This is a genomic window from Porphyrobacter sp. CACIAM 03H1 (assembly GCF_002215495.1).
GTDB lineage: Bacteria > Pseudomonadota > Alphaproteobacteria > Sphingomonadales > Sphingomonadaceae > Erythrobacter.
In genome coordinates this window covers 887,720-1,000,275 of record NZ_CP021378.1, presented here as the reverse complement: position 1 = coordinate 1,000,275, position 112,556 = coordinate 887,720, and the positions used below count along the sequence as shown (strand labels likewise).

Here is a 112,556-nt window from a genome sequence, read left to right as displayed (position 1 = left end):
CCCTTCAACGAGCTCGCCCGCAACTGGCGCTGGCTGTTCCCGCTCGACAATCCGCCCGACTACGCCCCGCCCGCCCACATGAGCATGGCTGGGCAGGCGGCAGCGCGCGGCTGCACCCCGCAGGAGGTCGCCTATGACCGGCTGCTGGCAACAGAGGGGCGCGGGCTGTTCCTCGCCGCGCTCGGCAATTACGAGAATGCCTCGCTCGGCAGCGCCCACGAGATGCTGCGCCACCCCTACTGCGTCCCCGGCCTCGGCGATGGCGGGGCGCATTACGGGGCGATCTGCGATGCGAGCTATTCGACCTATCTGCTGACCGAATTCGTGCAGAAGGACGGGCCACTGAAGCTCGGCCTTGCCGAAGCGGTGCACATGCTCTCGGCGAAGGCCGCGCGGGCAGTCGGCTTCGCGGATCGCGGAACGCTGCATGTCGGCGGACGCGCGGACCTCAACGTGATCGACCTGGATCGCCTCACCCTCCACCTGCCCGAAGTCGTCCGCGATCTGCCCGCCGGCGGCCGCCGGTTGCACCAGCGCGCGACGGGCTACGAGGCAACCATGGTCGCGGGCGAGGTGATCCGCCGCTTCGACGAGAGCACGGGCGCGCGGCCCGGCAAGCTGGTGCGCGGGAGCGGCTACCGGGCAGCGGCCTGAGCGCGCCTAGCGGGACGGCGCCGGCGCGGCGGCGAAGAGCAGGCTGCGCCCGGCGACCGGCACCGGCACGAAGCCTTCCGGCGGGGCCATGTCGGGAGCATACTCGCCGACGATCCAGACGTGGGTGAAGGCCTCGCGCGGCAGCTTCGCCAGCGCCGCGGAGAGCTTGGGGCGCGTCGTCGGGCGGGCGCAGTCCTCGCGCTGGACGAGGTGCGAGGGATCGCGGGTGAAGGGCTCGGCGGCGGGATAGCGCACCTTGAGCGGGTTGACGCCCGGCTGCTGCCACTGGTCGTTCACGAAGGCGCTGCGCCGCGCCATCGCCGCGCCGGCAAGGTGATCGAGCGGGGCGAGCGCCCAAGGGGTGATGCAGGGCTTGACCGAGAAGAACGCGACCCGCGCGCCCTCGGGCACCTTGTCGAGCGCGAGCAGGGCCGACTGCACCTTTCGGTCCTGCTCGACATAGGCGGCAGCCGTCGTCACCATCCGCACACCGAAGATCGCCAGCGCCAGCGCACCGGCCGCGGCGAGCGTCTTCGCGCCGAGCCGCACCGGCCCGATCGCCAGCAGCGCCGCCGCCATCGCATAGGGGAGCAGCCGCATGTCGGCGAAGGCCGATCCGAACACGCGGAACGGCAGGGCGAGGAAGAACAGCGCGCACAGCACCGCGGCCACGGTCATGCCGCGGTGCATCCGCACGGTCCGGCTGAACAGCGCCCAGAGCGGGAGCGCAGCCAGCGCGGCGGCCGAATATTCGTCGAGATCGCGCCAATAGGTCCGCAGGGGGGCGATCAGCCACTTGGTCTTGAACTCCCAGTCCCAGCCCGAGATAGCCGCGCCGCTCGATCCCGCGCGCCAGATCACCATCGGCACCAGCGGAAGGAGCAGCGGCGAGCAGGCGGCAAGGATCCGGCGCACCGCGGCAAAGGGATGCATCCTCGCCGCGAAGACCTCGGCCAGCATGGTCGATCCGCACAGCAGCCCGAGGAAGGCCCAGCCATAGGTGTGGCACACCCAAACGCCTGCGCCCGCTGCCGCCAGCCACAGCCCTGCCGCCCGCTCGCGGCCCTCGCGGCGCAACCGCAGCCACAGCGCATAGGCCAGCAGCGCCAGCGCCATGCTCAGCGTGTAGTTGATGAAGCCGTAGTTGAAGGGATAGCCATAGAGCAGCGCGATCGCCGCGATCGCGAAGGGCGTGATCCGCCCGTGCAGCTCGCGCGAGACCAGCATCAGCCCCAGCGCGCCGAGCAGCTGGGTGAGGATCACCGTCGCCCGCACCGCACCCTCGATCCCGAAAAGCGGGTGCAGGACCTGCACCAGGATGTCTCCGCCAAGGTTCCCCATCAGCTGCCAGTCGTAGCTGAAATAGGGCTGGAGCCCCGGGCGGCTCGCGAGTTCCGTCTGCACCGCATGGCGGCCGAGGTGACCGTAGAGATCGGTCAGCGGGGCGATCCCCACCGGCAGCAGCGGCAGGACCGCGACGAGGCACACCAGCAGCATTACCGGCCAGCGGTCGAAGAAGCCAAGCGGCTGCCGCGCGCCGCCGGGCGGCACGCCGGGGAGGGCGGGAGCAAGGCTCATTCGGTCGCCGCGGGCCTGAAGACGAGGAATTGCGAGAGCAGGAAGAAGATCGCCACGTAGGCCGCGATCGCCGGCAGCTGGGCGAGCGCGCTGTCCGCCCCGAGCACGTTCTGGGCCGCCAGCAGCACGGCGACATTGGCGCCATAGGCGACGGCGAAGGCGGCGAGGAACCGCGCCACCTCGCCTAGCGACACCGCACCGCGCGCGCCGAAGACGAACTGGCGGTTGAGGGTGAAGGACACCGCCAGCCCCACCGCATAACCCGCGGCATTGGCGGCAAGCCCGCTCATCCCGGCCCACAGTCCGCCAAAGATCACCGCCCAACCCACGGCGGAGTTGGCAAGACCGGTCAACAGGAATCGCAGCAGGCGCGCCAGCATCAGATCAGCGCGCGACGAGGCAGTATTGTGCGCCCAGCGGCAGCCAGCCGAGCCCGCGCTCGAGCGGGCGCAAAGCCGCGAGGAAGCCGGGGAAGAACAGCGTCCACCTGAGGTCCACGTCGGCGAACCCCGCCGCCCGGAACCGGCGGCGCATTTCCGGCGCGCTGATCAGCACCGCGTTGGCATCGAAGGGGCAGGTCGCGACCGCATGGCGGGTCAGCGGGTTCCAGGGGTTGTGCTCGAACAGGATGAAGCGGCCCTTGGGCGAAAGCGTCCGGCGGATCTCGGCGAGCAGCCGGATGTGGTCGGCTTCCGGGATGTGGTGGAAGACGCAGGCGGTGAAGACGAGGTCGAAGCTCGCGTCATCGAAAGGCAGGGTCTGCCCATCGTAGCACACCGTTTCGAGCGGGCGGATCGCGCGGGCCTGGCAGTGGGTGAGCGAGCGCGCCGAGACGTCGAGCGCCGTCAGCGCGGCCTCGGGGAACTGGCGCTGGAGATGGGCGATGCAATTGCCCCGCCCCGCGCCGAAATCCATGATCCTCCGGGGGTGGACGCCCGCCGCCGCCATCGCGCGGGCGGCCTCCTTCGCCTTGTATTCGGCGAAGAAATCGGGGTCCTCGCCGCTCAGCCGCACCGACTGGGCGTGCTGCGCGTCGTATTCGTCCACATAGGCGTCGAATTCAGCCTGCGACACGGATGCCCTCGTCCGTCTGGATCGCGGCTGCCGCGACCTCGGGCTCCTGGTTGGCGGCAATCGGGTGGCGACGCACCTCGGAGACGATGAACAGCGGACGCTGCTTGGCCTCCATGTACATCCGGCCGAGGTATTCGCCGAACACGCCCATCACCAGCAGCTGCACGCTGCCCATGATCAGCGTCACCGCGGCAAGGCTCGCCCAGCCTTCGACCGTGCCGCCCCTGAGCCAGCCCCACGCGACCCACACCAGCGCGGCAAGGCCGGCGAGTCCGAACAGCATCCCGAGATGCGAGGCGAAGCGCAGCGGCACCACCGAGAAGCTGGTCACCGCATCTGCCGCCAGCGCCAGCATCTTGCGCAGCGGGTAGTTGGTCTCTCCGGCAAAGCGCGGGTCGCGCTCGTAGGGGAAGGCGGTCTGGTTGAAGCCGACATAGCTCACGAGGCCGCGGATGAAGCGGTAGCGTTCGGGCATGGCGTTGAGCTGGTCCACCACCCGGCGCGTCATCAGGCGGAAATCGCCAGTGTCGCGCGGGATCGGGGTGTCGACCATCGCGCTCAGCATCCGGTAGAACAGCGAGGCGGTGCCGCGCTTGAAGGCGGTCTCGCCGTGGCGCTTGATGCGCTGGCCATAGACCACGTCATAGCCCGCGCGCACCTGCTCGAGCATCGGGCCGAGCAGTTCGGGCGGGTCCTGAAGGTCGGCGTCGAGCACGAAGACGAGCTCGCCGCGCACGTGATTGAGGCCCGCGGTCAGCGCCAGCTGGTGTCCGTGATTGCGCGCGAGATTGATCGCGACGATCCGCGGATCGTGGTCGGCATGACGGCAGATCGCGGCCCAGCTGCCGTCCTTCGACCCGTCGTTGACGAGGATGAGCTCGTAATTGTCGGCAAAGATCGCCCGCGCCGCCGCGGTGACGCGTTCGACCAATGCGTCGAGCCCGGCCTCCTCGTTGTAGACCGGGATGACGACGGACAGCTCGCAGGAGCCCGAAAATGTGTGCGGAACGTGCAAGTTCCAGTTCCTCCTGAAGCGATCGATGCAGCTTACCGAAATCGTCGGGCCGTGGTTCCCGGCAAGAGGCGAGCCGTGCGCCCGCATCTGCCGTGCCGTGCCGCCCGAGGGACTTGAGCAACCGGCGTTTTGTCCGGCCCCGCCCGCAGGCGGCGCTATATCCTGCATGGGCCGCAGAATATCAAGGCTTCTCGTGGACCCGCCCGGTTCCCCGCACATGGCGCAGGCCGCGGGGGCACTGTTGCAAAAGCATGACACGGCGCAAGCATTGTGCGCAAAGCGGCCCCTTGCGATTGTTTTTCATTGACCCTTCGCGTGCCGGCCGCAAGTTTCGGCAGGCCAGTGGGTCGCACAGGGGGTCGCGTCCGGCTGATGCCAAGAGCGGGAACGGGCAGCGCGCAAAGCGCAGCCAAGACCTCCCGCGAAGACGACACGAGGGGACTGATCGCGGCGTCCGGCCATCCCGGCGGTCAGCCCCGTGTGCGAGGCACCCCGTCGCCGCGCATCCAGGATTCGAGACACAGACAAGGAAGATCAATGCGAAATATCCATAAGGCGCTTCTCTCCGGTTCGACCATCGCCCTCGGTGCGGCCCTGACCGGCGCCGCACCGGCCGCCGCTGCCGAAGCCGCGGATTCCGAGGCTCCGGTCGTTGTCACCACCGCCGCCCAGGCCGCGGCTCAGGCAGGTGAGGCAGCGGACGACGTCGTCGACAGCGGCGACGTGCTGATCGTCACGGGCACGCGGCGTTCGAACCGCACGGTTTCCGAAAGCCCGGTTCCGATCGACGTGATCGGCGGCGAACAGCTGCGCCAGTCGGGCCTCGTCGAGACCGCGCGCCTGCTGCGCGACCTGGTGCCCTCGCTCAACTTCCCGCAGCCCTCGATCACCGACGGCACCGACGCGATCCGCCCCGCCACCCTGCGCGGCCTCGGACCCGACCAGACGCTGGTGCTGATCAACGGCAAGCGCCGCCATGTCGCCGCGCTGCTCAACCTCAACGGCTCGGTCGGACGCGGCTCGACGGCGGTCGACCTCAACCAGATCCCCTCATCCGCGATCGGCCGGGTCGAGGTGCTGCGCGATGGCGCCGCGGCACAATACGGCTCGGACGCGATCGCCGGGGTGATCAACTTCCAGCTCAACGATGCGCGTGAAGGCGGGCGGTTCTTCGTCAACTACGGCGGCTTCAACACCCGCATCGCCGGCGTTCAGGAAGTGACCGGCGTGAACGGCACCGCGGGCGCCGTGCCGACGCTCACCCCCGACGGGGTGCTGCAGCTCAACACCAACGGGCGCGACCTCAAGGTGACCGACGGCGAGGTGCTGACCGTTTCGGGCAATATCGGCCTGCCGCTGGGGCCCGAGGGCTTCCTCAACATCACCGCCGAGTACCGCGATCGCAACGACACCAACCGGACCGGCTACGACCCGCGACGCAACTACGCCCAGAGCGGCCCGCTCGATCCGCGCGAGCTCACGCTCGACCGGCGCTACCACCGCTACGGCGACCCGGCGACCGAGGACCTCAACATCGTGGTCAACATGGGCATCCCGCTCGACGAGAATGTCGAGTTCTACGCCTTCGGCAGCTACGGCACGCGCGATGCGGAATCCGCCGGCTTCTATCGCCGCGCGGCCGACAACCGCAACGTGCTGGCGATCTATCCCGACGGCTTCCTGCCGCTGATCAACACCGACACCACCGACTTCGCCATCGTCGGCGGCCTCGAGGGTGATTTCAGCGGCTGGATGTGGGACCTGTCGATGTCCTACGGCGAGAACCGGACCGAATTCCGCGTCACAAACTCGGTCAACGCCTCGCTGGGCGCGGCGAGCCAGACCGAGTTCGACGCGGGCACGATCGATTACAGCCAGCTGATGGCCAACCTCGGCGTCAGCCGCGAGATCGAGATCGCCGGGATCGAGCAGATGACCCTGTCCTTCGGCGCGGAGTGGCGGCGCGAGGAATACCAGCTGGGTGCAGGCGAGCTGAACAGCTATGTCGCCGGGCCCGTGCGGGTCGGGGCGAACAACAGCTTCATCACCGGCGCCGCGGCGACCGCCTTCGCCGCACCCGGCGCGCAGGTCTTCCCGGGCTTCCAGCCGCGCATCGGCGGGGTCGACGTGACGCTCCCCAACTCGCGCGAGAACGTCTCGCTCTACGCCGAACTCGACACCGACATCTCGGAAGGCTTCAACATCCAGGTCGCGGGCCGGTTCGAGGATTACACCGACTTCGGCTCGACCCTCAACGGCAAGCTGGCGAGCCGCCTTGCGCTGTTCGACGGCTTCGCCCTGCGCGGGGCGGTGTCGACCGGCTTCCGCGCGCCCTCGCTCCAGCAGCAGTTCTTCGCGGCCGCCGCCACCAACAACATCGGCGGCGTGCTGGTCGATGCGGTGACCCTGCCGGTCAACAACCCGGTCGCGATCGCGCTGGGCGCGACCCCGCTCGAGGCCGAGAAGTCTTTCTCGTGGTCGGCGGGCGCGGTGTTCGACCGGGTCGACGGGCTCAACGTGACCTTCGACTACTACCAGATCGATATCGACGACCGCATCGTGCTGACCGACAACCTGACGGCCAACCGCGATGCCGCGGGCAATCCGACCGGCACCAACCCGGGCCGCGGGATCGCGCAGATCCTCAACGCCGCGGGCTTCACCAGCATCTCGGCGGCGCGGTTCTTCTTCAACGGGATCGACACCCGCACCCGCGGCTTCGATGCCATCGCGACCTATCGCACCGGGCTGGGCGACCTGGGCACGCTGTCGCTCACGGCGGGCTACAACTGGAACGATGTCGACATCACCGATCGCCGCACCAACCCCGGAAGCCTCGCGCAGGTGCCCGGCATCGACCTGTTCGGACGGCTCGAATCCCTGCGCATCGAGCGTGGCCAGCCGCGCGACCGCATCAACCTGGGCGCCGACTGGGAGTGGAACTGGCTGAGCGCCACCCTGCGCACCAACCGCTTCGGCGAGGTCTTCTCGGCCGGTGCGACGCCGATCAACGACGTGCTGCTCGAGCCGCGCTGGATCACCGACCTCGAACTGCGCCTGCGCCCGCAGGGCTTTGCCGAGGGGCTGGAACTGGCGGTCGGGGCGAACAACCTGTTCGACCAATACCCGACCGTGAACCCGACCGGACGGGCCACCGATCCGGTCACCGGCCAGCCGGGCAACCTGTCGGTCAACAACTACTTCCTGCCGTTCTCGTCCTTCTCGCCTTTCGGCTTCAACGGACGGTTCCTCTACGGCCGGATCAGCTTCGCCTTCTGATCGCCCGGGCGGAAACGCCCGTGATCGCACCAACAGAAAAGGCCCCGGTCGCCCGGGGCCTTTTCCATTTTGTAAAAGCGCTGTCTCGCCTTCGTCAGAAGTTGAAGCGGAAGCCTGCGTAGAAGAAGCGGCCGATATTGTCGTAGATGCCGCTGCCGGCGGTCGTCCCGTCGAGCCCCAGCGGGGGGATCGTGTCGAGCACGTTGTCGACCCCGACATAGAAGGACTGCCCCCCTTCGGTTTCGAGATCGAGCCGGAAATTGTGGTAGAAGGTTTCCGGATAGATGCTCGGGGTGGAGTAGTCCGGATTCTCCGGCGGACGTCCCTGCAGCGCGTTGAAGGTCTCGAAGGTGTTGACGAACTGCTCGCCGATGTAGCGCATGTTGTAGGTCAGGCGCGGCACACCGAAATCGAGCCCCAGGATGATGCTGCCGGAGAACTCGGGGTCGCCAAGCTCCAGAAGCTGCTGATTGATGAAGTTCGGATCATCGATGTCGGTGAAGTTGTCCCGCTCGATCACGTAGGACAGGAGCCCTCGGAAGCTGATCGCCACGGGACCCAGGTCACGCTGGTAGTTGAGATCGAAATCGATGCCCGAGGTCTTCTGCCGCGCGAAGTTGAACGGACCCGAGATGAACGAGCGGTCGGTCGGCGCGAGGGGGAAGGTGACCGTCGAGCCGCCCAGCAGCCGGTCCGACTGGCCCTGGAAGGTGCCGTCGGGACGACGGAAGATCGACGCGCAGAACGGATTGTCGATCCCCGAGGGGTTGTCGTAGCACTGGTTGATGATCGTCTGCGCACCGAGCGCGAAGATCACGTTCTCGATCTCGATGTTGTAGTAGTCGACCGAGAGCGACAGACCGCGCACGAACTCCGGCTGGAAGATCACGCCCGCGGTGAAGCTGTCCGACACTTCGGCATCGAGATTGGGATTGCTGCCGTTGAGGCCGCGGATCCCCGATGCCGGGATGTTGGTGAAGGGCTGTGCCACGCCGCCCACCTCGACCGTGGTCGGCACCCCGGCCGCCGCGCAGTTGCGTGCCCGGTTTGGGTTGTCGTTGATGAAGCGCGAATCGCACGGATCGACGAGGCCGTTGAGGAAGGTCTGGCTCGGCTCGGCGAACAGGTCCGACTGGGTCGGGATGCGCACCGAACGGGCGTAGCTGCCGCGCAGCCGCACGCTGTCGATCGGCTGCCAGATGATCCCGGCATTGTAGGCCTCGGTCGTGCCGACATTGCCGATGTTGTAATCGGCGATGCGGAACGCGCCCTCGACGCTCAGTTCGCGGAAGAACGGGACGTCCGAAAGGATCGGGATGCGGACTTCGGCATAGGCTTCCTTGGCCTCGAGCGCCGGCGGATCGAAGACCGGGATGGCGTTGAGGAAGGTCGCGCCCGAACGGGTCGTCTCGTCGAAGGCCGAGTAGGCGGTTTCCTTGCGATATTCGCCGCCGAGGGCGAACTGGATCGCGCCGCCGGGCAGTTCGAAGAAGCCCGAGGTGTCGCCGGACACGAAGGCGGTGACCTGGTACTGTTCGGCCTCCTGCTCGCGGCTCGAATTCACGACGAAGTAATCGAGCGCCGCGCGCGAGGGAGCACCGAAGCCGAACAGGTTCACCGGCACACAGGCCGCATCGTCATTGTTCGGATTGGCATCGGCATTGATGCCGCACACGATCTGGCCCGACCCGTTGCGCACCGCGTTGATCGCATTGGCATAGCGCGAGAGCAGGACGTTGCCCTCGGTCTCGTAGAAGGTCTCGAGCCGGCCGTAGTTGAACGCGACCTCGTAGGTCCAGTCGTCGTTGAAGGTCCCGTCGACCCCGACCACTGCACGCCAGGTCTCGCGCCGGTGATCCTCGCCGCGCCCGCCGAAATCGACATTGAAGCGGAAGGCGGAGAAGTTGCCGGTCACCCCGGCCTGGGTCAGCGTGGACCGGGCCTGGTCGGTCAGGAACGGGTTGTTGATCGAGAAGGTGTTGTTGAAGAAGGTCGGCTGGCCTTCCTGGATCGCGTCGATGCGGACATACTTGGCTTCGACGAAGGGACGGAAGGCTTCCGAGACCTCGAAGCTGGCGAGCAGGTTCACCGCCTTGCGGTCGATCTCCGGTGCGAGCTGGCCGGTGAGACCGAGGGTCGAGCCGAGACCGCCGATCGAGTTGGCCGAACCGACCGTGCGGAAGTCCTTGAGCGGGGTGTTGCGCAGCAGGTCGCCGTTCGCGCCGAAGACGAAGGTCTGGCCCAGCGGATTGCCGGCCTGGTTGCGCTCGCCGGTGCAGCCGAAGGGCGTCGGCTGGCCGGTGACGAGGCCGGGGCAGGCGGCGGTGAAGAGGCCGCCCTCGGCGATGTTGATGTTGCGCACGCCCTCGACGAAGACCCGGTCGGGCACGCCGTTGCCACCGGCGGGCTCGCCGATGGTGTTTTCGACGAGCTGGAGCTGGCGGCGGCCGCTGAAGGCGCCGGTGATCTCGTCGCGGTCGGTGAAGTAGACGGCTTCCTGGCGGCTGTACTCGCCCGACACCGCGATGTTGCCGCGGCCGTCGGCGAAGTTCTTGCCCGCGGTCAGCGAGGCGAAGATCGTGCTGCGATGGCCGCCATCGGCGATACCGCCCTGGATCTGGCCTTCGAGACCCTCGAAATCGCGCTTCAGGATGAAGTTCACCACGCCCGCGACCGCGTCGGCACCATAGACCGCGCTGTTGCCGCCGGTGGTGATGTCGATGCGCTCGACCAAGGCATTGGGGATGGTGTTGACATCGACACTGGTCGGAACGCCGGGCTGCGCGGTGATGTGGCGGCGGCCGTTGACCAGCACCAGCGTGCGGTTGGTGCCGAGACCGCGCAGATCGAGCAGGTTGAGCCCGGCGGTGCCGATGAAGCGGGTCGAGTTGGACTGGCTGAAGGTCGAACGCAGCGAGGGCAGGTCGTTCAGCGCATCGCCGAGGTTGACCTCACCGGTCGACTGGATCTCGTCGAGCGAGAGCGACACGATCGGGGAGGTGCTCTGCTGGTTGGGTCGCTGGATGCGCGAGCCCGTCACCACGATCGCATTGCCGAGCCCTTCGTCTTCGGCGGGGGAGGTCACGGTGGTGTCGTCGGTAGCCTGCTCTTGCGCCACCGCCGGAGCGGCGATCGTGAGCGCGGCCAGACCGGCGCCAGCGAGAAGTCCGGTCCGCGCAGAGGCGGTGAAAAAGGTTGTCATCGGGGGTAAGCCTCTCGTTTTTCATGTATTTGCGGACAGCTCCGCAAGGGACACGTCTGGTGTCTGGCCGAGAGACTAGGGCCAGGTGCCGGTTGGCGCCCGCGCAATGACGATCATTTCGTCGCAGAATTGCCTGATGTTGTCAGTTCGCAACAAGAATCGGCAATAATCGTCTCCGATGAACCGTTCGTCGATATGTCTGGCGAAAGATCATTTTACTGATCCAGGTTATGGCTCGCAGCAAGCCTGACTGGGGCAGCTTGCCCGCGAAAGGCGCCAAGCGGCACGGCGCGGGCTCGACGGACGCTAGCGTCGGCCGCGTTTTCGCGGCGCAATCCGGTCCCTTCGCCGAGCGGCGGTTTTTCAAGACGTCCAGCGATGTCAGGAAACAGGCAGGTGGTGCCGCTTACGTGACTCGAACACGTGACCCCATCATTACGAATGATGTGCTCTACCGACTGAGCTAAAGCGGCATTCCTGCTCGCGGCCCTAATCCGGCGGGCGCGCGGGCGCAATGCAAAGGTGGAGGCCCGAGCCGGAATCGAACCGGCGTATACGGATTTGCAGTCCGCTGCGTCACCACTCCGCCATCGGGCCGAGCCTTCCGGGACAATGCCCCGGACGGAAGGCGCGCCCTAGCGATTCGGGGGCGGCTTGGCAATCTATGTTCGCGCTCGCTTACCTTCCCCAACGGCAATCTGGACGCGGGACACGAGGCAAGGCAAAGCGCAGGGCCATGACCATTGCCAGCCTGCTCGAACCCGTCACCGGCCAGCCCGGCCCCGCCCGCCTCGTCCATGCCGCCGACTGGATGCAGGGCCGCACGCTCTATGGCGGCGCCTCGGCGCTGGTGGCCTATACCATGGCGACCCGCGCCTTCACCGGCCTGCCGCCCCTGCGCGCCGGGCAGATCGCCTTCGTCGCACCTGTGGGCGAGGACATCGAGCTCACCGCCGAGATCGTCCGCCAGGGCCGCAACGTGACGCAGGTCCGCTCCGAGATCCTGAGCGAGGGCCGCGTTGCCCTGTCCGCCTACTGGCTGTTCGGCGAGGGACGCGAGGCGAACGCGGTCCACCCCTGCGCCATGCCCGAAGACTGGCCCGGCCCGCCCGAGGACAACGCCGTCGTGACCCACCAGTTCGCCCCCGCCTTCATCGCCAAGAACTTCGAGCTGCGCCACGGGCAGACCAAAGGCGCCGACCGCGGCGCGACCGTGCGGCGCTGGGCGCGGCTGACCGAGGCGCACGATCTCGACCCGGTCGCAACGCTGGTGCTGATGGGCGATGTCATGCCGCCGGGCGCGATGCGGGCGATGCAGCGGCAGGGGCCGATCAGCTCGATCAACTGGTCGTTCAACGTGCTGGACCCCGAGAACCGCTCGCGTGATGGCTGGTACCTTGCCGAGAACGCCAGCCAGCACGCCGACGCCGGCTATTCCTCCGAGCGCCTGAGGATGTGGGATGCAGAAGGCAGGCAGGTGCTCGACGGGATGCAGTGCGTGGCCGTGTTCGGCTAGACGGCGCGCCCGAAGCGATCTCTGCAGTCCGCTCGGACAGATTCCGCAGGAACAGACCGGCCGCCCCTCCCTTGACGCGGTGGCGGGTCTCTGATGGACTGCGCTCCAAGGGGAGGGGCGCACGATGCGGTTTTGTCGGGCTCTTGCGTGGGGGCTGATGGCCCTCGTCACCTTGCTTGGCGTCCCGCAGACCGCTGCCGCCGAGGAACCGGAGGATCGGCCAGAGGCGACGGCCGTCGATATCGACGCGAACGGCCTCGATCCGCTGGCCCGGCGGCTGACCCCGAAGGAACGCGCGCAGCGGATCAACCTCAAGACCTACAGCGACGATGAGTGGGACCGGCTCGAGCGCAAGCTCGCGGACGATCTCGCGGCCTGCGACAGCGGCAATCCTCTTGCCTGCGTCCATGCCGGGGATGCCTTCCTGTCGGGTGACGGCGTGTGGCCCATCGCGCGCATTGCCGAGACGCTCTACAGGGACGCTTGCGACAAGGGTGCCGGCGAAGGCTGCGCCGCGCTCGCGACGTTGGTCGAGACCGTGCAGGTCGGCATCGCGTACGAAGCCTCTGCCGACCTCGATGACATGCATCCCTATATCGAGAAGGCCTGCGATCTCGGCCATCTCGACAGCTGCGACCTGTTCGCCTCGCGGCTGCGCGGCATCGAACCGGAGGAGGGTTTTCGCAACAGGGTCGGCCCGTTGCCTGCTCTCGACCTCGCCCGGTCGAACGCCTTGCTCGAAAGCACCTGTGCCAAGGGGGGGACGAAAGCGTGCCTCTCTCTTGCCACCCTGCTGCGGGAGACCGGCGCTTCGGGCGACAGCGAACGGGCCACCGGCATGCTCGACGCCATGTGCCGGGACCAGGTGGTCGCGGCATGCCAGCAGATGATCGGTCTGGCGGAGGGCGACGAGGCGCGGGTCAACCGCTACAAGGATCTTGCCTGCCGGTCCGGCGATGCCTCGGAATGCATCGACATGAACGCGCGCGCCTTCAGGGGTGTCGGCGGCGCGCCGGACAGGAACCGGGCGATCGCCTATTCCGATGCGGCCTGCCGGATCGATGCCGGCTATTGCGAGGTCTCCAGGGTGCTCCGCGCCATGCCGGAGCTGCGCAGCGCCTGCGTACCCGGGGAACCGCGCACCTGCGCCGCGCTCGGCCGGGCACTTGCGGTGGTGCTTTCGCCCGAATGGGATGCGGCGCAGGCCTTCGCGCTGCTGGAAGCGGCCTGCCGCGCCGGTGTCGGCGATGCCTGCAAGGATGCGGCGGCAGTCACCCGCGACCCGGCGCGCAAGAGCGACCTTCTCGAAACCGGTTGCACGGCCGGCGACCCGGATTCCTGCTTCGGGCTTGCCGATAGCCTCGCCGAGGGCACCTTCGGCCACAAGGACGAGGACCGCGCCGTCCTGCTCTACGCATCGCTGTGCGATGCCGGCGCGGCGGCGGCCTGCGACGCGGAGAGCCGCTTTGCCGGGTTCGTCCCCGCCGCCCGCATCAGGCCCGCAAGCGAGGACTACGTCGCGCCGCTCGATTCAACCCAGCCGAAGACCTGGATGGATTACGCCCTCATCCCCGATTGCTTCACCGCCAGCGCGATGTTCCGCGGCGCGCTGGTGATCCAGGAGAATTGCTCGCAGCGCGAAAAGGGCATCGGCAGCGACAGGGCCCGCCCGGGGCAGGCGCCGTGGCAGGCGCTGCTGTGGCGGCCCGCCACGCTCAACCGCAGCGAGCTGAGCGAGGCCCAGCGGGTGCTGTGCGGCGGCTCCCTGATCGCGCCGGGCTGGGTGCTGACCGCGGCCCATTGCCTTGTCGACAGCAACGTCAATGTGGTGACCGGCGGACACCGCATCCGGCTCGGCGTGTTCAATCCGCAGGTCGACGAGGGGGTGAGCTACCCCATTCTCGATGCCTTCCCCCACCCCGGGTTCGACAAGGGGAACAAGTATCTCTTCGACATCGCGCTGATCCGCTACGATCACCGCGCACCCGACCGGGGGAAGTCCAATCAGCCTTCGTCGCGTCTGCCGATTGCCGCGATCACGCTCGATCCGCTTGCCCTGGGCCAGCGACGCATCGCCAACGGCATGCCGGTCTATTCCTTCGGCTGGGGCTGGACCGCAGCGGAGAAGAGCGCTTCGACCGATTATCTTCAGGTGATCGCGATGGAACTGGTGAGCGAGCCGGTCTGCACCGCGTTGACCGGCTTCCGCAAGGCGCTCGACAACGCGGCCCTGTGCGCAGGTGGCAGGAAGCGGGAACAGACCTGTTTCGGCGACAGCGGCGGCCCGCTGGTGACCTATGGCGACGATAGCCGCCGGCCGGTGCTGATCGGGGTGGTGAGCGCGGGCAAGAAATGCGGCACCACCGGCAGGCTCAGCCAGTATACCCGCGTCGCCAAGGTGAGGGACTGGATCGAGCGGACGATGAAGGCCGCGCGCTGACGAGGGCCGCCTACACGTCCTCGAAGTTCGGCTTGCGGCGCTCCATCTCGGCCATCACCGCCTCGACCTGGTTGCGGCTGCGGATGATGGCATGCTGCTCGATGCTTTCTTCCAGCAGGATCGCATCGGTCTCGCGCTCGTGCATCGCGGCCTGAAGGCGCTTGGCGGCGCGGATCGCGTGGGGGTTCTTGAGCGCGATCTGGCGGGCCAGCGCCAGCGCGCGGTCACGGGGGTTGTCGTCGACATGGGTTGCCAAGCCAAGCGCAACAGCCTCGGCCCCGTTGAACTCGCGGTTGGTGTAGATGAGCTCGCGCAGCACGTCGTCGCGCACCAGCCCGCGCCATAGCACATAGCCGCCCATGTCGGGCACGAGGCCCCACTTCATTTCCATGATCGCCATGCGGGTCTCGGGGTGGACGATGCGGATGTCGGCCCCGCTGGCGATCTGCAGCCCGCCGCCGAAGCACACGCCGTGGATCGCGGCGATCACCGGCACCGGCAGCTTCCTCCACTGCATCGCCACCTGCTGCGCCCGGTTGGCGTTGCCATGGGTGCGCTCGGTGAGGCCCGGCTCGTCCTCGGGTGGCTTGCGCGCGAAGTTCGACAGGTCGAGCCCGGCGCAGAAGGCCCGGCCCTCGCCCGAAAGCACCACGGCGCGCAGTCCCTTCATGCGCTGGAGCGCATGGCCGGCCTCGATGATCCGCTCGAACATCTCCGGGTCGAGCGCGTTCATCTTGTCGGCGCGCACGAAGCGGACTTCGGCGACCCCGTCCTCGCCCATGGTGATGGCAACGCGGTCGTTGGCGATGGTTGCGGCGGCGGTGGCGGACATTGGCGTGATCCCTCAGAAAGGCTGTGTCTGGCGGCAAGATTGGCCGATCCGCCGCACCCTGTCCAGAGCGTGCGAGGCCCTTCAGCCGGGGCGAATGAGGCCGGACGCGGAAGGCACGTCGAGGACATAGCCACCCGCCGGTTCGCCGCCGATCAGTTGCGCAAGGCCTGCCGCAGCGAGCTTGGCGCGCGCGCCCGCGATTTCCTCGGGAACGGCGCCGCACGCCGTGCCGAAGGTGACGAGGCAGACCTCGGACAGCAATTGCCCGGCGGTGACCCGCTCGCCCGGCTGTTCGGCAAGGCGCCACAGCAGGGCGAACTCGCACGGGGACAGGCCGAGCCAGCGGTCGTCCACCCGTCCGTCACGATGTTTGCGATCGAGCGTCAGGTCGCCCGCCTCTCGAAAACGTCGGACGCCGCGCTCATCACCCGCTTCCTCGCAGGATCCGGGGAAGTGGCAGGAGGGAAGCGGCGCGTTCACAGCAGGCCTCCGGCACGCATGGAATAGACCGCCTCGGTTGTGAATATCAGGTGGTCGATCAACGCGATGTCGAGCGCGCGGGCGACCTCGGCAAGGCGGCGGGTAGCGGCGATATCGCAGCCGCTCGGGCGGCAATGGCCCGAAGGGTGGCTGTGGGCAAGGATGATCCCGGCCGCATCGTGACGCAGCGCCTCGCCGAGCAGTGCCCGCATCCTCAGGCTCAGCGTGGTCATGGTGCCGATGCCGCAGGGCGCATCGCCAAGCCAAGCGCTGCGGGCATCGAGGAAAATCGCGTGGCCGCGCTCGACTTGCGCCGGCGGGGCGAGCACGACGCTGCGAAGGTAGGCGATCATCGCGGCGGCGCGCTGCTCCTGCGAGAACGCGTCCTCGCCGGTGGCGCGGGCGAGCGCGGCGGTCAGCACGGGCGGTGCCCCCGGCATAGGGGAAAGGCGGCAGGTTCAGGCATGGGGCACTCCCCGAAAATCAGATTGGCCTAGGACCGGATTTGCAATCCGCGAGCGAAGGGCGCGGACTGGCGCCACTCGCGATAGGGGCCGAACCGGCGTTCGCGCAGCACATGGCGGACGAACCCGACAGCCAGCACCAGCAGCTGGCAGTAGGATGGACCGATGATGAGAATTGCATAGGCGAGCGGGGCGGCACTCTCGACCATCACGCGCACCATGTGCGCGCCCAGCGCAACGAGCTGGAAGCCGGCAATCCACAGCGGATAGTTGCGATTGGCATTGAGCGCCACGGCCACGAACAGCACGGCGGCCACGAGGTCGAGCATCGTGTAGATGCCGGACACGATCCCCTGCGATTCCGGCGACGGATTGAACCCCCACAGCACATACATCGGCAGCACCATAGTCGCGAGGAAGATGCCGATCAGCCAGCGCTCCGGCGCCCCGCCCCAGCGCCAGATCGCTCCTGCCAGCAGGACGCTCACCAGATGCTGGGCCGGGGCCCGGTAGGCGTTGGAGAATTCGAGCCAGTCGACCATTGGTCAGGCTTGCAGCCGCTCCCTCTCGCGGACCTGCCGGACCGGCATGGCATTGAGATCGCTCGGCGGGATCTTGGTCGGATCGCCCGGATCGCCACCAGCGACGACATGGGTGCGCGCGACCTTGCTCAGTTCGTCATGCACCCGTAGCAGGCTCGTTGACATGGCGAGCGCCTGGCTTTCGGCCTCGGTCAGGCGCAGCAGCGCGCGCTGGCCGGTGCTGACCTCGACCAGCGGGTTCTGCCGGGCGGACAGCATGGCCTGTTTGAGGCGTGCCATGGCGATGATCGCTTCGTCGGCGAGCGCTTCGGCTTCGCGGACCAGCTTCTTGAGATTGTGTGCGTCAGCGAGAATGCGGTTGTCCATCGTCGGTCTCCTGCCGGACCGGTGCTCACCCAGTCACGACCCCGGTTTCAACGGAGAGATAAGCCTTGCCTTCCGTCGCTGCGCTGAGTGTCATCGCGGCCGTGATCGCCAGGACCACCGATGCCAGGATGCCCGTGGCGATACCGACGATCGCACCCAGACGCACCAGGACGGCATGCTCACCATCGAGCACTCCGGGGACCACCCGGGGCTCGCCCGACCTCAGCCACGGTGCCTGTTCGATGAGCGGCATCGCATCGCTGAGAACAAGCCGACCCGGGTCGTCCTGGCCCTCCTGTTCAGCCGGATCGGCTACCGGGTTAATCTGAGAATTTGTGTATGCAGGTTCGCTGAAGGGCTTGAGCAAAGCTTCATCCGCAACACCCCCGAGGTCGCGCGCGGCGGCTTCCTCGGCCGCTTCGGGGGCCAGGGTGGCGCGGTAGTTCTCGACCAGCTCGCCGAGACTGGCGGCATCGTAGAAGTCCTTCAGCGCGCGGATATGCTGGTTGATGCGGGTCTCGGACACGCCGAGATCCGCGGCGATCACCTTGATCGGGACGCGCCGGTCGATACGCTCCATCACCGCGCGCTGTCTGTCGGTAAGCCGCCGCGCGGCACCGGACTCCATGACCCACTCCTTCAACAGTTCATCGGCTGTTTACCCTGAAACTAACGCAATCCGGACAGGATTTCTTCCGTTTTGGATCAGAATGCTACGGGACGCGACGAACGCCCTAGGCGGCCGAGCTGTTGACCCCGACCGACTGGAGGTATCGCTTGATGTTGCGTGCGGCTTGGCGGAGGCGCTGTTCGTTCTCGACCATCGCGATCCGGACATAGCCCTCGCCGTTCTCGCCATAACCCACGCCGGGAGCCACGGCGACCTGCGCCTGGGTGAGAAGCTGCTTGGAGAATTCGAGACTGCCCATCGATTTGAGCGCGGGGGGCAGCGGGGCCCAGGCGAACATCGAAGCGGGCGGCGGCGGGATATCCCAGCCGGCGCGACCGAAAGCCTCGACCATCACGTCGCGGCGCTTGTGGTAGAGTTGGCGGTTGCTCTCGATGATGTCCTGCGGCCCGTTCAGCGCGGCGCAGGCCGCTGCCTGGATCGGGGTGAAGGCGCCGTAATCGAGATAGGACTTCACCCGCGTCAGCGCCGCGATCAGCTGGCGGTTGCCGACCGCAAAGCCCATCCGCCAGCCCGCCATCGAATAGGTCTTCGACATCGAGGTGAACTCGATCGCCACGTCCTTCGCGCCCGGCACTTCCATGATCGAGCGGGTCGGCTTGCCGTCGAAATAGAGCTCGGAATAGGCAAGGTCGGAGACGATCCAGACCTGGTTCTCCTTCGCCCAGGCCACCAGCCGCTCGTAGAACGGCAGCTCCACCGTCTCGGCCGTGGGGTTGGAGGGGTAGCTAACCACCAGCACGCTCGGGCGCGGGACGGTGTAGTTCATCGCCCGTTCGAGCGATTCCCAGTAGTGTTCGTCGGGCGTCGTCGGCACCGAACGGATGGTGGCGCCGGCAATGATGAAGCCGAAAGTGTGGATCGGGTAAGACGGGTTGGGCGCCAGCACCACGTCGCCCGGCGCGATGATCGCGGTCGCGAGGCTCGAGAGCCCCTCCTTCGATCCCATCGTGACCACCACCTCGGTCTCGGGATCAAGCTCGACCCCGAAGCGGCGGGCGTAATAACCCGCCTGGGCGCGGCGCAGGCCGGGGATGCCCTTGGACTGGGAATAGCCGTGCGCATCGGGCTTGGCGGCAACCTCGCACAGCTTGTCGATCACGTGCTGCGGCGGCGGCTGGTCGGGGTTACCCATGCCGAGATCGATGATGTCCTGACCCGCCAGCCTTGCGGCATGACGCATGGCGTTGACCTCCGCGATCACATACGGAGGCATCCGCTTCATGCGATAGAACTGGTCATTCATGGTCCGTCATCACCTTGTCTCGGGCGGGGTCGATAGGCGCCGCCGCCCTCTCCCTAGGCCAAACCCGCCGACCGAGGGAAGGCGTTTTCGGCAATTGCGGTCCGGCCGGATTGGCGGCACTACGGGTACGGAACGGCGCGGAAGGGACGGTTGCAGGCGATGGCACGGGATGGCGATCTGATGGCGGCAGCGGGCGACGGCCTCAAGGGCTTCTTCGACATGCAGGGCGAGGCGCTGCGCGAAATCATGGGCGGCAAGGGCGCCGAATCGCTGATGGCCGGGGCGATGCCCGCGGGGATGGATGCGGGCGAACTCGCCGAATGGGCGGCGACGGGCGCGCAGCTGCAGCAGCTGTGGCTCGATTTCGCCACCCACCAGGCCCAGAGCGCCGCCGAGAAGGCCAGCACGGGCGCCAACCTGATCGACCCGGCGCAGTGGCTGGTGATGTCGCAAGCGATGCTCGGGCAGATGCCCAAGGGCATGTTCGAGGCCTCCGCCAAGCTGGCGCAGGACCAGATGCAGCTGTGGTCGGGCGTGATGCAGAGCTTCGCTGCGGGCGCCACCGGCGGCAAGCTGGGCGAGGCGCCCGAAGCGGGTGCCCTGCCCAAGTCCGACCGCCGCTTCGCCGATCCGGCGTGGCGCGAGCTCCCGGCCTTTCTGCTCCTGCACCAGACCTACCTGATGCTCGCCGACTATTTCCGGCAGGCGGTGAAGGGAATGCAGGGGCTCGATGCGGGCAAGCGGCAGCAGCTCGAATTCGCGGTCTCGGCACTGGCCGAGGCGATGAGCCCGGACAATTTCCTCGCGCTCAATCCGGTGGTCCTGAAGCGCACGATGGAGACCCGGGGCGCCAATCTGGTGCGCGGGATGCAGCACCTCGTCAACGACCTCAAGCGCGGCCAGCTCACCCACACCGATCCCAATGCCTTCCGGCTGGGCGAGAACCTCGCCGCGAGCCCCGGCAAGGTGGTGCACGAGACCCCGCTCTACCAGCTGATCCACTACACGCCGTCGACCGAGACGGTGCTCGAGGTGCCGCTGGTGATCTTCCCACCGTGGATCAACCGCTTCTACATCCTCGACCTGACGCCGAAGAAGAGCTTCATCAAGTGGGCGGTGGATCAGGGAATCTCGGTCTTCGTGGTCAGCTGGAAAAGCGCCGACGAGACGATGGCCGACGTGGTGTGGGACGATTACATCCGCGCCCAGATCGAGGCGATCGACCATGTCCGCGCGCGGCTCGACGTGCCGGCCGTCCACACCATCGGCTACTGCGTGGCGGGCACGACTCTGGCCGCGACCCTCGCCGTGCTGGCGCGGCGGGGCGAGGCGGACAAGGTCAAGAGCGCGACCTTCTTCACCGCCCAGGTCGATTTCGAGCGCGCGGGCGATCTCAAGCACTTCATCGACGAGGGCCAGCTCGAGATGATCGGGCAATTGTCGCCGCAGGGCTATCTCGACGGGCGCTATCTCGCCGCGACCTTCAACGCGTTGCGCGGGCGCGACCTGATCTGGAACTACGTCGTCAACAACTACCTGCTGGGCGAGGATTACCCGGCCTTCGACCTGCTCCACTGGAACGGCGACGTCACCAACCTGCCGTCGAAGTGGCACAATGCCTACCTGCGCGATCTCTACCGCGACAACCGCCTGGTGGTGCCCGACGCACTGGAGGCGGACGGCACGCCGATCGATCTCACCCGTGTCGCCACCCCCAGCTTCGTGCAGGCGGGGCGCGAGGATCACATTGCGCCTGCCGAGAGCGTGTGGCGGATCACGAAGCATTTCACCGGCCCGATGGAGTTCCTGCTGGCCGGCTCGGGGCATATTGCCGGGGTGGTCAACCCGCCGTCGGCCGGCAAATACCAGTACTGGGTCGGCGACAGCGCCGCGCCCAGCCTCAAGGACTTCGTCGCCGGCGCGACCGAGCATCCGGGCAGCTGGTGGCCGCATTGGCTGGAATGGCTCCACAGGCAGTCGGACACCCGCGTGCCTGCCAAGGGCAAGCGTGTTCCCGGTGGCAAGGGCGACAAGGTGATCGAGGACGCTCCGGGCCGCTACGTGAAGACGCGCTAGGATCAAACGCCTGATTTAAATCGGTGTTTTAGATTTTTGTGCACTGCACAAAAATACTTGACTTCGCATCTGCATTCACTATTTTGTGCAGTGCAACATGAAGCGAGGTCGCCATGTCTGAAGTCGAGAACACTGCAGGTGAAGTGAAGGTCGCGCCCGAAGCCGTGCCTGCGCCCGCCGCTCCGATCGCCAAGATCGATGCCGCTGCCGAGAAGGCCTATGCCGAAGCCTCGGCCAAGGTCGTCGCCGCTCCGGTCGCGAAGACCCCGGCTGCCAAGCCCGCTGCCGCGCCGAAGAAGGCCCCGCTCGCCCGCAAGGCCGCGCCGGCCGCGAAGGCCGCCGCCAAGACCCTCAAGACCGCCAAGAAGGCGGCGCCCAAGACTGCCAAGCTCCCGGTCAAGAAGCCCGTGCTGGCCAAGAAGGCTGCCAAGCCCGCCGCCGCGCCGAAGACCAACCCCGTCATCAAGCTCAAGGACACCATCATGGACACCGCCAAGAACACCGACATCACCGCCACCGCCAAGGAAATGCTGGCCGACGTGCAGGCCCGCGCCAAGGAAACCTACGCCAAGGGCACCGTGCTCGCGACCGAAGCGACCGAGTTCACCAAGGCGAACGTCGAAGCCGTCGTCGAAAGCGGCAAGATCTTCTTCGCCGGTGCGCAGGAACTGCTCAAGGACAACGTCGAGACCGGCAAGACCGTGATCGAGACCGTGACCGAAGACGCCAAAAAGGTTGCGGCCGTCAAGTCGCCGACCGAGCTGATGCAGCTCCAGGGCGAGATCGCCCGTCGCAACTTCGACGCGCTGGTCGCCTACGGCTCGAAGCGCACCGAAGCCTGGGTGAAGCTCTACAACGACGCCTTCGCCCCGATCTCGAACCGCGTCAGCGTCGCGGTCGAGAAGGTCAAGACCGCCGCGTAAGCGGATAACAAGTTCCTGGACCGGGCCTCTCTCCTCTCTCTCCCAACCCGGTCCACGAGAGCGCGCCGCAAGGCGCAAGGCCGGCCAGACCAGCGTCTGGCCGGCCTTTTTTGCGTGCGCGGCTCCGCCCAAACAATTCCAAGCAACCGCTTGCGCCTCGCCAAGCGAATCCCATAATGGAGGCCTATGCGCATCCCCGCCCTCTCCGATAACGCCGATGCCGGCATGCGGCCCGTGCCGCAGGTCATGCCTGTCCGCGCGGCCGAGGATGACGAGGGCGGCAAGGAAGGCGGCGGGCAGGGCCAGGTCGGCATCGCCACCAAAACCCGTGCCAAGCCCAAGAAGCCGAGCCAGTACAAGGTGCTGATGCTCAACGACGACTACACCCCGATGGAATTCGTGGTGCTGGTCCTGAAGCGCTTCTTCAGCATGGACCTGGAACAGGCGACCCGTGTGATGCTCCACGTACACCAGCGCGGCGTGGGGGTGTGCGGCATCTTCACCTACGAGGTCGCCGAGACCAAGGTGAACCAGGTGATGGACTTCGCCCGCCAGAACCAGCACCCGCTCCAGTGCACGCTCGAGAAGGCGTGAGGCAGGCGCACCACCCGCAACCCGATCCGGTGTCGCCGGGCCAGGAAAGCGTCTGGGACTACCCCCGCCCCGCCATTGCCGAGCCGACGCCGCGCCATATCCGCATCGTCCATCAGGGCGTGGTGCTGGCCGACACCCGCGCCGCCTGGCGCACGCTCGAAACCTCGCATCCGCCGACCTACTACCTCCCGCCAGCCGACATCGCGATGGCGCACCTCGTGCCCAATCCGGCGCGCTCGCTGTGCGAATGGAAGGGGCAGGCAGCCTATTGGGACGTCGTGATCGCGGGCGATCGCATCTCCGCAGCCGCATGGTCCTATCCCGCCCCCACCCCCGCCTTCGCCGGGATCGCGGGGCATATCGCCTTCTACGCTGCGCCCTTCGACAGCGTGACGGTTGACGGCGAAGAGGTCACGCCTCAGCCGGGCGGCTTCTACGGCGGGTGGATCACCTCTGCCGAGGCCGGGCCGTTCAAGGGCGTCCCCGGCAGCCGGTTCTGGTAAGCCACGGCGCAGGGCGCGCACGCCGCAGCAATTGGGGACATGACGCGCGCGCGCGAAGCCGCTAGGGCATTCTCGCCCGAGCCATCGATGGAACCGAGCTTGCCGAACTTCCTTCCCAGCATCGACCGCTACATCCTGCGGCTGACGATCGTGCCGATGCTGGGCGTCTTCGCGCTCGCCGCCTCGCTGCTGATGCTCGACAAGATGCTGCGCCTGTTCGATTTCGTCGCGGTCGAGGGCGGGCCGGTGGCGGTCGTCTTCAAGATGCTTGGCGCGCTGATCCCGGAATATGCGAGCCTCGCAATCCCGCTGGGGCTGCTGCTCGGAGTGCTGCTGGCGTTCCGCAAGCTCGCCACCTCGTCCGAGCTCGATACGATGCGCGCGGTCGGCCTGTCGTACAACCGGCTGCTGCGGATGCCCTATGTGATCACGCTGGTGCTGGTCGCGGTCAACGTGGCGCTGGTGTTCTACATCCAGCCGATCAGCCGCTACTATTACGAGCAGATGGAATACGAGCTGCGCTCGGGCGCGCTCGGGGCCTCGATCAAGGTGGGCGAGTTCACCACCCTCGCCGACCGCATGGCGCTGCGCATCGAGGAAAGCGAGGACGAGGGACGCCGGTTGGTCGGTATCTTCGCCCGGGTCGCCAACGCAAAGGGGCAGGTGCTGTCGATCTCGGCGCGCGAGGGCGCCTTCCTCGCCACTCGCGACAATCCCGACACCATCATCCTGCGCCTGACCGAGGGCACGATCATCCAGGACACGGGGATGAAGGGCCAGACCCCGCGCGTGCTCAGCTTCAGCCGCCACGACCTGCCAATCGATCTGCCCGCGATCGAGAAGTTCCGCGCCCGCGGCGACGAGACGCGCGAATACATCCTGCCCGAACTGCTCCGCATCGGCTGGAGCCGCGACAGCGCCCCCGATGCGCGCGATGCCAGCGTCGCGAGCTTCAACTTCCGGCTGGTCGAGATCGTGATGATGTTCCTGATGCCGCTGCTCGCGGTGGCACTGGCGATCCCGCCCAAACGCTCGACCAGCGCGCTGGGGGTGTTCGTCTCGATCGTGATGGTGGTCGCCTATCACAAGGTGAACCAGTACGGCGAGGATGTCGCCGCGATCGGCCGGCTCGATCCGGTGCTCGCATTCTGGGTGCCCTTCGTGCTGTTCGCGGGCCTGATCCTGTGGATGTATTACCGCGTCGCCTATGTCCCCGGCGGGCAGGCGATCGGGGCGCTGGAGATGGCCTTTGCCAAGCTTTCGAAGCGAATCGGCAAGCTCTTCGCCCGCCGCCAGCCGCGTGCGTGGCGCCCGCCGACGGATGCGGCGGCAGAGGCTGCTCCGGCGGAGTAGGCACGCAAGGATGCAGCTCGACTTCTTCCCCTCGCGCACGCTGACGCTCTATCTGGCGAAGCTCTTCGTGGTGCGCATCCTGGCCGTGCTGGTGATGCTTGTGCTGGTGCTGCTGGCGCTCGACCTCTTGTCCGAGACTGGCGACATCCTCGCCGCCCCGGGCAACGGGCAGGCGGAGATCCTGCAATATGCCTCGCTGCGCGCGCCCCAGCTGGCGGCGCGCTTCCTGCCCTATTCGGTGCTGCTGGCGACGCTGATCACGCTGGTGACGCTGAACCAGAACAGCGAGGTGGTGGCGATGAAGGCGGCCGGCCTCAGCGCCCATCAGGTGCTCGCTCCGCTGCTGCTCACCGCGGCGGTGGTATCGGCAGTGAGCTTCGGCTTCAACGAGCGGATCGTCACCCGCGCCAACGCGACCCTCAAGGCGTGGCAGGCGGCCGAATACGGTCCGATCCCCGAGGCGGCGGCGGGCGACGGGGCCGCGGCCGGGGTGCGCTCGAACATCTACCTCACCGACGGCGACCACATCCTCTCCGCCGCGACGCTCGCCGGGGCGGGCGAGCAGATCGTGCTGACCGGCGTCACCTGGTATGCCCGCACGCCCGGCGGGATCATCCGCGAACAGGTCCGCAGCCCCCGCGCGACCTTCGCCGCCCCGGGATGGCGGCTCGAGAATCCGGTGAAGTTCGATGTCGCGGGCGCTGTGACCGATCGCCCTGCGGCAATGGTGGTCGGCGAGAACCTCAGCCCCGCGCGGATCATGCTGCAATCGATCGACGCCGATGCGCAGAGCTTCTGGGAACTGGGGGAGAGCATCGATGCCTACGAGGCGGCCGGGCGCAATACCGACGAGATGCGCGCCAAGTGGTGGCACCGCCTCTCCGGTCCGCTTTCGGCGCTGCTGATGCCGCTGCTGGGTTCGGTCGCGGCCTTCGGGCTGGCGCGCTCGGGGCAGCTCTTCGTGCGTGCGATCATCGGCATGGCGCTTGGTTTTGCCTATTTCGTGGTCGACAACGCCGCGCTGGCGATGGGCTCCTTCGGCGGCTACCCGCCCTTCCTTGCCGCCTGGGCGCCGTTCCTGCTGTTCCTGCTGGTCGGCGAGACGGTGCTGATCCGCACCGAGGAGTGAGGCCGGGGGGCCGAGACTGGTCGCTCAGGCTGGCGCGACCCGAGGATGCTGTCGCCATGCCTGCGATCGAGCAGGCCGCCGCCATCGCCTTTGCCGGCGAAGCGTCGATCGACCCGGCCCGCACCCGCAGCGAAGCCGATTACGCCCGCCTGATCCGCCGGGGCCATAGCCTTGTCGCCCATGCCGGCGAGACGATGGCGGGGTTCCTCGTCGCCCAGCCCTTCAGCCGGGAATTGCACATCTGGGAGATGGACGTCGCGCCCGACTTCCAGCGGCGCGGGATCGGATCGGGGCTGGTACGCGCGGCAATGATCGATGCGCGCAACACCGGCTTCAAGGCACTGACCCTCACCACCTTCCGCGATCTGGCGTGGAACGCCCCGTTCTACGCCCGGCTCGGCTTCGAGGAAGTCACCGCGCTCGACGCCCACCCGCGGCTGGCAGGGGAACTGGCGAACGAGGTCGAGGACGGCCTGCCCGCCGACCGGCGCTGCGCGATGATCTGCTTTCTGGATTGAACAGGAGGCGGGCCTAGGCCGCCTTCTTCCCCATCGTGCTCTTCGCAATCCGCCCGACCAGCACCAGCATCCCGGGATGATTGGCGCCCTCGTAGGTCGACCCCGTGCCCAATTCGCGCGCGAGGCGGCGGTGGGCTTCGGGGAGGTCATGGTACGGCATCGAGGGCATCAGGTGATGGAGCGCATGATAACGCAGGCCCACCGGCGCCCAGATCTCGGCGGCAAGGCCCGGAGGGGGGACGTTGACGGAATCGAGGAACTGCGCGGTCACCGTCATCGGCTCGCCCTCGTTCTCCCACAGGTGCGCGACGAGGGTGCGCAGCTGGTTCAGCACCGCGGTCAGCGAGAGGATCGCCAGCGCGATGGCGAGTGGCTGCCAGCCGATCACGAAGACGCTCGCGATCAGGCACCACGACCACACGAACACCCCGGCTTCCTGCCAGCGCACCCGGTCCACGAAATCGCCTTCGGGCGGGCGGCGGCGGAAATCGGGGTTGATCGAGAGCGCCGAGAACCGCTCCCAGGTGAAGGTGCGGACCGCCGGGATCAGCGCCCCCAGCGGCACCAGTACCGCCGCGCGGATGATCAGCGCTACCGGCGCGAGGATCGCCACGAGCACGAACAGCGGCAGGCTCCACGGCTTCATCAGCGCGAGCGGGAGGTATTCGGGATCCTCGGGCGTGCCGTATTGGGTGCGCTTGTGGTGGATGGTATGGACGCCCTCGTACATGAAGGAGGGCGTCAGCAGCGGGATGCCGACGAGCAGGTTCCAGCCCGTGCGGAAGCCCGGCAGGGCATCGCGGTGGATATGGGTCAGCTCGTGGATGAACATCAGCGCGCGGTAGAGCGCCAGCGCCGCGACCAGCCCGGTGGCGATCTGCACGGCGAGGTTCTGCGACAGGATCGCCGCCGCAATCGCGGCATAGCCCACGCCCGCCGAAACCAGCATGTCGGGCCAGTAGATGCCCGGCTTCGCCTCGCCCAGCCCCTTGGTCAGGTCGCGCGCCGCGCGCAACATCGCCTTGTCGTCCTCGGCCATGAAGGCGGCACGGGTCGCCCGCGGCGCCGGTTCGCGCAGGTCCGATCGGGCAGGATCGATGGTCGGGTGCAAAGAGAGATCCGGGGTCATTTCGGTGCAAATCCTGCGGCCGCCCTACCCGAAATCGGGGTGCAAGCCAAACGCGGGTTGTTGGTGACAGTGATCGACAGCCTTGCGTCATTGACGCGGGCGCGACACAGACACCTTGACCCAGAACAAACTACGAGGACCGGGGCGTGACGGATGTGGCGGCGAGTGCGGCAGAGATAAGGATCGAACCGGTCACCGGCAAGGACCAGCGGGCGGCCTTCGTCGACCTGGGGCGCGCCTTTTCGGACCGGCTGCCGCATTTCGTGCCACAGATCCGCTCGGAACAGCTCGAACTGATCGATCCGGGCAAGAACCCCTTCTTCGGCCACGCCCGCGTGCAGCTGTTCATCGCCTCGCGCGGGGGCGTGCCGGTGGGGCGCATTTCCGCCCATATCGACGAACTCGCGCTCGCCATGCCTGCCGAACAGGGTTTCGGCCCGGGCACGGGCTTCTTCGGCTATTTCGATGCCGAGGACGAATCCGTGGCCCGCGCCCTGCTCGCCGCCGCCGAGGCGTGGCTGGCGGGCGAAGGGATGACGCGGGTACTCGGCCCGATCTCGCTGTCGGTGTGGGAGGAACCGGGGCTGCTGGTGAAGGGGCAGGACCACGCCCCGATGCTGATGATGGGACATCACCCGGCGCATTACGCGGGCTGGATCGAGGCGGCAGGCTTCACCCGCGCCAAGACGCTCTACACCTACGATCTCGACATCACGAAGCCCTTCCCCCCGCTAGTGCAGCGCATCGTGCAATCGGGGCAGAAGAATGCGCGGATCAACGTGCGGCGGGTGCGCAAGAAGGACTGGGACGCGGAAGTGGCGACGATCCTCGGCATCCTCAACGATGCCTGGTCGGACAATTGGGGCTTCGTCCCCTTCACGCCGGCCGAGGTCGCCTATGCCGGCAAGAAGCTGCGCCCGCTGATCTTCGAGGAACTCAACATGATCGCCGAGGTGGATGGCCGCCCGGTGGCCTTCATGCTGACCTGGCCCGACGTCAACGACGCGCTGGCGAAGATCAGGGGCAAGCTCTTCCCCTTCGGCTGGATCGCCATGCTGCGCTGGCTGCGCCATCCCAAGGGCGCAGGCATGCGGGTGCCGCTGATGGGGGTGCTGAAGGAGCTCCACAATTCCCGGCTGGCCAGCCAGCTCGCCTTCATGATGATCGAGGCGATCCGGCTGGAGGCGAACGGCAAGTTCCAGTCCACCCGCGGCGAGATCGGGTGGATCCTCGAGGACAACCAGGGCATGGTCGCGATCGCAGACACCATCCAGAGCACGATCAACCGCGAATACGCGATCTACGAGAAGCGGCTGGGTTGATTGATCCGGTTTGCGATCGCGCTGACGCGCGATGCAGACCGAAGGCCGCTCCGAAGAAAAAAGGCCTCCGTTGCGGAACAACGGAGGCCTTTCGGGATCGTATCACCAGCCGCTTGGACGGGAGGGGGGTCTCGGCGGTGACAGAGCTATAATGATCGGACCCGAGAGCGGTTCCCGGCCTTCCGAAAATTTTTTCGTCCCTCGCAATACTGCGTAGAAGGAGCGCGATTCCAGCCGGTTGCCGGATGGGGGCGACGACAGGGCGGGGAACGGCTATGGCCGAATCGACCGTCTTGCCAGACTCGCGAAAGGAACCTCATGTCGCTCGGAAGCCAGATCGCGGCCAACCTGCCCTTCCTGCGCCGCTATGCCCGCGCGCTCACCGGATCGCAGACCAGCGGCGACGCCTTCGTGCGCGAGATGCTCGAGGCGGTGCTGGCCGACGAGGACCTGAAAGCGAGCCTCGCCGGCGGACGGGTGCCGCTCTACCGCGCCTTCGGCAAGGTGTGGGCGAGCGCCTCGGGCGGGGCCGCGACCGGCGCTCCGACGAGCGAGCACGAGGCCGGCGCGCAGGCGCGCCTCGGGGTGATCACGCCGCCCGCGCGCCAGGCGCTGCTGCTGACGACGCTCGAGGATTTCACCACCGCGGAAGCCGCCGCCATCCTCGAGCGCACCCCTGCCGAGATCGAGGCCCTCGTCGCCGAGGCGATCGCCGAGATCGAGCGCGAGCAGACCACCAGCGTGCTCATCATCGAGGACGAGCCGCTGATCGCGATGCAGCTCGAAGACCTCGTGACCGGCCTCGGCCACACGGTTAGCGGCACCGCCGCCACCCGCACCCAGGCCCGCGCCGCCGTGGCCGAGGCGATGCCCGGTCTGGTGCTCGCCGACATCCAGCTCGCCGACGGCTCCTCGGGCCTCGATGCGGTGGACGATATCCTGAGCGTCGGCGCGATGCCGGTGATCTTCATCACCGCCTATCCCGAGCGCCTGCTGACCGGCGACCGGCCCGAGCCGACCTATCTGGTCACCAAGCCCTTCCAGGAGGCGACCGTGCGCGCCGCGATCAGCCAGGCGCTGTTCTTCGGATCGACCAGGCCGTTGTAATGCGATTGCGCTGACGCGCGATGCAGACCTCCCGCCACCGAAGATGGCCAAAGTCTAAGGCTTCTTCACCCGCCGGTCCGTTTCTTTCTCTCTGATCCGGAAATCCGCCGGGCGGCGCACCGGCACGCGCAGCACGCAGCGGACGCCCGAGGGCGCGAAGTCGAGCGTCACCGGCTGGCGCAGTTCGTGGGCGACGACCTTCTCGATCAGTTCGGTGCCGAAGCCGCGACGGCGCTGGGCGGCCACGGGCGGGCCGCCGGTCTCCTGCCATTCGACCTCGGCCCATTCGGTCTCGGCCCCGGGCTCTCCTCCGCGCTGCCAGCGGATCGTGACCTTCCCCCCGGGCACGCTCAGCGCCCCGTATTTGGCGGCATTGGTGGCAAGCTCGTGCACCGCGAGGCCGAAGGACAGCGCGTCATTGGGCGCCAGTTCGAGCTCCGGCCCCTCGAGCAGAATCGCGTCGTCGAGCACCGCCCGGAAGTGCTGGAGCTCCGCCTCGATCACCGCGCGGATCGGGGTCGTGCCCCAGTCGGTCACCGTCAGCAGGTCGTGCGTGGCCGAAAGCGCGCGGATGCGCCCTTCCAGCGAGTCCGCGAAATCGTCGAGCCCGCTCGCCCGGCGGCGGGTCAGCGAGAGGATCGAGAGCACGTTGGCGAGCGTGTTCTTGACCCGGTGGTTGAGTTCGCGGGTGAGCGAATTCCTGATCGAGTGCTGTTCCTCGAAGAAGGCGAGCCGCGCCTGATCCTCGAAGGCCTGCTGGGTGAGAAGGCGGGCCAGCAGCATCAGCAGGCTCGCCAGCGCCAGTCCGAACACCAGCGTCAGCATCGACAGCGGGGAGAGGACCTGCGTGCCGGCGCGCTCGATCACAAGCATCAGCTTGCGGTCGGCGATGGTGACTTCCTGCTCGGCGGTCTCGCCCGAAGCACCGCCGATCGAATGGGCAACCAGCAGGTGCCCCGTCGAAACCTCGCCGTCATAGAGCCGGACGCCGAAACGCCCCTGCCCCTCACGGTCGATCGCTGCATCGAGGAATTCGCGTGCCCTGAATGGGGTGTAGACGAAGCCCGCGAGCCGCCGCTCCTCGCCTGCGCCCATCCGGAACACCGGCATGTAGATTGCGAAGGCCGGCGCGGTGCCGCTCGTCTCCTGGCGCAGCACGATGCGGCCCGAGGCGGCGGGGCGCAGGGTCAGCTCGGCCTCGGCCATCGCGGCGGCGCGGGCCGCGTCGGAATACATGTCGTAGCCCAGCGCCCGGCGGTTCAGGGCAGTCGCGGGCGCGAACATTTCCACCGGGGCGACCCGGCTGGTGGTGCTGGCGGGGGCGGGGAAGATGTCGGGATACGCCGGCTGGCTGGCACGGGTGCGGGCGAGGAAGGCGTCGAGATCACGCGCCTCGATCACCGGGATCCAGCCGATCCCTTCCGCGCCCGAATATTCGGTATTGAGCTTCAGCGCGCGCACGAAGCTGTCGAAGGTCGCCGGGCTCACTTCATCTACGCTGGCGAACAGCGCCGCCCCGGCGCGCAGGTAGGAGGTGAAGCCCGCCCCGCTGCGGTCTAGCGCGGCGGCGACCCCTTGCGCATATTCGCGCATCACGGCGCGTTCTCGGGCGCGGGCATTGCTCTCGATGGCGAAGACGCTGAGCGCGGTGATCGCCGCGAGCGCGAGGAAGATCACCAGCGGGACAGCGCGCGGATAGAGCACCAGCCAGCGCCGCGCCCGCCCGCTCGAGGCCGGCGGCGGCGGGGCGGCCGGATCGGTGTCGGGGCTGAGCGCGAGCGGTTCGATGACGGCCTGTCCTGAGCGAGCCTTGGCCCCGAACGGGACGTTCGGGCCGCTGGCGGAACCAAACAGGTAGCGCATCGTTCCCGAATCGTCCAAACTCGGCTTCGCGGGGGTTCGGGCGGCGCGCCACAGGCAGGCATGTCACGACCCCGCGGGAGCGGCATCGGCCTCGATGGGAGGCCGGGACACGGGATCAGGGACAAGACCGAGCAATGGCCTCGAATCACAGACAGGGCAGCGGCAGCAGCGGCGGCGATGACGCCGCCCGTCGCGCGCCCGAATGGGCCGACGGGTTGAAGCAGCTCTATGATTCTGTGGTCGAAGAGGCGCTCCCCGACAGCTTCAAGGACCTGCTCGACCGGCTCGACGCGATCCCTCCCGCCCGCGGCAAGACGGGCGGCCGAGGCGCCTCGCGCGATGACCGGGACACCGGCCAATGAGCGAAGGGGGGGAGCCCGGCGGAACGCTTTCGGCGAACGACAAGCGCGATTTCAAGCGCGAGCTGACCGAGGTCGTGCCCCACCTGCGCGCCTTTGCGCGGGGCCTGTGCGGCCGGCCCGACCTTGCAGACGATCTGGTGCAGGAAACGCTGCTCAAGGCCTGGGCGGCGCAGGACCGCTTCGAACCCGGCACCTCGATGCGCGCCTGGACCTTCGTGATCCTGCGCAACGCCTACCTCACCGACATGCGCCGCAACCGCTTCCGCGGCGAGTATGACGAGGGCGTGGCCGAACGCATCCTCACCGCGCCGGCCGGTCAGGAGGAGCCGATCCACCTCTCCGACCTCCACCGCGCGCTGCTGACCCTGCCGGCCGAACGGCGCGAGGCGCTGCTGCTGGTCGGCGCAGGGGGCTTTTCCTACGAGGAGGCGGCGGCGATCTGCGGCTGTGCGGTCGGCACGATCAAGAGCCGCGTCGGCCGCGCCCGCGCCGCGCTCACGGAAATGCTGGCCAACGGCAGCATCCCGCGCCGTTCGACCGACGACGATGTCGCCCATGCCGCGATCCTCGAGGAGCTCGACGAGGTCGCCGCGGGCAACGGGGTCAGCTCGCGGCCCTGAACCTCGCGGTCGGCACTCGGCAAAAGGAAAAGGCCCGGGAGCGTTTCCGCCCCTGGCCTTCCTTGTCAGGATTACGAAGAAATCAGGCGTAGGTCCACACCGTGCCGCGCGCGAGGTTCTCGCTGGCGAAGGCCCAGTTAAGCTTGTTCTCGACCACCGCGTCGAGATAGCTCGGGCGCTTGTTCTGGTGATCGAGGTAATAGGCGTGCTCCCACACGTCGAGCACCAGCAGCGGGTTGAAGCCGCTGTCTGCGAGCGTGTCGGCATCATGGGTTTCCTCGATGCTGAGCTTGCCGTCCTTCTCGGCCAGCCACACCCAGCCGGACGCGAAGTGGCCCACGCCGCGGTCCTTGAGCTGCTGCTTGAGGGCGTCGACCGAACCGAAAGCCTCATCGATCTTGGCGGCAAGCTCGGGCGATGCTTCCGTGGTCGAGGGCGCCATCGAATGCCAGTAGAAGGCGTGGTTCCAGGTCTGGGCCGAGTTGTTGAACAGGCCCTGGTTGGTGCCCCGCGAGGCGGCGACGATTTCCTCGAGCGACTTCGTCTCGTGCTCGGTGCCGGCAATCGCGGCGTTCATTTTGTCGACATAGGTCTGGTGGTGCTTGCCGTGGTGGAACGACAGCGTCTCGGCCGAGATGGCGGGCTCGAGCGCGGTGTCGGCATAGGGCAGCGGGGAAAGTGCGAAAGCCATGGTATCCTCCAGGGTCGTGTGGTGAATTTCGACGGTTACGATGTCCCAACGCAGATGAGCGTGAAGGGTTGCACCTTCAAGTCGCCGCGCTCTCTCCGGTTTGCGCGCTGCGGTCAACCGCGCTTGTGACAGCCACGTTCATGGTGACGTTGCCCAGAGTGCGCATCAGGTCCGGCAGCATCTCGACCGCGACCAGCAGCGCGAGCGGCTCGACCGGCACGCCCATGGCGAGGGCAATGGGCCCGATCGAGACGACGAAGCTGATCGAACCGGGCAGGCTGACGGCGGAAAGGCTGATGACGCTGGCGATCAGGATCCCGGCGACGGCGACCGTCGGCGACACCTCCACCCCGGCGAGCGCGGCGACGTAGTAGACCACCGCAAGGTTCATCGCCGCACTCGTGGCGCGGAACACCACCACCGCGAGCGGCAGGACGAATTCGGCGGTCGAGGCGCGCAGTCCCAGCCTGCCGGCGCTGTCGAGCATCGCCGGCAGGCTGGCGAGCGAGGACTGGGTCGAGAGCGCCACCGCCTGCGCGGGCAGCATTGCCTTGGCAAATCGCATCAGGCCGATCCCGCCGCCCAGCACGGCGACCGCATAGGCCAGCGCCAGCACGAAGGTGCCCATCAGCGTGACCGTGACGACATAGTGCCCCAGCGCGGCGAACACCCCGCTCCCGCTCTGGATGCCCACGCCATAGGCCAGCGCGAAGACCCCGACGGGGGCGGCCGAGAGCACCCAGCCGATGATCAGCAGCATCGCGTTGCCCAGCGCGTGGAAGAAGCCCGTCAGCCGCTCGCCCTGGTCCTGCGGCAGGCGGGTGATGGCGACCGCGAACATCACGAAGAACAGGGTCAGGGGCAGCATCGCCGTCTCGGCGGCGGCGGCGACGATGTTGGGTGAGACGAGCGACGCAAGGAAATCGAGCACCGCGGGCACCTCGCCCACGTCGGCGGGGGTCTGCGCGAGGAAGGCCTCGGCCCCGGCGGGCACAGGAAAGGCGCGCAGCAGCGCGGGCATGGCGACGGTGGCGAAGGCCGCGCCGGCGAGCTGTGCGGCAACGAGGATCGCCAGCATCCGCCGCGCCACTGTGCCGACCCGCGCGGCGAGGATCATCTGGACGAGGCCCAGCACGAGCAGCGCCGCGACCAGCGGGATGATCGTCATCTGCAGCGCGCGCAGCCACAATCCGCCGACGAGCGCGGCGATCTCGGCGACGGCGGCGGGTGCCCCCGCCATCGCGCCGAGGATCCCCGCCACAAGCCCGCCGACCAGCGCGGCGAAGGTCAGCGCCACTGGCAGGCGGATCGAAACCAGCGCGAACTTGCCCTGCCCCGATGTGTCGGGCTGCGTCCTGTCGTTTTCCAGCAATGAAGTGTCCTTAAGCGGGCGCCTCGCCCTTCCCTTGGCGCGATAACCGCGCCAGAAGCGCGAGACAATCTTTTGGGGCAAGGCCGCGATCATGGCACGCAAGCTGTTCGGTACCGACGGGATCAGGGGACGCACCAATTCGGGGGCGATGACCGCGCTGACCGCCATGAAGGTCGGGCAGGCAGCGGGCCGCCACTTCGTGCGCGGGGGGCACCGACACCGCGTCGTGATCGGCAAGGACACGCGCTTGTCGGGCTACATGATGGAAAGCGCACTGGTTGCGGGCTTCACCAGCGTCGGGATCGACGTGATCATGACTGGCCCCCTGCCCACCCCCGCCATCGCCCTGCTCACGCGCGAGATGCGCGCCGATCTCGGCGTGATGATCTCGGCCAGCCACAACCTCTTTGCCGACAACGGCATCAAGCTGTTCGGCCCCGACGGCTTCAAGCTCTCCGACGAGGCCGAGGCCGAGATCGAGCGGCTGATGGAGACCGAGATCCCGCTCGTTCCGCCCGAGATGATCGGCCGCGCGCGGCGGATCGAGGATGCGCGCGGGCGCTATATCCACGCCGTCAAGCAGTCCGTGGCGGCGGAGATCCGCTTCGACGGCCTCAAGGTGGTGGTCGATTGCGCCCACGGCGCAGCCTACCAGGTCGCCCCCTCCGCCATCTGGGAGCTCGGGGCCGAAGTGGTGACGCTCGGCGTGTCGCCCAACGGCACCAACATCAACGACGGCGTCGGCTCGACCGCGATCGCCGCGCTCCAGGCCAAGGTGGTCGAGGAGCGCGCCGACATCGGCATCGCGCTGGACGGCGATGCCGACCGGCTGATCGTGGTGGACGAAAAGGGCCGAGCGGTCGACGGCGACCAGATCATGGCGCTGATCGCCGGGCGGATGCAGGACCGCGGCTCGCTGAAGGGGGGCGGGATCGTGGCGACGGTGATGAGCAACCTCGGGCTCGAACGCCACCTCGCCGGGCGCGGGCTCGATCTCGTGCGCGCCAAGGTCGGCGACCGCTATGTACTCGAGGCCATGAAGGCGGGCGGCTACAATGTCGGAGGCGAGCAGTCGGGCCACATGATCCTGCTCGATTACGGCACCACGGGCGACGGCACGGTGGCGGCGCTGCGAGTACTGGCGAGCCTCGTGCGCTCGGGCAAGCCGGCAAGCGAGCTGCTCCACGTCTTCGACCCCGTCCCGCAGCTGCTCAAGAACGTGCGCTACGAGGGCGGCAAGCCGCTCGAGAACGCGCAGGTGCAGGCGGTGATCGCCGAGGCCGAGGCGAGCCTCGCCGGCAAGGGCCGCCTCGTCATCCGACCCTCGGGCACCGAACCGGTGATCCGGGTGATGGCCGAGGGCGATGATCAGAAGCAGGTCGAACAGGTGGTCGACACCATCTGCGAAGCCGTGCGCGCGGCCGTCTAGGAGGCAGCGCGATGCTCGAGATGCGCCCCGATTGCGAGATGTGCGGCGCGGGCCTTCCCGCGGAGGCGCCGGGGGCCTTCATCTGCTCGTTCGAATGCACCTTCTGCGCCGAATGCGCCGAGGACCTTGACGACCGCTGCCCCAATTGCGGCGGGGAACTGATGGACCGCCCGACCCGCGCCAAGGCGCTGCACGCGAAGTATCCGCCCTCCACGACGCGCAAATACAAGGGCTGACCGCTGCGGGCGTGCTATGCTGGTGGCTCCTTGAGGGGGAGAATCACCATGCGACTGTCTTTGCCGGGTCTGATGCTGCTGGGCGGATTGGGGAGCGCGGCGGCGCTGCTTTCGGCCACGGCGCTTTCGCAAACCGCCGCACCCGCGCCGGTGCGCTACGCGATGGATGCCGCCACGATGAGCGGCATGGGGGCGATGGCAGGCGGCGGCGGCGGTGGCGGTCTGGGCACGGTGATGGGGATGATGAGCGGCCGGCCGCCGCAGGCGGTGCGCACGCTCGAATTGCACCACGGCGCCTCGACCACCGCGCCCAAGCCGCAGGCCGATCACTTCATGCCCAAGCTCGCCGGGCTTGGCCCATCGGTTCGCCTGCTGCCGCTCACGCGGGAGCCGGGCGGAATGCAGGGCGAGATGCAAATGCCCAAGGGCCGCCTGCTGCTGTTCTGGGGCTGCGGCCAACACGCGCCCAAGGGCCAGCCGGTGGTGATCGACTTCGCGAAGATGGCCAAGGGCCAGATCCCGCCGGGCCTGTTCATGGCCGGGGTCGACCTGCCCGATGACTGGCAGGTCAGGGTCGCCAACAGCGCCACCTACACCCGCTGGCCGAACGATAGCGACGGCAAGACGGTGCCCGCCAATGCCTCGCTGCTCGGCGCGCACCGGATCACCGCGAACTACGCCAAGGAGATTTCCTTCAACCTCGCCGAGGACTTCATGCCCCCGCTCGAGGCGCGCACGGCGACGGCGCCGGGCGGCGGCAGCCGGCTGTCGTGGGGCGGGCTCGAGAAGGCGACGGGCTACTACGCCTGGGCGATTGGCGCGAAGGACGCGGGGAGAGGCGATGCCCCGACCGAGATGGTGTGGTGGGCCTCATCGAAGCAGCAGGCCTTCGGGGGGCCGCTGTGGGACTGGATCTCGCCGGCCGGGGTGCGAAAGCTGATCGCCGCGGGCACGGTGATGCCGCCCGAACAGCGCGACTGCACCGTTCCCGCCGAGGTCATCAAGGCGAGCGGCGAGGGGCTGATGATCTCGCTCCAGGCCTATGGCCCGCAGGCCGATTTCGCTTTTCCCCCGCGCCCCGCCGACACCCGCAAGCCCTGGAATCCGGAATGGATCGCGCGGGTGCGCTTCCGCTCCTCGACCATGCTGATCCCGGGCATGGAGGACATGATGGGCGGCATGGGCCAGAGCGCGGCAGGTAGCGAAGAGCCCGCCAAGCCGCGCAAGCCCAAGTGCAAGGGCCTCAAGGGCCTCGCCGAACGCGCGGCGGGGCTATGCGAATAGGCCTGAACGCGCGCGGGTGAGCGGCCGGGCGCGAAAGGGGTCCCCGCCCGTGCGCGGGCTTGCTATGGCCCGCGCATGACCAGCGCGCGCCCCGCCCGCATCCTCGCCATCGCCGGTTCCGATTCCTCGGGCGGGGCGGGGATTCAGGCCGACATCAAGACCATCACCATGCTCGGCGGCTATGCCATGACCGCCATCACCGCGATCACCGCGCAGAACACCGTGGGCGTGCAGGGTGTCGCGGCGATCGCACCGGAAATGGTGGCGCGCCAGATCGCCTCGTGCATCGAGGATATCGGGGTGGATGCGGTCAAGATCGGCATGCTCGCCTCGCCCGAGGTCATCGCCGCCGTCGCGGACGCGCTCGAGGGCCTTACCGCGCCGGTCGTGCTCGATCCAGTGATGATCGCGACCTCGGGCGCGGCGCTGGCGGGGCCGGATGCGGTCGCGGCCTTGCGCGAGACGCTCTTCCCGCGCGCAGCGCTCATTACCCCCAACCTCCCCGAACTGGCGCACCTCGCCGGCCATCCCCTGCCGACGCACCAGGCGATGGTCGAGGCCGCGGAGGGTCTGGCACGCCGGACCGGCGCAGCGGTGCTGGCCAAGGGGGGGCACGCCGAGGGCGCGACCATCACCGACGTTCTGATCGTGCCGGGCGAAGCGCCCCTCGCCTTCGATCACGCCCGGATCGACACGGTGCACACCCACGGCACCGGTTGCACCCTGTCGTCAGCCATAGCGACGCTGCTCGGTCAGGGCGAAAGCCTCGCCGATGCCGTGGAGCAGGCCCGCCGCTTCGTCTTCGCCGCCATCGAGGCCGCCCCCGGCTTCGGCGCGGGCAACGGGCCCCTGGGGCATCAGGCGGTGCGCCCTCAGGCCTCGGGCGAGGGATCCCTGATCTCGTAGAAATCGGCGATGCAGGCCCAGGCCTCCTCCGCCGTCTCGACCCAGGTGAACAGGTCGAGGTCGCTCTTCGAGATCGTGCCCTCCTCGGCCAGCGCCTCGAAATCGATCACCCGGCTCCAGAATTCCTTGCCGAACAGGATGATCGGCATTGGCTTCATCTTGCCAGTCTGGATCAGGGTGACGAGCTCGAAGAACTCGTCGAAGGTCCCGAAGCCGCCCGGGAACACCGCCACCGCGCGGGCGCGCAGCAGGAAGTGCATCTTCCTCAGCGCGAAGTAGTGGAATTGGAAGCTGAGATAGGGCGTCACATAGGGGTTGGGCGCCTGCTCGTGCGGCAGGACGATGTTGAGCCCGATCGATTCGCTGCCAGCGTCGGATGCGCCGCGGTTGCCCGCTTCCATGATCGAGGGCCCACCCCCGGTGGTGACGACGAACTGGCGAAGGCCGTTCTCGATGATGCCCTTCTCGCTCACGAGCCGGGCGAGGGCATAGGCCTCGTCGTAATACTTCGCCTTCGCGGCGAGCCGGGCGGCGACCTTCTGTTCGTATTCCGAGCCGTTCTTCGCGGCCTCCACCAGCGCCTCGGCCTGCGCCGGGCTGGGAATGCGGGCCGAGCCGTACATCACCAGCGTCGAGCCGACCCGCGCCTCGTCGAGCAACATCTCGGGCTTCAGCAGCTCGAGCTGGAAGCGCACCGGGCGCAGCTCGTCGCGCAGCAGGAAATCGGTGTCGCGGAAGGCGAGCTTGTAGGCCGGGTGTGCGGTCTGCGGCGTGCGCTCGGGCGCGCCCTCGGCAAAGCGGGTCTCTTCGCCCGCACGATAGAACTTGCGGTCGGTCAGGTCTTTTTCGGTCATGGCCTGACCCCTAGTAGCCCCCCCTCGGCCCCGCAATAGGCTTGAGATAAGGGGCGTTTCACGGGCAGGAGGGCAGGCGCCGATCGAATTCCTGAAACTGCTCTAGGAGACGAGAACCTCCGCGAGCGGGAGGCGCGCGCGCGGGAAGCGCTCGCCGTCGCGGCGGCCGATGCGCAGGGCGCTGACGAGCCTCCGGTCCGGCCCGATCCCGTGGGCCTCGCACAGGGTCGCCGCAGCAGCAGGATCGTCGGCCAGGGCGGCGAGGACATTGCCGCCAAGCTCGCCAGCGTCGACCGCGAGCCACAAGCGGTGAAAGCCGCGGCCGCTTTCGAACGGGTCTTCGCCGGCGGGGCGATGGAACAGCACCACGGCAGCGGCGTTGGCGAAGCCCTTCGCCTCGGCCAGCAGGGCAGGCGCGAGGCCGAGCGCGGCAAGCGGGCGGAACAGCGGCCCCAGCACCGCGCCCGCCCCGGCAGCCTCGATCCCCGAAAGCTGCATCGCCGCCGCATTGAGCCCGTCGCGCGCCCAACCGGGATGGCTGCGCCGCAGCCGCATCCAGTGCCGCAGCTCGGCGCGGAAGCCATCCCCGCGCATGATGCCGTAGCTGGCCCGGTCATAGAGCGCCGCCGCATCGGCGATGGCGGCGGGATCGGAGAGGATCGCGCGGTCCTCCCCCGCCAGCGCCTGCGTCGCGGCGCGGTCCTGCGGCGTCGGCGGCAGGAAAGGCCCGCGCCACGAAGCGCGCGTCTCCAGCACCGCGAGGAGCGGATCGGGGTCAGCGCCCGGAGCGAAGGTCAGCCGGGCGACAGGCCGCAGGCCGCCTTGATCGCCGCCCGCGAGACGCTCGATCCGCGTCACCAGCCCCGCGCCCGAGGCCGCGATCGCCGCGCCCTCCGCCGCCGCGCCGAGACTGATCGCGGCGTCGTTCCCGCGCGGATCCCCCACTGCGAGGCGCCGCGAGAGGTCCTCCAGCAGAACCAGCGACTCGCCGTCGATGCGCCAGCGCGCGGGCTGGACGTTGTGGACACTGGGGGAGGCGATCGCCGCCGCGACGAACGAGCGGAGCAGATCGGGAGTCATGCGATGGCCTTGCGGAACAGGTGCAGCTTGTGGAGCGCTCGCCCGTTCATCTTCTCGACCTGCCGCAGGCTCGCCGGATTCTCGTCGGCGATCCACGTGCCCCCGACCGTCTCGTAGCCCGCCGCGCGCACCCGTCGGAGCGTCTCGATCAGCATTGCGCTCATGATCCCCTGTCCGTGCGCCGCGCGGGCGACCGAATAGAAGATTAGCACCGCGCGCTTGCGGTTCATGCGGTAACGCAGGAAGTGCCACGGCGTCGTCAACCCGATCCGCGAGCGGGTGGCCTTGAGGAAGCCGTTGAGATCGGGGATCGCGATGATCACTCCCACCGGAACCCCGTCCTGTTTCACGACCGATGACAGGCGCGGGTCGAGGATCGTGCTGAGCTCGCCGGCCTGGAAGCGAAACTCCTCCGCCGTCAGGGGCACGAACATGGGGTTGTCGTGAAAGCCGTCGTTGAGCAGCAGGCGGGCCTCCTCCATCCGCTCGGGGAAAGTCGATTTGCGGATCGGGGCGAAGGTGAAATGCGCAGGGTCGAGCCCGGCCGGGGGCGGAGCGGCGCGGGAGAGGTCGATCTCGAAAGTGGTCATCGGGAAGAACGGCGCAAAGCCGTTCGCCTGCAGCATCCCCGGCAGCCACGGCGCGCCGACGATCATGTCGGTATAGGCGGTGTTCTCGAACCCCCCGGTCATCACGCCGCATTGCTGCATCGCGGTGAGGTTGAAGTTGCCGACAAGCTCGGACATCCCCTGATCGCGGGCGAAGCCCTCGGCGGCATCGAGCAGCAGGCGCGCGGCCTCGGGATCGTCGGCGCAATCGAAGAAACCGAACTGCGCGCGATTCCAGCCCCAGCGTTCATTCGACTGGCGGTGAAGGTGGGCAATGATCCGCCCCACCGGCGCGCCGCCGGCGCGATGCACCGTCCAGAAGCGATAGGGATTGCCCGAGGTCCAGAGCGGGTTCTTGCCCGGATCGAGCATGCGCAGGATGTCTCCTCGCATCGGCGAGACATAGCCGATGACCGGCGGATAGGCGTGGAAAGGGGCTTCGAAGAAGGCCTCGGAATCGCCTTCGCGCAGGATCAGGGTCATGGGGCACGCTCCAGCAGACGGGCGACAATGGTGAGCTCCTGCGTCAGCCGCTCCTCCTCGAGCGCGCCTCCCGAGATCGCGAGGAAGCGCGGCGCGGGCGCGGGCGACAGGCGCAGCAGGTGACTGGCGCCGTAGCGGGCGAGGAGCTCGCGCGCGGCGCCGGTCAGGGTCTCGCTTGCAGGATCGCGCGCGGAGGTGACCACGGGCTTGGCAGCGAGCGCCGACAGCAGATCGGCGGGAAGGTCGGTGAGCGCATCGGCGGTCACTGGCACGGCGTTGGCGAGCAGCGGATGGGCAGCGAGGATCGCGGCCTCGTCCGGCGCGGCGCGGGCGACGGGGATGAGCAGGCTCTCCCCGCGCGCGGCCGTGTCGGCGAAGCGTTCGACCAGCAGCACCAGCGCCGCCGCCGCGCTGGCCGTGGCGGCGAGCGCAATGGCGAGCGCAGCGGACACGGCAGCGATCTGGGCCGCAAGCGCGACGAGTCCGCCAGCTCCGGCCGCCACCAGAACATCGCCCAGCAGCCGCAGCGGACGGCTCGCCGTGCCGGCAAGGCGCGAGCAGGCGAGCACGAAGACCAGCGCCGCGAAAGGCCCGCCGCGGAACGGCAGGTCCGGGAAGGCCCAGGCGAAATCCGTCGCCAGCAGCGGCAGCGCCAGCGCGAAGGCCAGCGCCAGCATGTCGGCCGCGCGCCGCTCGGCCAGCGAGACGGTGCCGCGCTGCGTGAGCAGGTGGACGAGGATCGCGATCACCACCGCCGCCTGGAACAGCGCGAGCGCGACCAGCGCGGGCCCCGTCCAGACCAGCCCGAATGTGACCGCCAGCAGCGAGAATGCCCCCGCGCCCGCCAGCGCCAGCAGCTTGACCACGCGCGGCGCATGGCGGCGCACCAGTTCCTCGGCAAGGCGCAGCGTCACCAGCGGCAGCCATGCTGCAACCGCCATCGTGGCCGCCACCACCACCGGCGAGGGCAGCGCCGCGCCGGCCAGCCGCAGGGCGAGCAGCAGCGCGACGAGCGTCAGCAGCCGCGCCAGATACCCCGCAACCCCACCCCCGCGCGCAGCCGTGGCGACGCCCATGCGCGCCACGAGAGCGGCAAGCAGGCCGATGGCCGTCAGCAGGGCGCCGGTCGCGGTCATGCGAGGAGCTTCGCCATGAAGCGCCGCACCAACGCCCGCTTGGCAAAGGCGAGGGGCGCGGCCAGCGGGCGCTCGACCCGCTGGGCATGGGCGTTGAAGAAATAGCCGCGATAATCGGTGCCGCCGGCCCGACCGAGGATCACCCGGATCGCCTCCTCCGCCATCATCGTGCCGGCCATGGTCACCATCGTCGAGAAACTGAAGCGCGAACGCTTGCCCGAAGCGACTTCGCCCGCGACTTCGAGATCGACATATTTGTGGCTGGAGGAGTGGACGAGCACATACTCGATCTCCTTCATCAGGCATTCCACGCCCATGTCCTTGGTGATGGACTGCCAAGGCACGCCCACCGTGGGATAGCCGAGCCGCTCTTCAAGCCGCGGGTCGCCCGGGCGCACCACCGTCACCGAGGGCAGCGGCGAGGCATAGGCATCGATCAGCGTGCGCCCGTGGGCGCGGCACTGGCGGTAATACTCCGCCCCTGCCGCCGCATCGTCGGTGCCGTTGATCGCCACATCGACGCGCGGGAGGATCTCCGGGAGCCGCTCGGTCCATTCGCGCCCCAGCACCTCGATCCGGACTTCGGGATTGATCTCGCGCGCCAGCCGCGCCGCCGCCTCGGCCTTGTGCTGACCAATTGTGTCGGCGCGGGCAAACAGCTGGCGGTTGAGGTTCGAGACCTCGAAACCGTCAAGATCGGCGATGATGAAGTTGCCCACGCCTGCGCGCAGCAATGCCATGAAGGCCGCGCCGCCCATGCCGCCGACACCCGGAATGAAAACACAAGCCTCGCGCAAGCGCGCCTGCTCGGCCTCGGTCACGAAGCCGCGATTGCGGGTGGTCATCTCGGCATAGTCGAAGGCGGTCATGGCGAGGGCCTCAGGCGCTTGTAGGGACGGGACGGGTCGAGCCACTGGATCAGCGGGGCGAGCACCGCCCCCGCCAGCACCATCACCGCTTGCACAGCCAGTTGCGGCAAGGCGCTGCGCGGCACGCTGCGCGACAGGAAACGCTGGCCCGCGGCCAGATCGATCTTGCCGATCTGGAGCACGTCGTCGCCGCGCGCATAATCCAGTTCGCGCTCGCAGAAGGCGTTGTATGCCTCGTGCCGGTGCTTGGCGGCGACGGCGAAGGTCTTCTTCAGGTTGTCCGAACCGCCGGTGTAGGCGTCGGTGATGATCTGCCGGTCGGCATCGTAGCCGGCATCCTCCCCGACCCCGAAGGCATGGCGGTGACGGCGCATGATCTGGTGGGCGAGGTGGCGGTGGGTGAAGCTCTGCGGCGTCGTGCCCTGGCCCGGGAAGACATCGCTGAAGGTTTCGGCCACCATGCCGACCACGGCGGGCACCTGCGTGACGCTGCTCACCCAGAGCGGACGCAGGCCCTGCCGCAGGAACAGCGCAAAGCAGGTGAGCCCATAGAGGATCCACGACAGCCCGCCGCTGCGTTCCTCGGGGTCGACCATCACCAGCCCCAGATGGAGCACGGATTCGCTCGCCCCGCCGCGCACCACATCGAGCTGCGGCATGGCGTTGAAGGCGACCGGGCGATCATCGGCGATGCGCGTGATCAGCGTGATGACGCTGCGATCCCATGCCGCGCCGTCCTCGGCGAACAGTCCGTAGTCGAGGCTTTCCCCGCCGAGGCAGGCGCGCACCACAGTATCGCAATCCTGCCGGAGCCGGGCGAGCGCGGGCGGGGCGAGGCTCGTGCCGGGACGCTCGACGATCCACACGCGGAATTCGCGCGAGGGACGGAACGAAAGCGACAGGGTTTCTCCGGCAAGGGCCCCGAAAAACTGAAGCAATGGTCCGCTCCGCTGATGGATCGACGCCGCGATGATGCACGATCAGGACGCCCAAGGCTGCAAGCCCGGGGGCGGCAACTCACATATTCCTGCAAGAGATGGAGAAAGATATGGTTAAGGACGGAAACGGCCGTTCGCTTCCCTGCCGGCTGCGACCGCCGCGGGAGAGAACCGGCGCCGCCCGGAGGCGAACTAGAGCCACCCCGCGAAGAAGGCGATCGCCACGGCTCCCGGCACCAGCAGGGCCTGCGCGAGCAGCGTGCCGGCGAGGCGGCTGATCGAGACCCAGATCATCGCCCTGCGAAAGGTCGCCTCGCTGACGCTGCCATCGACCACGTCGTCGGTCAGCGCCGAAATCTGCGGGTCGATCAGCGCGAACAGCAGGATCGTCGCGAAGCCGTTGACGATCGCGGTCATCTGCGAGGCGGTGACGCGGAACTCCGGTACGAGGTAGCCGGCATAGAGCGAGGCGAGCACGCCCACCGCGAGCAACCCTTGCGCTGCGGCATTGGCGGCGAGCACCGTCCAGCTGACGCCGCGCGGGCCCTTCAGCGCCTTCAGCGTGTCGCCCGAAGGCAGCGCGATCGAATCCCGCAGGGTGGCGAGACCCGCAGGCGTCATGCTGGCGAGTATCAGCCGGGTGGTCGAGCGCCGCGCCTGGAAGAAGGAGATCGCCGCAGCGAACAGCCGCTGTCCGGTCGGCACCAGCACGATGCCGAGCGCGACCGCGGCGGCGGCGGAGAACAGCACCAGCCTGAGGTCCCAGATCAGCATTTCGCCGGTGCCCGCCGCGAGAGCGGTCTCGATCCGCTTGGCAAGGAAGGGGCCGAGGAAGCCGTTCGAGGTGCGGCTGACCAGCAGCAGGATGTTGAAGAGCGCAAAGGACAGCGCGATCCGTCCGGTCCGCACGCCTGCGATCCGCGCCGCATAGGCAAGCGCGCCGATGAGATTGATCACGGCCGTCAGCGCGCAGATGACGATCAGTTCGGTGTCCATGCCGGCTGTCCCTTTCAGGCGATGCCCCTAGATGATCGGCCATGCCTTGTAGATGCTGTAGCTGCTGGTCGCGATCAGCACCACGGCCACGGCCAGCAGCAGCAGCCGCGGGCGCACCCGGCTCGCCAGCAACGCGCCGAAGGGCGCCGCGGCCACCCCTCCGATGATCAGCCCCACGGTGACCATCGTGAAGGCGGCGAGGCCCAGCGTGGCGATGAAGGCGATCGAGATCGACAGGGTCAGCAGGAACTCGGCGGAGTTGACCGTGCCGATCACCTTTCGCGGATCACCCCCCTGGATCAGCAGGTTGGACGTGACCACCGGTCCCCAGCCCCCGCCGCCCGCCGCGTCGAGGAACCCGCCGACCGTCGCCAGCGGACGCGTGTAGCGCGGGTCCTCGAAGCGCGGGCGTGTCATCCGGATCGCCCGCCACAGCAGGTAGACGCCGATGGCGGCAAGGTAGAGCATCACGAAAGGCCTCGCCGCCGAGGCGTCGATGCTCGACAGGAGATAGGCCCCCGTCACGCCGCCCAGCACGCCGAAGGGGACCAGCCGCCGGAACAGGCCCCAGTCGACATTGCGGTGCCAGATGTGGCTGGCCCCCGATGCGCCGGTCGTGAACAGCTCGACCAGGTGCACACTCGCCGAGGCGACCGCGGGCGGCACCCCCATCGCGCTCACCAGCAGGGTCTGGGTGATGACCCCGAAGGCCATGCCCAGCGCCCCGTCGATCATCTGCGCGGCCAAGCCGATCAGGATGAAGGGGAGCAGGTCGGCAAGGAGCGCAGGCAGGTCCGGCATGAGGCATGTCCTCTCTGGCAGGAGTGAGAAGGGTCAGAAGGCGATGCTGGCGGTCGCACCCCAGGTGCGCGGGTCTCCGGGCAGGCCCGCGATCAGCCCGGTGTTGCCCGGCCCGACGAAGAGTTGCTCGAAATAGTCCTCGTCGAAGGCATTGCGCACCCAGGCGAAGAGGTTGAGCCCGTCCTCGGTGCGGAAGCCCAACCGGAAGTTGGAGAGGTGGTAGCCTTCGACGTGGGTATAGGCGGACGGCGAGGGGTTGGAGGAGAAATCCGAGCGGTAGGACCCGTCATAGCCGAGATAGACCTCGCCGGTCTTGCCGAGAAATTCCGCGGGAATGTTGCCTTCCGCCCCGAAGGCAAAGGCCCACTTCGACACGCCCGGCAGGCGCTGGCCGGAGATGTCGCAATTGGCCGGGCTGAGACCGCCGGGCGTGCCGGGGGCGGACGGTGTCTGGCCAGCGCCCACCGTGGTCCCGCCCGCCAACTCGGGCGGGCAGGGCGCATCGACGAAGCGCACGTATTTCGCGTCAGTCCAGGCCCCACTCGTATAGGCCGTGAAGCGCTGGCTCGGACGGATGGAGAAATCCGCCTCGATCCCCTGCGAGCGCACCTTGCCGGCATTGGCCAGGAATCCGCGCAGCACCCCGAACTCGCCGTTGATGACGGTCGCCTGATAGTCGCGGATATCGGTGCGGAAGGCGGCAAGGTTCAGGGTCGCATTGCGATCCCAGAACTGTGTCTTGAGACCCAGCTCGAAGTGGTCGACCTTCTCTGGCCGGATTGTTCCCGCCGCCGCGATCGGCTGGCCGGCGGCATCGGTCGGCAGTCCGTTCTGGTTGATCCCGATGGTCTTGAAGCTCCTCGCATAAGTACCGTAGGCGAGCACGTCAGGGGCAAGCTCGTAGCTGGCCGTCAGGTCGTAGGTGAGGTTCCGGTCGGTGTCCTCGGGCGCGCTGACCTGCGGGGTAAAGATCGCCAGCTGCGCGCGCGAACGCGCGTCGGTCTCGCGGCCGGTCAGCTCCGCACCGGTCCCGGTGAAGACGCGGCGCTGGTAGAAGCCCGACTTCTTGTCGTAGTTGAGCCGCAGCCCCGGCTGGATGGTGAAGGCATCGGTCACCTTCCAGCTCAATTGCCCGAACAGCGCGACGCTGGTGCTCTCGAGGCTCTGCGTGTTGCGCGCGGTCAGCCCGTCGAGCACCGTCTGGTCGAGCGAGAGCGCATTGCCCGGCGCGATATTCCAGCCGCTTGCCGCGCGGCCCTGCGCCTCGGTCCCCTGAGTGTCGATCCGCTGATCGAAGGCGAAGGCGCCGATCACGAAGTCGAACCGCTCGCCAGAATAGGCATAGCGGAATTCCTGCGTGTACTGGTCCTGTTGCGAGGGGTTCTGCGACAGGGCGACGATCGAGAGACCGGTGAAGTCGCGGTCGTTCTCGGGCTTCCAGTCCCAAGTGCGCCAGGCGCTCACCGATGTGAAGGTGCCCGGCCCCACGTCCCACACAAGCTTGATCGATGCGCCCGCGATGACGTTGCCCGCGTTCAGCCGCGAATCGAGATCGGACAGTCGGTCGAAGGGATTGGTCGAGGGCGGCGCGTAGTTCTGCGCGGCGGCCAGCGCGGCAAACTGGCGGTTCAGCGGGCGCTGGGTCGCGCCGGTGCGCACGAACACCGATCCGCAGCACAGGGCGTCCTGCTTGTTGTAGTCGCCCACCAACGTCACCCTGAGGCTGTCGGTCGGCTCCCACAGCAGCTGCGCGCGCACGCCGAGGTTGTCGAGGCTCTGGATGTCCTCGCCGGAGGTCACGTTGCGGATCGTGCCCCGCCGGCTGGTCCCCGAGAAGGCGACCCGTGCGGCGACAGTCTCGGACAGCGGCCCGGACACCGCGAGCCGCGCCTGCCGGAATTCGAAATTGCCGAGGGACAGCTCGGCACGCCCCTCGAAATCGAAGCTCGGCTGGTTGGTCTGGATATTGATCGCGCCGGCCGTGGTGTTCTTGCCGTAGAGCGTGCCCTGCGGCCCGCGCAGCACCTCGATCTGGGCGACATCGAGGAAGTCGAAGGTCGCCGAGGCGACGCGCGAGTAGTAGACGTCGTCGACATAGATGCCCACGCCCTGCTCGAACCCGTCACTGGTTAGGCCGAAGGGCACGCCGAGGCCGCGGATGTTGACCGCGGTGTTGCGGGGATTGGACGAATAGAACTGCAATGTCGGGGCGAGCTGCTGGAGACGGTTGACGTTGAACGCCCCGGTCTCGTCGAGCTGCCTCGCATCGATCACCGACACGGCGAGGGGGATATCCTGCGCGCTCTCGGAGCGGCGGCGGGCGGTGACGATGATGTCATTGTTGTCCTGCTCCTCTTGTGCGGCGGTCGGGGGAGGCGCGGCAGGGGTCTCGTCCTGCGCCTTGGCCGGGGCGGAAAGCAGCGCAGTCAGGCCTGCGCCGAGCAGGAGGAAGGGGCGGAGGGTTGTCGGATACATGGTCTCGCCTTTGCAAGCGGGCATGCATCCGGCGGTCCGGTCTGCCAGTCCCTGATGGGGTGGTGGGTTTGGTCACGTTCAGCCTTCAATCGGCCAGCCGCGTCCTCTCGGTCACGTCGACCTGCATGACCTTGCCGTCGTGCACGATCAGCTGGATCGCGCCGTAGCGCATGCGGGACAGCGCTTCGCTGACCACGCCGAGGGCGTCGGCCCGCCGTCCGGGCTCGACATAAGGTTTCGCATCACGGTCCATGATCGGGCCTTTCGTTGCGCGGAAGCGGGTCCGCAGCGACGGACTTAAACTCAAGTGAATTGGTTGACAATACGCTGCGCCACGCAGATTTTCTGTAGGGGCATGAAAGGTGGGATTGTCGCGACGGGCCGCGTCAGCCGGTCGCCGCGTCCGCGTCGAAGGGGGGCACGGGTGCGATCGGGTCTGACAGTCGCACCTGATCGAGGATCTGCGCTGTCCGGTCGCGCACGTCGAGCATAAGCGCCCGCGTGCGGCACTCGCCTTCCTCGACGCAATTCTTGCACTTCTCGTGCGCGTAGCGGCTCGCGCACGGAACCAGCGCAAGGCTGCCCCGCATGTGGCGGATGAGGTCCCCATAGGTGATGTCGACGGGCGCAATCGCGAGCCAGTAGCCACCCTCGCGCCCGCGCTGCGAGGCGACGAGACCGAAGCGGGTGAGCTCGGAAAGGATCACGGTCAGGAACTTCGCCGGGATGTTCTGCCGCTCTGCGATCTCGGCCAGTTGCACCGGGCCCTTGCCATAGTGGTCGGCAAGGTGCTGCATGGCGCGGATCGCGTAACGGGTCTTCTGCGAGAGCATCGCCGACCGTCTATCGGCGCGGGGGACAGGCGGGTCAAGCCGCGCCGCCACCGGCAGAGGCGCCTATCCAACGCAGCCGCCGGGCAGAGCGTGGCGCGCAGGGTTGGTCGCTCATGGCTGGATGCCCCGCAAGGATTCGAACCTTGATTGACGGAGTCAGAGAACGTTCCTGCCGCTACGGAAAGCAGGCCTCTCCGACCTCATGTTGCACTCATGTTGCATCGCCAAAAAGCGCCCGCTCGATCGCTGCAGCATCGCTTGCGTCACGGTCGCGCTGTTCGAACAGGTGCCCGTAGGTGTCGAAGGTCACCTGGATCGACTTGTGCCCCATGAGCGTCTGCACCCGCTTGGGGTTTAGCCCTTGTTCGATCCATAGCGAGGCCGCCGCGTGCCTGAAGGCGTGCATCCCTTGGTGCGGCGTGCCAGCCGCGGTGAGCAGCGGGGAGACGTGAAACTTCATCAGGACGTGGTGCGAGAGCGGCTTGCCCTTGGCGCTGGGAAACACGAGGTCGGCTTCGTGCGCCGGGCAGGCAAGTTTCCATTCCTTCAACACCTTCACCACCCGGGGCGGCAGAGCGATAATCCTGTTGCCGGCGCCCGACTTCGGCGGGCCGATGATGCCCTTAGCGTCGGCGCGCCGATCAACGCGCACCGTGCCCTCGCGAAGCTCGAGATTAGACCAGGGCAAACCGCGGAGCTCGCTCGCCCTCATGCCGGTGAAGATCGCCAGTTCGACGATGGCGCGGGCCTTTGCGTCCTTACTCTTCTCGGCGGCGGCCAAGATTGCCTTCAGGTCGGCTTTCGGCGGCGGGGTGGCCTTTGAACGCTCGCGCGGTGCCTTCCGGATCTTGACCGCGAGGGCGACATTCTGCGCCACCTGTCCCCGTTCCTGCGCATCCGTGATCAGGGCCTTGAACGTGCGGAAGACGCGCACCGCCATAGGCCGGGAGAGGTCTTTCATCAGCGCATCGAGGAAGCGGCGCACGGCTGGCGCGGTCAGCTGCGAAAGGCGCTGCGCCCCCAGCCGCGGGTTGATGTGCAATCGCACGTGCTGGTCATAGGCCGCGATCGTAGTCGGCTCGAGCGGGTCATCCTTCATGGCCTTGAGCCCCTTTAGCCACTGCTCGCCGGCCTTCTCGACCGTAATGGATTCGCTGTCTGGGGTATGCGTGCCGGTCACCACCTGATGCTCGGCAGTGACCCGCCATGCATCCGCATCCTTCTTCCGAGCGAACTGTTTCGACCGGCGCTTTCCAGCCGCGTCCCGATAGTCGACCAACCACGCCGTGCGCTCTTCGCCATCCGGTGCGGTCCAGGTGCGGCGCCGAACGCTAGTCATCGCGTTCTACCGCATCTGTTACGATGGCCCAATCACGCAACGCCTTGCCAAATGACTGCAGGTCTAAACCCTCATTGTCCGAAAGGTAGAGCGCCGCCTCAATCAGAAGGTGCGTCGCGTTGAAGACAGCATGTCGCCGGTCCAACCCGATCGCATCGACCGCGTGCGCTAACTCTGACCGTGGGGTCACAAGAAGCGTTTGGGCGGTGGCCCATCCTTCGTCTTTCGGATCAGCAAGCCCGATCAGCCCCAGCGGATCAAAGAGAACGAGATCCGCCGCTTCATAGGTTTCGCCCACCCCTTCTTCGTATTCTCGTGGATCGAGGCCAGAGCACAATTGTTCGCCAGCCCGACCAGCTATGCGAGCGGCGAGCTCCCATCCCATCGCCCGAACAATCATCACCGCACGTTCTGGCCTGAGCCCAAATTGCATGAGCTCAAAGGCGAAAAGTATTCGGACAATCGCGGGAGCGTCGTATTCCGCTCGCTGCCCCGATCCCACGTTGACCCCAGCCGGGAAACCCATGCGCTGAAGGTGCTGCACCCGGCCGATAAGCGCAGTTTCCCGAGCAGGCGGAACGCCATGAAGCGCTGACAGCAAGCGCAATAGGGTAGCTCGGCTAAGGGGCGTCATCGGGCCTTCACAACAGCGATATTGTTTTTCCGCTTGCACAAAGTCCCGCCAAATGCAACTAAGCGAAGCGCAATAGCAATATTGTTCATCAATGGAGACAAACGTGGCAGACATTGATCTTCTCAAGGGCGCGAAGGGCGTCGAGGCCGCTTATCCGGGCGTGCTTACCCAGTGGCAGGTCTACAAAATGGTCGAGACCGGACAGCTTCCGGTCATCCGCAAGGGCCGCAGGCTCTACTTCCGGCGCAGCGACATCGAAGCGTCGTTTCAGTCGGAGATCGCGGCATGATTGCCCCTCGCCCGCATGGGGACGTGATCCCCTTCACCCCTCGCCCGCGCCCACTGCGCGCTGATGTCCCGCCCTTCGATCCCAGCAACCCGGCGCATCTGCGCGCTTGGGAAAGCCTCGGGGACCTTGGCCAATTGGAGGCCCGTCGCGATGTCCGCTGAGCCCCTCACTCTGATCGCCGGACTCGCCCCGGCCGCACCCGTCATGCGGATCCTGTCGCGCTTCGATCGCAGCAAGATCGAGGCCTTCGCAGAGATCAGCGTCGCGTTGCTCGACCTGCTCGACGGCGATGCCGATGAGGAAACCTGCGCGACGGAAGACGACTTCACGCCGATGCCCGCCGAGATCGACTTCGGCCCCGGTTGCAGCATCAGCGACCCGGGCGAGGTGGATGACGAGCCGGAAGAGGATGACCCGCAGGGCGAGTGCAGCGAAGACGAGATCTCCACCTCGCTCGAGAACCGCGCATGGTGCGAAGGCCCGGGCTGCCCGATCGCTGACCCGGCCGAAGGTCTGGGGCAGGAGTGGCTGCCGTGAGCGCCCCCGCCCGCATCGCAGGCATGGTGCTCGCCGAGCGCGCCCTGCCCGACCCGTTTTGCTTGGTCAGTGTTCGCACCGCTGGCCCGCATCGGGAGCGGGGCCACTTCCTGCCGAACGCCGAGGAGGCCCGCACGTTCGCACGTGAGCTTGCTGAGCAGCGCGGCCTGCTCTTCGTCGACCTTACCGGCGCCGGCGAAGGCGAGGCGGCATGACATGGCCGATAAGCGCCCGTCTTACGTCTCCATGCTGCCGATGCGTGCCGCGGTCGACACCCGCCAGAGTGCGACGGATCTTCGCCTCATGATGGTCGTGGGGTGGCATGATCGCGGTTCGCTGACGACTGGTGTCGGGGCTGGCTGCACCGCATCGACCAAGACGCTCGCGGCCGAAGTCGGATGCGACTACTACACGCTCATCAAGCGCCGGAAGCACCTCGAAGAGACTGGCTACTTCCAACTTGAGCCTCGGCAGGGCGGCAAGCGCCTTGAGGTCATCCGGGTTATTCCCGATCATCTCGCCGACCCAAAACTTTGGCCGTTTGACCAATCTTTCATCGGCGAAGGATGCAAGAAAGCATGGCACGCTCGCGAGCGGAAAGTTGGCGAGTTGGCCAACAATTCTGCCGAGGAAGTTGGCGAACTCGCCAATTACGATGCCGAGAAAGTTGGCGAGCCGAATTCTGAAACCCGCGGAATTCTGCCGAAAACCGCTCCCCAAGATACTTCTCTAAGAGAGGTAAGATATTCCTCTAAAGAGGGTGGAAGAGATTCCACTGAAGTGGCGCACTTTTCGCAAAGTGCGTGCGATGACGTTCCTGCCAGTGACATGGTGGACTCATCGGTTGCCGGAAATAGCCGAGGCGAGCTGCCTTACCTCGTCACGATCGCAGCCAACATCCTCGGCAGTCAGAGAGCCCTGCACCAACGTTCAGGTGTGCCCACGAATTACATCGGTCGCGCCAAAAAGGGCGAATCGATCCCGCAGGCACATGAAGCCGCACTCTTCTCCACCTGCGACGAAATCGTGAGGAGCGGTATTCACCGCCACCCCCCGTTTCTCCGGTTCGGCAACTTCGGAAGCCTTTTGCCGGCTGAGTTCGATGCCAAGCCTTATGCGGTGCAGCTGGCCTACCTGCAGAAGGCTCTGGATCAAGTGTCAGGCCACCAGGTCGTTGCCGACGCCGAACAGGCGATCGACGAACATCTTGAAGAGATCAGCGAGCAAGAGTGCGGCACTGACGCTGGGCACCGCGCGCAGCGAATGCGCGAAGAGCTCGACCGTTGGTTGCCAGCATGATCGCCCCCGCCCCAAATTCGGCGCCCACACCGAGCACCATCCCCACCCCCTCACCACGTGACGAAAGGATTAGAAGATGAGTTCCCATTCCTACACCGGCATTATGGCCATCATGACCTCAGGCATGAAGGTCAGCGGCGGCAAGCTCGAGAGCGCCGAAACTGGCCGCGAAACCCGTAAGCGCGCCAGCCTGCTCGTAAAGAACGCAAGCGGCGGCATGATCCGCTTCGACGCCCTCTCGGCCGCCGACATGCTCGCCGAGCTATCCGACTGGCAGAAAGCCGACCTTGCCCGCGAACTCAAAGTCTCAATGCCGGTCGCCAAAGCGGCTGCCGCGCCGAAGCTGAAGGCGTCGATCGATAAGGCCGAGATCGAAAGGGAGCGAGTAACCGCTTACGCTCAAGGCGCCGCCGCCACGCGCGCCTCGATCAGCAAAGTGCTTGCATCGCCTGACAGTCGCGGGGTGGAACGAGAGGCGATGACCGCTCTCGCGGCTGGGGCCAACCCCGACAAGCTGCTCGCCGGCCTCGGGGACCGCAACACTCTGGTCGCGAACATGCGCGCCCGGTTCGGCATCGGCGGTAACGCATGTCCGTTGTGTTGAAGCGCGGGCGTGTGCGTGCCGGCGATTGCATCGCTATCGAGCTGGCGGAGCCACTTTCTTGTCGCTGGAGCGCATCTGATCCGACACGTGCTGCTGACGGCTACGGGGTCGATTGCCGCTTGCCGGGTTTCGAAAACTGAACTCTGCAGAGCCTCCATTTGCGGCATAATCACCGCAGGGGCAGGTACCGACCCAGACCCGGTCTTTCCTCAATTTACGCCAGACCGACCGCTTTTGCCGGAACGGGCCATCGCTGAGACATTGCGCGGGATAGGTGCAGGGCCCCGTAGCTGCAGTTAGATGACGGTGCCTAAGTGTGTTGAGACACAGGGTCCGACTTCCGTCTGCTAAGCGGAACCGCTCGCGCCAGTCTTCGCACGGCCTGGTCAGCGCACGATTGCCCGACGGTAGCCGGCGGCCTGTGCTTGTGCCTCGGTGCAGAAGAAGGCTTCCGCCCTGGTCGCATCGTAATAGGGCATGCCCGGCAAGTGATAGATCCAATCACCTCGGCGCGAGTGATTGCCTTTGATCAGGCACTGACCGTCACGCTCGTATCGGCGGGGCAGCGCTACGGTCTGCGGACCCGTTCGAGCGAGGCGCGCGGGCTCACGCTCAGCCCGTTGGCTATTGCGAAAATCCTCTGGCATCAGGAAATCCCATTGCCAGATGCCGGTTCGATTGGCCCGCGCGCGCATCTCGACGGCGACGTAATCATTCGAATAGCGGCGGAACGCGGTCGCCCAACCGGCCTCCACAAGAGCGCCTGCAATATCGACGCCCGACGTGTGGCATCGGGCCACTGTGCGGCCGTAGGCGTCGGTGCCCACAGGCGAACAGCTGACGGTGCTACCCGCGATCATGCCTTCCAGCACCTCTTTCGCCATCGTTCCGCAAGTCACCTGAACCCCATTGGCATAGCATGACTGAGTGTATTCAGGGGCGTCGATCCCGAACAAGCGCAGTTCTGTTCCGGCAACGGCGAGCGAGTCGCCATCTATCACCTCGGCCTGTCCCTCGATCACCTGAGCGTGCGTTGCGTCGGACATCGTCCATGAAAGGGCGGTGCACGCGAGAGCATAGAAGCTTTGGCGGATCATCAGTTTGCTTCCCTGTGGCCGAAACGCGGAAGGGTCGCAGATTCGCGTTAATGTCGCCTTTCGGCGGCTGAAGCTGCCATGCTGCTTTCGGGATGGCGCTGGGGGGCGGCTTATGACCAGTGCTGGGTGGTTAGCTGAATGGCGGCTATCGGTAAGAGACATCGACGCAACGCTCTAAGGTCAGGTGAAGTCCTCGGAGCAGTGCCAAACTGCGGTGACGCAACAAATTGAAACGCCACCAGCCTAAGGCTGATGGCGCTCCGCTAAATCATGGGGTTGGAAGCGTCAGGCGTAACTTACGGTGACGTTTTGCTTCCGCCGCGCCGAACGGATCGCTGCACCTACGCCGAAGAAGCCTAGGATGAGCATGGCCCAAGTGGCGGGCTCAGGGACTGCACCACTGGTTGCTAAGTTGAGCGACACTCGTCCATTACTGTTTACCCCACTAAGGTCAATTGATATACGACCATTTGCGAAGTTAACGCGACTAGAATCAAAATTCGAAAAGCCCGTAATCGAAAGATTGCTAAACGATTGAAAAGGGTTAGTGGAGTTCTCAAAACTGTAGACCAACGGGGTCACAAAGGAACTACCATTAGTCAAAAAGGTCGTGACCGTTAGGCCGTTGGCATCAAAATTGTAGGTTGAACTTGACCGATCAAACTCCAACCCTCCCGATACGATCGCGCTCGAAGTTCCTGAACAAGCAACCCCGTTCCGAAAGCAGTTCACTGTGTCCCCGATCAACGTCGCAGCACTCACAGGAGCAGAAAATCCTGCAACAACCGATGTTGCTATGAGATACGATAAAGCCTTCATGTTTCCCCCTTATGATGAAATACGATCCGTTGAGAATCGGCACACTCATGAGCCGGACTAAAAATTAGATAACTCGCCGGTCGCCAGAAAGGAAGTGTCGACGTTCTTTACAACGCCCGTCCCACTCCCCCGGTCACGGCCTAAGTCTTTGCGATCCTCTCGCCCACCGAATCTGGCCCACAAACGCCCAGCCCTGGCCACGCACGCAAGGGCTTGCCCGTCCGACCTTAAGCCTTGGCGAGCGGCTGCCAGATGTCTGGTTAGGGGTCGATTGCTGAATGGCGGGATTTTTCCAGAAACGGGGCAAAGCCGTCGTTCGCGGCCGGACTGGAGCCGTGGCGGCTGCCGACCAGACCTGGCCATTCACGGAGCCGTGATCGAATGTCCGGTTCCACCCCGATCGACACTAACGCGACGCCCAAGTTCTACTTCTTCTTTGATGACGAGTCGAAGGGGCAAGAAAGCAACATTTGGCCGAGCGGGGCAAACACGTTTGTGGCCTCGCCAGCCGAGTTCACGTTGGTAGAGTTCGAATCGAGGAAGGGGCGGCGCGAAGCGCGCGCCGGCAGCCTCAAAATCGCGGGCGCCAAGAGCGGCGTGATGGACAAGGACCGCATCCCCTTTAGCAGTAAGGAGGTGCGTCCGGGCCACTATGAGGTCACGCCTGCCGCCCCTCTGCCGCCGGGCGAGTATTGTTTCATCTTTTCGCTCGGTGCAGGCGGGACGAATAGCGCGATGACAGTGCCGATTTTCGACTTCTCTGTGCGCTAGAGTTTGTACGGGGCGGCTGCGACCAGGGTCGCGGTCCACCGCCCCGGCCCCCGCATGTTTGGGACAGAGGGGCCATCCTAGTCTAAGTTAGGCATGAGGGTCGCGCAACCTTGACAGCTTGGATTGTCATTGTGGCGATACGGTCGCCGCCATAGCGAGATCAGGCAATGCCGGTGTCAGAGCTTTGTAGTTTTGCGGATGCCTCGCTTCTGATCATCGAAACGGCGGCCAGCTATCCCGGCCTCCGCAGTCAAGCGTCTCACCCGCGATTGGTCTGCGGATCTGGTCCTCCGCCGATTGTGCCCCCTTCACCCGTGCGCGCGATCGGCGGACAACCATCTTCTACGGAACCAAGCACCCTCCTAACTGTCTCCCGAAGCGCGATGGGACTTGCTTGCAGTGGCGGGAATTGCCACCCGTCCAACTGTCATTCTCCGACGATCAGCGTTCAGCTGAGTCGCCGACCAGATCCAGATGCTCGTCGAGCGCTAGCCGGCCAGCGGTGAGCTCTCGATCAGGCAAAACAGCCAGCTCTACCTCTATCTAGTGGCAACCGATGCCCGCATCGCGCTCCTGACGAACGGCGTCGTCTACCAGTTCTTCACCGATGCGGAGAAATGCCCTCCGATTAGCGAATAAGTCGTCGGCAGCTTTCGACCCAGAGGCGGTCATAAGTGATCATCAGATCGGGCGGCGGCTTCCGCCGAAAGCCGCCATGCGGCCTTCGGGAGCGCGCATCGGCCCCGCTCATTGCCGCAAGTCGCTGACAACCCGCCTTGCGCGCTCTTCAAACCGTGCGGCGGTGCGCGACCAGATGCCGCATGAAGCGGCCATCGTCATGTAGGCGGACCCTCTCGAAGCGGTCCGCCAAAAGGTCGATGAAGCCCGTAGCCGGCGGGCTCAGCATCCTGTGAAATCCGCCCCGGTCGCGGTAAATCCAGTGCTGGCTGTGCCCCACCCTGCGGGCGCGAAATCCCGTTTCTGCGGCGAAGCGGGACGCGTTGAAGCTTGGGATCGCCTCGATCGGCAGCACCTCGATGTAGAGCGAACCACCCGGTGCCAAGCCCGCCACGGCCCGCTCGATCATCCGCGCCATCTGCTCCCATTCGGCAAGGTAGCAATAGGCGCCCCAGAACAGTGTCACGAGATTGAAGCTCCCCGGTTCGGGGGCGAAGGCGCGCAGATCGGCCTCCATGAAGACCGCATGCGGCGCGGCCGCGCGGGCCATGGCGAGTTGCGCCGGGCTCGCATCGACGCCGGTCATGCGCGCACGGCCGGCCATGCGCGCGAAGTGCCACGCCTGACCGCACGCCAGATCGAGCCATCGCGTTTCACTTCGATCCCCGATCAGGAAATCGAGGATTGCAAGATTGGTCGCGTGTTTCTCCGGCCAGCGGTCGATATAGAGGGGCCCATAGGCTTCGCAGTAGTCGCCGTCGTATGTTGCGCCGCATAGGGTCATCGACAGGTTGCTCCCTCGACGAGGTGCGGGACGCTCTGGCAAGCGCTCGCCGCAGGTTTGAGATAGAGATAGGCGCGATCGCCTGACGGGCGGACCCGGACACCAAGGAATGCGATCTCGGCATCCTCGCCGGCAAGCATATCTCCGGCGCCGCGCACGAAGGCCGGCGAGAGATCGCAGAACCGGCCCAGGATCTCGAGGCTAGCGGCAAGGTCGAGGCCGAGGCAGTGGTTGCACAGGTCGATCTTGCTGCCCCGGCCGCTGCCGAGCACCGCGAAGGTGCTGCACAAGGTCATCGCGCCAAGCGGCGCACGCGCCAGCGCCGTCGGGGGCGAACCCGGCGAAAGGGCCGGCGGCTCGAAATTGATCGCTGGCGGCAGCGGCGTCCCGCCCCGCGGTTTCCAGTAGATGTTGATCGCCAGATCATCGCAGCGCGATCCCTGAATGCTGTAAGCCTCGACTGCCCCGTATGCGTGGATCGCGGCAATTGCCGCGCGGTGATGATCCAGCCCCGCCGCCGCAATCAGGCGCGTGCATTGGATCTGCGGAGCGCGGCCCCGGGCGGTGACGTAGATGCCGACCCCCGCGGCACCGGGAAGCGCAGCCAGCCAGATGTCGCCGCTGCGCCGCTCGCAACCCTCTTCGAAGGAAGGCGCCAGCGCGGCCATGAACCTGCGGCAGCGCGCGGCGGCCGCGCTGCTGCACCGGTGGGCAATCCGGTCGAAAGCGGCGAGGTTGCGACCGACACGATCGGCCTCGTCACGGCCGAGGCGGAACGGATCGACAATCAGGCGCACACTGGCGTCGGCGCCGGCGTCGGTGACGGCGATCTGGTAGGGCGCGCCGTCATTGTTGAGGGTCGATCGCCAGCTTTGCGGATCATCGTCGGGCCGAAGCATCGCGAACAGCGCGCTGGCCCCGCGGCCGGATGGGATCGCGGCCTCAGCTCGGCGCAGCAAGCTCACAGCCGCGTCCATGCCATGCTCCCATCGGATACGGGGCCGGAACCGACTATCGCCAGCGCTGCGCCCGCCAGCACCAGATTGCGAATGGCGACCGCGGTGCCCGAGGTGTGGCTGGCAAGCAGCGGACTGCAGCGGCACTCGAAGGGCTGGCCGCGCTGGGCCAGACGCCCGGCCAGAGCGCCGAACAGCAGGAGCAGCGCGACCGCCGCGAGCGCGCCGATCGCCACCATCTCGCGGGTCCAACCCAGAAGCATCACCAGACCGATGAGGATCTCCGCTGTCGCAAGCCCGCCGGCGGCCAATGCGACCACGAGCGGATGACGCAGCCCGTGAAGGTGCATCATCCGCTCGAGGCTGGTGCGCCGGAGCAGTTTCGAGACCCCGGCGCTCAGGAAGATCATGCCGATGATCGCGCGCAGCCCGGCAATCGCAAGGCTCGGGGCATGCAGGAGCGCATCATCGAGCATGGTCGCGGTTCGCTCAGGGCATCTGGACAAGGATGGCCGAGCCGATCGAACCGTTGGCACCGTTCATGCCGGTCGCGCCGGGGGTTCCCGGGTTGCCCTGCGCGGCGCTATTGCCGGTCCCGCCGCGCCGCCCGCCCTGACCGGGGACGCCGCCGGGCCCGCCGGCGCCGCCCGTGCCGCCCTGGCCGCCGCCGACCACGGCGGTGTAGCTCGGTGCCGGGATGCCGATGGTGTAGCGGATCACCACGGTGCCGCCATTACCGCCCTTGCCGCCGTTGCCGCCGCGTCCGCCTGCAGCGCCGTCGCCTCCGCGCCCGCCGTTCTCGTCGGGCTCGCAGCCGTTGCCGTTGCCACCATTGCCGCCATTGCCGCCTGCGCCACCGGGACCGCCCGCGCCGCCGTTGCCGCCATTGCCGCCGGTGCCTTCAACGTTGAATCCGGTCAGGAACTCCGCGATCGAAATCGTCAGGGAACCGCCGTCCTGTCCGCTGAAGCCATCGGTGCCGTTCGATCCGGGCGAGCCGTTGTTGCCGGGTCCGCCGACCGTGCCCGGGTCATCGCCGTCCCAGTGACACTCCGCATTCTGGCCCTGACCACCCGTGCCGCCCTGCTGTCCGGCAGTACCGTTGGTTCCGTTGGCACCGGGGGTGCCGTTGAGAATGATGTTGTAAGCCATCGTCCATTTCTCCTTCTGGCGGTTCAGAGCCCCTTGAAGCTCGCCGCGAAAACCGTTGAGTGGCTACCCGACTTGAACTTGATGCGCCCTGTGTTCTCGACCGTGATATGGTTGGCGAACAGGGCGTTCGAGTTGACGTTGAGAGTCGCGCCCCGGGCGACGTAGATGTCCCGGAAGAGGAAAATCGGCAGCCTGATCTTGATCGCCTTGATCCACTTGTCGACGGCCTCGATCTGCCGGTCATCGATGTTCCGGCTGTCCCCGAACACATACTTGGCACTGATGTCGTAGAGGCGCCGGACGTTCGACACGTCGCGGAAGGCGTCCTCGGCAAGCACCAGCGGCGGGATGCGCCGCGACAGGCGCACGCCTGCGTCGGGGAGAGGGTTGTCGAAGATCGGTTCACGCACGACCGGATCGATCTTTTCGACCGCATCGTCGGGCACGCCCATCACCTGTTTGATGTGCCGGATGGAATCGAGCGGCAGCATGGTGAGGTGTTCTTTGAAGCGGTCGTTGCGGGGATCGAGGTCGAGCGTTTCGCCGCCATCGACCGTCAGATCCTCCAGATTGCGGGCAGGATCGAGCCCGATCGACTTCAGTCGTTCTTCAACAGTCAGCTGTGGCATCACGGCCTCCTTCCGATGAGGTGCGCGCCAGTCTCGTAGTGCGAGCTGGCGTCGCACAAGAAAACCATCCGCAAAATGCGGACAACGTTATCAATTTACCGTTAAGCGAAGTGCTGTCAGACGCCGACTCAAAAATATTGGAGTGATCGACTCTGCTTGTTTTGGTTATCTCGGAACTATCTTTTCTGATTGTATGAATCCGACACCAAAATAACTCTTTTATTTCTTCTTTGTTAGAGGTTTTAGCTAATTATCTTATAGAATTTCGACATATTTCTTTTGAAGTCGAGCCGAGACGATGTGTACAGAAGCTAACCCACCGAAGCGTGGCAGCGCCGCCAGGAGTTTCGCCTGCCACGTACATCGGCCCGTACGACGCGCGCAGCGGTGACTGACCGTGCGATCGCAGCGATCCACGGCCCAAGCAGGCTTGCGCCAATATCTGGCAAAGCGGGTCATTCAGCGCGCTGATCGCCATCGGCAGCAAAATCGCAGCATACGTCGGCAGCTGCCGCCCCAAACCCCGTCATTCCCGAGCATCAACGACAATGTCTGCTTCCGCCGAGAGCCGCGATACAGCTCTCGGGAGCGCGAGGCGCACGCGCTTATGACCGAAGCTGGGTGGAATGCGGAACGGCGGCTTTCAGGCGCTATCTGAGCGGTGTCTCACCTGCATTCTGCGGCTCGCCAAAGCTGGCTTCACGGCACCAGACTATTGGCTTTCTTGGCGGCCAAAGCTGGAAACCAGAATGCCGGCGAGCCCGTTCATCACAGTCTCGTAATAGGCTCCGCGGAAATGCCGGTCGTAACGCTCGACGGCCGCATCGATCTGGGCGCGCGGATACATTCGGCCGCCAACCATCAGGAACCGCCAATCCCGCACCGCTGCCAGATCGGGACGCGCGCCCTTGGGCAAGATCAGCAGGTCGGAAAAATTGCCCACCGCGATGCGGCCAATCCTGCCCGGGTCAACATGGCGGCCATTGACCACCGTTGCAGCGCCGAGTGCCGCTTCATCGCCGCCAAAGGCATCGGAGAGCATCGCCAGCTGGAGATGCAGGGACTCGCCCGGCACGACATAGGGCATGACCACATCCGTTCCCGCCAGCACATCGATACCTGCCAGACGGGCCTTGCCGACAAAGGCGAGTTCGGCTGCAATGCCATCAAGGTCGGCTGCGACGGCCTCGGCACCTTCGGGGTGCGCGACGATCATCGGCCACGCCTGCTCCCAGAATGCAGGGAGATGGCGGAGGCCTTCGGTCGGAGGGAAGCGCTGCCGGTCCGATGCCGTCAGTCGGGCTTTCTGGTTCGCCTGCGTGGGCAGGATCGCAAGCCGATTGACCTTCATCAGCGCCAGCAGTTCGGCGATGTCGGCTTCGGTCATCGCGGACACATCCTTACTGCGATAATCGAAGTCCGAAGGCGGCGATCTGCGCAGATAGGGCAGGCCGGTGAAATGCTGGACCTCGAAATCGGACACATCGCGCAGGTTCACCGCGTGCGGCGTATGGCCAACGAGCGGGAGGCCTTGCCGCTTTGCCTCGGTCGCGGCTGCCGTAAAGGCATCCCGGGACAGGCCCGTATAGGCCTTGATGCAGCTGGCACCGCTCGCCTTGAGGGTCTTTACGGCGCTGACTGCCTGCGCCCCCCCTTCAATCCGCAAGGCGCTGGGCCAACTTGACTGCGCGCCATCCAGCACCGGGCCGCAGCGATACATCCTCGGGCCGGCAATCCGCCCGGCCGCAATGTCGGTTTGCAGATCGGCGATGCTGTCATCGGTCTGGCCAAGATCGCGAACGCTCGTCACCCCGTATTTCAGGTAGAGCAGGGAAAACAGGCGCTGGTTGCCGATTGCGAGTTGGGGCGGCGTGTGGATGTGGGCGTCGATCAGGCCGGGCATGACGATGCAGTCCGGGCAGATCGGAGGATCGTCATCCGGGCGACTGGGCCGGATTTCGGCAATGCGCCCGTCTTTGACGATGATGGTCTGATCGGGCCGCAAGGGCTCGCTCGGGTTCCAGATTGTGACCTGCGCAATCATCCGGTCTGAACGCGGCGGCACCGGAACTTCGGGAGGCAACAACATCCAAGCGCCCAACGCCATGGCCAGGGCCAGTGCCCCAAGGATGCCCGACGACCAAAAGCCAACACGCCTCACGAGGTCTGTCACTCCTTGTGGGAGGCCAAGGCAGCTCGCAGTGCTTCACGGAAGCGCTCCGGCTGATCGAACATGACAAAGTGGTAGGACTCCTCGATCACCCGGAACTCCGCCTGCTCAAGACCTCTATAGGCATCGCGGTAAAGCGGCTCGACCAGCGTGCTGGGAGCGAAGCGATTGGCGGCAATGATGATCGTGACAGGCGGCTTGACCTCGGCAAGGCGCGAACGCAGGTCCGTCGTCATGAGCTTGTGCACAGCCCCGGCGAAGGTCGCCCGGTCGCTGGCCAGCGACCATCCCACGACCTTTTCGTGATAGGCCGGGTCGCGCACAAGCGACTGCACGCCAACGCGCTGGCTCGCAGCGAAAGATGCCGCATCCTGTGCCAGCAAGGCGGAACGCATCGCTTCAGCCTGACGGGCGACGCGCTCCGGCGTTGCGGCAGGATCAAAGATCAAGGGAAAGAAGGGCAGCGAATCGACCACAACCAGACGGTCAATCCGCGAGGGCTGCGCGGCTGCAAGCGTAAGGCCGAGAAAGCCGCCCAGCGAGTGCCCGACATAAGCGGCGCGTGCGACACCCTGACAGTCAAGGTGCCGGATGATTTCCGCGCGGCTGCGTTCGAGCAGGTCAGCCGGGTCTCCTACAGGCGAGCGCCCGGCAAAACCTGCGATATGGACAAGGTGGAGCCGATAGCTTCCCGCAAAGCTCTCACGAAGATCCGACCAGACCTCGGGGGAGGAACCCAGACCGGGCACGAGGACCACGTCCGGGCCCTGTCCGACAATCTCGAAATCTGGGCAGGACATGGGCTCACCCGATGCACCCGCGGCCTGCGCTGGCGCGGCGTTCAACGAAATCAGTGCCGCACACGACAGCAAAAGTCGTAAGCTGGAAGTCATGCTTCGTCTCCGTCTCTCAGAAAGATTGACTCGATCGCGAGACCGAACGTGTCGGCGATCTTGAAGGCGAGCGGCAGGGAAGGATCGTATCGTCCCTTTTCGATCGCGTTGACGCTTTGACGGCTGACACCGAGCCGGTCCGCAAGATCCTGCTGGCTCCATCCCCGATCAGCGCGCAGTGCCTTGAGGCGATTGTTCATTCCTCAAGCGCCTCACGCCTTGCGACAAGAGAATTGCCGATGGCGCCTAGCCCCAGACCGACGAACCAGAAAAAGGCCGTCCCGAAACCCCCGGTTCCAGGGCTCACCACGTCGTAATTCTGCAGGAACTCCCACACCGTCATGATGCACAGGCAAAAGCTGGTCGCGAAGAGCACCTGTCTGATCAACGTATGCCGCATGTATTCGTCGCTTTCCTCCGCGAGCAGGCGAAAGATAGTCCAGAATACGCCAAGGATGGGAAGTGCAGGCAGGCTCGCCAACACCCACGCGGCAGCGCCTAGTGGCGGGTCGATCCGGAATATGTAGCCGACCCCGAAGATCAGCACGATGTAAAACGCGAGACACACTGCCAGGCGTTTAGTGTAGCGCTTCATGGCGGGAGAGCGATAATGCACGCTGGGAACTCCACTAACCCGATGGAAAGCGTCCTTTACTCCGCTGGCGCTTAATGTCAAGCTAGCTTTCCATCAACTCGACGCGAAGTGTCAGCTTAACGCATCAGCCAAGCGATGAGATCTCGTCCGAATTGGGGTCGGTTGTTGAACGGCAACAATCGGGAACCGCTTCCGAATTAACCGCCATTTGTGATGCGATCACCGCGATGTCGGCTTCTGGCAAAGCCGGTCATCCATAAGGCTGATAAGTAAGGGCAGAAATGTCCCAGATCCGGTCATCCGGGGCTGAACGGAGCACCTATCCGCCTTTGGACGATTGAAAGTGCAGCTAACATGACGAGGTGAGGGTGCTGGTCACTGACCAAGATGGAGACCTCGAAGAACCGGCTGTTTTTGGCCTCACGGCGGCGCGAGAGGCGTGATCGAGGCTTTGGGTCCGTGAAGGCTGGCATTTCCGGCCTCGTTCCTTGGGTTTTGGCGCTGGAGCGCCGCTCGGCGCCCCGTTTTCCTGCTATGCGGGCGCACCTCGTCCCTCGAGCCATGCGAGGCGCTGGAAGCTGTAGACCAGGTTCGCCATGCCGATTTTGACGCGGGCACGGGCGACGCCGATGGTGCGGATGAACAGACCCATCCGGTGTTTCTGTCCTGCGAACACGTGCTCAACCGCCGAGCGAACAGCAGAGCGCTTGGCATTGGCTCTGACGATGTGCTGGGGCAGCGGCCGGCGCGGCATGCGCTTCTGGTAGATGTTGCTCTTGAACATGCCGCGCTCGAGGAACGCCTCGTTCTTCTTCGAGCGATAGGCCGTGTCAGCCCATACGCCTGAACCGGTATTCTGCTTGCTGATGAGCTCAGGCAGCCGTACACCGTCATGGGCGTTGGCCGCGCTGGCATCCAAGGTCCGGATCAGCCCGTGAGTACGGTCAATGCCGATGTGGTTCTTGTAGCCGAACATCGGGATGGCAAGATCCACCGGCTTGAAGCTCCTGAGATCAGCACCCTCCTTCACCTTGGCCTTGGTATACTTCAGGCTCCAGCGCGCATCGCGGTCCTTTTGACGGAGGGCGAAGCCTTAGCTCGAAGCCAACATAGCGCGAAGTGGAGAACATTTGAGACTGCAACTTCAGACTGCTATTAATCGCCCAACGTACGTCTGAGGGGAGAAAAGCGGTCCCCACCCGCATACAGTTTTTCCGCCCCTGAGGTAGGACCCGCAATTTTCCCGCCCCCCGTGGTACTTTGTTGCTCAGAGGCTCGGCCGGCACAGTCTTCGCGCGGGCGGCGGCGAGAGAGTTGGCGCGGGCTTGGGGTTAAGGGCGCGGCGCACGGTAGGGACGGATCGCCAAGCCCGACGCCCAGCTTGAGGGCGGGTGGCGGAATGGAGAAAGCTGTGCGTACTTCAGCCTTAGAATGAGGGTACGAGCTCTAACTTGGCTTCGTTCTTCCGCTCAATAATTGGCTCGGCTGCTGTTGTGATGCGAAAGATCACCTCCCGTTCGACAGCCGGGCTTGAGGGCGGCAGACGGTATTTGTCGCGTGCAAAATCCTCCCGATTAAGTACGCGACAAAGCCTCCCAAAAATTGGAGCGTGCAGGCTGTCAAAAATCAGCAAATCCTGAAGCAAATTCGCGAGGGCGTGCCGAACGTCAGGGTCCAACGCAGCAACTTGCTCCTTCACCCGGTCCGCGTCGTCATCGACCCGGGCACGCACACCCAGCTTTGTTTTCAGCGAGTGAACAAGTACCGAGTTTACGAAGCAACCGCAGCCGGTCATCACTGCGAACGCAGCCACCATAGCCGCAATCTCATCCGGCACCTTGTCGTTGTCGACTATGGATTGTGCAGCGGGGGCGATACGCTCCCAAACCTTCTCCGAGGCGAGCACGTCATATTCTGCGATGCGAAAGTAGATGCCAAGGACAAAGGACGTGGCAGCTAAGAATGCCGCGAAAGTCAGGATCAACGTCATGCTTCTCCCCTTTCTTTTGCCTTGCCTCTGGCGCGGCGGCGAGCACGCTTGCTCATGCCGCTAGTTATCCTTTCAACGTCCTGAACGCGCTTCTGATCCTGCTGGCGCACCGATCCACGGTACTTCACCCACGACGGCCCAACACCGCCTGGAAGTAATATAAGTACCACGAGAACGCAAACAATGAGTATAGCCGATCCTACGGGGTGCGTCTCCATCAGGCGTACAAATCCCTCGGCCTCCCGCGACCAACTGTCTGGTGACGGAACTGTGCCTTCGATTTTTACGCTCACCCCTGACATTTTTGCGACAAAGCATAATCAGCTAACGATTCCAAGTGCTACGCAGCCCGCCGCCAATCCCCCGCCCAAGTGCGGCTCTGACGGTTAGCCGTCGTACCGAACACCAGCTTCATCGCCTGCCCGCCGTATCATCGGGTCGCATGCCTTTCGAGGGCTGGAAGCGAGTTGGCATGGTGCTGGGGGTGCAGCGGCGGTTCACCGATCCGATGTGCCAGCCGCCCGGCCTAGAGGGAAGATGCGGCCGCTCAAGACCGACTCAAACCGACTCCTAATTCCGGCGCGGCGGAGCGTCAGAGGGAGAGCGAATTGGGGCACAATCTTCACGCTTGGCGCGGGGGACGGCCGTCGGAGTGTTGCTTTTCCTAAGTCACGGCAGACCAAACACCAGCGCCAAACGCCGCTATTGAGCCCGCTGCCAGGCTGGACGAAATCGCGACCTGCTGCTTCAAAATCGGTATCAGGTCTAAGACCCTCAGCCGAGTAGCTGAGTGAATTGTGCTCTCAAACACGCTTAGCCGAAGCCTTTCGATGACATCGCCAATCACAGGCCCCATTCGAACTGCAGTCACCATGGCATTGATACCGGTGCCGATGGCAAGAACGGCACCTATTGCGAAGGCAACGATCGGTTCGCCGACAGGTCCCACTACCGCTTCCGACGCTGAGACAGTTGCAACCACTCCGCCTGTATTTATCGCGAGCAGCGAAGCGAGGATCCAGCGCCCCATCTCGGATGAGTCCTCCTGCATCTTGATCGCTGTCCGTTGAAGCGTCTCAACCCCGTTCAACGCTATTTCTCTAATTTGCGTCGCCTGAAGCTCATTCAGCGGCGCCAGGTCCTGATGAGGGTCGAAAAGCGCCGGAAGCTTTTCGGCCGCGCGAGCCCCACCTTCATCCATGCTGCGTCCCCATGTTTGCCGCTGCCCAGTTGATTCTCATGACGCATCCATGTTGCATCGAGCCGCCGCGAACCCAAGCGAAAGCACGCAATTCCGCCGATTTCCGGTGAAATCGCACGAATGCGCCATGGGCGGCGCAGAGCTTAGCTTTGAAGACGTAAGAGGCTGAATTATCGCGGAAAAGGCTGGATGCCCCGCAAGGATTCGAACCTTGATTGACGGAGTCAGAGTCCGCTCTCTTACCATTAGAGGACGGGGCATTGCCGGGCGCCGGACCATGCCCGGCGCTGTCTGCGAGCGCGCTCCCTAGTTTCGTGCGGGGCCGAGGTCAAGCGGGTTGCTTGCCCCCTGCTTGCTCTCGCGCCGTGCATGGGTTAGCTTGGTGCCAAGTGCCATGCGCCTCCAAGGCATCGCGCATGGTGGATATGGAAGCAGTGCGATCATGGCGGAAACACTCCCGCTGGACAGGAATAGAAGTGCTGGGAAACACCGGGGCGGCAAGTCCGGCAAGGTAGCCGATTTCCGCTACAAGCGCCCCCCTCAGCCCGATCCCCGCCCCGCCGGCCGCGATGGCCGGACGAGGGGCGCAAACGGCGAAGCCCGCCGCCCCGTGCGCCCCGGCAACGGCGGCGCGAACGGTGCAGGCCGCGCCGATCCCGATCTTGCCGACATTGGTGCCATCCGGGGCGCGGCCCATGGCGAGGCCTATGCCGCGCTCGACCTCGGCACCAACAACTGCCGGTTGCTGATCGCCCGCCCCTCGGGCCGCGACTTCACCGTGATCGACGCCTTCAGCCGGGTGGTGAAGCTGGGCGAGGGCCTAGCCACCAGCGGGCGCCTGTCGGACGCGGCGATGGACCGCACCCTCGCCGCGCTGACGATCTGCGCCGACAAGCTCCAGCGCCGCAACGTGCGCCTCGCGCGGAGTGTCGCGACCGAGGCCTGCCGCCGCGCCGAGAACGGCCCGGAATTCATCGAGCGCGTGCGCCGCGAGACCGGTATTGCGCTCGACATCATCAGCGCCGAGGAGGAGGCGCGCCTTGCCGTGCTCGGCTGCCATATCCTGCTCGAGGCGGGCGAGGGGCCGGCGGTCATCTTCGACATCGGCGGCGGCTCGACCGAGCTCGTGCTGGTCGAGGCGGACGAAACCAACCGCGTTCCGCGCATTATTGACTGGCAGAGCGTGCCCTGGGGCGTCGTCTCGCTTACCGACACGGTCGGCCGGGCCGAGGACAGCGAGGCGGCGCGGATCGCCCGCTTCGCCCGGATGCGCGCGATGGTGGCCGAAAGCTTCGCCCCCTTCGCCGAGCGGGTCGCCGCGGCCGCGCGCCATCCCGACATCCGGCTGCTCGGGACCAGCGGCACGGTGACGACGCTCGCCAGCCTCTATCTCGAACTGCCGAGCTACGACCGCAAGGCGGTGGATGGGCTGATCGTGCCTGCCGGCGAGATGCGCGACATCAGCGCGCGCCTCAGCGTGATGACCCCCTACGAGCGTGCGACGCTGCCCTGCATCGGCCAGGACCGCGCCGATCTGGTGGTGGCGGGCTGCGCGATCCTCGAAGCGATTCTCGACCTCTGGCCCGCGCGGCGGCTGGGCGTGGCCGACCGCGGCATCCGCGAGGGGATCCTGAGGAGCATCATGGCCGCCGAACGCCAGTCGGAACGCTCGCTCAAGGCCCTGAAAAGCCAGCGCGGCGGCAATGGCTCGGGACGCCCTGCCCGATGACGCGCGGCGCCAAGGACACTGGCAAGCGGGTCAAGACCGCCAGAGGCCGCACCGCAAGCCAGGTGCGCTGGCTCGAACGCCAGCTCAACGACCCTTACGTGAAGCAGGCCAAGGCCGACGGCTATCGCAGCCGCGCGGCCTACAAGCTGATCGAGCTCGACGAGAAGTTCGGGCTGCTCAAGGGCGCGAAGCGCGTGGTCGATCTGGGGATCGCGCCGGGCGGATGGGCGCAGGTGGTACGCCAGAAATCGCCCAAGGCGGAAGTTGTGGGGATCGACCTCCTCCCCGTTGAGCCGCTGGAGGGCGTGACGATCTTCCAGATGGACTTCATGGCCGACGCGGCCCCCGCGATGCTGGCCGATGCGCTGGGCGGCCCGCCCGATCTGGTGATTTCCGACATGGCGGCCAACACCGTCGGCCACAAGCAGACCGATCACCTGCGCACGATGGGTCTGGTCGAGGCGGCGGCGTGGTTCGCGGTAGAGAACCTCGCGCCCGGAGGCGCCTTCGTCGCCAAGGTGCTGGCGGGCGGCACCGATGCGGACCTGCTGGCGCTGCTCAAGAAGCACTTCGCGACCGTCAAGCACGCGAAGCCCCCGGCGAGCCGCAAGGGCTCGTCGGAGTGGTACGTCATCGCTCAGGGGTTCAAGGGCTAGGCGGCGCGCAACCGGCGCGCCCCGCCCCTGCCCGGCAAGGCCTCAGCGGCCGGTGCCGGGGTTCGAGGGGACCGGCTGGTCGGCGCTGGCACCGCCAGCGGATTCGGCCGCGCTCGCTTCCTCGCCTTCGACCGGGGCCGCGGCAGCGGCCGGATCGACCGCCGTGCCCTCACCCGCCGCGTCGGCGACGAAGGACGGGATCGGCAGGTTCGCACCCTTCGAGTTGAGGTAGGCGGCAATCGCCGCGCGGTCCTCGACCTTGGAAAGGCCGGCGAAGCTCATCTTGGTGCCCGGCACGTAACCCTTGGGGTTCTTGAGCCAGGTGTTCATCTTGTCCCAGTCCCAGGTGCCGCCCAGCGCCTTCAGCTCGGCGCTGTAGGCAAAGCCGCCCTTGGCCGCGACCGGACCGCCCATCACGCCCGCCAGATTCGGACCGATGCCGTTGGCGCCGCCCGCGTCGATGGTGTGGCAGCTCTGGCACTTGGAATAGGCCTTCTCGCCAGCCGCGATCAGTTCGGCGGCGGGCATGGTGTTGAGCGCCTCGGCCATCGACATCTCGGCCGGACCCGAGCTCTCTTCCACGGCGCCCTCGATTACGTAGCCGAGCTTTTCGGGCCGCTGCGGATCGTCGCCGTGGAAATACTTGCCCGAGAGGATCGAAAGACCCAGCCCGAGACCGGCCGCGAACAGCACCCAGCCGGCGGCAGTGTTGAACAGATCGCCGCCACCGTTCTGGCCTGCGGCGCTATCCTGCGAAGAGTTGTCCTGTGTCATCCCGCGCGGCTCATAGTGTCGGCCCGCGATGCGCGCAAGACTGATCGTGGCACGAATTCTTGCGCGGAATGCAACGAGGCTATAGGCGCGCGGGACCATGCGTTCCTTCCCCGGCCCTGCCCTCGAAATCGTCGACCGGATGCGCGCCGCCGCCGCGGCCGAGCCTGCGCGCGCGATCGCCTTCCAGGGCTCGCCCGGCGCCAATTCGCACCGCGCCGCGACCGAGGCCCGGCCCGACATGCTGCCGCTGCCCTGCTTCAGCTTCGAGGACGCACTCGAGGCGGTGAAGGACGGGCGGGCGGGCCACGCCATCATCCCGATCGAGAATTCGCAGCACGGGCGGGTCGCGGACATCCACTTCCTGCTGCCCGAGAGCGGCCTGTCGATCGTCGGCGAGTATTTCATACCGATCCACCACGCGCTTATGGCGCTCGGACCGGGGCCCTTCGAGGCCGCCTACAGCCACCCGCAGGCATTGGGCCAGTCGCGCCACTACCTGCGCGCGCGCGGGATCGTGCCGCTGAGCCATGCCGACACCGCGGGGGCTGCCGCCTATGTCGCCGAGCGCGGCGATCCCACCGTCGCCGCCATCGCCCCGGCGCTCGCCGCCGAGCTCTACGGGCTCACCGTCATCGAGCACAATGTCGAGGACAGCGCCGACAACATGACCCGCTTCGTCATTCTGGCGAAGGACGCGCTCGCCCCCGGGGCGCTCGCGGGGCAGGCTGTGATGACCACCTTCATCTTCGAGGTGAAGAACATTCCGGCGGCGCTCTACAAGGCGCTTGGCGGGTTCGCCACCAACGGGGTCAACATGACCAAGCTGGAAAGCTACCAGCAGGGTACCAGCTTTGCCGCGACGACCTTCTACGCCGATATCATCGGCGCGCCGGGCGATCCGGCGGTCGACCGGGCGCTGGAGGAATGTGCGTTCCATTCCAAGGAATTGCGCATTCTCGGCAGCTACGCGCAGGGCCGCGCGCGGGGATAGGGCAGGGGCCGCACCTTTCCCGTTGCACAGCGGCAGAGGGCATGCCACCACCAAGCCCGGGATGACCGCAGCGGCCGCAAACACGCCTTCAGGATCACCGCCGGAGCCGGTCGGAGCGCCTCCCGCCGGATGGGAGACGCTGCGCGCCGACAGTAATGTCCAGTTCGCGCCGGTCACCATTCCCGAGATTCCCCCGCGCAAGCCCGGCTGGCTCGAACGGCTGCTGTCCGACCTGCTCGAGACGCTGGGCGAATGGCTCGGGCCGGTCGGCGCGGCGCTGGGCGATTCGTGGTGGTGGCTGCAATGGGTCGTGGCGGGGATCGTCGGCCTGTTCGCGCTGGTGCTGCTGGTGCGGGTGCTGGCGCCCGAACTCCTGCGCCAGCGCACGGGCACCGGCAGCGCGGCTGTGGAGGAATGGCGACCCGAGGTCGCCGCGAGCCTCGCCCTGCTCGAGGATGCCGACCGGCTCGCCGCCGAGGGCCGCTTCGACGCGGCGACGCGGCTGCTGCTCCAGCGCAGCATCGGCCACATCGCCGCCGCCCGGCCCGACTGGGTGGAACCCTCCAGCACCGCGCGCGAACTCGCCGCCCTGCCCGCCCTGCCCGATGCCGCGCGCGCCGCCTTCTCGGTGATCGCCGCGCGGGTCGAGGCCTCGCTGTTCGCCCTGCGGGCGCTCGAACGCGGCGACTGGGAGGCGGCGCGCGCGGCCTATGCCGAATTCGCCCTCGCCCGGATCGATCCGCAGGGCCGCGCGGCATGAGCGGCGGCGGCGCGGCCTTTTCGCGGGCGGGCACGCTGGCGCTGGTGGCGGTCGGCGTCGCGCTGTTTCTCGCGGTGCTGGCGCTGATCGCGGCGGGCGAGGATTTCGGCGGCGACACGGGCAACGGGCAGGCCCACGCGGCCAGCGTGGGCCTCAACGGCTATGCCGGCCTCGTCCGGCTGGTGGAGGCGCAGGATTACGACGTCGAACGCTCGCGCAGCCCGCGGGGCCTAGAGACGACCGGGCTGCTGGTGATCACGCCCCCGACCTACGCGGACCCGGAAGCGATCGACGAGCTTCTGCAGGGTCGCACCTTCGTCGGCCCGACGCTGGTGATCATGCCCAAGTGGCGCGCGATGCCCCCGCCGCCGCAGCTTCCCCCGAGCGCGCGGGAGAAGTTCAAGCGCGGCTGGGTGCTGCTCGGCCGCGCCTTCGCGGCGCCCTGGGCGGAGGAATTGCCCAAGTCCTACCGCTTCGATCACCGTGTCCACCCCAAGCCGGTCTGGCCGCCCAAGGAGCCCGCCGAGCCGCTGGCACCGGGGCGCTGGCAAGGCATGGGCCTGTCGGGCGCACTGCCCGCCGCCCCGACCCTGTTCGCCGCGCCTGCCGGCGCGCACGAGGTGCTGATCCGCGACGACGGCGGGCGGGTGCTGGCCTTTTCGGTCAACCCCGGCGAGGGGATCGACGAGGACAATCCCGCCTACCCCGTGATCTTCCTCGCCGACCCCGACCTTGCCAATAATTACGGTCTCGCCGATCCTGCCCGCGCGGCGGCGGCGATCGCGCTGGTCGACCGGCTGGCGGACGAGGGCGACATCTACGAGGTGACCTTCGACCTCACGCTCAACGGCTTCGGTGCCTCGGAGAACCTGCTGACGCTGGCCTTCCGTCCGCCCTTCCTCGCCGCGACGCTGAGCCTGATGGTGGCGCTGCTGATCGTCGGCTGGCGCGCCTTCCAGCGGTTCGGCCCGCCCGCCGCGGCAGCGCCCGACATCGCCTTCGGCAAGCGCCAGCTGATCCTCAACGGCGCAGGCCTGATCGTGCGCGCGCGGCGCTTTGCGCTGCTGCGGCGGCCCTATGCGGCGCTGGCCGCGCGGCGGCTGGCGGAGCGGCTCGGCCTTGCACGGCCCGACGCGCAAGCGATCGACGCCGCGCTCGCCCGCCGCCTGCCGGCCGAAGAACCCTTCACCCGCCGCGCCGCCCGGCTGGAGGCGGCGCAAAAGCCCGCCGACATCCTCGCCGCGGCGCAAGACCTAGACGACCTCGCCACCAAGCTCCAACAGGGACAAGCCAGCGCATGACCATGACACTCGACGACGTCCGCAGCCTCGCCGACGCCATCCGCGCCGAGATCGCCAAGGCGATTGTCGGGCAGGAGGGCATGGTCGACATGCTGCTGGTGGCGCTCCTCTCGGAAGGACACGTTCTGCTGGAGGGCCCTCCCGGCACCGCCAAGACCTTCCTCGCCCAGAGCTTCGCGACCGCGCTGGGGCTCGATTTCGGGCGCATCCAGTTCACCCCCGACCTGCTGCCGGGCGACATCCTGGGATCGAACCTGTTCAACTTCCAGACCAGCCAGTTCACCCTTACCCGGGGGCCGATCTTCTGCGACCTGCTACTCGCCGACGAGATCAACCGCACCCCGCCCAAGACCCAGGCCGCGCTGCTGGAGGCGATGCAGGAACGCCGCGTCACGCTCGACGGGGAGACCCACCATCTGCCCGACCGCTTCATGGTGGTCGCGACCCAGAACCCGATCGAGAACCAGGGCGTCTATCCCCTGCCCGAGGCGCAGCTCGACCGCTTCCTGTTCAAGCTGCTGGTGCCCTATCCGGCCGAGGACGAGGAGGCGCGGATCGTCGCCACCTACGGCCAGCGGTCGGGGCCGCAGCGGCCCGCCGATCTGGGGGTCGCGGCGGTCACCAACGCTGCCGGGATCACCGCCGCCAGCGCCGCGCTGTCGCAGGTCACCGTCGCCGAGGAGATCACCCGCTACGTCGTGCGGCTGGTGCGCGCCACCCGCGATCATGCCGAGCTGACCGTCGGCGCCTCCCCCCGTGCCGCCGTGCTGCTGGCCGGCGCCGCCCGCGCCCGCGCGGCGCTGGAGGGGCGGGCATACGTCATCCCCGACGACGTCAAGGCGCTCGCCGTGCCGGTGCTGCGCCATCGCCTCACGCTCTCGCCCGCCGCCGAGATCGAGGGCCGCGACATGGAGGCGCTGGTCGCCGAGCTGGTCGAGGCGACCGAGGCGCCGCGCTAGCGTGCTGCGCATTCTGCGCCTTGTCCTCGGGGGCCTGCTGCTGCCGCTGCGGCCGTTGCTGATCGTCGCGCCGACCGAGCGCGCGGCGTGGATCGCGGCCGGGCTCGCGCCCGTCGCGGTGGTGATCGCGGCGACCGCGCCCGGCGCATGGATCGCCGCGCCCTTGCTCGGAGGCGCGCTGCTGCTGCTGATGGCGGCCGACGCGCTGATGATCGGCAGGCTCGAGAGCTGGGAGCTCCAAACCGCCGAGGATATCGAGGTCGGCCAGCCAAGCCAGCTGGCCTTCACCGCGCGGTTCACCGGCCGCCAGCCCTCCCGCGCCGAGGCCGCGCTCGCCTGCGATCCGCGCCTTGCCGCCGAGGGCCGGACGAGCTTCGTCCTCGCGCCCGATCCGCACGGCGCGAGCTGGCGGGGCGAGACCACGCTCACCCCCGAGCGGCGCGGCACCGCCATGATCGAACGCGCATGGATCCGCTGGACCGGGCCGCTCGGCCTCGGCGGGCGGCAGGTCGATTACGCGCTGGACAGGCCGGTGCGCATCTGGCCCGATCTCTCGCCCGTCCGCTCGCCGGACTTGCAGACCTTCCTCAGGAACGCCCAGCTCGGCCTCATCAACCGGCGCATCCGGGGCGAGGGCACGCAGTTCGAGGCCCTGTCCGAATACGAACCCGGGATGGACCGCCGCCGCATCGACTGGAAGGCGAGCGCGCGCCACACGAAGCTCTTCGCCCGCGAGAACGAGAGCGAGCGCAACAACCAGATCGTCTTCGCCTTCGATTGCGGACAGGCGATGTGCGAGCCGGTCGACGGCCTGCCCCGCATCGACCGCGCCGTGTCCGCCGCGCTCACCTGCGCCTACGTGGCCCTGAAGGGCGGGGACAAGGTCGCGCTGTTCGGCTTTGCGAGGCGCCCGCAGCTGATGACCCCCTTCATCGCCGATGCCCGCGCCTTCCACCGCCTCCAGAGCGCGGCGGCGGGGCTCGATTACGAGCCGGTCGAGCCCAACTTCACCCTTGCCCTCGCGACCCTCACCGCGCGGCTCCAGCGCCGCTCGCTGGTGGTGGTGTTCTCCGACTTCACCGATCCCACCGCGGCCGAACTGATGGTCGAGAGCCTCGGGCGGCTGGTGAACAAGCACCTCGTGCTGTTCGTCACCATGACCGACAGCGAGGTCGAGGATCTGATCGCCGCCCCGCCGGGCGACATCGCCACCCTCGCCCGCGCAGTCACCGCCGAGAGCCTCGCGCAGCAGAGGAAGCTGGTGCTGCAGCGGCTGCGCCAGCGCGGGATCGACGTGCTCGAGGCGCCGTGGGCAAGCATCGGCCCGCGCCTGATCGACCGCTATCTGGCGATCCGCGCCAGCGAGGCGATAGGATGAAGGCCCCCGTCATCTCCGCATGGTTCGGGCGCGGGCAGGTTGCCGCCCCGCCCGATATCGAAAGCGCGGCGCTGCGCTCCGACCGCTTCCGGTTGGAGCGCGAGGGCGACTGGCGCAGGCTCGAGGCGATCCTTGCGCGGATGGAGAAGGGCGGACTGAAGCGCATCGCCGACGAGGACCTGATCGCGCTCCCCGCGCTCTACCGCACCGCCGCCTCCTCGCTGTCGGTGGCGCGCGAAACCTCGCTCGACGCCGCGACCCTCGCCTATCTCGAGGCGCTGGTGCAGCGCGCGTGGTTCCAGGTCTACGGGCCGCGGCAGGGCTTCGCGCGCTGGCTGCGCGGGTTCCTGCTGGGCGGGTGGAGCCGCGCGGTGCGGGCCCTGTGGCTCGACATCTGCATCGCGCTGTTCGTGATGGTCGCGGGCGCGATCGTCGGCTGGCTGCTCGTGGCACGGGACGAGGCGTGGTATTACCGCCTCTTCCCCGCCGGCATGGGCGAGACCCGCGTGCCCGGCGCGACCCGCGAGCAATTGCTCGAAACCCTCGCCAACGAGGAAAGCGCGGCGGGGCTTGCGGGCTTCGCCGCGCAGCTGTTCAGCAACAATTCGGCGGTGTGCATCCTCGCCTTCGCATTGGGCTTCGCCTTCGGCATCCCCTCGCTGATGCTGCTGGTCCACAACCTCGCCCTGCTCGGCGCGCTGCTTTGGCTGTTCGACACGCAGGGGCTGGTGGTGGAGCTTGCCGCCTGGCTCTCGGTCCACGGCACGACCGAGCTGTTCGGCATCCTGCTGTCGGGCGCGGCGGGGCTGCATATCGGGCGGGCGATGGCCTTTCCGGGCAAGCTCCCGGTGCTCGATGCCGCCGCCGCCGCCGGGCGCCGCGCGGCGGTGGTGATGGTGGGGGTGGTGATCATGATGATCGTCGCCGCGCTGCTCGAGGCCTTCCCGCGCCAGCTGGTCGAGGGCACGGGCGCGCGCTTTGTGATCGGAGGCACGATGCTGACCTTCTGGCTCGCCTATTTCTTCCTCTACCGTCCGGCCCGGCCGGCCGAGGATGCGGCGCTGCCGCAGGGGCCGGCATGAGCAGGCGCGCGGCCAAGGCGCCCGCCGCCAACAAGCGCGCGCGCACGCTGGTGACGCCCGAGGGGCTGGCGCTACCCATCACCATCGCCCCGCGCTCGGCCCGCGCAGGGGCGCTGGCGATCGACGTGACGATCATCGTCGCGGGCCTCGTCGCCTTCCAGCTGGCGGTCCGCCGCATCGCCGACGGAATGCTGGGCGGGACGGGCTTCGATCCCGAGGGGATGCCGCCCCCGGCGCTCGAGTTCCTCGGCATCGTCTTCGCGCTGTTCGTGTTCGTGGTGTGGTACGGCTATTTCCTCGTGCAGGAGCTCGGCCCGCGCGGGGCGACGCTGGGCAAGCGCATCACCGGCATCCGCGTCGCCGCGCGCGGCGGGGGGCGGCTCACGCCCGAGGCGGTGATCGCGCGCAACCTGCTGCGCGACATCGAGATCTTCTACCCGCTGATCACTCTGCTTGTGCTCGCGGTGATGGCCCAGAGCGGCGAGGATATCGGCCTTCTGGGCTGGGCGGTGACCGCCTGGTTCGCGCTGTTCCTGCTGTTCCCCTTCTTCAACCGCGACGCCCTGCGCGCAGGCGACATCGTCGCGGGAACCTGGGTGGTCGAACGCCCCAGCGCGCGCCTTGCGGCCGCGCTGTCGGCGCAGGGCGCGGCCGCGGCCGAGGGCGCGAGCACGGTGACCGGGGTGCGCTACGATTTCGGCGAGGCCGAACTGTCGGTCTATGGCGAGAAGGAGCTCCAGACGCTCGAGCGGATGCTGCGGGATTCGCCGCCGGAGGCACTTCAGGCCGTCCACGCCACGATCTGCCGCAAGATCGGCTGGGACCCGGGCGCGGGCGACGAAAGGGCTTTTCTCGAGGCCTTCTATGCGCAATTGCGCGCGAAGCTGGAGGCCGACATGCGGTTCGGCAAACGCAAGGCGGACAAGCACTCATGAGCATCGACAGACGGTTCTTCATCGGTGGATCCCTCGCGCTGGGCGCAAGCGCCTGCATCCCGCCCGACCAGAGCCCCCTTGGCCGCCTGGCGGCAGAGCTGCGCATCATCGAGGCGGCAGGCGACGGCACGCTCGGGGTCGAAATCCACGACACCGCCACCGGCCGCTCGGTCGGGATCAACCAGGACAAGCGCTTCGGCCATGCGTCATCGTTCAAGTTCAGCCTCGCCGCGCTGCTGCTCCAGCGCCATGCGGCAGGCGCGATCGATGCCGACCGGCGGGTGACCTGGAGCGAGGCGGACATGATGCACCATGCGCCCTTCACCCGCGAGCGGATCGCCACCGGCGCAACCCTGCGCGAGCTGGCGCGGGCGACGCAGATCACCTCGGACAATCCGGCCGCCAACATCCTCCTGCGCGAGCTTGGCGGTCCGGCGGCGCTCACCGCCTTCTGGCGCAGCCTCGGCGACGAGGTCAGCCGCCTCGACCGCCACGAGCCCGAGATGAACCTCGTCCCCACCAGCGAGTTCCGCGACACCACCACGCCCGCCGCGATGGCGCGCACCGTGGCGAAGATCGTCTATGGCGACGTGCTGCCCGAGCCGCAGCGCGCCGAGCTCAAGGGCTGGATGATCGAGACCGATACCGGCCTCAAGCGCGTGCGGGCCGGGCTGCCGGAAGGCTGGGTGGCGGGCGACAAGACCGGCACCAGCGGGCTGATCGGCGGGACCGAATACAACTACATCGACATCGGTTTCGCCGAAGGGCCCAAGGGTCAGGCCCCGATCACCTTCGCCTGCTATTTCCGCGCCCGCCAGACGGTCGAAGGGATGCAGCCCATCGGCGAACAGACCCTCGCGCGGGTGGGGCGCATCATCAAGGAATTCGCCGAGCCCGAGCGCGGCCTGCCGCTGGTGGGGAAGCTCTACTGACCTACTGAAGCCGTTCGTGTCGAGCGTAGCCGAGGCACCATTACTGAGGCCTCTCGACTTCGCTCGAGGCGAACGGGGCTCGGATCAATGATCCGGCGTCGCCGACGCCTTCTCCTCGCCGCCGAAGATCGCCACCTCGTTCAGCCCGGCGCTGTTGGCCCGGCCGCGATACATCCCTGTGGTGTTGAAGCTGAAGATCGCCTGCCCGGCGGGCGTGACGAGGATCACCCCGCCATCGCCGCCCATCTGCCTCACGTCCTCCATCACCGCATCGGCGATGTACTGCACCTCCTCGGTGCGCACGAAGGGATCGGGGGCCTTGTCGCCCGCCATCGCCGCCTTGACCTCGACCGTCGCGCGCAGCCGCGCGCAGATCTCGTGGGCGACGCCGACGCGCAGGAAATACTCGCCCCAGCCCGTCGCCGAGACCGCGCAGGCGCGGTTGTCGGCATAGGTGCCCGCGCCGATCACCGGGGCATCGCCGATGCGGCCCCAGCGCTTGCCCGTCATCCCGCCGGTCGAGGTGCCGGCGGCAAGATTGCCCTTCCGGTCGAGCGCCACCGCGCCCACCGTGCCGAACTTGTGATCGACATCGAGCGCGGAGAGCTTCTCGGCCTTCAGCCGCTCCAGCGATTCGCGCCGCGCGGGCGTGGCGAAGTATTCGGGCGGGGTGACGGCGAAACCCTTCTCGGCGGCGAAGGCCTCGGCGCCCGCGCCCATCAGGAACACGTGCTCGCTGTCGGTGCGCACCCTGTCGGCGAGCAGGATCGGATTCTTCACCGTCTTCACCCCCGCGATCGCCCCGGCAGACCGGTCGCGCCCGTCCATGATCGAGGCGTCGAGCTCGTTGGTGCCCTCCCAGGTGAACACCGCGCCCTTGCCGGCGTTGAACAGGGGCGAATCCTCCATGATGATGATCGCCGCCTTGATCGCGTCCATCGCATCGCCGCCATCGGCAAGGATCTTCGAGCCCGCATCGAGCGCGCGCTGCAGATCCGCCTCGTAGGCGGCGCGTTTCTCGGGCGTCATCTGCGCAGGATCGAGCGTGCCCGCGCCGCCGTGGATGGCGAGCGACCATTCGGGGGCGTCTTCGGCAAGGGCGGGCTGGGTCATCAGGGCGAGAGCGGCGAGCGCGATGAGCTTCTTCATGGGGCAAGGGTGTAACGCGGCCCTGCGGCTTTCGCCAGCTTAACAGCACGCCGCCTGCGCGCTAGGGCGAGGGTATGATCCTGCGCCCCGCCACCCTCGCCGATGCCCCTGCCCTTGCCAAGCTCGGCGCCGACACCTTCGTCGCCGCCTTCGGGCACCTCTACCGCCCCGAGGACCTCGCCGCCTTCCTCGCCGAGGTGCACAACCCGGAGGCGGTCGCAGGCGAGATCGCGGGGGATGAATGCACCCACCGCCTCGTCGAGGTGGAGGGCAGCCTCGTCGCCTTCTGCAAGCTGCGCTATCCCACCAAGTTCGGCGAATACACCGACGCGCAAAACCCGATCGAGCTCGGCCAGCTCTATGCCCTGCCCGCCTACACCGGCAGCGGCATCGGCGCGCAGCTGATGGACTGGGCGCTCGCCCACGCGCGCGAGCACGGCAACGATGCGGTGCTGCTCAGCGTCTATGCCGAGAACTTCGGCGCCCAGCGCTTCTATCAGCGCCACGGCTTCGGCAAAATCGCCGACATTACCTTCAGGGTCGGGGAACATATCGACCCCGAATTCCTGTATGAGCTGAAGCTGTAACCACGGGAGAGGGACGATGAGCGAATTCGACTGGGCGAGCACCACCGACGAGGTGCTGGAGGGCAAGGACCTGTCGGGGCGCACGGTGTTCGTCACCGGCGCGAATTCGGGGCTCGGGCAGGAGACCGCCCGCGCGCTGGCGAGCAGGGGCGCGCACGTGATCATGGCGGGGCGCGACCAGTCCAAGCTGGACGAGAGCGTCGCCGCGATCCATGCCGATCACCCGCGGGCACAGCTCGACACCATCACCGTCGATCTGACCAGCCTCGAGAACATCCGCGCCGCCACCTCGCGCGCGCGCCAGCGGTTCCAGAAGATCGACATCCTCATCAACAATGCGGGCGTGATGGCGACCCCCTTCCTGCACACGGCCGACGGGTTCGAGATGCAGTTCGGGACCAACCACCTCGGCCACTTCGCGCTCACGGCGGAGCTCATGCCGCTGATCGAGCGCGGGCACCTGAAGCGCATCGTCAACCTGTCGAGCCGCGGGCACTTCATGGGGCCGGTCAATTTCGAGGACCCGAACTACCAGCACCGCCCCTATGATCCCTGGACGAGCTACGGCCAGTCCAAGACCGCCAACGTGCTGTTCACCGTCGGTCTGGAGCAGCACTTCGCGGTGCTCGGCATCCACGCCTATGCGGTGCACCCGGGCGGGATCGAGACCAATCTCGGCCGGCACATGTCGCCCGAGATGCGCGACGGGCTGATGCAGCGGGTGACCACATCGGACAGCAATTTCCGCTGGAAGACCATCCCGCAGGGCGCGGCGACCAGCTGCTGGGCGGCGACCGCCGATGAGCTCGAAGGCAGCGGCGGGGTCTATTGCGAGGACTGCCACGTCGCCGAGGTCGACGACGAATCCCAGGTGAGCGGCGTGCGCTCCTATGCGCTCAACCCCAGCTATGCCGAACGGCTGTGGGCGCTGAGCGAGCAGCTGACAGGGGCGAAGTTCCCGAGCTAGGCGGCAATGAACTCCGCCAGCAGGCCGAACACGTCCTTTGCCTCGCGGGTCGGGGTGATCGCCATGAAGACGTGCGGTGCGGCCTCGTATTCGTAGAGCTTCGCGTCCACGCCCGCGGCGCGCAGGCGGGCGAGGAAGGTGCGCGAATCGACGATGAACAGGTCGTGCCGCCCGGTCCATATGCGGGTCGGGGGGAGCTGGGCGAGGTCCTCGGCTGCAGCGTAGAGCGGGCTTACCTCGGGATCGTCCATCGGCCGCCCGTCGGCCACCAGTGCCCCGCAGGCGCGCAGGGTGCCGATCTTGAGCATCACGTCATGCGGCTCGACCGCAGCGATGGCCGGGTCGGCGAGGCCGAGATCGAGCCACGGCGCGAACAGCGCGAGCTTGCCCGGCAGCGGTCCGCTCCCGCCTGCCAGCCGCAGCGCCAGCGCGAGCGCCATGTGCCCGCCGGCGCTGTCGCCATTGAGGATGATTTTCGCCGGATCGTGCCGCGCGGCGAGATCGGCATGGACCGCGTCGGCCAGCGCGTCCTGCGCGGCGTGGCTCGCCTCGGGCACCACCGGGTAGAGCGGCACGGTGACGCTGATCCCGCAAGCCTTCACCATCTCGGCGACCAGCGGCCAGTGCACCTTGAACATCGGCCGCACGAAGCCGCCGCCGTGGAAATAGATCATGTGCCATGCGCCCGGCCCCGCCTTGGGGTGGAGCGTGACGACCCTGTGGCCCAGCACCTCGCGCTCCTCGACGGCGAAGCGCTTGCGGAAGCTTTCGGGCATGGGCGCATCGAGCGGCAGCTTGCGGCCCGCCATCGCGGCATGGAACCCCGCCTCGTCCAGCGGGAAGACCGGTTCCTGCCGGCTCACCAGCCACTTGATCGCCCGCGTCAGCAGGCTCGGGCTCGCGCTGCGCAGTTCGGTCGCGGTCTCGGTCAGCATGGTTTCTCCCCTCCGGCCCTTGCAGACTGCCGCGCGCGGGGCCCGTGTCAAGCGCGTGCGCGCGGTCATTGCCCCGTCACGTGCGCGCGGCTATATGCGCTCCCATGTCCAGCATCCGTCCCTGGCGCACGATCGAGCGCCGCAAATGCCGTCAGATCATGGTCGGCAACGTCCCCGTCGGCGGGGACGCGCCCATCACCGTGCAGACCATGACCAACACGCCAACCGAGGACGTGAAGGCGACGATCGACCAGATCCGCCGCTGCGAGGAAGTGGGCGCGGACATCATCCGCGTGTCCTGCCCGACCGAGGAATCGACCGCGAACTTCAAGCAGATCACCCGCGCCGCGCGCATCCCGGTGGTCGCCGACATCCACTTCCACTACAAGCGCGCCCTCGAAGCCGCCGATGCTGGCGCGGCGTGCCTGCGCATCAATCCCGGCAATATCGGCTCGGCCGACCGCGTCGCCGAGGTGGTGCGCGCCGCCAAGGCCAATGGCTGCGCGATCCGCATCGGCGTGAACGCCGGGAGCCTTGAAAAGGACCTCCTCGAGAAATACGGCGAGCCCTGCCCCGAGGCCCTGATCGAGAGCGCGCTGGATCACATCAAGCTGCTGCAGGACCACGACTTCCACGAATACAAGGTGGCGGTGAAGGCCTCCGACGTGTTCCTCGCGGTCGCGGCCTATCACGGCCTCGCCGAGACGGTCGATTGCCCCCTCCACCTCGGCATCACCGAGGCGGGCGGGCTGATCGGCGGCACGGTCAAATCCTCGATCGGCATCGGCTCGCTGCTGTGGGCCGGGATCGGCGACACCATCCGCGTCAGCCTCTCCGCCGAGCCGGAGCAGGAGATCAAGGTCGGCTTCGAGATGCTCAAGGCCCTCGGCCTCAGAACCCGCGGCGTGCGCATCGTCTCGTGCCCCTCGTGCTCGCGGCAGGGCTTCGACGTGATCCGCACCGTCGAGGCGCTCGAGCAGCGGCTCGAACACATCAAGACCCCGATGAGCCTCTCGATCCTCGGCTGCGTCGTCAACGGCCCGGGCGAGGCGCGCGAGACCGACATCGGCCTCACCGGCGGCGGCGCGGGCAAGCACATGGTCTATCTGCGCGGCGTGACCGACCACACCGTGCAGGACGAGAACATGCTCGATCACATCGTGCGCCTCGTCGAGGAAAAGGCCGCCGAGATCGAACGGGGCGAGGCCACCGCCTTCGACCCGCAAGCCGCGCCGCAAGCGGCCGTCGCCGCAGAGTGATCCGCCGCGTCTGGGCCGCGGGCCTCGCACTGGCGCTTGCCGCCTGCGCGACGACGCCTGACGCGGCGGCGCATCCCGAGGCACGCCCCTACGCTGCCGAAGCCGACGCGGCGCGCAATGTCGATGCCGCGCTCGCCCGCGCCGCGACCTCGGGCAAGCGCGTGCTGCTGGTGCTCGGCGCGAACTGGTGCCACGACAGCCGCGCGCTCGCCGGGTGGCTCGAAACCCCGCGCTTCGCCGCACTGGCCGCGCAAAGCTATGAGGTCGTCTTCGTCGACGTCGGCACGCCCCAGACCGGCGAGGGACGCAATCTCGACATCGCCCACCGCTTCGGCCTTGCCGAAATCACCGGCACCCCCGCGCTGCTGGTGCTGACCGCGGAGGGCAAGGCCGTGAACCTCGACACCGCCGCGACATGGCGCAATGCCGCGAGCCGCAGCGAGGCGGCGATCCACGCCGAGCTCGCCGCCCTCGCCGGGCCGCCCGCGCCGTGATCGCGGCGCTGCTGCTCGCGCTGGCGCTGGCGATGGACGCCTTCGCCGTCGCGCTGACGCAGGGCGCGCGGTTCCGGCCCTCGGTGGCAGGGGGCCTCGCCATCGCGGCGACCTTCGGCACCTTCCAGGCGGTGATGCCGCTGATCGGCTGGGGGATCGGCGCGGTGGCGCTGGGCTATGTCGCGGCGATCGACCACTGGATCGCCTTCGGCCTGCTCTCCTTCCTCGGCCTGCGGATGCTCGGCGGGCATGTCGGCGAGGCGGAGGCCGCCCGTGCGCTCACCGGCCGGGCGCTACTGGTGGCAGGGGTGGCGACCAGCATCGACGCGCTGGCGGCGGGCATCACCCTGCCGACGCTGGGCGTCGCGCCGCTGACGGCAGTCGGCCTGATCGGCCTCGTCACCTTCGCCCTGAGCGGCGCGGGTGTGGCGCTGGGGCGGCGCGCGGGCGATCACCTCGGCGAATGGGCCGAACGCGCGGGGGGCATCATCCTGATCGGCCTCGGGTGCAAGATCCTCGCCGAACACTCCGGCTGGCTGTGACGCCATGCTCCACGTCGTGCACCACGCCGACTACATGGCCCCGCGCCCGGAACGCGGCACCTTCCGCTTCGACAAGTACTATCTCGTCATGGAGGAACTGCGCGCCTCGGGTGCGCCGCTGACCGTTCACGCCCCCGAACCCATGCCGCGCGAATGGCTCGATGCGGTGCATTGCCCCGACTATGTCGACGAGGTCTTCCGCGCCGAAGTCCCCCGCCACAAGGAGCGGCGGATCGGCTTTCCCGTCACCCCCGCGATCACCTCCCGCGTGCGCCACACCAACGGCGACACCTGGCTCGCGGCGCAGCTTGCCCTGCGGCACGGCTATGCGGCGAACAGCGCCGCCGGGAGCCACCATGCGCTCCACGACACGGGCGCGGGTTATTGCGTCTTCAACGACCTCGCCGTGACAGCCAACCGCCTGATTGCCGAGCGCCACGCCGCCCGGGTGCTGATCGTCGACTGCGACGTGCACCAGGGCGACGGCACCGCCAGCCTCACCGCCGGGCGGGAGGACATCTTCACCCTCTCGCTCCATGCCGAGAAGAACTTCCCGGTGAGGAAGGCGCGCTCCAGCCTCGATGTCGGCCTCCCCGACGGGCTCGACGACGATGGCTACATGGAGGCCCTCGCGCGCCACCTGCCGCAGGTGCTGGCCGACTTCGCCCCCGATTTCGTGCTCTATCAGGCGGGGGTCGATCCGCACCGCGACGACAAGCTCGGGCGGCTCGCCCTGACCGACGCGGGGCTGGCGCTGCGCGACCGCTTCGTTGTCGGGTCGTGCCGCGGTCGTGGCCTTGTCGTCGCCAGCGCATTGGGCGGCGGTTACGGCGACGATGCGCGTGCCGTCGCCGCCCGCCATGCTGCCTCCATGCTCGAGATGGCGCAGGAGAACGCCGCATTTCCCGCACCGCGCTCCACGAATCGGGGCACAGCTGCGATGAACCGTTGACGCCCTTATTGGGAACCGGCCGCGCGCGGGTTACGTTGGGGAACAATGAAGCGTCGCGACATTCTGAAGGGCACTCTGGCAGCGGGAGCGGCACTGGCGCTGCCTGCGCGCCTGTTCGCCTCGGTGAGGACCGGCACCCCGCGCGACCGCATCCTGTTCGACATCGCCAAGCGCGAGCTGGCCCGCGCCGGCAGTTCGATCTGGCGGCACGACATCGTCGGCATCGCCGATTTCGGCCTGCATTCGGCCAAGCCGCGCTTCCACTTCGTCAATCTCGAACGCGGCGAGATCGTCTCGCACCATGTCAGCCACGGGATGGGCTCCGACCCGCAGCATGACGGCTGGCTCAAGCAGTTCTCGAACACCGAAGGCTCGAACGCGACCAGCCGCGGCGCCTATGTGACATGGGAATGGTACAAGGGCCGCTACGGCACCTCGGTGCGCCTGGGTGGGCTCGACCACACCAACGAGGCGGCGCTCAGGCGCTACATCGTGATGCACCACGCCAGCTATGCCGAGACGTCGCACCTCGAGAAATTCGGCCGCCTCGGGCGCTCCAACGGGTGCTTCGCGATGGGCACCGAACAGTTCCGCGAGGCGCTGCTGCACCTTTCGGGCGGGCGGCTGCTCTATGCGGATTCGATGGGGCTGGAGGAAGACGGTTCGATCCAGCCGGTGCCGGAGCTTGCGCTCTATGAGCGCGCCCCGTTCGAGGCCGGCGCGCGCCCCGCTCTGTCGGCCTACTAGGGCGCTTTCCTACCCGGCCGCCCCAAGCTAGGCAGGCAGCCGATCTTTCGCATCGTCGAAGCCCCGCCGCACCGTAGCTCGACCGGAAAAACGCGCCGAACACCTGTCAACTTCGGTTTTGGCCTGCAAGCCAATGAAATTGCAGCGAAATTCCTGTAGGAATGCGAAGTTTACAGTGTCAACTTTGTAAACTTCGCCAGGCCTCTAGCTGTCGCGCAGATCGTCCTCGATCACGATCACCTCGTCCGTCGGCAGGATGCTGCGGTTGCGCACCCGCGGCTTGTCGAGGCTGGCGAGCACCGGCGCGTCGCGGCCATAGATGTCCTTGAAGGTCGCCATCTCGCCGTTGATGTCGGTCGCCATGGTGAAATAGGTGATGTAGGCGGCCCACTGCTTCTCGAGCATCACCTTGGTGTACTTGCCCGAGGTCGAGATCGCGACCGCTTCCTCCTTGGTCGCGCCCTTGCCGAGGATCGCCATCGTCATCGCCAGCTCCAGCGCCCGCTCGGTCCGCACGCAGCCGTGGCTGAGTGCCCGGTCGGCATTGGCGAAGAGGTGGCGCGAGGGCGTGTCGTGGAAGAAGATCGCGTGCGGGTTGGGCATTTCGAGCTTCATCTGCCCGAGCGAATTGCCCGGCCCGGGCTGCTGGACCACGGTGATGTAGCCGTTGGCGCCCTTGGTCGCGACGTAGCCGTTGCGCTTGGCCCAGGCAGGGTTGGCGAGCGCCCGTGCGCCCAGCCCCTCGCCCTTGACGATCGACTGCGGCACCGTCCAGGTGGGATTGAAGACCACACCCTCGACCATCTCGGCGAGCTGCGGGGTGGCGGTGCGCCCCGGCTTGCCGACGATCGTGCGGTAGGTGCTGATGATGCGGTTCTTGACCGTCAGGCGCAGCTGGAACTCGGGCACGTTGGTGATGAGGTATTGCGAGCCGAGATCGCGCGCCAGCCAGCGCCAGCGGTCCATGTTGGCGCGGATCAGCTTGCGCTTGGCGGCATTGCTGGCAGGGGTCGCTGCCAGCTCCGCCTTGAGCTTGGCGTAATCGGGGTGGGTGGGGTTCAGCTTCGCGAGGGTGCCGGCGATGTCGCCGGTCCGCAGCGCCTCGGCCAGCACCTCGCCCGAGGGGTGGGCATCACGGTCGGGATCGACCACGAACCACTGCTCGCGCGCCTCCATCGGGGTGCGCCCGTCGCGCAGGTCCTCGACCAGCCAGATGAAGCTCTGCGAGGCGAGCTCGTTCAGCTCCTTCGAAGGGCCGGAGGCGAGCGCGACCTTGAGCGGGGCGAGGTCGTAGTCCTTGGGGTCCAGCCCCTCGGCGCCGATCCCCTCGATCACCGCGACGAGCTTGGCGGCATTGGCCACGGTCCAGTTCTGCACCAGCGGGACCACGGGCTTGTCGCCGCCCTGCACCACCGGCTCCGAGACGGTCGGGAAGGCTTGGGTGAAGGCATCCGAGCTCTTGGGCGTCGGCGAGGGGGTGGGCGCGGGCGCGGGGATCTGCACGGTCACCGGGCCGCCGGTCTGCTGGCCGCCGGGGATCACGCCGGGTCCCTTGAGCGCCCCGCCCTCCTGCGCCATCGCCGCCGTCGTCGCCACCAGCGCGGCGATCGCTGCGCCGCCAGCCAGTCTGCCCGAAAACCTGATCATCACTTGCTGCCTTTTCGCCCCGTGTCGGCATCCTTGCGCCGCACCAACCGCGCCGCGACCTTACCCGCAGCGCCATGCCGCTATCAACCATCTTGGCTTTCACCTGCATTAATGTTCACAGGCGTGACCTCGCATCCACGCCCGCCTATGGCACCGCTCATGCCCTCGCACCGCTCCGCCTTGCTCCCCTTCGCCGCCGCACTGGCCGGAGTCGGGTTCCTGTCGCTTATGGACGCCTTCATGAAGGAGGCGGCGCTTCTGATCGGGGCCTATACCGCGACGGTGCTGCGCGCCTTCATCGGGGCCGCGCTGATCGCGCCGGTGTGGCTCTCGCGCGGGCCCGCCATGCCGACCCGCGCGGTCTGGCGGCTCCATGCCGAGCGCGGCGTGGTCTCGGCCTTCATGGCGCTGACCTTCTTCCATTCGCTGACCCTGCTGCCGCTCGCCGAGGCGATCGCCCTCTCCTTTATCGCCCCGCTGATCGCGCTCTACCTCGCCCGGGTGCTGCTGGGCGAGACGATCAGCCGCGCCGCGATCGGGGCGAGCCTACTCGGCTTCGCGGGCACGCTGGTGATCGTCGGCGGGCGCATCGGCGAGGGCCGCTTCGACGAGGACGCCGCCTGGGGCATCGCCTCGCTGATGGTTTCGGCGCTGCTCTATGCCTACAACTTCATCGTCATCAGGCGGCAGGCGCAGGTGGCCGGACCGCTCGAGATCGCGACCTTCCACAGCGGTATCGGCGGGCTGGTGCTGCTGACGCTGGCGCCAGTGCTGTGGCAGCCGCCCGAGGCAGCGGCGCTGTGGCCGCTGGTGGTGGCCGGTGCGCTGACCGTCGCGGGCTCGCTGTCGATCGCTTGGGCCTATGCCCGCGCAGAGGCGAACGTGCTGGTGCCGACCGAATATTCCGGCTTCGTCTGGGCTGCCGGCATGGGCTGGCTGTTCTTCCGCGAGCCGGTGACGCTGCCGACGCTGGCCGGCACGGCGCTGATCGTCACCGGCTGCTGGCTCGCCACCCGCCCGCAGCGCGCCGCCCCGGTCGCCACCGCTTGAGACCATTTCCCGACGGCGCCCCCCTTGACCTCGCGCGCGCAGCAGCGCAGGAGCGCGGGCGAAATCCCAAGCCCTTGGTGGATCGGGGGCGGGACAACCAGAAGGATGGAAACCCTCTCATGACCGCTATCGGCCAGGATTCGCTCGGCACCCGCCAGATGCTTGACGTGAACGGCAAGCAGTACGCCTATTACTCGCTGGCCAAGGCCGCCGAGCAGCTGGGCGACATCTCCCGCCTTCCGATCTCGATGAAGGTGCTGCTCGAGAACCTGCTGCGCTTCGAAGACGGCGGCTTCACGGTCGACCGCTCGCACATCCAGGCGCTGGTCGACTGGCAGAACAACCCCGTCACCGGCGAGGAAATCCAGTACCGCCCGGCGCGCGTGCTGCTCCAGGACTTCACCGGTGTGCCCTGCGTGGTCGACCTTGCCGCGATGCGGGACGCGATCAAGAAGCTCGGCGGCGACACCGCGAAGATCAACCCGCTGGTGCCGGTCAACCTTGTGATCGACCACTCGGTGATGGTCGACGAATTCGGCCACCCCAAGGCGATGGAAGCCAACATGGCGCTCGAATACGAGCGCAACGCGGAACGCTACGACTTCCTCAAGTGGGGCTCCAAGAGCTTCCAGAACTTCACCGCCGTGCCCCCGGGCACCGGCATCTGCCACCAGGTGAACCTCGAGCACCTCGCCCGCGCGGTGTGGTCCTCGGAAGGCCCTGACGGCGTGATGGTCGCCTATCCCGACACCTGCGTCGGCACCGATAGCCACACCACCATGATCAACGGCCTCGGCGTGCTGGGCTGGGGCGTCGGCGGGATCGAGGCGGAAGCCGCGATGCTCGGCCAGCCGGTCTCGATGCTGATCCCCGAAGTGGTCGGCTTCTACCTCGAAGGCGCGATGGCCGAAGGCGTGACCGCGACCGACCTCGTGCTGACCTGCGTGCAGATGCTGCGCAATGTCGGCGTGGTCGGGCGGTTCGTCGAGTTCTACGGCCCGGGTGTCGCCAACCTGACGCTCGCCGACCGCGCCACCATCGCCAACATGGCTCCCGAATACGGCGCGACCTGCGGCTTCTTCGGCATCGACGACAAGACCCTCGATTATCTGCGCCTCACAGGCCGCAGCGAGGAAACCATCGCGCTTGTCGAGGCCTATGCCAAGGCACAGGGCATGTGGTTCGATCCGGCCAACGAGCCGGTCTTCACCAAGACCCTCTCGCTCGACATGGCGACCGTCGTCCCCAGCCTCGCCGGCCCCAAGCGCCCGCAGGACAAGGTGATCCTCCCCGAGGTCGACGACCTGTTCAACTCCGATCTCACCAAGGTCTACGGCAAGGCAGCCCCCGCCCGCGTCGGCGTCGAGGGCAAGGACCACGACATCGGTGACGGCGACGTGGTGATCGCCGCGATCACCTCCTGCACCAACACCTCGAACCCCGACGTCCTGATCGCCGCCGGCCTCGTCGCCAAGAAGGCCAACGAGAAGGGCCTCAAGCCCAAGCCGTGGGTCAAGACCTCGCTCGCCCCGGGCTCGCAGGTCGTCACCGACTACCTCGTGAAGTCGGGCCTGCAGGAGCACCTCGACGCGGTCGGCTTCGACCTCGTCGGCTATGGCTGCACCACCTGCATCGGCAACTCCGGCCCGCTCGCCGCGCCGATCTCGGCGGCGATCAACGGCAACGACATCGTCGCTGCCTCGGTGCTGTCGGGCAACCGCAACTTCGAGGGCCGCGTCTCGCCCGACGTGCGCGCGAACTTCCTCGCCTCGCCGCCGCTGGTGGTCGCCTATGCGCTGAAGGGCACCGTCACCGAGGACATCACCACCACCCCGATCGGCCACGACCAGAACGGCGCGCCGGTGATGCTCGCCGACCTCTGGCCCACCAATGCCGAAATCGCGGAGCACCGCGCCGCCAACATCGACCGCTCGATGTTCGAATCGCGCTACGCCAACGTCTATGATGGCGACGAGCACTGGCAGGCGATTACCGTCGAGCCCTCGGACACCTACCAGTGGCGCGCCGGGTCGACCTATGTCGCCAACCCGCCCTATTTCGAGGGCATGACCATGACGCCCGCGCCGGTCACCGACATCGTCGATGCCAAGCCGCTGGCGATCCTAGGCGATTCGGTCACCACCGACCACATCTCGCCGGCCGGCTCGATCAAGGAAGACAGCCCGGCGGGCAAGTTCCTGATGAGCAATCAGGTTACCAAGAAGGACTTCAACTCCTACGGCTCGCGCCGCGGCCACCACGAAGTCATGATGCGCGGCACCTTCGCCAACATCCGCATCAAGAACGAGATGGTGCCGGGTGTCGAAGGCGGCTTCTCGACCTATGGCGGCGAGACCATGCCGATCTACGACGCGGCGATGAAGCACAAGGAAGACGGCACGCCCCTCGTCGTCATCGGCGGCAAGGAATACGGCACCGGTTCCTCGCGCGACTGGGCGGCGAAGGGCACGATCCTGCTCGGCGTGCGCATGGTGATCGTCGAGAGCTTCGAGCGCATCCACCGCTCGAACCTCGTCGGGATGGGCGTGCTGCCGCTGCAGTTCAAGGAAGGCGACACCCGCGAGACACTGGGCCTGAAAGCCACCGACAGCTTCTCGATCCGCGGTCTCGCCGACCTGACCCCGGGTCAGGACGTCACCGTCGAAGTCACCCGCGAAGACGGAACGCACTTCAGCTTCACCGCGCTGTGTCGCATCGATACCGCAAACGAGATGGAATATTACCGCCACGGCGGCATTCTCCATTACGTTCTGCGCAAGCTTGCGGCATAAGGAGAGGCATGACCCGCACCGACTTCGCCTTTCTGATGTCGCCCCTGCCGCTCGCGCCGCTGATGCTGGCGGTGGCGGCCTGCGGGGGTGAGAGCGGCGAGGGGAGGAAGGGCGATGCCCCGGCCGGGCCGCTCGGCTTCGAACTGGCGATGGCGGCGACGGCGGACGATGCGGCAGCCCCGCTGCCCGCGCCGGCGTCGCTCGTGTCGCTCTCGCCCGAGGAACTCGCCCAACGGATCAAGGCGGGCGATGTCCGCCTGATCGACGTGCGCACCGACGAGGAAGTGGCCGAGGGCACCATCCCCGGCGCAGAACACATCGCGCTCGACCGGTTCGATCCCGCCACGATCGCCACGGATGACGGGCGCGAGGTGGTGTTCTACTGCCGCTCCGGCCGCCGCTCGGCCATCGCCGCCGAAAAGCTGGCCGAGGCGACAGGCGCGCCCGCGACGCACCTCGAGGGCGGCATCCTCGCCTGGGAGGCTGCGGGCCAGCCGGTCGCCAAACGCTGACCGGGCGTTAACCCTGCCGTGCTAATGCGGCGGGATGACCGGGACCCTCACCGCCTTCGATCCGATGGCCGACCCGCGCAAGCTCGCGTGGTTCGGTCACATCGTGCGCGAACGTCTGCTCCGCCATCCCGCGGTCGAGCGCATCGCCACCGACCGGGCCGAAGTGTTCCGCGTGAGGGGCTTCCTCAAGCGCAGCGATTGCCGCGAGATCGTGCGCGTCATCAACCACCAAGCGGCGCCCTCGACCCTCTACCGCGGCACCGAGCGCGAGGGTTTCCGCACCAGCTTCACCCACCATTTCGGCCGCAACGACCCGCTGACGCGCAGCTGCGAGCAATACATCTCGGACCTGATGGGCATCGACGACAACCACGGCGAGGTGATGCAGGGGCAACGCTATCAGGCCGGGCAGCAGTACAAGCACCACTTCGATTTCTTCGCGGTCGGCGAGGGCTACTGGCAGCAGGAAGCCAGCCGAGGCGGTCAGCGCACTTGGACAGCGATGATCTGGCTCGACGAGCCGCGCGAGGGCGGGGAGACCGATTTTCCCAAGCTCGGCCACAGCTTCCGCCCGGAGACCGGCACGCTGATGCTGTGGAACAACATGACCCCCGACGGGCACCCGAACATGGCGACGCTGCACGCCGGGATGCCGGTCAAGCGCGGCATCAAGCACATCATCACGCGCTGGTACCGCCAGGAGCCCTGGCGGCTGATCAACCCCGCCTGAGCGGGCGGCGCGCGCCGCCCTCTATGCGCCGGTGATGTGCCGGCGCCGCAGGATCGCCGCCGCCGCGAGGCCGAACAGGATCGTCATCGGCGGAGCGGGAACATCGTGACCGCCCGAGGTCGAGGAGGAGCTGCTGCTCGACGAGGACGACGACGAGCTGCTGCCGCTCGAGGAGCTCGATCCCGAGGACCCGCTGGAGCCGGAAGACCCGCTCGAACCTGTCGAGGTCGAGGAGCTCGAGCTCGACGAGGAGCTGCTGCTTGAGGAGCTGCTGGTGCTGCTGGTCATGTCGCCCGAGGTGCTGCCGCCGCTGGTCGCACCGCCCGAGGACGAGGAAGACGAGGAGCTGCTGCTCGACGAGGAGGACGAGGACGATGAGCTACCGCCCGAGGAACCCGAGGAAGAGCTGCCGCCCGGCTTGCCGCTGCTGCCGCCCGACGAGGACGAAGACGAAGACGACGAGCTGCTGCTCGACGATCCCGACGAAGACGAGGACGAGCCCGAACCGCCCGAGCTGCCGCCCGGCTTGCCGCTGCTGCCGCCCGATGAGGACGAAGACGAGGACGACGAGCTGCTGCTCGACGATCCCGACGAAGACGAGGACGAGCCCGAACCGCCCGAGCTGCCCCCCGGCTTGCCGCTGCTCCCGCCCGACGAGGAGGAGGAAGACGACGAGGAGGAGGACGACGAACTCGAGGAGGACGAAGACGACGAGCCCGAACTGGTCACGGCGCCGGTCGAGGAACTGACGTTGCCGGACGAGCTCGACACGTTTCCGAAGGAGCTGGAGACGTTACCGGACGAGCTGGAAACCCCGCCGGTACTGCTCGAGACATTGCCGGAGGTGCTGGTGCTCGACACCGCCCCGGTGCTGGTCGACACGGCACCGGTCGACGTCGAGGTCGACACCGCCCCGGTCGACGAGGTGATCTGGCCCGAGGACGAGGTCGTCGAGGTCGAATTGTCGATCCGGATGTCGATCACGATGCCGCTGCTGGTCGTGCCGCTGCTGGTGGGCGGTGCCGGCGGGAAGCCTGACGAGGTCGGAGGCGCCGGAGGGAAGCCCGACGAAGTCGGCGGGGCCGGCGGGAAATCGCCCGAGGTCGTGCCGCTGGTGCCGCCGCCGGTGGTGGTGGTGCTCACCACCGAGACGTCGCCTGAGGACGAACCGCCGCCGCCGAAGAAGCCGCCGAAGAAGCCGCCACCGCCGAAGCCCAGGCCGCCGCCGAAGCCGCCGAAGCCGCCGCCCCAGCCGCCACCCGGCCCGCCGCCGCCCGAGATCGGCGGGAGCGGGGGAAGCGGCGCGGGCATATAGGCGATCTGCGCGATCGGCGGGCATTCCTCGGGATTGAAATAGGCCTGGACTGCGCCTGCCGGAACGCTCGGCGCGCCGACGGGCCCGGGGCCGACCGGCTGGCACTCGATGGTGCGCTCGACGATCCGCCGGCGACGCTGCTCGGGCACCTCGATGATACGCGGGTTACCCTTGATGTAGCGCGCCCCCGTGACCGGATCGACCTTCACCAGCTTGCCGTCGATGTTGGTCGAATAGTCCGGCGCGTCGGTGTTCATCGGCTCCGCCATGCGCACGGCGCCGCCCTGAAGCAGAGCGACACCCGCAGCAGCGGCGGAAAGCTTCGCGATGGCCAGTTTGAGCGACATTATCGTTACCCTGTTGCCTGCGAGGGCCGGAGCGCGAAGATCGCACCTCCCCCAAATCCAGCCTTCTTTTGATGTGAGAAGTCGGACAGGGGCAATCGCGTTAACGCTGTGCAGGCGCTTCAAATGGCCGGAATTGCCGCGATTTCGCGGGATTTCGGGCGCGCTGTCCCGAACTGGCACCGAAAAGGGGGCGGCGGTTAGCCGAAGGGTTAACGCGGACGGGCCAGACTCAGTCCTCGAACAGCCCGCCCTGTCCGCCGGGCGATTCCCGCGGGGGAATCAGTTCGAGATGCGCCCAGCCGGCATCGTTGAGCACCCGCCCGCGTGCGGTGCGGGCGACCAGTCCAAGCTGGATGAGGTAGGGTTCGACCACCTCCTCGATCGTGTCGCGCGGCTCGGCGAGGCCCGCGGCGAGGGTCTCGATGCCGACCGGCCCACCCTTGTAGGTGGTGGCGATCATCGAGAGGTAGCGGCGGTCCATCGTGTCGAGCCCGAGGCGGTCGATCTCGAGCCGCGTGAGCGCCTCGTCCGCCACCGCGCGGGTGACGGTCGCGCTCCCGGCGACATCGGCAAAGTCGCGCACGCGTCTGAGGAGCCGCCCCGCCACACGCGGCGTGCCGCGGCTGCGACGGGCGATCTCGTGCGCACCGTCGGGCGCGATGGCGAGGCCCATCAGCCCCGCCGCGCGGGTCACGACCCGCTCCAGCTCCTCGTGGGTGTAGAAGTTGAGCCTTACCGGAATGCCGAAGCGGTCGCGCAGCGGCGTGGTCAGCAACCCCTGCCGCGTGGTCGCGCCGATCAGGGTGAAGGGCGGCAGGTCGATCCTGACCGAGCGCGCCGAGGGCCCCTCCCCGATGATGAGATCGAGCGCGCGGTCCTCCATCGCAGGGTAGAGCACCTCCTCGACCACGGGCGAGAGGCGGTGGATCTCGTCGATGAACAGCACGTCATGCGGCTCGAGATTGGTGAGCAGCGCGGCGAGATCGCCCGCCTTGGCGATGACCGGGCCGCTGGTGGCGCGGAAGCCCACGCCAAGCTCGCCCGCAATGATCTGCGCGAGCGTGGTCTTGCCGAGGCCGGGCGGGCCGAAGAACAAGGTATGGTCCATCGCCTCGCCTCTTGCCCGCGCGGCGGCGATGAAAACGGCGAGGTTCCCCTTGGCCGCCTCCTGCCCGACGAATTCGGCGAGGCGTCGCGGGCGCAGGGCCGCGTCAGGGTCACCGGGCTGGCGGGTGGGGGAGTGGAGGGGGGTAGAGTCAGTCATTCACCAAGCCGAGTGGTTCGGATACCAGATGCCGCGGACGAGGAAGTTGCCCATGTTTGGCCTCACATGGTTCTGTTCGACCTCCTCCATTGACCGGATCCGGCTCGACGAGCCGATCTCGCACGGGCCGAGCCTTTCACGAAGCAGAGCCAAGGCATCGTCTAGGTCGCGCGCGGTAACGCCCATGCCGAAGGCTGCACCCTGCGGCAGGTCCGGTCCGGTTGGTTCGATCCAGAAGATTTCCATCACCCCGCCGCCTTCTTCAGCGCCACGCGGATCAGGTCGCCTTCGGTCGCACCCTCGCCCAGTTCCTCCAGCGCCCGCGCCACGGCCTGTGCAGCCACCGCAGGCTTGAAGCCGAGATTCTCTAGCGCGCTCGCGGCATCCGCGCCCTTGCTGCCCGCAGGGGCAGAAACCGCGCTCACCGCGAACCCGCCCGAGCCGCCCGGCATCCCGCCCGCCTTGTCCTTCAACTCGTTGACGATCCGGCCTGCAAGCTTCGGTCCCACGCCCTGTGCGCGGGCGACCATTGCCGCGTCGCCCTTGCCGCAGGCGTCGCGCAGCTCTCCGGTCGATAGGGCAGAGAGGATCGCCAGACCGACCTTGCTCCCCACGCCCTGCACGCCCGTCAGCAGCCGGAACCAGTCGCGCTCGGCCTGCTCGGCGAACCCGAGGAGGCGCATGTCGTTCTCGCTCACCTGCAATTCGGTGTGGACGGTGCAGGCCTCCCCCGCCTCTCCCAATGCTGCAAGCGTGCGGCTGGAGCAGTGGACGAGGTAGCCCACCCCGCCGACATCCACGACCGCCCAGTCCTCGCCGGTCGCATCGAGCCTGCCTGAGAGCTTTGCAATCATGGTTTGTTCCTGCCGCAATCGGGCACGCTTGGCCAGAGCGAAGCCCGCACAATCCCCGTTCGCTTCGAGCGTAGTCGAGCGGCATTCATCAAGGTGTCTCGACTACGCTCGACACGAACGGGAGTTTGGGTAAAGAACCGCGCCCATGAGCTGGAATACCTTCGGGCGCGTGCTGCGCTTCACCACCTGGGGAGAAAGCCACGGGCCTGCGTTGGGCGCGGTCGTCGACGGCTGTCCGCCGGGGCTCGCGATCTCGGAGGAGTTCATCCAGCCATTCCTCGATGCCCGCAAGCCGGGCACCAGCCGCTTCACCACTCAGCGGCGCGAGGATGATCTGGTGCGGATCCTCTCGGGGGTGTTCGAGGGGAAGACCACCGGCACGCCGATCAGCCTGATGATCGAGAACACGGACCAGCGATCGAAGGACTATTCCGAGATCGCCCGGCAATACCGGCCGGGCCATGCCGATTACGCTTATGACGCCAAATACGGCATCCGCGATTATCGCGGCGGCGGGCGCTCGTCCGCGCGCGAGACGGCAGCGCGGGTGGCGGCGGGCGCGGTGGCGCGGCTCGTCATCCCCGAGGTGACGATCACCGCCTATGTCTGCGAGCTCGGCGGCGACCGGATCGACATGGCGCACTTCGACGCTGCCGAAATTGCCAAGAACCCGTTCTTCTGTCCCGATGCGGCGGCGGCGAAACGCTGGGAAGAAAAGGTCGATGCCGCGCGCAAGGCCGGATCCTCTCTGGGCGCGATCGTCGAGTGCGTCGCCACGGGCGTCCCCGCAGGCTGGGGCGCGCCGATCTATGCCAAGCTCGACAGCGACCTTGCGAGCGCGATGATGAGCATCAACGCGGTCAAGGGCGTCGAGATCGGCGACGGGTTCGAAGCCGCGCGGCTGACCGGCGAGGAAAACGCCGACCCGATGCGCCCGGGCGCCGACGGGAAGCCGGAATTCCTCGCCAACCACGCTGGCGGCACGGCGGGCGGCATATCGACCGGGCAGCCGGTGGTGTGCCGGGTGGCGTTCAAGCCGACCTCCTCGATCCTGACGCCAGTGGAATCGATCAATTCGGCCGGAGAGGCGGTGGAAGTCGTCACAAAGGGCCGCCACGATCCGTGTGTCGGCATCCGCGGCACCCCGGTGGTCGAGGCGATGATGGCGCTGGTGCTGGCCGACCACAAGCTGCTGCACCGTGCTCAAGTAGCGTAAGCGGTAGCGCGAGAGGGACGCGCTCAAGTAGCGAAGCGGTAGCGTCACAGGGGCGCGCTCAAGCAGCGCAAGCGTAGCGCGACAGGCACCCGCCCCCGCGCTCCTCAGCCTCTATCGGCGGAACAGCCGGCGATAGGTGTAGTGCTGCGCCGCCCAGCGCAGGCCGAGCCACACGGGCGCAATCAAGCCGACAAACACCCCCAGCCTTGCGGCGCGAGCCGCGAGGCTCATGTCCTCGGCTGCGGCGGCCATGTCCGACAGCGCGAAATAGCCCTGCATCCACGCGATCCCGAACACGACAAGGCCGCCATAGATCACCATCATCTGCCGCCGCGGGACCGGGAGGAACTCGCTGCGCAGATAGGCTCGCACCGTCGCGGTCGCCTGGTTGATCCACCAGCACCAGAAGGCGATCATCGCCGCGCAGCCTGCCATCATCTTCCAGTACTGCCCGACATCGTTGAGATAGGCGCCCATCGCCGCAAGCAGCACCCCGATCCCGAACAGGTTGAAGAAGATGTTGCGCATCTGATCGCGCGCCTCGACCATGTCGGGAGTCGTCCCGTTCCATTCGGGCGTATCGACCCACACGGTGCCGTGGAACACCTCGGGATAGCGGGCATAGAAGGCACGATCGTTCGTGACCTCGTGCCCGCGGAGGCTGCGGATCATGTCGGGATGCGGGCGGAACGGCGGATCGGCGATTTTGGCGCAGTCCCGCTCCATCGCCTCGTAATCGGCGATCCTGCCGGGCTCGGCATCGAAGGCGATCCGGCGGCGCGTGTAGGTGCCGGCGTGGAGGCGCTGCGCGATGCAGGCGATGATGTCGATCTCGTCGCGGTGATGGACGCGCTCGCCGCGCGCCATGAGCATAAGGTCCCAGCCCGGCTCGCAGCGCCAGAACACGTCGAGCGCGGTGGCGAGGTCGCACTCGTCCTGCATCACGATCCACAGCAGCGGCTCGAGCCGGTTGCTCCAGTTGAAATCGAGCGCCGCGCGGTGCCAGTCGTCAGGGCTGGCGGTCTTCAGCCAGTCGATATGCGCCATGACGTAGTCGTCGCCGTCCGGCTTGATCGTGCTCATCCAGTCGACGCCGGTCAGCATCTCGTTCATGTCTGCAATCCCGCTTCGCCCCGCCGCGATGCACGCCTGCATCGGGCTGAAGCGGGAGGGGCCTAGCGCACGGCGGGTTACTTTCCGGCTAACCTGTTCATTTCCTTCGGTGGCACGTAGCCGGGATCATGCGCGAAGGGCAGCGGTCCGCCCGCCTCCAGCGCCTTCAGCACGGCCGCGAAGTCCGTCCGGCAGCGAAAGCCCAGGTCGCGTTCGATCGCCGAGGGATCATAGACGCGCCCGATGCTCTGCGGCAGCTGCCAGCCGCGAGAGGCGTAGAGTGCGGGGGCTTCGGGGAAGCGTTCGGCGATCATGCCGGCCGCGTCGCCCTTCAGGCGCGCCGCGTCCGCACGGGTGAAGGGCGGAGGCGCGCTCACCACATAGACTCCCCAGCCGAGCCGCGGTGCGGCCTCCAGCGCAGCGAGGTGCGCAGCCGCGCAGTCCTCCACCGTCAGGCGGCGGTTCAGGAACTCGTTGGCCTTGAGGTTCTCACCCGCCGGCACGGCGTCGGTATCGTCATCCTCGGGGAAGAAGCGCGCGACCCTCAGGGCGATCACCGGCAGGCCGTGGAGGTCATGGGTGAGGCGGCACAGCTCCTCGGCGGCGCGCTTGGTGACGCCGTAGATGTTGCGCGGGGCGAGCGGGGCGGTGCGCTCGTCGAGCCACACCGCCTGGCTCGCCACCTCGTCGCGAATGGCCTGCGTGATCATCAGCGAGGTGGTCGAGGTGAAGACGAAGCGATCCGCCCCGTGCCGCACTGCCGCCTCGAGCAGGTGCAGCGTGCCGGTGACATTGACGTCGACGAAGGCCTGCGCGGGATAGCGGACGATGTCGGGCTTGTGCAGCGCCCCCGCATGGACCACCGCCTCGAAGCGGTGTTCGGCGAAGAGGCGCTCGATGAGGCCTGCATCCGCGACGCTCCCGATCGTGTCGGTATGGGCTCCCGGCGCGATGTCGAGCCCGGTGACCGCGTGGCCCGCACGGGTCAGGAGCGGCGCGAGAAAGCGCCCGAGCCAGCCAGACGATCCGGTGAGAAGCACCCGCATGACGCGCCTGCTAGCAGGCCTGGCCCCACAGGCAAGCGAGCGGGCGGCGGGTCAGGAGCAGCAGTTGCAGCAGGCCTTGCCCGCGCCTACGATGGCAGTGCGCAGCGCATGGGCGAGGCGCCCCTCGCTCACTTCGCCGAGTACGTCGCGCTTGACCCCGATGAACCGTTCGGTCTGATTGCCAAGTTCATCGAAGGCCGAATGGACGATGCCGAGCACATCCTTGCGTGACAAGGTCATGGCGGCCTCGTTCTGGGAAAGCGCGGAATTCTCGAAGTCGAACCCGATGGGTGTGACCCCGGGCTCGCCATAATCCTTCGACATGCAACCCTCTCTGGCTCTTCTAAGCCACGTTTCCACGCCCGGGCGGGTTCATGCCACGCCGCCCCAAGGCTGGCAAATTGTGCACCGGCAAAACGGCTCGCAAGGAGCCTGTTCAGTCTCAGGTTATTTTGATCCAGCGCAATTTTCGCCGATAGAAATCCTTTGCGAAAGATACTTCGTTACACACCAACTGCTGCGAAACTCGGTTCGCCTCGCGAGCAGCGCAGTTCATGGCTATTTAGCTGATTTTGCGGTCGTCCCACCGTTGCCCGCGTCCACTAACGCGGCGGTTTACCATAAGCGCGTCAGTTCCCGCCGCCACGATTGAAATTTCCGATTTTCGCAATCGCACAAATGATCTTTTGTGCAGCGCAAAAGGGCCTATCTGGGCAGTGTCGGAAACGACCCCTCTTCATCAAGACCCAACATAAGGACAAACTCCCATGGGTATCATCGGTTCGACCATCAAGCCGTTCACCGCCACTGCCTTCCAGAAGGGCAAGGACTTCTTCACCGTCACCGACGCAGATCTCGCGGGCAAGTGGTCGGTGTTCTTCTTCTATCCGGCCGACTTCACCTTCGTGTGCCCGACCGAACTCGAGGACATGGGCGAAAAGTACGCCACCCTTCAGGCGATGGGCGTCGAAGTCTACGCCGTCTCGACCGACACGCACTTCAGCCACAAGGCGTGGAGCGACACCTCGGATAAGATCGGCAAGCTGACCTTCCCGTTCCTCGGCGACCAGAACCACCTGCTCTCGAACAACTTCGGCGTGCTGCGTGAAGGCGCCGGTCTTGCCGACCGCGCGACCTTCGTGGTCGATCCGGACGGGGTGATCCAGATCATGGAAATCACCTGCGAGGGCGTGGGCCGCAATGCCAACGAGCTGACCCGCAAGATCAAGGCCGCCCAGTACGTGCGCGCCAACCCCGGTCAGGTCTGCCCCGCGGCGTGGGAAGAAGGCGCGGACACCCTCGCACCCTCGCTCGACCTCGTCGGCAAGATCTAAGCGAACCGGCACGCGCGGGGCTTCTCCCCTCCCCCCTCGGTCCCGCGCGGCCGCAAATCCCGAGAGCCTTTCAAGGAGCCCTCGGGTCGTAGCCGGGACCGGATGTTTCCCGCCCCTCCCCCCCTTTTGGGGCGGCGGCATCCGGTCCCGTGTTGCCCGACACACCGAACACATACGTCTCGCGCGATGATCCGCGCCCGGAGGACACCCATGCTCGACGCCGCCATGCAGGCCCAGCTCAAGACCTATCTCGGCAATCTTCGCGAAGGCGTGGAACTGGTCGCCTCGCTGGACGACAGCGAGAAGTCGCGCCAGACGCGCCAGCTGATCGAACAGATCGCCTCGCTGCACGATCTCGTGAGCGCGCGCTTCGACGGGACCGACGCCCGCAAGCCAAGCTTCGTCATCCGCCGCGCCTCGGACGCGGAGAAGTGGGTGCGCTTTGCGGGCCTCCCTATGGGCCACGAATTCACCTCGCTGGTGCTCGCCTTGCTGTGGGCCGGCGGCCACCCGCCCAAGGTTGATGCCGACCTGATCGAGCAGGTCCGCGCGCTCGAGGGCGATTACCACTTCGAGATGTTCTTCTCGCTGACCTGCCACAACTGCCCTGACGTGGTGCAGGCGCTGACGTTGATGGCGCTCGAGAACCCGCGGATCACCGCGACCCTTATCGAGGGCGGCACCTTCCAGGAGGAAGTCGAGCGCCGCGACATCATGGCGGTGCCGGCGACCTTCCTCAACGGCGAGCCGTTCTACAACGGCAAGATGGAGCTGGCCGAGATCCTCGCGAAGCTCGACGTCAACGCCGATGCCAGGCAGGCCGAGAAGCTCAGCCAGAAGGCGCCCTTCGAGGTGCTGGTGATCGGCGGCGGCCCTGCGGGCGCGGCGGCGGCGGTCTACACCGCGCGCAAGGGTTTCCGCACCGGCATCGCGGCTGAGCGCTTCGGCGGACAGCTGATGGACACGCTCGGGATCGAGAACCTCCCCGGCACGCCCTACACCGAAGGCCCGAAGCTCACCGACAGCCTGAAGAAGCACGTCGGCGAGTACGAGATCGACCTGATGGACCTTGCCCGCGCGGTCGAACTGCGCGCCGCGAAGGACGTCGGCGGCTATCACGAGGTCGTGATGGCCAATGGCGCGACGCTCAAGGCGCGCTCGCTGATCCTCTCCACCGGCGCGCGCTGGCGCAACCTCGGCGTGCCGGGCGAGGCGGAGTATCGCAACAAGGGCGTGGCCTATTGCCCGCACTGCGACGGCCCGCTGTTCAAGGGCAAGAACATCGCGGTCATCGGCGGCGGCAACTCGGGCGTCGAGGCGGCGATCGACCTTGCCATGATCGTCGGCCACGTCACCCTGATCGAGTTCGATACCAGGCTGCGCGCCGACGAAGTGCTCCAGCGCAAGCTGCGCTCGCTGCCGAATGTCGAGATCATCACCAACGGCCAAACCACCGAGATCCTCGGCGAAAACGGCAAGGTCAGCGGCCTCGTGGTGAAGAACCGCGCCAAGGGTGACGAACGCCGCATCGCGCTCGAAGGCGTGTTCGTGCAGATCGGCCTCGTCCCCAACACCGAATGGCTGCGCGACACCGGTCTGGAGCTGTCGAAATTCGGCGAGATCGTCATCGACGATCACGGCGCGACCAGTATACCCGGCATCTACGCTGCGGGCGACTGCACCACCGTGCCGCACAAGCAGATCGTCGTCGCGATGGGCGAAGGCGCGAAAGCGGGTCTGGGGGCGTTTGACTTCCTGATCCGGAACGAGCCGGTCGAACAGGTCGCGCAGGCGGCTTAATCCTGCGCGAGATGTGATCGGAAGGGCGGGCTCTCGACGGTGAGCCCGCCCTTCTTGTTTTCGTCATTGCGAGCGTAGCGAAGCAATCCACCGCCTGCCGGCGAGCTTGTCGCACCGGCAAGCGATGGATTGCTGCGGCTCCTCGCAATGACGATCTGAACTAATCGCCCCGCTCAATCAAAAAGCGCGCATTAATCGATTGGACGCAACTTCCTGAAAGCGTCATTCTCTCCTCATAGACTACGCGGCAGACCCGCGAGTCTGACCCCCAGATGTGAGAGGAGACACATTCATGGACGCAAAAACCGGAGAGATGAGCGGCGGTTGCCCGTTCCACGGAAGCATGGAAATGCGCAACCTGCTGGGCCGGACCAACCGCGACTGGTGGCCGCAGGCGCTCCAGGTCGACATCCTGACCGAAGGCGGCCGCAGCGCGAACCCCTATGGTGAGGACTTCGATTATGCCGAGGCCTTCAACGCGCTCGACTACAACGCCCTCAAGGAAGACCTCAAGGCGCTGATGACCGACAGCCAGCCCTGGTGGCCGGCGGACTACGGCCACTACGGCCCCTTCTTCATCCGCATGGCCTGGCACGCGGCCGGTACCTACCGCACCGGTGACGGACGCGGCGGTGCGAACAGCGGGCAGCAGCGGTTCGCTCCGCTCAACTCCTGGCCCGACAACGGCAACCTCGACAAGGCCCGCCGCCTGCTGTGGCCGATCAAGCAGAAATACGGCAAGAACATCAGCTGGGCGGACCTGTTCATCCTGACCGGCAATGTCGCGATCGAGAGCATGGGCGGCCCGGTGTTCGGCTTCGGCGGCGGCCGTGCCGACGTGTTCGAGCCCGAAAGCGTCTACTGGGGCACCGAGGAGCAGTGGGTCAACGAAGGCGTGCCCACCCGCATCCACCCCAAGGAAGGCCGCGCGCTGGAAAATCCGCTCGCCGCGATCCAGATGGGCCTCATCTACGTCAATCCCGAAGGCCCGCAGGGCAACCCGCATGACCCCGAGGGCATGGCCCGCGACATGCGCGAGACCTTCGCCCGCATGGCGATGAACGACGAGGAAACCGTCGCGCTCACCGCCGGCGGCCACGCCTTCGGCAAGGCTCACGGCGCGCACCCCGCCGACACCTTCGGCGGCGCTCCGGAGAGCGAAGACCTGCACCTGATGGGCTTCGGCTGGCTCAACGATGCCGACGAGATCGCCAAGGGCAACATCACCACCTCGGGGATCGAAGGCGCATGGACGCCGAACCCGACCCAGTGGGGCAATGACTACTTCCGCCTGCTGTTCAAGTATGACTTCGAGCTGGTGAAGTCGCCCGCCGGGGCCTGGCAGTGGCAGCCGATCAACCCCGATCCCGAAGACATGGCCCCCGACGCGCGCGACCCGTCGAAGAAGGTGCCGACTATGATGACCACCGCCGACATGGCGCTCAAGAACGACCCGGAATATCGCAAGATTTCCGAGCGGTTCCTGCACGATCAGGCGGCGCTCGACGATGCCTTCGCCCGCGCGTGGTTCAAGCTGTGCCACCGCGACATGGGGCCCAAGATCCGTTACCTCGGGCCCGAAGTGCCGGAAGAAACGCTTATCTGGCAGGACCCGGTGCCGGCCGGCACCATGCCCTCGGATGCCGAGGTCGCCCGCTTCAAGGCGGCGATCCTGAACTCGGGCCTTTCGGTCCGCGAGCTGGTCAAGGCGGCCTGGGCCTCGGCCTCGACCTACCGCAACTCCGACCACCGCGGAGGCGCCAACGGGGCGCGCATCCGGCTGGAGCCGCAGCGTTCGTGGGCGGTCAATGATCCCGCAGAGCTGTCGAAGGTGCTCGACACCATCGAACAGCACCGCGGCAGCCTCAGCATGGCCGACGCCATCGTGCTGGCCGGCTCGGCCGCGGTGGAGAAGGCGGCGAAGGATGCGGGCTTCGACGTCGAGGTGCCCTTCCTCGGCGGGCGCGGTGATGCGACCGAAGAGCACACCGACGCGGCAAGCTTCGAGCCGCTCGAGCCCTTCGCCGACGGCTTCCGCAACTACCTCAAGACCAAGGCGCAGGTCCGCACCGAGGAGATGCTGATCGACCGGGCACACCTGCTCGGCCTGTCGGTGCCCGAGATGACCGTGCTGGTCGGCGGGATGCGGGCGCTTGGCGCGGTGAGCGATCATGCCCACCACGGCCACCGCATCGGCGTACTGACCGAGACCCCGGGCAAGCTCACGCCCGACTTCTTCCGCAACCTGCTCGACATGGGGACCAAGTGGTCGCCGGTCGATGACAGCGGGGACGAGGAATATGTCGGCGTCGACCGTGCGACGGGCGAGGAGAAGTGGCGCGCGACCCGCACCGATCTCGTCTTCGGCTCCAACTCGATCCTGCGCGCGCAGGCCGAGGTCTATGCCGAGAGCGGAAACGAGGGCAAGTTCGTGTGCGACTTCATCTCGGCCTGGACCAAGGTGATGAACGCGGACCGCTTCGATGTGACCTGGGCGAAGTACCACGCCTGAGCGGTGATACGCTGAACACGAAGGGCCTCCGGTGGCGACACCGGGGGCCCTTTTGCTTTGTGGCCGCCAGCGGTTCCGCCCCGCCCCCGCACGCCGGAACAGCGTTAACCGGCCTTTCACCGCTGCTGCGATAAGTCCCTGAAAATCGAGCAGAGATACCTTCAAAGGGCCGCAGATATGTCGCTGATCGACCCCCAATCGGTGCCCCGGCTGGCGCAGCACTATCCGCGCGCGCCGGGCCTGTTGCGCCACAACCTCGCCGCCGAGCCGCTGCTCGGTCTGCCCGCGCTGGCCGAGGCCGCGCGCGCCCTGCCCCGCGAACAGGTCGAGCGGCGCATGCACGATGCCGGCAACGGCGAGGCCTTCCGCATGATCGAGGCCGACACCCACCCCGCCGACGCGATCGCCGCCGGATGCGTGAACGACGCCTGGATCATGCTACGTTATATCGAGCAATTGCCTGCCTACCGCGCCCTGTTCGAGCGACTGCTGGCCGAGCTTGCCCCGGCGATCGGCCCTGCCACCGGGCCCGTGTGCGACATCAAGGGCTTCGTGTTCATCTCCGCCCCCGGCACCCACACGCCGTTCCACTTCGATGCCGAATACAACATCCTGTTCCAGATCGCCGGGGACAAGGTCTTCGCCACCTATCCACCTGCGCCGCCCTATATCGATCTGGCGCGGCGCGAGGCCTATCACGTGGCGGGAGAGAACATGCTTTCCTGGAGTCCCGACTATGCGGCGGCCGGGACCGAGCACCGGCTCGCGCCGGGGGATGCGCTGTTCGTGCCCTATTGCGCGCCGCACTGGGTGCACGCCGGCGATGCGATGTCGGTGTCGCTGTCGGTGACCTGGCAATGCCGCCGCAGCCGTGCGGTGGCCGATGCGCTCTGGCTCAACCCGGTGATGCGCCGCGTGGGCCTGCCCGCCTACGACCCCGCCGCACATTCCGCCGCGCACGCGCCCTGGCTGCGGGCGGCGGCGCGGCGCGTGGGGCAGAGGATCGGCCTGCTGTGAAACCGCTCGACGACAGCGCGCTGGAGATCGCACCGCGCCCGCGCCCGCTGGCCCACCCGCGCGGGGTGGCGCCGGCGCGGGTCGCCTTCCACCGCCCGGGAAATCTGCTGCTGCCCGACCGGCGGCGCTGGGCCGAGCTCGCCACCTGCGCGGCGGCCGGCAACGTCTTTGCCGCCGACTGGTTCATGGAACCCGCGCTGCGCCATTGCGGGCGCGAACGCTCGCTGCGCCTCGCGGTGGTCGAGGACGCGGCTGGCGGCTGGCTCGGCGCGATGCCGCTGACGCTTGATCCGGTGATCGGGCGCTGGCCGTTGCCGAGCCGCCAGAGCTGGCACAGCGCCAACCAGTTCATCGGCACGCCGCTGGTGCGCCCGGGGGCCGAGAAGGTGTTCTGGGAGGCCCTGCTCGGCCATCTCGACCGCCATCCCGGGGTGGCGCTCGGCCTCTATGCCGACACCCTCCCGCTCGACGATCCCGCCACCCTCGCGCTGGCGAGCCTGTGCGCCGAGCACGGCCGCGCACTCCACCAGTGCCGCAGCTTCACCCGACCCGCGCGACTGGGGGCAAGCGCGGGCGACCCGCGGGCGGCGAAGAAGCTCGACAAGCGGCTCGACGGCCTCGAGCGCAAGCTTGCCGAAGCCCACGGCGAGGTGCGGCTGGTGCTGCACGATCACGCGGAGGACTGCGAGCCGTGGCTGGGGGCCTTCCTCGCGCTCGAACGGGCCGGGTGGAAGGGGCGTGCGGCGAGCGCGCTCGGCTGCCATGCCGCCACCGCGGGGCTGTTCCGCGAGGTGATCCGCGAAGGCCATCGCCGCGGGGCAGTGCGGCTCGCCAGCCTCACGACGGGCGAGACGATCGTGGCGATGACCAGCTGGCTCGTCCAGCGCGGCCGCGGCTACGGCTTCAAGATGGCCTTCGACGAGCGGTTCCGCAGCTTTGCGCCCGGCCGCCTGCTGATGCGTCGGGTCGCCGGGTTGGCGGCGGCGGCGGGGCTGACGCTGTTCGACACCTGCACCGTCCCCGACGCGCCCGACGACCCGCTGTGGCCCGACCGCCGCGCCTTCGGCGATTTCGCCGTGGCGATCGGCGGCCCGGCGCGGCGCGCTCTGTTCGACAAGGTGATGCGCGCGCAGACGGCGCGGCGGCGGGGGATGAAAGCCTAGGCCGGCGGATTTAGGCAGGAAGGGCGAGGTGCTTGGCGCCGAACACCGACTGCCAGCTCGCGATCTCCTCGACCACCGCTTCGTCGAGCGCGTGGATCAGGTCGGCGGCGGCGTGGTAGGTGAGGGCGTCCGGCGCGCCCGAGAGCAGCAGGCCGATGCGCTCCTCGATCTCGCGCAGCTTTTCCGCCGCGACCCGCGAGATCGCACCGAAGCGTTCGAAATCTCCGAAATAGCGGATCCCTGAAAGGTTCGCGCCGAGCGTCGGGAAGGCGACGCCGAAGAAGGTGAAGAGCGGCGAGAGATCGGCCGCGAGGTCCTTGGGCGCCATTCCCGCCAGCCCCGCGCCCTTCAGCAGGAGATAGGCCAGCACCGAGACCACCGCGAGCTTGAAGCAGGTCGCCGCCACCCGGTCGAGCCGGCTGTGGACCGTCTCCAGCCGGTGCGCCTTGGCGGTGTGATAGGCGCGCTGGGCGCTGACATGGGGCAATACCGTGCCCGCCAGCCCTGCGCGCAGGTAATCGCGCGTGGCGGCGACCGCAGGCAGGCCGACATCGCGCAGCGCGTGGCGGGCGAAGTGTTCGGGCCATTCCGCCCCGCCGCCGCCCTGTCCTCCGCTTCTCGGCCAGCGCCCGGTCGGCCGCGCTACGCCGAGCAGCAGAAGTGCCGGCGCATGGCGCAGATATTCGGCCACGCGCCGCATCGCGAACCAGCGCCGGTGCCAGCCGAGCCGCGATCCGGCCGCGGTCAGCACCAGAATCCCGCCGAGCAGCAGCAGCTCGATCCCGGCGAAGATCCACTTGTATTCCGCAAGCCCCAGCGGGAGGAAGGCGATGCCGATGATCACCGCCAGCGCGGCGAGCACGAAGTTGACGCACATGCCCGACCGGTAGGCATCGGCGAGCCGGCTCGCCACGCCGTCGGCCCAGGCGAACAGCGGCAGGATGTCTGCCGCCAGCTCGCGCGCCACGCGCGGATCGCCGCCGGGCATCGCCTCGGCCGCGGCCACCACCCCGGCCCCGCTGCCGCCGACGATCGCGCCGGGCGCCTCGTAATCCACCCGTAGCGACCCGAAGGCCCCCGCCCCGCCGCCGCCGAAGACCGCCTCGATCCGGCGATAGAGGCCGAAGGCCTTGCTCGAGCGCGGGCGCCACTGCTCGGCGGCGAGCAGCGTCGGGCTCCAGCCCTCGACCACCACTGCGGCGCGGATGATCGCCTCGAGCCGGGCGAAATCGGGTTCGGCGGGGGCAGGCTGGCGCAGTTCCTCGGGCCGCCCGAGGATGCGGCAGGATTCGGGCGTCGTCGGGTCGATCAGCAGCACCGGCGCGCCCATCGCCAGCGCGGCGGTGACGGTGTGTCCGGTGCCGCCGGGCAGGTTCGCGACCTTTCCGTCCCACACCGCGATAACGAGATCGGTGCGCTCGATCATCACCCGCCCGGCGAGCGCGACGTTGTCGGACGAGAGCGCCTCGAAGGCGCGCGCGGCGGCGCGGTCGTCGGGCGCGGCGAGGCTTGCGCGCCACAGCGCCTCGACCTCGGCATCGCGGTCGGCGAGTTCGAACAGGCTCGCCCGGGCGGTGATGGCGCGGATCGCGGCGGCTTTGGCCTCGACCGCAGGATCGGCTGCGGGCCGGCCTGCCAGCACGGCGTCGACATCGGTGAGCGTCAGGGGATGGGCGTTGATCGCGCAGTTGAGCGCCGCGCCGAAGGGCATGGGCACAGCCAGTTCCCACCCGCGGGCGAGCGCGATCTCGGCGGCGACCTGATCGGTGCCGTCAACCAGCAACGAATGGAGCCGCACCGCCCCGCGCGTCCCCGGCAGCCCGGCACAGATCGTGTCGATCCGCGCGAACAGCGCCTCGAGCGCGGCGGCGATGGCGGAAGCGTGGGCCGAGAAGGAGGGATTGGAGGCGCGGTGCCCGGTGATCCCGAGCGAAAGGTGCGGCTGCCAGCTGTCGCGGACGGGGGCAGGCAGGCTGGCTGGCATCGGCACGTCGTCTCCCCCCTGCCCGCGCGCCGACGCGGGGCGTGGCATCGTGCTTAATCGCTCACCCCGTCCGCTTGCAACCGCGAAGCGACCCCCGCGCGCGCAGGTTTGACGATGTCCCGCGAAGCAGGCATCATCGCGCAAGGCATTGGGGAGACAGGGGGATGGCCGGGAGCAGGGCGGCATTGCGCATGGCCATGCTGGTGATGGCCGTGTTCGCGCTGGCGTCGGGCGCGCGCGCGGCGACAACCGACGAAGCGCCTGCCGCCATCGCCTACCCGCGGGGTGTCAACCACCACTACCGTGCTCCTCAGGACCCGCTCCCCGAGGTCGCCGCCCGCGAGGCGGCCGCCGCCGACGCGGCCGCGGCGGCCTGCAACGAGGGGAGTGCCGCCGGCTGCGTCGCACTCGGGGATGCCTTCCAGCGCGGCGAGGGCCGCCCCCAGATCCGACCGGTCGCGGAGCTGCTCTACCGACGGGCCTGCAACGCCGCCGATGGCGCGGGCTGCGCGCAGCTCGCCGCCTTGCTGCTGCACCGCGGCACCCCGCAGGACGAGGTCGAGGCCGAATGGCTGACGGCACGGGCCTGCCGTCTCGGGGTCCCCGCCGACTGCACTCTCACGCCGCCCGATCCGCGCGAGGTCGAGGCCGGCCTGCGGGCCGATTGCCGGACATCGCAAGGTACCGCCGAGGCGTGCCGGACCTTGGCCGCCATGCTGCTGGCCGAGCCGCGTACCAGACGCCGCCTTGCCGAGGGCCTCGCCCTCATCGACCGGCAGTGCCGCGCGGGCGGACGCGAGGCCTGCGCCGATGCGCTGCAATACTGGGAAGCGACGGAAAATGGCGAGGGGCCGCGCACCTTGGCCTATCGCGATCTGGCCTGCACCGCCGGCGACACCTCGACCTGCATCGTTCTGGCGAAGGCGGCCTTTGCGCGGGGGCCGGACGAACGGGCAGCCGCCACCGCCCTGTTCGCGCGCGCCTGCGCGGGCGGGGATCTGCCAGCTTGCAGCCAAGCCGCCGACCTTGCCCGCGAACCGCTGCTTGCGCCGGAATGCGATGGCGGGACGCTGGCGTCCTGCACCGAACTCGGCCTGATGCTCTACCGCTGGAACAGCGTGCTGTTCGATCCCGACCGCGCCATCGCGGTACTTTCCGCAGCCTGCGAGGCGGGGGCTTTCGCGGCGTGCAAGCCAGCGGGCGAATACACGCTCAACCGCAGCAGCGATGCCGACAGAGATGTGAAGGCGAGGCGCGCCGTCGCCCTGCTCGCACGCGGCTGCGAGGCGGGAGAGCGCGAGGCCTGCGAAACCCTTGCCGACGAGCTCGCGGAGGGCCCGAGGGTGCTGTTCGATCAGGCGCGGGCGGAAGAGCTCTATCTGGTGCAATGCGACGCCGGGCGGGCGAAGGCCTGCGACGCCCTGGTGC

General features: G+C 67.5%; 108 protein-coding genes, 3 tRNA genes and 1 pseudogene (2 of these 112 running past the window's edge). 54 read left to right on the top strand and 58 right to left on the bottom strand.

The annotated features are described in order from the left end of the window. Window positions 1-654 carry the end of an N-acyl-D-amino-acid deacylase family protein gene (locus CBR61_RS04880; RefSeq protein ID WP_088913347.1) on the top strand. Its footprint begins 1,071 nt before the window's first position, so 654 of the gene's 1,725 nt are visible here — the last part of the coding sequence; its start codon lies beyond the left edge, outside the window; its stop codon occupies window positions 652-654. Between the two features lie 6 nt (window positions 655-660). Here CBR61_RS04880 and CBR61_RS04875 read toward each other — a convergent pair whose 3' ends face one another. From CBR61_RS04875 to CBR61_RS04860, 4 genes are read right to left on the bottom strand one after another with little or no spacing between them, the layout of a single operon-like run. Next, complete coding sequence (locus tag CBR61_RS04875) at window positions 661-2,232, bottom strand: hypothetical protein (RefSeq protein WP_088913346.1); 1,572 nt, start codon at window positions 2,230-2,232, stop codon at window positions 661-663. Beyond that, on the bottom strand, window positions 2,229-2,612 hold the full coding sequence (locus CBR61_RS04870) for a GtrA family protein (protein ID WP_088913345.1): 384 nt from the start codon (window positions 2,610-2,612) through the stop codon (window positions 2,229-2,231). The genes CBR61_RS04875 and CBR61_RS04870 overlap by 4 nt, the downstream gene beginning before the upstream one ends. A 4-nt stretch (window positions 2,613-2,616) precedes the next feature. Beyond that, the gene (locus CBR61_RS04865; protein ID WP_088913344.1) at window positions 2,617-3,306 is read right to left on the bottom strand and encodes a class I SAM-dependent methyltransferase; all 690 of its coding nucleotides are present in this window, start codon (window positions 3,304-3,306) and stop codon (window positions 2,617-2,619) included. Beyond that, window positions 3,293-4,321: a glycosyltransferase family 2 protein gene (locus CBR61_RS04860; protein WP_233996864.1), complete on the bottom strand. Its 1,029-nt coding sequence runs from the start codon at window positions 4,319-4,321 to the stop codon at window positions 3,293-3,295. The genes CBR61_RS04865 and CBR61_RS04860 overlap by 14 nt, the downstream gene beginning before the upstream one ends. Window positions 4,322-4,858: 537 nt before the next feature. Between CBR61_RS04860 and CBR61_RS04855 the strand changes: the two genes are divergently transcribed. Next, window positions 4,859-7,600, top strand: a complete 2,742-nt coding sequence (locus tag CBR61_RS04855; RefSeq protein ID WP_088913342.1) for a TonB-dependent receptor plug domain-containing protein — start codon at window positions 4,859-4,861, stop codon at window positions 7,598-7,600. Window positions 7,601-7,694: 94 nt separating this feature from the next. On the opposite strand, the gene CBR61_RS04850 is transcribed toward CBR61_RS04855, so the two are convergent. From CBR61_RS04850 to CBR61_RS04840, 3 genes are all read right to left on the bottom strand, one after another. After that, complete coding sequence (locus CBR61_RS04850; protein WP_088913341.1) at window positions 7,695-10,802, bottom strand: TonB-dependent receptor domain-containing protein; 3,108 nt, start codon at window positions 10,800-10,802, stop codon at window positions 7,695-7,697. Window positions 10,803-11,199: 397 nt separating this feature from the next. After that, window positions 11,200-11,275, bottom strand: a tRNA-Thr gene (locus CBR61_RS04845). Between the two features lie 50 nt (window positions 11,276-11,325). After that, window positions 11,326-11,399, bottom strand: a tRNA-Cys gene (locus CBR61_RS04840). A gap of 139 nt (window positions 11,400-11,538) precedes the next feature. Here CBR61_RS04840 and CBR61_RS04835 point away from each other — a divergent pair. After that, window positions 11,539-12,318: an acyl-CoA thioesterase gene (locus CBR61_RS04835; RefSeq protein WP_088913340.1), complete on the top strand. Its 780-nt coding sequence runs from the start codon at window positions 11,539-11,541 to the stop codon at window positions 12,316-12,318. A 157-nt stretch (window positions 12,319-12,475) separates the two neighbouring features. Further along, window positions 12,476-14,758, top strand: a complete 2,283-nt coding sequence (locus tag CBR61_RS04830) for a trypsin-like serine protease (RefSeq protein ID WP_157696500.1) — start codon at window positions 12,476-12,478, stop codon at window positions 14,756-14,758. A 10-nt stretch (window positions 14,759-14,768) separates the two neighbouring features. On the opposite strand, the gene CBR61_RS04825 is transcribed toward CBR61_RS04830, so the two are convergent. From CBR61_RS04825 to CBR61_RS04795, 7 genes are all read right to left on the bottom strand, one after another. Then, window positions 14,769-15,590 (bottom strand): crotonase/enoyl-CoA hydratase family protein, encoded by an 822-nt coding sequence (locus CBR61_RS04825; RefSeq protein WP_088913338.1) that lies wholly within the window; start codon window positions 15,588-15,590, stop codon window positions 14,769-14,771. A gap of 81 nt (window positions 15,591-15,671) precedes the next feature. Then, on the bottom strand, window positions 15,672-16,070 hold the full coding sequence (locus tag CBR61_RS04820) for a winged helix-turn-helix domain-containing protein (protein ID WP_157696499.1): 399 nt from the start codon (window positions 16,068-16,070) through the stop codon (window positions 15,672-15,674). Then, window positions 16,067-16,492: a JAB domain-containing protein gene (locus tag CBR61_RS04815; RefSeq protein ID WP_088915461.1), complete on the bottom strand. Its 426-nt coding sequence runs from the start codon at window positions 16,490-16,492 to the stop codon at window positions 16,067-16,069. The genes CBR61_RS04820 and CBR61_RS04815 overlap by 4 nt, the downstream gene beginning before the upstream one ends. A gap of 71 nt (window positions 16,493-16,563) precedes the next feature. Then, on the bottom strand, window positions 16,564-17,076 hold the full coding sequence (locus CBR61_RS04810) for a hypothetical protein (protein ID WP_088913337.1): 513 nt from the start codon (window positions 17,074-17,076) through the stop codon (window positions 16,564-16,566). Window positions 17,077-17,079: 3 nt separating this feature from the next. After that, on the bottom strand, window positions 17,080-17,442 hold the full coding sequence (locus CBR61_RS04805; protein WP_088913336.1) for a hypothetical protein: 363 nt from the start codon (window positions 17,440-17,442) through the stop codon (window positions 17,080-17,082). Window positions 17,443-17,467: 25 nt separating this feature from the next. Then, entirely contained in the window at window positions 17,468-18,070 is a 603-nt protein-coding gene (locus tag CBR61_RS04800) for a hypothetical protein (RefSeq protein WP_088915460.1), read from the bottom strand. 106 nt (window positions 18,071-18,176) lie between these two features. Continuing rightward, window positions 18,177-19,376: an LL-diaminopimelate aminotransferase gene (locus CBR61_RS04795; RefSeq protein ID WP_088913335.1), complete on the bottom strand. Its 1,200-nt coding sequence runs from the start codon at window positions 19,374-19,376 to the stop codon at window positions 18,177-18,179. A 159-nt stretch (window positions 19,377-19,535) separates the two neighbouring features. Here CBR61_RS04795 and CBR61_RS04790 point away from each other — a divergent pair, with 159 nt between their 5' ends. The 7 genes from CBR61_RS04790 to CBR61_RS04760 all read left to right on the top strand — a co-directional run bounded on the left by CBR61_RS04790 (window position 19,536) and on the right by CBR61_RS04760 (window position 26,472). Further along, the gene (locus CBR61_RS04790) at window positions 19,536-21,452 is read left to right on the top strand and encodes a PHA/PHB synthase family protein (RefSeq protein ID WP_088913334.1); all 1,917 of its coding nucleotides are present in this window, start codon (window positions 19,536-19,538) and stop codon (window positions 21,450-21,452) included. A 113-nt stretch (window positions 21,453-21,565) separates the two neighbouring features. Continuing rightward, window positions 21,566-22,375: a phasin family protein gene (locus tag CBR61_RS04785; RefSeq protein ID WP_088913333.1), complete on the top strand. Its 810-nt coding sequence runs from the start codon at window positions 21,566-21,568 to the stop codon at window positions 22,373-22,375. A gap of 246 nt (window positions 22,376-22,621) precedes the next feature. Next, the gene (gene clpS / locus CBR61_RS04780; RefSeq protein ID WP_088915459.1) at window positions 22,622-22,969 is read left to right on the top strand and encodes an ATP-dependent Clp protease adapter ClpS; all 348 of its coding nucleotides are present in this window, start codon (window positions 22,622-22,624) and stop codon (window positions 22,967-22,969) included. After that, the gene (locus tag CBR61_RS04775) at window positions 22,966-23,472 is read left to right on the top strand and encodes a DUF427 domain-containing protein (RefSeq protein ID WP_233996862.1); all 507 of its coding nucleotides are present in this window, start codon (window positions 22,966-22,968) and stop codon (window positions 23,470-23,472) included. The genes clpS and CBR61_RS04775 overlap by 4 nt, the downstream gene beginning before the upstream one ends. 99 nt (window positions 23,473-23,571) lie before the next feature. Continuing rightward, complete coding sequence (locus CBR61_RS04770; protein ID WP_233996861.1) at window positions 23,572-24,825, top strand: LptF/LptG family permease; 1,254 nt, start codon at window positions 23,572-23,574, stop codon at window positions 24,823-24,825. A gap of 10 nt (window positions 24,826-24,835) precedes the next feature. Then, window positions 24,836-25,954, top strand: a complete 1,119-nt coding sequence (gene lptG / locus CBR61_RS04765) for an LPS export ABC transporter permease LptG (protein WP_088913331.1) — start codon at window positions 24,836-24,838, stop codon at window positions 25,952-25,954. 56 nt (window positions 25,955-26,010) lie between these two features. Continuing rightward, a complete protein-coding gene (locus CBR61_RS04760; protein WP_172835918.1) occupies window positions 26,011-26,472 on the top strand; it encodes a GNAT family N-acetyltransferase in 462 nt (153 codons plus the stop codon). A gap of 13 nt (window positions 26,473-26,485) precedes the next feature. On the opposite strand, the gene CBR61_RS04755 is transcribed toward CBR61_RS04760, so the two are convergent. After that, complete coding sequence (locus tag CBR61_RS04755) at window positions 26,486-27,601, bottom strand: fatty acid desaturase family protein (RefSeq protein WP_088913329.1); 1,116 nt, start codon at window positions 27,599-27,601, stop codon at window positions 26,486-26,488. 146 nt (window positions 27,602-27,747) lie between these two features. On the opposite strand from CBR61_RS04755, the gene CBR61_RS04750 reads away from it, so the two are divergent. Next, a complete protein-coding gene (locus CBR61_RS04750) occupies window positions 27,748-28,923 on the top strand; it encodes an N-acetyltransferase (RefSeq protein WP_233996860.1) in 1,176 nt (391 codons plus the stop codon). Between the two features lie 318 nt (window positions 28,924-29,241). Then, window positions 29,242-30,030, top strand: a complete 789-nt coding sequence (locus CBR61_RS04745) for a response regulator (protein ID WP_088913328.1) — start codon at window positions 29,242-29,244, stop codon at window positions 30,028-30,030. Between the two features lie 54 nt (window positions 30,031-30,084). On the opposite strand, the gene CBR61_RS04740 is transcribed toward CBR61_RS04745, so the two are convergent. Then, complete coding sequence (locus tag CBR61_RS04740) at window positions 30,085-31,893, bottom strand: CHASE domain-containing protein (RefSeq protein WP_088913327.1); 1,809 nt, start codon at window positions 31,891-31,893, stop codon at window positions 30,085-30,087. Between the two features lie 134 nt (window positions 31,894-32,027). On the opposite strand from CBR61_RS04740, the gene CBR61_RS04735 reads away from it, so the two are divergent. Together CBR61_RS04735 and CBR61_RS04730 are read left to right on the top strand one after the other, a co-directional pair. Beyond that, window positions 32,028-32,255, top strand: coding sequence for a NepR family anti-sigma factor (locus tag CBR61_RS04735; protein ID WP_088913326.1), 228 nt, complete (start codon window positions 32,028-32,030; stop codon window positions 32,253-32,255). Beyond that, a complete protein-coding gene (locus CBR61_RS04730) occupies window positions 32,252-32,875 on the top strand; it encodes a sigma-70 family RNA polymerase sigma factor (protein ID WP_088913325.1) in 624 nt (207 codons plus the stop codon). The genes CBR61_RS04735 and CBR61_RS04730 overlap by 4 nt, the downstream gene beginning before the upstream one ends. An 82-nt stretch (window positions 32,876-32,957) precedes the next feature. Here the strand turns inward: CBR61_RS04730 and CBR61_RS04725 are convergent, their stop codons facing one another. Beyond that, window positions 32,958-33,566: a superoxide dismutase gene (locus CBR61_RS04725; RefSeq protein WP_088913324.1), complete on the bottom strand. Its 609-nt coding sequence runs from the start codon at window positions 33,564-33,566 to the stop codon at window positions 32,958-32,960. Between the two features lie 76 nt (window positions 33,567-33,642). After that, a complete protein-coding gene (locus tag CBR61_RS04720) occupies window positions 33,643-34,938 on the bottom strand; it encodes a dicarboxylate/amino acid:cation symporter (protein ID WP_233996859.1) in 1,296 nt (431 codons plus the stop codon). 91 nt (window positions 34,939-35,029) lie between these two features. Between CBR61_RS04720 and glmM the strand changes: the two genes are divergently transcribed. The 4 genes from glmM (at window position 35,030) to thiD (ending at window position 38,793) form a co-directional block, all read left to right on the top strand. Next, window positions 35,030-36,367, top strand: coding sequence for a phosphoglucosamine mutase (glmM, locus tag CBR61_RS04715; RefSeq protein WP_088913322.1), 1,338 nt, complete (start codon window positions 35,030-35,032; stop codon window positions 36,365-36,367). Window positions 36,368-36,378: 11 nt separating this feature from the next. Next, window positions 36,379-36,603 (top strand): DUF1272 domain-containing protein, encoded by a 225-nt coding sequence (locus CBR61_RS04710; RefSeq protein WP_088913321.1) that lies wholly within the window; start codon window positions 36,379-36,381, stop codon window positions 36,601-36,603. Between the two features lie 48 nt (window positions 36,604-36,651). Beyond that, on the top strand, window positions 36,652-37,887 hold the full coding sequence (locus CBR61_RS04705; protein WP_233996858.1) for a hypothetical protein: 1,236 nt from the start codon (window positions 36,652-36,654) through the stop codon (window positions 37,885-37,887). A gap of 75 nt (window positions 37,888-37,962) precedes the next feature. Then, the gene (gene thiD, locus CBR61_RS04700; RefSeq protein WP_088913319.1) at window positions 37,963-38,793 is read left to right on the top strand and encodes a bifunctional hydroxymethylpyrimidine kinase/phosphomethylpyrimidine kinase; all 831 of its coding nucleotides are present in this window, start codon (window positions 37,963-37,965) and stop codon (window positions 38,791-38,793) included. Here the strand turns inward: thiD and CBR61_RS04695 are convergent. The 13 genes from CBR61_RS04695 to CBR61_RS04635 all read right to left on the bottom strand — a co-directional run bounded on the left by CBR61_RS04695 (window position 38,760) and on the right by CBR61_RS04635 (window position 51,953). Beyond that, complete coding sequence (locus tag CBR61_RS04695; RefSeq protein WP_088913318.1) at window positions 38,760-39,647, bottom strand: LOG family protein; 888 nt, start codon at window positions 39,645-39,647, stop codon at window positions 38,760-38,762. The genes thiD and CBR61_RS04695 overlap by 34 nt on opposite strands. A 102-nt stretch (window positions 39,648-39,749) precedes the next feature. Further along, window positions 39,750-40,727, bottom strand: coding sequence for a hypothetical protein (locus CBR61_RS04690; RefSeq protein WP_088913317.1), 978 nt, complete (start codon window positions 40,725-40,727; stop codon window positions 39,750-39,752). After that, complete coding sequence (locus tag CBR61_RS04685; protein WP_088913316.1) at window positions 40,724-41,818, bottom strand: GNAT family N-acetyltransferase; 1,095 nt, start codon at window positions 41,816-41,818, stop codon at window positions 40,724-40,726. The genes CBR61_RS04690 and CBR61_RS04685 overlap by 4 nt, the downstream gene beginning before the upstream one ends. After that, the gene (locus CBR61_RS04680) at window positions 41,815-42,954 is read right to left on the bottom strand and encodes a hypothetical protein (RefSeq protein ID WP_088913315.1); all 1,140 of its coding nucleotides are present in this window, start codon (window positions 42,952-42,954) and stop codon (window positions 41,815-41,817) included. The genes CBR61_RS04685 and CBR61_RS04680 overlap by 4 nt, the downstream gene beginning before the upstream one ends. Next, window positions 42,951-43,823, bottom strand: a complete 873-nt coding sequence (locus CBR61_RS04675; protein ID WP_088913314.1) for a HesA/MoeB/ThiF family protein — start codon at window positions 43,821-43,823, stop codon at window positions 42,951-42,953. The genes CBR61_RS04680 and CBR61_RS04675 overlap by 4 nt, the downstream gene beginning before the upstream one ends. Continuing rightward, window positions 43,820-44,761 carry a hypothetical protein gene (locus CBR61_RS04670; protein ID WP_088913313.1) on the bottom strand — a complete coding sequence of 314 codons (942 nt, stop codon included), beginning with the start codon at window positions 44,759-44,761 and terminating at the stop codon, window positions 43,820-43,822. Before CBR61_RS04670 ends, CBR61_RS04675 begins: the two co-directional genes overlap by 4 nt. A gap of 192 nt (window positions 44,762-44,953) precedes the next feature. Next, window positions 44,954-45,757: a lipid II flippase Amj family protein gene (locus tag CBR61_RS04665; RefSeq protein ID WP_088913312.1), complete on the bottom strand. Its 804-nt coding sequence runs from the start codon at window positions 45,755-45,757 to the stop codon at window positions 44,954-44,956. A gap of 27 nt (window positions 45,758-45,784) precedes the next feature. After that, window positions 45,785-46,558, bottom strand: coding sequence for a sulfite exporter TauE/SafE family protein (locus CBR61_RS04660; RefSeq protein WP_088913311.1), 774 nt, complete (start codon window positions 46,556-46,558; stop codon window positions 45,785-45,787). A gap of 33 nt (window positions 46,559-46,591) precedes the next feature. Continuing rightward, complete coding sequence (locus CBR61_RS04655; protein ID WP_088913310.1) at window positions 46,592-49,033, bottom strand: TonB-dependent receptor; 2,442 nt, start codon at window positions 49,031-49,033, stop codon at window positions 46,592-46,594. Between the two features lie 85 nt (window positions 49,034-49,118). Beyond that, the gene (locus CBR61_RS04650) at window positions 49,119-49,286 is read right to left on the bottom strand and encodes a YezD family protein (RefSeq protein ID WP_088913309.1); all 168 of its coding nucleotides are present in this window, start codon (window positions 49,284-49,286) and stop codon (window positions 49,119-49,121) included. A 133-nt stretch (window positions 49,287-49,419) separates the two neighbouring features. Beyond that, window positions 49,420-49,866, bottom strand: a complete 447-nt coding sequence (locus CBR61_RS04645) for an RrF2 family transcriptional regulator (protein ID WP_088913308.1) — start codon at window positions 49,864-49,866, stop codon at window positions 49,420-49,422. A gap of 211 nt (window positions 49,867-50,077) precedes the next feature. Then, entirely contained in the window at window positions 50,078-51,205 is a 1,128-nt protein-coding gene (locus CBR61_RS04640) for a tyrosine-type recombinase/integrase (RefSeq protein WP_088913307.1), read from the bottom strand. Continuing rightward, the gene (locus CBR61_RS04635; protein ID WP_172835896.1) at window positions 51,198-51,953 is read right to left on the bottom strand and encodes a hypothetical protein; all 756 of its coding nucleotides are present in this window, start codon (window positions 51,951-51,953) and stop codon (window positions 51,198-51,200) included. Before CBR61_RS04635 ends, CBR61_RS04640 begins: the two co-directional genes overlap by 8 nt. Here CBR61_RS04635 and CBR61_RS04630 point away from each other — a divergent pair. From CBR61_RS04630 to CBR61_RS04605, 5 genes are all read left to right on the top strand, one after another. Further along, window positions 51,943-52,128, top strand: coding sequence for a helix-turn-helix domain-containing protein (locus CBR61_RS04630; RefSeq protein WP_233996857.1), 186 nt, complete (start codon window positions 51,943-51,945; stop codon window positions 52,126-52,128). The genes CBR61_RS04635 and CBR61_RS04630 overlap by 11 nt on opposite strands. 150 nt (window positions 52,129-52,278) lie before the next feature. Continuing rightward, entirely contained in the window at window positions 52,279-52,665 is a 387-nt protein-coding gene (locus CBR61_RS04620) for a hypothetical protein (RefSeq protein WP_157696498.1), read from the top strand. After that, on the top strand, window positions 52,662-52,880 hold the full coding sequence (locus CBR61_RS04615) for a hypothetical protein (protein ID WP_157696497.1): 219 nt from the start codon (window positions 52,662-52,664) through the stop codon (window positions 52,878-52,880). Before CBR61_RS04620 ends, CBR61_RS04615 begins: the two co-directional genes overlap by 4 nt. A gap of 1 nt (window position 52,881) precedes the next feature. Next, window positions 52,882-53,964 carry a hypothetical protein gene (locus tag CBR61_RS04610; RefSeq protein ID WP_088913301.1) on the top strand — a complete coding sequence of 361 codons (1,083 nt, stop codon included), beginning with the start codon at window positions 52,882-52,884 and terminating at the stop codon, window positions 53,962-53,964. A gap of 76 nt (window positions 53,965-54,040) precedes the next feature. Continuing rightward, window positions 54,041-54,568, top strand: a complete 528-nt coding sequence (locus CBR61_RS04605) for a hypothetical protein (RefSeq protein ID WP_157696496.1) — start codon at window positions 54,041-54,043, stop codon at window positions 54,566-54,568. A gap of 386 nt (window positions 54,569-54,954) precedes the next feature. On the opposite strand, the gene CBR61_RS04600 is transcribed toward CBR61_RS04605, so the two are convergent. Together CBR61_RS04600 and CBR61_RS17285 are read right to left on the bottom strand one after the other, a co-directional pair. Beyond that, complete coding sequence (locus CBR61_RS04600; protein ID WP_157696495.1) at window positions 54,955-55,665, bottom strand: thermonuclease family protein; 711 nt, start codon at window positions 55,663-55,665, stop codon at window positions 54,955-54,957. 285 nt (window positions 55,666-55,950) lie between these two features. Beyond that, window positions 55,951-56,484, bottom strand: a complete 534-nt coding sequence (locus tag CBR61_RS17285; protein WP_088913298.1) for a PEPxxWA-CTERM sorting domain-containing protein — start codon at window positions 56,482-56,484, stop codon at window positions 55,951-55,953. A 381-nt stretch (window positions 56,485-56,865) separates the two neighbouring features. Here CBR61_RS17285 and CBR61_RS04590 point away from each other — a divergent pair, with 381 nt between their 5' ends. Further along, the gene (locus CBR61_RS04590; protein WP_088913297.1) at window positions 56,866-57,255 is read left to right on the top strand and encodes a hypothetical protein; all 390 of its coding nucleotides are present in this window, start codon (window positions 56,866-56,868) and stop codon (window positions 57,253-57,255) included. Window positions 57,256-58,042: 787 nt separating this feature from the next. On the opposite strand, the gene CBR61_RS04585 is transcribed toward CBR61_RS04590, so the two are convergent. The 13 genes and pseudogenes from CBR61_RS04585 to CBR61_RS04525 form a co-directional block, all read right to left on the bottom strand. After that, a complete protein-coding gene (locus tag CBR61_RS04585; RefSeq protein WP_157696494.1) occupies window positions 58,043-58,759 on the bottom strand; it encodes a class I SAM-dependent methyltransferase in 717 nt (238 codons plus the stop codon). Then, entirely contained in the window at window positions 58,714-59,694 is a 981-nt protein-coding gene (locus CBR61_RS04580) for a hypothetical protein (RefSeq protein WP_088913295.1), read from the bottom strand. The genes CBR61_RS04585 and CBR61_RS04580 overlap by 46 nt, the downstream gene beginning before the upstream one ends. Further along, complete coding sequence (locus tag CBR61_RS04575) at window positions 59,679-60,149, bottom strand: MauE/DoxX family redox-associated membrane protein (RefSeq protein ID WP_088913294.1); 471 nt, start codon at window positions 60,147-60,149, stop codon at window positions 59,679-59,681. Before CBR61_RS04575 ends, CBR61_RS04580 begins: the two co-directional genes overlap by 16 nt. A gap of 13 nt (window positions 60,150-60,162) precedes the next feature. Next, window positions 60,163-60,825 carry a hypothetical protein gene (locus tag CBR61_RS17210; protein ID WP_088913293.1) on the bottom strand — a complete coding sequence of 221 codons (663 nt, stop codon included), beginning with the start codon at window positions 60,823-60,825 and terminating at the stop codon, window positions 60,163-60,165. Between the two features lie 23 nt (window positions 60,826-60,848). Then, window positions 60,849-61,454 (bottom strand): hypothetical protein, encoded by a 606-nt coding sequence (locus tag CBR61_RS04565; protein WP_088913292.1) that lies wholly within the window; start codon window positions 61,452-61,454, stop codon window positions 60,849-60,851. 712 nt (window positions 61,455-62,166) lie between these two features. Then, window positions 62,167-63,627 (bottom strand): amidohydrolase family protein, encoded by a 1,461-nt coding sequence (locus tag CBR61_RS04560; RefSeq protein WP_172835917.1) that lies wholly within the window; start codon window positions 63,625-63,627, stop codon window positions 62,167-62,169. Further along, window positions 63,624-64,517 carry an alpha/beta fold hydrolase gene (locus CBR61_RS04555; RefSeq protein WP_088913290.1) on the bottom strand — a complete coding sequence of 298 codons (894 nt, stop codon included), beginning with the start codon at window positions 64,515-64,517 and terminating at the stop codon, window positions 63,624-63,626. The genes CBR61_RS04560 and CBR61_RS04555 overlap by 4 nt, the downstream gene beginning before the upstream one ends. Continuing rightward, a complete protein-coding gene (locus CBR61_RS04550) occupies window positions 64,514-64,717 on the bottom strand; it encodes a helix-turn-helix transcriptional regulator (RefSeq protein ID WP_088913289.1) in 204 nt (67 codons plus the stop codon). Before CBR61_RS04550 ends, CBR61_RS04555 begins: the two co-directional genes overlap by 4 nt. Next, complete coding sequence (locus CBR61_RS04545) at window positions 64,714-65,112, bottom strand: hypothetical protein (protein WP_088913288.1); 399 nt, start codon at window positions 65,110-65,112, stop codon at window positions 64,714-64,716. The genes CBR61_RS04550 and CBR61_RS04545 overlap by 4 nt, the downstream gene beginning before the upstream one ends. A gap of 532 nt (window positions 65,113-65,644) precedes the next feature. Continuing rightward, window positions 65,645-66,193, bottom strand: a pseudogene (locus tag CBR61_RS04540) (transposase); the annotation flags it as partial. Between the two features lie 345 nt (window positions 66,194-66,538). Beyond that, window positions 66,539-67,102: a hypothetical protein gene (locus CBR61_RS04535; RefSeq protein WP_088913287.1), complete on the bottom strand. Its 564-nt coding sequence runs from the start codon at window positions 67,100-67,102 to the stop codon at window positions 66,539-66,541. A gap of 664 nt (window positions 67,103-67,766) precedes the next feature. Further along, window positions 67,767-68,303 (bottom strand): hypothetical protein, encoded by a 537-nt coding sequence (locus CBR61_RS04530; RefSeq protein WP_088913286.1) that lies wholly within the window; start codon window positions 68,301-68,303, stop codon window positions 67,767-67,769. 186 nt (window positions 68,304-68,489) lie between these two features. Beyond that, window positions 68,490-68,563: transfer RNA gene (locus CBR61_RS04525), tRNA-Gln, on the bottom strand. Between the two features lie 182 nt (window positions 68,564-68,745). Between CBR61_RS04525 and CBR61_RS04520 the strand changes: the two genes are divergently transcribed. Both CBR61_RS04520 and CBR61_RS04515 read left to right on the top strand, forming a co-directional pair. Beyond that, entirely contained in the window at window positions 68,746-70,032 is a 1,287-nt protein-coding gene (locus CBR61_RS04520; RefSeq protein ID WP_088913285.1) for a Ppx/GppA phosphatase family protein, read from the top strand. Next, window positions 70,029-70,688: an RlmE family RNA methyltransferase gene (locus tag CBR61_RS04515; protein WP_088913284.1), complete on the top strand. Its 660-nt coding sequence runs from the start codon at window positions 70,029-70,031 to the stop codon at window positions 70,686-70,688. The genes CBR61_RS04520 and CBR61_RS04515 overlap by 4 nt, the downstream gene beginning before the upstream one ends. Window positions 70,689-70,730: 42 nt before the next feature. Here CBR61_RS04515 and CBR61_RS04510 read toward each other — a convergent pair whose 3' ends face one another. Continuing rightward, on the bottom strand, window positions 70,731-71,462 hold the full coding sequence (locus CBR61_RS04510; protein ID WP_088913283.1) for a c-type cytochrome: 732 nt from the start codon (window positions 71,460-71,462) through the stop codon (window positions 70,731-70,733). Window positions 71,463-71,559: 97 nt separating this feature from the next. Here CBR61_RS04510 and CBR61_RS04505 point away from each other — a divergent pair, with 97 nt between their 5' ends. From CBR61_RS04505 to bla, 8 genes are all read left to right on the top strand, one after another. Further along, complete coding sequence (locus CBR61_RS04505) at window positions 71,560-72,453, top strand: prephenate dehydratase (protein ID WP_088913282.1); 894 nt, start codon at window positions 71,560-71,562, stop codon at window positions 72,451-72,453. Between the two features lie 61 nt (window positions 72,454-72,514). Beyond that, entirely contained in the window at window positions 72,515-73,213 is a 699-nt protein-coding gene (locus CBR61_RS04500) for a hypothetical protein (RefSeq protein WP_088913281.1), read from the top strand. Further along, entirely contained in the window at window positions 73,210-74,514 is a 1,305-nt protein-coding gene (locus CBR61_RS04495) for a DUF4350 domain-containing protein (protein WP_088913280.1), read from the top strand. Before CBR61_RS04500 ends, CBR61_RS04495 begins: the two co-directional genes overlap by 4 nt. Beyond that, the gene (locus CBR61_RS04490) at window positions 74,511-75,473 is read left to right on the top strand and encodes an AAA family ATPase (RefSeq protein ID WP_172835916.1); all 963 of its coding nucleotides are present in this window, start codon (window positions 74,511-74,513) and stop codon (window positions 75,471-75,473) included. Before CBR61_RS04495 ends, CBR61_RS04490 begins: the two co-directional genes overlap by 4 nt. A 10-nt stretch (window positions 75,474-75,483) precedes the next feature. After that, window positions 75,484-76,851, top strand: coding sequence for a DUF58 domain-containing protein (locus CBR61_RS04485; RefSeq protein ID WP_420705699.1), 1,368 nt, complete (start codon window positions 75,484-75,486; stop codon window positions 76,849-76,851). After that, a complete protein-coding gene (locus CBR61_RS04480) occupies window positions 76,848-77,933 on the top strand; it encodes a stage II sporulation protein M (RefSeq protein WP_088913277.1) in 1,086 nt (361 codons plus the stop codon). The genes CBR61_RS04485 and CBR61_RS04480 overlap by 4 nt, the downstream gene beginning before the upstream one ends. Beyond that, a complete protein-coding gene (locus CBR61_RS04475) occupies window positions 77,930-78,868 on the top strand; it encodes an RDD family protein (RefSeq protein ID WP_088913276.1) in 939 nt (312 codons plus the stop codon). Before CBR61_RS04480 ends, CBR61_RS04475 begins: the two co-directional genes overlap by 4 nt. Beyond that, on the top strand, window positions 78,865-79,800 hold the full coding sequence (gene bla, locus CBR61_RS04470) for a class A beta-lactamase (RefSeq protein ID WP_088913275.1): 936 nt from the start codon (window positions 78,865-78,867) through the stop codon (window positions 79,798-79,800). Before CBR61_RS04475 ends, bla begins: the two co-directional genes overlap by 4 nt. 84 nt (window positions 79,801-79,884) lie before the next feature. Here bla and CBR61_RS04465 read toward each other — a convergent pair whose 3' ends face one another. Then, window positions 79,885-80,949 (bottom strand): isoaspartyl peptidase/L-asparaginase family protein, encoded by a 1,065-nt coding sequence (locus CBR61_RS04465; protein ID WP_088913274.1) that lies wholly within the window; start codon window positions 80,947-80,949, stop codon window positions 79,885-79,887. 74 nt (window positions 80,950-81,023) lie between these two features. Between CBR61_RS04465 and CBR61_RS04460 the strand changes: the two genes are divergently transcribed. Both CBR61_RS04460 and CBR61_RS04455 read left to right on the top strand, forming a co-directional pair. Then, window positions 81,024-81,536 (top strand): GNAT family N-acetyltransferase, encoded by a 513-nt coding sequence (locus CBR61_RS04460; RefSeq protein ID WP_088913273.1) that lies wholly within the window; start codon window positions 81,024-81,026, stop codon window positions 81,534-81,536. Window positions 81,537-81,552: 16 nt separating this feature from the next. After that, the gene (locus CBR61_RS04455; RefSeq protein WP_088913272.1) at window positions 81,553-82,503 is read left to right on the top strand and encodes an SDR family NAD(P)-dependent oxidoreductase; all 951 of its coding nucleotides are present in this window, start codon (window positions 81,553-81,555) and stop codon (window positions 82,501-82,503) included. Here CBR61_RS04455 and CBR61_RS04450 read toward each other — a convergent pair. After that, on the bottom strand, window positions 82,500-83,438 hold the full coding sequence (locus CBR61_RS04450; protein WP_088913271.1) for an alpha/beta hydrolase: 939 nt from the start codon (window positions 83,436-83,438) through the stop codon (window positions 82,500-82,502). The two genes, CBR61_RS04455 and CBR61_RS04450, sit on opposite strands and share 4 nt — an antisense overlap. A 104-nt stretch (window positions 83,439-83,542) precedes the next feature. Between CBR61_RS04450 and ispG the strand changes: the two genes are divergently transcribed. The 5 genes from ispG to CBR61_RS04425 are packed head-to-tail and all read left to right on the top strand — an operon-like array spanning window position 83,543 to window position 87,432. Next, on the top strand, window positions 83,543-84,697 hold the full coding sequence (gene ispG, locus CBR61_RS04445) for a flavodoxin-dependent (E)-4-hydroxy-3-methylbut-2-enyl-diphosphate synthase (protein WP_088913270.1): 1,155 nt from the start codon (window positions 83,543-83,545) through the stop codon (window positions 84,695-84,697). Then, complete coding sequence (locus CBR61_RS04440) at window positions 84,694-85,191, top strand: thioredoxin family protein (protein WP_088913269.1); 498 nt, start codon at window positions 84,694-84,696, stop codon at window positions 85,189-85,191. The genes ispG and CBR61_RS04440 overlap by 4 nt, the downstream gene beginning before the upstream one ends. Continuing rightward, window positions 85,188-85,733, top strand: coding sequence for a manganese efflux pump MntP family protein (locus CBR61_RS04435; RefSeq protein ID WP_199797454.1), 546 nt, complete (start codon window positions 85,188-85,190; stop codon window positions 85,731-85,733). The genes CBR61_RS04440 and CBR61_RS04435 overlap by 4 nt, the downstream gene beginning before the upstream one ends. A gap of 4 nt (window positions 85,734-85,737) precedes the next feature. Beyond that, a complete protein-coding gene (locus tag CBR61_RS04430; RefSeq protein ID WP_088913267.1) occupies window positions 85,738-86,685 on the top strand; it encodes a histone deacetylase in 948 nt (315 codons plus the stop codon). A gap of 45 nt (window positions 86,686-86,730) precedes the next feature. Continuing rightward, window positions 86,731-87,432, top strand: a complete 702-nt coding sequence (locus CBR61_RS04425) for a murein L,D-transpeptidase catalytic domain-containing protein (RefSeq protein ID WP_088913266.1) — start codon at window positions 86,731-86,733, stop codon at window positions 87,430-87,432. A 204-nt stretch (window positions 87,433-87,636) separates the two neighbouring features. Here the strand turns inward: CBR61_RS04425 and CBR61_RS04420 are convergent, their stop codons facing one another. Beyond that, a complete protein-coding gene (locus CBR61_RS04420; RefSeq protein ID WP_172835915.1) occupies window positions 87,637-89,079 on the bottom strand; it encodes a L,D-transpeptidase family protein in 1,443 nt (480 codons plus the stop codon). A 159-nt stretch (window positions 89,080-89,238) separates the two neighbouring features. On the opposite strand from CBR61_RS04420, the gene CBR61_RS04415 reads away from it, so the two are divergent. From CBR61_RS04415 to CBR61_RS04400, 4 genes are all read left to right on the top strand, one after another. Beyond that, a complete protein-coding gene (locus CBR61_RS04415; RefSeq protein WP_233996853.1) occupies window positions 89,239-90,129 on the top strand; it encodes a DMT family transporter in 891 nt (296 codons plus the stop codon). A 119-nt stretch (window positions 90,130-90,248) separates the two neighbouring features. After that, complete coding sequence (gene acnA, locus CBR61_RS04410; protein WP_088913265.1) at window positions 90,249-92,921, top strand: aconitate hydratase AcnA; 2,673 nt, start codon at window positions 90,249-90,251, stop codon at window positions 92,919-92,921. A gap of 8 nt (window positions 92,922-92,929) precedes the next feature. Next, entirely contained in the window at window positions 92,930-93,433 is a 504-nt protein-coding gene (locus CBR61_RS04405; RefSeq protein WP_233996852.1) for a rhodanese-like domain-containing protein, read from the top strand. A 34-nt stretch (window positions 93,434-93,467) separates the two neighbouring features. Further along, window positions 93,468-94,163 carry a 2OG-Fe(II) oxygenase gene (locus CBR61_RS04400; protein WP_088913264.1) on the top strand — a complete coding sequence of 232 codons (696 nt, stop codon included), beginning with the start codon at window positions 93,468-93,470 and terminating at the stop codon, window positions 94,161-94,163. 21 nt (window positions 94,164-94,184) lie between these two features. Here the strand turns inward: CBR61_RS04400 and CBR61_RS16730 are convergent, their stop codons facing one another. Continuing rightward, window positions 94,185-94,451, bottom strand: a complete 267-nt coding sequence (locus CBR61_RS16730) for a PEP-CTERM sorting domain-containing protein (RefSeq protein WP_157696492.1) — start codon at window positions 94,449-94,451, stop codon at window positions 94,185-94,187. On the opposite strand from CBR61_RS16730, the gene CBR61_RS04395 reads away from it, so the two are divergent. After that, window positions 94,438-95,478 carry a hypothetical protein gene (locus CBR61_RS04395; RefSeq protein WP_088913263.1) on the top strand — a complete coding sequence of 347 codons (1,041 nt, stop codon included), beginning with the start codon at window positions 94,438-94,440 and terminating at the stop codon, window positions 95,476-95,478. The genes CBR61_RS16730 and CBR61_RS04395 overlap by 14 nt on opposite strands. Window positions 95,479-96,054: 576 nt before the next feature. Here CBR61_RS04395 and ruvB read toward each other — a convergent pair. The 3 genes from ruvB to ruvA are packed head-to-tail and all read right to left on the bottom strand — an operon-like array spanning window position 96,055 to window position 97,943. Beyond that, on the bottom strand, window positions 96,055-97,089 hold the full coding sequence (ruvB, locus tag CBR61_RS04390) for a Holliday junction branch migration DNA helicase RuvB (protein WP_088913262.1): 1,035 nt from the start codon (window positions 97,087-97,089) through the stop codon (window positions 96,055-96,057). Next, complete coding sequence (locus tag CBR61_RS04385) at window positions 97,090-97,335, bottom strand: hypothetical protein (RefSeq protein ID WP_088913261.1); 246 nt, start codon at window positions 97,333-97,335, stop codon at window positions 97,090-97,092. Further along, complete coding sequence (gene ruvA / locus CBR61_RS04380) at window positions 97,335-97,943, bottom strand: Holliday junction branch migration protein RuvA (protein WP_088913260.1); 609 nt, start codon at window positions 97,941-97,943, stop codon at window positions 97,335-97,337. Before ruvA ends, CBR61_RS04385 begins: the two co-directional genes overlap by 1 nt. A gap of 145 nt (window positions 97,944-98,088) precedes the next feature. Between ruvA and aroC the strand changes: the two genes are divergently transcribed. Next, window positions 98,089-99,159, top strand: coding sequence for a chorismate synthase (gene aroC / locus CBR61_RS04375; RefSeq protein ID WP_088913259.1), 1,071 nt, complete (start codon window positions 98,089-98,091; stop codon window positions 99,157-99,159). 111 nt (window positions 99,160-99,270) lie between these two features. Here the strand turns inward: aroC and CBR61_RS04370 are convergent, their stop codons facing one another. The 3 genes from CBR61_RS04370 to CBR61_RS04360 form a co-directional block, all read right to left on the bottom strand. Next, window positions 99,271-100,272 carry a DUF4274 domain-containing protein gene (locus CBR61_RS04370; protein ID WP_157696491.1) on the bottom strand — a complete coding sequence of 334 codons (1,002 nt, stop codon included), beginning with the start codon at window positions 100,270-100,272 and terminating at the stop codon, window positions 99,271-99,273. Between the two features lie 77 nt (window positions 100,273-100,349). Further along, window positions 100,350-101,318, bottom strand: coding sequence for an NAD-dependent epimerase/dehydratase family protein (locus CBR61_RS04365; protein WP_088913257.1), 969 nt, complete (start codon window positions 101,316-101,318; stop codon window positions 100,350-100,352). 51 nt (window positions 101,319-101,369) lie between these two features. After that, window positions 101,370-101,642 (bottom strand): hypothetical protein, encoded by a 273-nt coding sequence (locus CBR61_RS04360; protein ID WP_088913256.1) that lies wholly within the window; start codon window positions 101,640-101,642, stop codon window positions 101,370-101,372. A gap of 443 nt (window positions 101,643-102,085) precedes the next feature. Between CBR61_RS04360 and ahpC the strand changes: the two genes are divergently transcribed. The 5 genes from ahpC (at window position 102,086) to CBR61_RS04340 (ending at window position 109,144) form a co-directional block, all read left to right on the top strand. Then, window positions 102,086-102,652, top strand: coding sequence for an alkyl hydroperoxide reductase subunit C (ahpC, locus tag CBR61_RS04355; protein ID WP_088913255.1), 567 nt, complete (start codon window positions 102,086-102,088; stop codon window positions 102,650-102,652). 210 nt (window positions 102,653-102,862) lie between these two features. Next, window positions 102,863-104,452, top strand: a complete 1,590-nt coding sequence (gene ahpF / locus CBR61_RS04350; protein WP_088913254.1) for an alkyl hydroperoxide reductase subunit F — start codon at window positions 102,863-102,865, stop codon at window positions 104,450-104,452. 292 nt (window positions 104,453-104,744) lie between these two features. Then, a complete protein-coding gene (katG, locus tag CBR61_RS04345; RefSeq protein ID WP_088913253.1) occupies window positions 104,745-106,964 on the top strand; it encodes a catalase/peroxidase HPI in 2,220 nt (739 codons plus the stop codon). A gap of 177 nt (window positions 106,965-107,141) precedes the next feature. Then, window positions 107,142-107,981 carry a transcription factor jumonji, JmjC gene (locus CBR61_RS16725; RefSeq protein WP_157696490.1) on the top strand — a complete coding sequence of 280 codons (840 nt, stop codon included), beginning with the start codon at window positions 107,142-107,144 and terminating at the stop codon, window positions 107,979-107,981. After that, a complete protein-coding gene (locus CBR61_RS04340; protein ID WP_157696489.1) occupies window positions 107,978-109,144 on the top strand; it encodes a GNAT family N-acetyltransferase in 1,167 nt (388 codons plus the stop codon). Before CBR61_RS16725 ends, CBR61_RS04340 begins: the two co-directional genes overlap by 4 nt. Before the next feature lie 10 nt (window positions 109,145-109,154). On the opposite strand, the gene CBR61_RS04335 is transcribed toward CBR61_RS04340, so the two are convergent. Beyond that, window positions 109,155-111,128 carry a hypothetical protein gene (locus CBR61_RS04335; RefSeq protein ID WP_088915453.1) on the bottom strand — a complete coding sequence of 658 codons (1,974 nt, stop codon included), beginning with the start codon at window positions 111,126-111,128 and terminating at the stop codon, window positions 109,155-109,157. 164 nt (window positions 111,129-111,292) lie between these two features. Between CBR61_RS04335 and CBR61_RS04330 the strand changes: the two genes are divergently transcribed. Then, window positions 111,293-112,556, top strand: partial view of a trypsin-like serine protease gene (locus CBR61_RS04330; protein ID WP_157696488.1) — the 5' portion only. It continues 1,049 nt past the right edge of the window; only the first 1,264 of its 2,313 coding nucleotides appear in the window; it begins with the start codon at window positions 111,293-111,295; its stop codon lies off the right edge, out of view.

Bases quoted from the DNA above. Each gene is read 5' to 3' on its own strand.
- CBR61_RS04875 (WP_088913346.1), bottom strand. From the start codon at position 2,232: ATGAGCCTTGCTCCCGCCCTCCCCGGCGTGCCGCCCGGCGGCGCGCGG.
- CBR61_RS04870 (WP_088913345.1), bottom strand. From the start codon at position 2,612: ATGCTGGCGCGCCTGCTGCGATTCCTGTTGACCGGTCTTGCCAACTCC.
- CBR61_RS04855 (WP_088913342.1), top strand. From the start codon at position 4,859: ATGCGAAATATCCATAAGGCGCTTCTCTCCGGTTCGACCATCGCCCTC.
- CBR61_RS04850 (WP_088913341.1), bottom strand. From the start codon at position 10,802: ATGACAACCTTTTTCACCGCCTCTGCGCGGACCGGACTTCTCGCTGGC.
- CBR61_RS04835 (WP_088913340.1), top strand. From the start codon at position 11,539: ATGACCATTGCCAGCCTGCTCGAACCCGTCACCGGCCAGCCCGGCCCC.
- CBR61_RS04830 (WP_157696500.1), top strand. From the start codon at position 12,476: ATGGCCCTCGTCACCTTGCTTGGCGTCCCGCAGACCGCTGCCGCCGAG.
- CBR61_RS04825 (WP_088913338.1), bottom strand. From the start codon at position 15,590: ATGTCCGCCACCGCCGCCGCAACCATCGCCAACGACCGCGTTGCCATC.
- CBR61_RS04810 (WP_088913337.1), bottom strand. From the start codon at position 17,076: ATGGTCGACTGGCTCGAATTCTCCAACGCCTACCGGGCCCCGGCCCAG.
- CBR61_RS04805 (WP_088913336.1), bottom strand. From the start codon at position 17,442: ATGGACAACCGCATTCTCGCTGACGCACACAATCTCAAGAAGCTGGTC.
- CBR61_RS04800 (WP_088915460.1), bottom strand. From the start codon at position 18,070: ATGGAGTCCGGTGCCGCGCGGCGGCTTACCGACAGACAGCGCGCGGTG.
- CBR61_RS04795 (WP_088913335.1), bottom strand. From the start codon at position 19,376: ATGAATGACCAGTTCTATCGCATGAAGCGGATGCCTCCGTATGTGATC.
- CBR61_RS04790 (WP_088913334.1), top strand. From the start codon at position 19,536: ATGGCACGGGATGGCGATCTGATGGCGGCAGCGGGCGACGGCCTCAAG.
- CBR61_RS04785 (WP_088913333.1), top strand. From the start codon at position 21,566: ATGTCTGAAGTCGAGAACACTGCAGGTGAAGTGAAGGTCGCGCCCGAA.
- clpS (WP_088915459.1), top strand. From the start codon at position 22,622: ATGCCTGTCCGCGCGGCCGAGGATGACGAGGGCGGCAAGGAAGGCGGC.
- lptG (WP_088913331.1), top strand. From the start codon at position 24,836: ATGCAGCTCGACTTCTTCCCCTCGCGCACGCTGACGCTCTATCTGGCG.
- CBR61_RS04760 (WP_172835918.1), top strand. From the start codon at position 26,011: ATGCCTGCGATCGAGCAGGCCGCCGCCATCGCCTTTGCCGGCGAAGCG.
- CBR61_RS04755 (WP_088913329.1), bottom strand. From the start codon at position 27,601: ATGACCCCGGATCTCTCTTTGCACCCGACCATCGATCCTGCCCGATCG.
- CBR61_RS04745 (WP_088913328.1), top strand. From the start codon at position 29,242: ATGTCGCTCGGAAGCCAGATCGCGGCCAACCTGCCCTTCCTGCGCCGC.
- CBR61_RS04740 (WP_088913327.1), bottom strand. From the start codon at position 31,893: ATGCGCTACCTGTTTGGTTCCGCCAGCGGCCCGAACGTCCCGTTCGGG.
- CBR61_RS04735 (WP_088913326.1), top strand. From the start codon at position 32,028: ATGGCCTCGAATCACAGACAGGGCAGCGGCAGCAGCGGCGGCGATGAC.
- CBR61_RS04730 (WP_088913325.1), top strand. From the start codon at position 32,252: ATGAGCGAAGGGGGGGAGCCCGGCGGAACGCTTTCGGCGAACGACAAG.
- CBR61_RS04725 (WP_088913324.1), bottom strand. From the start codon at position 33,566: ATGGCTTTCGCACTTTCCCCGCTGCCCTATGCCGACACCGCGCTCGAG.
- glmM (WP_088913322.1), top strand. From the start codon at position 35,030: ATGGCACGCAAGCTGTTCGGTACCGACGGGATCAGGGGACGCACCAAT.
- CBR61_RS04710 (WP_088913321.1), top strand. From the start codon at position 36,379: ATGCTCGAGATGCGCCCCGATTGCGAGATGTGCGGCGCGGGCCTTCCC.
- CBR61_RS04705 (WP_233996858.1), top strand. From the start codon at position 36,652: ATGCGACTGTCTTTGCCGGGTCTGATGCTGCTGGGCGGATTGGGGAGC.
- thiD (WP_088913319.1), top strand. From the start codon at position 37,963: ATGACCAGCGCGCGCCCCGCCCGCATCCTCGCCATCGCCGGTTCCGAT.
- CBR61_RS04695 (WP_088913318.1), bottom strand. From the start codon at position 39,647: ATGACCGAAAAAGACCTGACCGACCGCAAGTTCTATCGTGCGGGCGAA.
- CBR61_RS04690 (WP_088913317.1), bottom strand. From the start codon at position 40,727: ATGACTCCCGATCTGCTCCGCTCGTTCGTCGCGGCGGCGATCGCCTCC.
- CBR61_RS04685 (WP_088913316.1), bottom strand. From the start codon at position 41,818: ATGACCCTGATCCTGCGCGAAGGCGATTCCGAGGCCTTCTTCGAAGCC.
- CBR61_RS04680 (WP_088913315.1), bottom strand. From the start codon at position 42,954: ATGACCGCGACCGGCGCCCTGCTGACGGCCATCGGCCTGCTTGCCGCT.
- CBR61_RS04675 (WP_088913314.1), bottom strand. From the start codon at position 43,823: ATGACCGCCTTCGACTATGCCGAGATGACCACCCGCAATCGCGGCTTC.
- CBR61_RS04665 (WP_088913312.1), bottom strand. From the start codon at position 45,757: ATGGACACCGAACTGATCGTCATCTGCGCGCTGACGGCCGTGATCAAT.
- CBR61_RS04660 (WP_088913311.1), bottom strand. From the start codon at position 46,558: ATGCCGGACCTGCCTGCGCTCCTTGCCGACCTGCTCCCCTTCATCCTG.
- CBR61_RS04655 (WP_088913310.1), bottom strand. From the start codon at position 49,033: ATGTATCCGACAACCCTCCGCCCCTTCCTCCTGCTCGGCGCAGGCCTG.
- CBR61_RS04650 (WP_088913309.1), bottom strand. From the start codon at position 49,286: ATGGACCGTGATGCGAAACCTTATGTCGAGCCCGGACGGCGGGCCGAC.
- CBR61_RS04645 (WP_088913308.1), bottom strand. From the start codon at position 49,866: ATGCTCTCGCAGAAGACCCGTTACGCGATCCGCGCCATGCAGCACCTT.
- CBR61_RS04640 (WP_088913307.1), bottom strand. From the start codon at position 51,205: ATGACTAGCGTTCGGCGCCGCACCTGGACCGCACCGGATGGCGAAGAG.
- CBR61_RS04635 (WP_172835896.1), bottom strand. From the start codon at position 51,953: ATGTCTGCCACGTTTGTCTCCATTGATGAACAATATTGCTATTGCGCT.
- CBR61_RS04620 (WP_157696498.1), top strand. From the start codon at position 52,279: ATGTCCGCTGAGCCCCTCACTCTGATCGCCGGACTCGCCCCGGCCGCA.
- CBR61_RS04610 (WP_088913301.1), top strand. From the start codon at position 52,882: ATGGCCGATAAGCGCCCGTCTTACGTCTCCATGCTGCCGATGCGTGCC.
- CBR61_RS04605 (WP_157696496.1), top strand. From the start codon at position 54,041: ATGAGTTCCCATTCCTACACCGGCATTATGGCCATCATGACCTCAGGC.
- CBR61_RS04600 (WP_157696495.1), bottom strand. From the start codon at position 55,665: ATGATCCGCCAAAGCTTCTATGCTCTCGCGTGCACCGCCCTTTCATGG.
- CBR61_RS17285 (WP_088913298.1), bottom strand. From the start codon at position 56,484: ATGAAGGCTTTATCGTATCTCATAGCAACATCGGTTGTTGCAGGATTT.
- CBR61_RS04590 (WP_088913297.1), top strand. From the start codon at position 56,866: ATGTCCGGTTCCACCCCGATCGACACTAACGCGACGCCCAAGTTCTAC.
- CBR61_RS04580 (WP_088913295.1), bottom strand. From the start codon at position 59,694: ATGGACGCGGCTGTGAGCTTGCTGCGCCGAGCTGAGGCCGCGATCCCA.
- CBR61_RS04575 (WP_088913294.1), bottom strand. From the start codon at position 60,149: ATGCTCGATGATGCGCTCCTGCATGCCCCGAGCCTTGCGATTGCCGGG.
- CBR61_RS17210 (WP_088913293.1), bottom strand. From the start codon at position 60,825: ATGGCTTACAACATCATTCTCAACGGCACCCCCGGTGCCAACGGAACC.
- CBR61_RS04565 (WP_088913292.1), bottom strand. From the start codon at position 61,454: ATGCCACAGCTGACTGTTGAAGAACGACTGAAGTCGATCGGGCTCGAT.
- CBR61_RS04555 (WP_088913290.1), bottom strand. From the start codon at position 64,517: ATGACTTCCAGCTTACGACTTTTGCTGTCGTGTGCGGCACTGATTTCG.
- CBR61_RS04550 (WP_088913289.1), bottom strand. From the start codon at position 64,717: ATGAACAATCGCCTCAAGGCACTGCGCGCTGATCGGGGATGGAGCCAG.
- CBR61_RS04545 (WP_088913288.1), bottom strand. From the start codon at position 65,112: ATGAAGCGCTACACTAAACGCCTGGCAGTGTGTCTCGCGTTTTACATC.
- CBR61_RS04535 (WP_088913287.1), bottom strand. From the start codon at position 67,102: ATGACGTTGATCCTGACTTTCGCGGCATTCTTAGCTGCCACGTCCTTT.
- CBR61_RS04530 (WP_088913286.1), bottom strand. From the start codon at position 68,303: ATGGATGAAGGTGGGGCTCGCGCGGCCGAAAAGCTTCCGGCGCTTTTC.
- CBR61_RS04520 (WP_088913285.1), top strand. From the start codon at position 68,746: ATGGCGGAAACACTCCCGCTGGACAGGAATAGAAGTGCTGGGAAACAC.
- CBR61_RS04515 (WP_088913284.1), top strand. From the start codon at position 70,029: ATGACGCGCGGCGCCAAGGACACTGGCAAGCGGGTCAAGACCGCCAGA.
- CBR61_RS04510 (WP_088913283.1), bottom strand. From the start codon at position 71,462: ATGACACAGGACAACTCTTCGCAGGATAGCGCCGCAGGCCAGAACGGT.
- CBR61_RS04505 (WP_088913282.1), top strand. From the start codon at position 71,560: ATGCGTTCCTTCCCCGGCCCTGCCCTCGAAATCGTCGACCGGATGCGC.
- CBR61_RS04500 (WP_088913281.1), top strand. From the start codon at position 72,515: ATGACCGCAGCGGCCGCAAACACGCCTTCAGGATCACCGCCGGAGCCG.
- CBR61_RS04495 (WP_088913280.1), top strand. From the start codon at position 73,210: ATGAGCGGCGGCGGCGCGGCCTTTTCGCGGGCGGGCACGCTGGCGCTG.
- CBR61_RS04490 (WP_172835916.1), top strand. From the start codon at position 74,511: ATGACCATGACACTCGACGACGTCCGCAGCCTCGCCGACGCCATCCGC.
- CBR61_RS04480 (WP_088913277.1), top strand. From the start codon at position 76,848: ATGAAGGCCCCCGTCATCTCCGCATGGTTCGGGCGCGGGCAGGTTGCC.
- CBR61_RS04475 (WP_088913276.1), top strand. From the start codon at position 77,930: ATGAGCAGGCGCGCGGCCAAGGCGCCCGCCGCCAACAAGCGCGCGCGC.
- bla (WP_088913275.1), top strand. From the start codon at position 78,865: ATGAGCATCGACAGACGGTTCTTCATCGGTGGATCCCTCGCGCTGGGC.
- CBR61_RS04465 (WP_088913274.1), bottom strand. From the start codon at position 80,949: ATGAAGAAGCTCATCGCGCTCGCCGCTCTCGCCCTGATGACCCAGCCC.
- CBR61_RS04460 (WP_088913273.1), top strand. From the start codon at position 81,024: ATGATCCTGCGCCCCGCCACCCTCGCCGATGCCCCTGCCCTTGCCAAG.
- CBR61_RS04455 (WP_088913272.1), top strand. From the start codon at position 81,553: ATGAGCGAATTCGACTGGGCGAGCACCACCGACGAGGTGCTGGAGGGC.
- CBR61_RS04450 (WP_088913271.1), bottom strand. From the start codon at position 83,438: ATGCTGACCGAGACCGCGACCGAACTGCGCAGCGCGAGCCCGAGCCTG.
- ispG (WP_088913270.1), top strand. From the start codon at position 83,543: ATGTCCAGCATCCGTCCCTGGCGCACGATCGAGCGCCGCAAATGCCGT.
- CBR61_RS04430 (WP_088913267.1), top strand. From the start codon at position 85,738: ATGCTCCACGTCGTGCACCACGCCGACTACATGGCCCCGCGCCCGGAA.
- CBR61_RS04425 (WP_088913266.1), top strand. From the start codon at position 86,731: ATGAAGCGTCGCGACATTCTGAAGGGCACTCTGGCAGCGGGAGCGGCA.
- CBR61_RS04420 (WP_172835915.1), bottom strand. From the start codon at position 89,079: ATGATCAGGTTTTCGGGCAGACTGGCTGGCGGCGCAGCGATCGCCGCG.
- CBR61_RS04415 (WP_233996853.1), top strand. From the start codon at position 89,239: ATGCCCTCGCACCGCTCCGCCTTGCTCCCCTTCGCCGCCGCACTGGCC.
- acnA (WP_088913265.1), top strand. From the start codon at position 90,249: ATGACCGCTATCGGCCAGGATTCGCTCGGCACCCGCCAGATGCTTGAC.
- CBR61_RS04405 (WP_233996852.1), top strand. From the start codon at position 92,930: ATGACCCGCACCGACTTCGCCTTTCTGATGTCGCCCCTGCCGCTCGCG.
- CBR61_RS04400 (WP_088913264.1), top strand. From the start codon at position 93,468: ATGACCGGGACCCTCACCGCCTTCGATCCGATGGCCGACCCGCGCAAG.
- CBR61_RS16730 (WP_157696492.1), bottom strand. From the start codon at position 94,451: ATGACCAGCAGCACCAGCAGCTCCTCAAGCAGCAGCTCCTCGTCGAGC.
- ruvB (WP_088913262.1), bottom strand. From the start codon at position 97,089: ATGACTGACTCTACCCCCCTCCACTCCCCCACCCGCCAGCCCGGTGAC.
- CBR61_RS04385 (WP_088913261.1), bottom strand. From the start codon at position 97,335: ATGGAAATCTTCTGGATCGAACCAACCGGACCGGACCTGCCGCAGGGT.
- ruvA (WP_088913260.1), bottom strand. From the start codon at position 97,943: ATGATTGCAAAGCTCTCAGGCAGGCTCGATGCGACCGGCGAGGACTGG.
- aroC (WP_088913259.1), top strand. From the start codon at position 98,089: ATGAGCTGGAATACCTTCGGGCGCGTGCTGCGCTTCACCACCTGGGGA.
- CBR61_RS04370 (WP_157696491.1), bottom strand. From the start codon at position 100,272: ATGAACGAGATGCTGACCGGCGTCGACTGGATGAGCACGATCAAGCCG.
- CBR61_RS04365 (WP_088913257.1), bottom strand. From the start codon at position 101,318: ATGCGGGTGCTTCTCACCGGATCGTCTGGCTGGCTCGGGCGCTTTCTC.
- CBR61_RS04360 (WP_088913256.1), bottom strand. From the start codon at position 101,642: ATGTCGAAGGATTATGGCGAGCCCGGGGTCACACCCATCGGGTTCGAC.
- ahpC (WP_088913255.1), top strand. From the start codon at position 102,086: ATGGGTATCATCGGTTCGACCATCAAGCCGTTCACCGCCACTGCCTTC.
- ahpF (WP_088913254.1), top strand. From the start codon at position 102,863: ATGCTCGACGCCGCCATGCAGGCCCAGCTCAAGACCTATCTCGGCAAT.
- katG (WP_088913253.1), top strand. From the start codon at position 104,745: ATGGACGCAAAAACCGGAGAGATGAGCGGCGGTTGCCCGTTCCACGGA.
- CBR61_RS16725 (WP_157696490.1), top strand. From the start codon at position 107,142: ATGTCGCTGATCGACCCCCAATCGGTGCCCCGGCTGGCGCAGCACTAT.
- CBR61_RS04335 (WP_088915453.1), bottom strand. From the start codon at position 111,128: ATGCCAGCCAGCCTGCCTGCCCCCGTCCGCGACAGCTGGCAGCCGCAC.